The sequence below is a fragment of the Pseudovibrio sp. W64 genome, assembly GCF_001623145.1.
In the GTDB taxonomy this organism is placed as follows: Bacteria; Pseudomonadota; Alphaproteobacteria; order Rhizobiales; family Stappiaceae; genus Pseudovibrio.
Genome location: NZ_LMCI01000008.1, coordinates 172,620 through 287,962, shown reverse-complemented (window position 1 = coordinate 287,962; position 115,343 = coordinate 172,620). Strand labels below are relative to the sequence as shown.

General features: G+C 52.4%; 105 protein-coding genes (1 of these 105 only partly in view). 62 read left to right on the top strand and 43 right to left on the bottom strand.

Annotation, left to right across the window (positions count from 1 at the left end; genetic code table 11):
• Positions 1 to 174: 174 nt before the first annotated feature.
• The 3 genes from PsW64_RS05670 to gmd all read right to left on the bottom strand — a co-directional run bounded on the left by PsW64_RS05670 (position 175) and on the right by gmd (position 2,688).
• Positions 175 to 519 carry a RidA family protein gene (locus tag PsW64_RS05670; RefSeq protein ID WP_063302983.1) on the bottom strand — a complete coding sequence of 115 codons (345 nt, stop codon included), beginning with the start codon at positions 517 to 519 and terminating at the stop codon, positions 175 to 177.
• Between the two features lie 146 nt (positions 520 to 665).
• The gene (gene fcl / locus PsW64_RS05665; protein WP_063302982.1) at positions 666 to 1,634 is read right to left on the bottom strand and encodes a GDP-L-fucose synthase; all 969 of its coding nucleotides are present in this window, start codon (positions 1,632 to 1,634) and stop codon (positions 666 to 668) included.
• Positions 1,627 to 2,688, bottom strand: a complete 1,062-nt coding sequence (gene gmd, locus PsW64_RS05660) for a GDP-mannose 4,6-dehydratase (protein WP_208980609.1) — start codon at positions 2,686 to 2,688, stop codon at positions 1,627 to 1,629. Before gmd ends, fcl begins: the two co-directional genes overlap by 8 nt.
• Positions 2,689 to 3,010: 322 nt before the next feature.
• Between gmd and PsW64_RS05655 the strand changes: the two genes are divergently transcribed.
• From PsW64_RS05655 to PsW64_RS05625, 7 genes are all read left to right on the top strand, one after another.
• Complete coding sequence (locus PsW64_RS05655; protein WP_063302981.1) at positions 3,011 to 4,267, top strand: Hsp70 family protein; 1,257 nt, start codon at positions 3,011 to 3,013, stop codon at positions 4,265 to 4,267.
• Positions 4,268 to 4,628: 361 nt separating this feature from the next.
• The gene (locus PsW64_RS05650) at positions 4,629 to 5,474 is read left to right on the top strand and encodes a hypothetical protein (RefSeq protein WP_063302980.1); all 846 of its coding nucleotides are present in this window, start codon (positions 4,629 to 4,631) and stop codon (positions 5,472 to 5,474) included.
• Positions 5,475 to 5,510: 36 nt separating this feature from the next.
• Positions 5,511 to 10,259, top strand: a complete 4,749-nt coding sequence (locus PsW64_RS05645; RefSeq protein ID WP_063302979.1) for a DUF5801 repeats-in-toxin domain-containing protein — start codon at positions 5,511 to 5,513, stop codon at positions 10,257 to 10,259.
• 129 nt (positions 10,260 to 10,388) lie between these two features.
• A complete protein-coding gene (locus PsW64_RS05640; RefSeq protein WP_063302978.1) occupies positions 10,389 to 11,303 on the top strand; it encodes an alpha/beta fold hydrolase in 915 nt (304 codons plus the stop codon).
• A gap of 61 nt (positions 11,304 to 11,364) precedes the next feature.
• Entirely contained in the window at positions 11,365 to 12,378 is a 1,014-nt protein-coding gene (locus tag PsW64_RS05635) for a glutathione S-transferase family protein (protein WP_063302977.1), read from the top strand.
• 308 nt (positions 12,379 to 12,686) lie between these two features.
• Entirely contained in the window at positions 12,687 to 13,025 is a 339-nt protein-coding gene (locus PsW64_RS05630; protein WP_057462935.1) for a hypothetical protein, read from the top strand.
• 258 nt (positions 13,026 to 13,283) lie between these two features.
• Entirely contained in the window at positions 13,284 to 13,664 is a 381-nt protein-coding gene (locus PsW64_RS05625) for an LTXXQ motif family protein (protein WP_057462934.1), read from the top strand.
• Between the two features lie 49 nt (positions 13,665 to 13,713).
• Here PsW64_RS05625 and PsW64_RS05620 read toward each other — a convergent pair whose 3' ends face one another.
• Both PsW64_RS05620 and PsW64_RS05615 read right to left on the bottom strand, forming a co-directional pair.
• A complete protein-coding gene (locus tag PsW64_RS05620) occupies positions 13,714 to 14,478 on the bottom strand; it encodes an isocitrate lyase/PEP mutase family protein (protein WP_063302976.1) in 765 nt (254 codons plus the stop codon).
• The gene (locus PsW64_RS05615; RefSeq protein ID WP_063302975.1) at positions 14,465 to 15,544 is read right to left on the bottom strand and encodes a bifunctional transcriptional activator/DNA repair enzyme AdaA; all 1,080 of its coding nucleotides are present in this window, start codon (positions 15,542 to 15,544) and stop codon (positions 14,465 to 14,467) included. Before PsW64_RS05615 ends, PsW64_RS05620 begins: the two co-directional genes overlap by 14 nt.
• A 284-nt stretch (positions 15,545 to 15,828) precedes the next feature.
• Here PsW64_RS05615 and PsW64_RS05610 point away from each other — a divergent pair, with 284 nt between their 5' ends.
• Positions 15,829 to 16,197 carry a hypothetical protein gene (locus tag PsW64_RS05610; protein WP_206598989.1) on the top strand — a complete coding sequence of 123 codons (369 nt, stop codon included), beginning with the start codon at positions 15,829 to 15,831 and terminating at the stop codon, positions 16,195 to 16,197.
• A gap of 50 nt (positions 16,198 to 16,247) precedes the next feature.
• Here PsW64_RS05610 and PsW64_RS05605 read toward each other — a convergent pair whose 3' ends face one another.
• From PsW64_RS05605 to repA, 4 genes are all read right to left on the bottom strand, one after another.
• Complete coding sequence (locus PsW64_RS05605; protein ID WP_063302974.1) at positions 16,248 to 16,775, bottom strand: GNAT family N-acetyltransferase; 528 nt, start codon at positions 16,773 to 16,775, stop codon at positions 16,248 to 16,250.
• A gap of 50 nt (positions 16,776 to 16,825) precedes the next feature.
• Complete coding sequence (gene repC, locus PsW64_RS05600) at positions 16,826 to 18,193, bottom strand: plasmid replication protein RepC (RefSeq protein WP_063302973.1); 1,368 nt, start codon at positions 18,191 to 18,193, stop codon at positions 16,826 to 16,828.
• 282 nt (positions 18,194 to 18,475) lie between these two features.
• The gene (gene repB, locus PsW64_RS05595) at positions 18,476 to 19,525 is read right to left on the bottom strand and encodes a plasmid partitioning protein RepB (protein ID WP_063302972.1); all 1,050 of its coding nucleotides are present in this window, start codon (positions 19,523 to 19,525) and stop codon (positions 18,476 to 18,478) included.
• Entirely contained in the window at positions 19,522 to 20,730 is a 1,209-nt protein-coding gene (gene repA / locus PsW64_RS05590) for a plasmid partitioning protein RepA (protein WP_057462928.1), read from the bottom strand. The genes repB and repA overlap by 4 nt, the downstream gene beginning before the upstream one ends.
• 534 nt (positions 20,731 to 21,264) lie before the next feature.
• On the opposite strand from repA, the gene PsW64_RS05585 reads away from it, so the two are divergent.
• The 3 genes from PsW64_RS05585 to PsW64_RS05575 all read left to right on the top strand — a co-directional run bounded on the left by PsW64_RS05585 (position 21,265) and on the right by PsW64_RS05575 (position 24,066).
• Entirely contained in the window at positions 21,265 to 22,605 is a 1,341-nt protein-coding gene (locus tag PsW64_RS05585) for a YheC/YheD family endospore coat-associated protein (RefSeq protein ID WP_063302971.1), read from the top strand.
• A gap of 180 nt (positions 22,606 to 22,785) precedes the next feature.
• Positions 22,786 to 23,562 carry an SDR family NAD(P)-dependent oxidoreductase gene (locus PsW64_RS05580; protein WP_063302970.1) on the top strand — a complete coding sequence of 259 codons (777 nt, stop codon included), beginning with the start codon at positions 22,786 to 22,788 and terminating at the stop codon, positions 23,560 to 23,562.
• Between the two features lie 21 nt (positions 23,563 to 23,583).
• Positions 23,584 to 24,066, top strand: a complete 483-nt coding sequence (locus PsW64_RS05575) for a GNAT family N-acetyltransferase (RefSeq protein ID WP_063302969.1) — start codon at positions 23,584 to 23,586, stop codon at positions 24,064 to 24,066.
• On the opposite strand, the gene PsW64_RS05570 is transcribed toward PsW64_RS05575, so the two are convergent.
• The gene (locus tag PsW64_RS05570; RefSeq protein ID WP_063302968.1) at positions 24,020 to 24,835 is read right to left on the bottom strand and encodes a helix-turn-helix domain-containing protein; all 816 of its coding nucleotides are present in this window, start codon (positions 24,833 to 24,835) and stop codon (positions 24,020 to 24,022) included. The genes PsW64_RS05575 and PsW64_RS05570 overlap by 47 nt on opposite strands.
• A 178-nt stretch (positions 24,836 to 25,013) precedes the next feature.
• Between PsW64_RS05570 and PsW64_RS05565 the strand changes: the two genes are divergently transcribed.
• Positions 25,014 to 26,006 carry a threonine dehydratase gene (locus PsW64_RS05565; protein WP_063302967.1) on the top strand — a complete coding sequence of 331 codons (993 nt, stop codon included), beginning with the start codon at positions 25,014 to 25,016 and terminating at the stop codon, positions 26,004 to 26,006.
• 48 nt (positions 26,007 to 26,054) lie between these two features.
• On the opposite strand, the gene PsW64_RS05560 is transcribed toward PsW64_RS05565, so the two are convergent.
• Positions 26,055 to 28,916 (bottom strand): DUF2339 domain-containing protein, encoded by a 2,862-nt coding sequence (locus PsW64_RS05560; protein WP_063302966.1) that lies wholly within the window; start codon positions 28,914 to 28,916, stop codon positions 26,055 to 26,057.
• Between the two features lie 201 nt (positions 28,917 to 29,117).
• The gene (locus PsW64_RS05555; RefSeq protein ID WP_063302965.1) at positions 29,118 to 29,930 is read right to left on the bottom strand and encodes an SDR family oxidoreductase; all 813 of its coding nucleotides are present in this window, start codon (positions 29,928 to 29,930) and stop codon (positions 29,118 to 29,120) included.
• 403 nt (positions 29,931 to 30,333) lie between these two features.
• On the opposite strand from PsW64_RS05555, the gene PsW64_RS05550 reads away from it, so the two are divergent.
• The 4 genes from PsW64_RS05550 to PsW64_RS05535 all read left to right on the top strand — a co-directional run bounded on the left by PsW64_RS05550 (position 30,334) and on the right by PsW64_RS05535 (position 34,527).
• The gene (locus PsW64_RS05550) at positions 30,334 to 32,229 is read left to right on the top strand and encodes a 2-oxoacid:acceptor oxidoreductase subunit alpha (protein WP_063287728.1); all 1,896 of its coding nucleotides are present in this window, start codon (positions 30,334 to 30,336) and stop codon (positions 32,227 to 32,229) included.
• Complete coding sequence (locus PsW64_RS05545) at positions 32,226 to 33,254, top strand: 2-oxoacid:ferredoxin oxidoreductase subunit beta (RefSeq protein WP_063287637.1); 1,029 nt, start codon at positions 32,226 to 32,228, stop codon at positions 33,252 to 33,254. The genes PsW64_RS05550 and PsW64_RS05545 overlap by 4 nt, the downstream gene beginning before the upstream one ends.
• 182 nt (positions 33,255 to 33,436) lie before the next feature.
• On the top strand, positions 33,437 to 33,799 hold the full coding sequence (locus PsW64_RS05540; RefSeq protein WP_063302964.1) for a VOC family protein: 363 nt from the start codon (positions 33,437 to 33,439) through the stop codon (positions 33,797 to 33,799).
• 200 nt (positions 33,800 to 33,999) lie between these two features.
• Entirely contained in the window at positions 34,000 to 34,527 is a 528-nt protein-coding gene (locus PsW64_RS05535; RefSeq protein ID WP_063302963.1) for an Lcl C-terminal domain-containing protein, read from the top strand.
• Between the two features lie 3 nt (positions 34,528 to 34,530).
• Here PsW64_RS05535 and PsW64_RS05530 read toward each other — a convergent pair whose 3' ends face one another.
• On the bottom strand, positions 34,531 to 35,238 hold the full coding sequence (locus PsW64_RS05530; protein WP_063302962.1) for a DUF930 domain-containing protein: 708 nt from the start codon (positions 35,236 to 35,238) through the stop codon (positions 34,531 to 34,533).
• Between the two features lie 338 nt (positions 35,239 to 35,576).
• On the opposite strand from PsW64_RS05530, the gene PsW64_RS05525 reads away from it, so the two are divergent.
• The 3 genes from PsW64_RS05525 to PsW64_RS05515 all read left to right on the top strand — a co-directional run bounded on the left by PsW64_RS05525 (position 35,577) and on the right by PsW64_RS05515 (position 39,453).
• Positions 35,577 to 36,791: an NnrS family protein gene (locus PsW64_RS05525; RefSeq protein ID WP_063302961.1), complete on the top strand. Its 1,215-nt coding sequence runs from the start codon at positions 35,577 to 35,579 to the stop codon at positions 36,789 to 36,791.
• A gap of 245 nt (positions 36,792 to 37,036) precedes the next feature.
• Positions 37,037 to 38,182 carry a helix-turn-helix transcriptional regulator gene (locus PsW64_RS05520; protein ID WP_057462401.1) on the top strand — a complete coding sequence of 382 codons (1,146 nt, stop codon included), beginning with the start codon at positions 37,037 to 37,039 and terminating at the stop codon, positions 38,180 to 38,182.
• Between the two features lie 482 nt (positions 38,183 to 38,664).
• Entirely contained in the window at positions 38,665 to 39,453 is a 789-nt protein-coding gene (locus PsW64_RS05515; protein WP_063302960.1) for a pentapeptide repeat-containing protein, read from the top strand.
• 78 nt (positions 39,454 to 39,531) lie between these two features.
• Here the strand turns inward: PsW64_RS05515 and PsW64_RS05510 are convergent, their stop codons facing one another.
• The gene (locus PsW64_RS05510; RefSeq protein ID WP_063302959.1) at positions 39,532 to 40,515 is read right to left on the bottom strand and encodes a TRAP transporter substrate-binding protein; all 984 of its coding nucleotides are present in this window, start codon (positions 40,513 to 40,515) and stop codon (positions 39,532 to 39,534) included.
• Between the two features lie 697 nt (positions 40,516 to 41,212).
• Here PsW64_RS05510 and PsW64_RS05505 point away from each other — a divergent pair.
• Both PsW64_RS05505 and PsW64_RS05500 read left to right on the top strand, forming a co-directional pair.
• Positions 41,213 to 42,313 carry an NAD(P)/FAD-dependent oxidoreductase gene (locus PsW64_RS05505; protein WP_063302958.1) on the top strand — a complete coding sequence of 367 codons (1,101 nt, stop codon included), beginning with the start codon at positions 41,213 to 41,215 and terminating at the stop codon, positions 42,311 to 42,313.
• Between the two features lie 17 nt (positions 42,314 to 42,330).
• Complete coding sequence (locus PsW64_RS05500) at positions 42,331 to 42,684, top strand: RidA family protein (RefSeq protein WP_063302957.1); 354 nt, start codon at positions 42,331 to 42,333, stop codon at positions 42,682 to 42,684.
• Positions 42,685 to 42,756: 72 nt separating this feature from the next.
• On the opposite strand, the gene PsW64_RS05495 is transcribed toward PsW64_RS05500, so the two are convergent.
• Complete coding sequence (locus PsW64_RS05495) at positions 42,757 to 43,374, bottom strand: FMN-dependent NADH-azoreductase (RefSeq protein WP_063302956.1); 618 nt, start codon at positions 43,372 to 43,374, stop codon at positions 42,757 to 42,759.
• A gap of 130 nt (positions 43,375 to 43,504) precedes the next feature.
• Between PsW64_RS05495 and PsW64_RS05490 the strand changes: the two genes are divergently transcribed.
• From PsW64_RS05490 to PsW64_RS05480, 3 genes are all read left to right on the top strand, one after another.
• Positions 43,505 to 44,383 carry a LysR family transcriptional regulator gene (locus tag PsW64_RS05490; protein ID WP_208980586.1) on the top strand — a complete coding sequence of 293 codons (879 nt, stop codon included), beginning with the start codon at positions 43,505 to 43,507 and terminating at the stop codon, positions 44,381 to 44,383.
• A gap of 976 nt (positions 44,384 to 45,359) precedes the next feature.
• Positions 45,360 to 46,928 (top strand): Re/Si-specific NAD(P)(+) transhydrogenase subunit alpha, encoded by a 1,569-nt coding sequence (locus tag PsW64_RS05485; RefSeq protein WP_063293461.1) that lies wholly within the window; start codon positions 45,360 to 45,362, stop codon positions 46,926 to 46,928.
• A gap of 18 nt (positions 46,929 to 46,946) precedes the next feature.
• Positions 46,947 to 48,335 (top strand): NAD(P)(+) transhydrogenase (Re/Si-specific) subunit beta, encoded by a 1,389-nt coding sequence (locus PsW64_RS05480; protein ID WP_063302954.1) that lies wholly within the window; start codon positions 46,947 to 46,949, stop codon positions 48,333 to 48,335.
• Between the two features lie 80 nt (positions 48,336 to 48,415).
• On the opposite strand, the gene PsW64_RS05475 is transcribed toward PsW64_RS05480, so the two are convergent.
• The 3 genes from PsW64_RS05475 to PsW64_RS05465 form a co-directional block, all read right to left on the bottom strand.
• Positions 48,416 to 48,808, bottom strand: a complete 393-nt coding sequence (locus PsW64_RS05475; protein ID WP_063302953.1) for a hypothetical protein — start codon at positions 48,806 to 48,808, stop codon at positions 48,416 to 48,418.
• 184 nt (positions 48,809 to 48,992) lie between these two features.
• Positions 48,993 to 49,883, bottom strand: a complete 891-nt coding sequence (locus tag PsW64_RS05470) for a DUF5666 domain-containing protein (RefSeq protein ID WP_063302952.1) — start codon at positions 49,881 to 49,883, stop codon at positions 48,993 to 48,995.
• Entirely contained in the window at positions 49,883 to 50,704 is an 822-nt protein-coding gene (locus PsW64_RS05465; RefSeq protein WP_063287624.1) for a DUF6502 family protein, read from the bottom strand. Before PsW64_RS05465 ends, PsW64_RS05470 begins: the two co-directional genes overlap by 1 nt.
• A 152-nt stretch (positions 50,705 to 50,856) precedes the next feature.
• Here PsW64_RS05465 and PsW64_RS05460 point away from each other — a divergent pair, with 152 nt between their 5' ends.
• From PsW64_RS05460 to PsW64_RS05450, 3 genes are read left to right on the top strand one after another with little or no spacing between them, the layout of a single operon-like run.
• The gene (locus tag PsW64_RS05460; RefSeq protein ID WP_063302951.1) at positions 50,857 to 52,494 is read left to right on the top strand and encodes an amino acid adenylation domain-containing protein; all 1,638 of its coding nucleotides are present in this window, start codon (positions 50,857 to 50,859) and stop codon (positions 52,492 to 52,494) included.
• Entirely contained in the window at positions 52,494 to 53,807 is a 1,314-nt protein-coding gene (locus PsW64_RS05455; protein ID WP_063298906.1) for a hypothetical protein, read from the top strand. The genes PsW64_RS05460 and PsW64_RS05455 overlap by 1 nt, the downstream gene beginning before the upstream one ends.
• A 2-nt stretch (positions 53,808 to 53,809) precedes the next feature.
• Positions 53,810 to 54,598 carry an enoyl-CoA hydratase-related protein gene (locus PsW64_RS05450; RefSeq protein WP_063302950.1) on the top strand — a complete coding sequence of 263 codons (789 nt, stop codon included), beginning with the start codon at positions 53,810 to 53,812 and terminating at the stop codon, positions 54,596 to 54,598.
• 58 nt (positions 54,599 to 54,656) lie between these two features.
• Here the strand turns inward: PsW64_RS05450 and PsW64_RS05445 are convergent, their stop codons facing one another.
• Complete coding sequence (locus tag PsW64_RS05445; RefSeq protein ID WP_063302949.1) at positions 54,657 to 55,556, bottom strand: LysR family transcriptional regulator; 900 nt, start codon at positions 55,554 to 55,556, stop codon at positions 54,657 to 54,659.
• A 130-nt stretch (positions 55,557 to 55,686) separates the two neighbouring features.
• On the opposite strand from PsW64_RS05445, the gene PsW64_RS05440 reads away from it, so the two are divergent.
• From PsW64_RS05440 to PsW64_RS05430, 3 genes are read left to right on the top strand one after another with little or no spacing between them, the layout of a single operon-like run.
• Positions 55,687 to 56,232, top strand: a complete 546-nt coding sequence (locus PsW64_RS05440) for a carboxymuconolactone decarboxylase family protein (protein WP_063302948.1) — start codon at positions 55,687 to 55,689, stop codon at positions 56,230 to 56,232.
• A 51-nt stretch (positions 56,233 to 56,283) separates the two neighbouring features.
• Complete coding sequence (locus tag PsW64_RS05435) at positions 56,284 to 56,748, top strand: nuclear transport factor 2 family protein (RefSeq protein WP_063287618.1); 465 nt, start codon at positions 56,284 to 56,286, stop codon at positions 56,746 to 56,748.
• A gap of 14 nt (positions 56,749 to 56,762) precedes the next feature.
• On the top strand, positions 56,763 to 57,380 hold the full coding sequence (locus tag PsW64_RS05430; protein WP_063302947.1) for a pyridoxamine 5'-phosphate oxidase family protein: 618 nt from the start codon (positions 56,763 to 56,765) through the stop codon (positions 57,378 to 57,380).
• A gap of 95 nt (positions 57,381 to 57,475) precedes the next feature.
• On the opposite strand, the gene PsW64_RS05425 is transcribed toward PsW64_RS05430, so the two are convergent.
• Complete coding sequence (locus PsW64_RS05425) at positions 57,476 to 58,417, bottom strand: LysR substrate-binding domain-containing protein (protein WP_057461314.1); 942 nt, start codon at positions 58,415 to 58,417, stop codon at positions 57,476 to 57,478.
• A gap of 143 nt (positions 58,418 to 58,560) precedes the next feature.
• Between PsW64_RS05425 and PsW64_RS05420 the strand changes: the two genes are divergently transcribed.
• The 7 genes from PsW64_RS05420 to PsW64_RS05390 all read left to right on the top strand — a co-directional run bounded on the left by PsW64_RS05420 (position 58,561) and on the right by PsW64_RS05390 (position 64,858).
• Positions 58,561 to 59,076 (top strand): TRAP transporter small permease, encoded by a 516-nt coding sequence (locus tag PsW64_RS05420; protein ID WP_057461315.1) that lies wholly within the window; start codon positions 58,561 to 58,563, stop codon positions 59,074 to 59,076.
• A 1-nt stretch (position 59,077) separates the two neighbouring features.
• Positions 59,078 to 60,376, top strand: coding sequence for a TRAP transporter large permease (locus PsW64_RS05415; protein WP_063302946.1), 1,299 nt, complete (start codon positions 59,078 to 59,080; stop codon positions 60,374 to 60,376).
• Positions 60,377 to 60,471: 95 nt separating this feature from the next.
• The gene (dctP, locus tag PsW64_RS05410; RefSeq protein WP_063302945.1) at positions 60,472 to 61,476 is read left to right on the top strand and encodes a TRAP transporter substrate-binding protein DctP; all 1,005 of its coding nucleotides are present in this window, start codon (positions 60,472 to 60,474) and stop codon (positions 61,474 to 61,476) included.
• A gap of 146 nt (positions 61,477 to 61,622) precedes the next feature.
• Positions 61,623 to 61,952, top strand: coding sequence for a (2Fe-2S)-binding protein (locus tag PsW64_RS05405; RefSeq protein WP_063302944.1), 330 nt, complete (start codon positions 61,623 to 61,625; stop codon positions 61,950 to 61,952).
• Positions 61,945 to 63,360, top strand: a complete 1,416-nt coding sequence (locus PsW64_RS28325) for an FAD/NAD(P)-dependent oxidoreductase (RefSeq protein ID WP_063303115.1) — start codon at positions 61,945 to 61,947, stop codon at positions 63,358 to 63,360. Before PsW64_RS05405 ends, PsW64_RS28325 begins: the two co-directional genes overlap by 8 nt.
• The gene (locus PsW64_RS05395) at positions 63,357 to 64,472 is read left to right on the top strand and encodes an NAD(P)/FAD-dependent oxidoreductase (protein ID WP_063302943.1); all 1,116 of its coding nucleotides are present in this window, start codon (positions 63,357 to 63,359) and stop codon (positions 64,470 to 64,472) included. Before PsW64_RS28325 ends, PsW64_RS05395 begins: the two co-directional genes overlap by 4 nt.
• Positions 64,473 to 64,507: 35 nt before the next feature.
• Positions 64,508 to 64,858 carry a RidA family protein gene (locus PsW64_RS05390; RefSeq protein ID WP_063287611.1) on the top strand — a complete coding sequence of 117 codons (351 nt, stop codon included), beginning with the start codon at positions 64,508 to 64,510 and terminating at the stop codon, positions 64,856 to 64,858.
• Positions 64,859 to 64,902: 44 nt separating this feature from the next.
• Here PsW64_RS05390 and PsW64_RS05385 read toward each other — a convergent pair whose 3' ends face one another.
• Positions 64,903 to 65,511 carry a TetR/AcrR family transcriptional regulator gene (locus PsW64_RS05385; RefSeq protein ID WP_063287610.1) on the bottom strand — a complete coding sequence of 203 codons (609 nt, stop codon included), beginning with the start codon at positions 65,509 to 65,511 and terminating at the stop codon, positions 64,903 to 64,905.
• Positions 65,512 to 65,795: 284 nt separating this feature from the next.
• On the opposite strand from PsW64_RS05385, the gene PsW64_RS05380 reads away from it, so the two are divergent.
• The 4 genes from PsW64_RS05380 to PsW64_RS05365 all read left to right on the top strand — a co-directional run bounded on the left by PsW64_RS05380 (position 65,796) and on the right by PsW64_RS05365 (position 69,109).
• Complete coding sequence (locus PsW64_RS05380) at positions 65,796 to 66,164, top strand: hypothetical protein (protein WP_063302942.1); 369 nt, start codon at positions 65,796 to 65,798, stop codon at positions 66,162 to 66,164.
• A 130-nt stretch (positions 66,165 to 66,294) separates the two neighbouring features.
• On the top strand, positions 66,295 to 66,972 hold the full coding sequence (locus tag PsW64_RS05375) for a response regulator transcription factor (RefSeq protein WP_063302941.1): 678 nt from the start codon (positions 66,295 to 66,297) through the stop codon (positions 66,970 to 66,972).
• Entirely contained in the window at positions 66,965 to 68,371 is a 1,407-nt protein-coding gene (locus PsW64_RS05370) for a sensor histidine kinase (protein ID WP_063302940.1), read from the top strand. Before PsW64_RS05375 ends, PsW64_RS05370 begins: the two co-directional genes overlap by 8 nt.
• 93 nt (positions 68,372 to 68,464) lie before the next feature.
• Entirely contained in the window at positions 68,465 to 69,109 is a 645-nt protein-coding gene (locus PsW64_RS05365; RefSeq protein ID WP_063287606.1) for a DJ-1/PfpI family protein, read from the top strand.
• 54 nt (positions 69,110 to 69,163) lie between these two features.
• On the opposite strand, the gene PsW64_RS05360 is transcribed toward PsW64_RS05365, so the two are convergent.
• The 3 genes from PsW64_RS05360 to PsW64_RS05350 all read right to left on the bottom strand — a co-directional run bounded on the left by PsW64_RS05360 (position 69,164) and on the right by PsW64_RS05350 (position 73,406).
• Entirely contained in the window at positions 69,164 to 71,155 is a 1,992-nt protein-coding gene (locus tag PsW64_RS05360) for a copper amine oxidase (RefSeq protein ID WP_063302939.1), read from the bottom strand.
• 116 nt (positions 71,156 to 71,271) lie between these two features.
• Positions 71,272 to 72,240, bottom strand: coding sequence for an AraC-like ligand-binding domain-containing protein (locus PsW64_RS05355; protein WP_063302938.1), 969 nt, complete (start codon positions 72,238 to 72,240; stop codon positions 71,272 to 71,274).
• Between the two features lie 272 nt (positions 72,241 to 72,512).
• Positions 72,513 to 73,406, bottom strand: coding sequence for a LysR substrate-binding domain-containing protein (locus PsW64_RS05350; RefSeq protein ID WP_063302937.1), 894 nt, complete (start codon positions 73,404 to 73,406; stop codon positions 72,513 to 72,515).
• Between the two features lie 155 nt (positions 73,407 to 73,561).
• Between PsW64_RS05350 and PsW64_RS05345 the strand changes: the two genes are divergently transcribed.
• Complete coding sequence (locus tag PsW64_RS05345) at positions 73,562 to 74,539, top strand: TDT family transporter (RefSeq protein WP_063302936.1); 978 nt, start codon at positions 73,562 to 73,564, stop codon at positions 74,537 to 74,539.
• On the opposite strand, the gene PsW64_RS05340 is transcribed toward PsW64_RS05345, so the two are convergent.
• The gene (locus PsW64_RS05340; protein ID WP_063287601.1) at positions 74,536 to 75,411 is read right to left on the bottom strand and encodes a MurR/RpiR family transcriptional regulator; all 876 of its coding nucleotides are present in this window, start codon (positions 75,409 to 75,411) and stop codon (positions 74,536 to 74,538) included. The genes PsW64_RS05345 and PsW64_RS05340 overlap by 4 nt on opposite strands.
• A 162-nt stretch (positions 75,412 to 75,573) precedes the next feature.
• Between PsW64_RS05340 and PsW64_RS05335 the strand changes: the two genes are divergently transcribed.
• The 7 genes from PsW64_RS05335 to PsW64_RS05305 all read left to right on the top strand — a co-directional run bounded on the left by PsW64_RS05335 (position 75,574) and on the right by PsW64_RS05305 (position 83,546).
• Positions 75,574 to 76,404: an N-formylglutamate amidohydrolase gene (locus PsW64_RS05335; RefSeq protein WP_063303114.1), complete on the top strand. Its 831-nt coding sequence runs from the start codon at positions 75,574 to 75,576 to the stop codon at positions 76,402 to 76,404.
• Positions 76,404 to 76,913 (top strand): TRAP transporter small permease subunit, encoded by a 510-nt coding sequence (locus tag PsW64_RS05330; protein WP_063302935.1) that lies wholly within the window; start codon positions 76,404 to 76,406, stop codon positions 76,911 to 76,913. The genes PsW64_RS05335 and PsW64_RS05330 overlap by 1 nt, the downstream gene beginning before the upstream one ends.
• Positions 76,910 to 78,235 (top strand): TRAP transporter large permease, encoded by a 1,326-nt coding sequence (locus PsW64_RS05325; RefSeq protein WP_063287599.1) that lies wholly within the window; start codon positions 76,910 to 76,912, stop codon positions 78,233 to 78,235. Before PsW64_RS05330 ends, PsW64_RS05325 begins: the two co-directional genes overlap by 4 nt.
• Positions 78,236 to 78,374: 139 nt before the next feature.
• Complete coding sequence (locus PsW64_RS05320; protein ID WP_057461334.1) at positions 78,375 to 79,430, top strand: TRAP transporter substrate-binding protein; 1,056 nt, start codon at positions 78,375 to 78,377, stop codon at positions 79,428 to 79,430.
• Positions 79,431 to 79,561: 131 nt separating this feature from the next.
• The gene (locus PsW64_RS05315; protein WP_063293438.1) at positions 79,562 to 80,959 is read left to right on the top strand and encodes a glutamine synthetase family protein; all 1,398 of its coding nucleotides are present in this window, start codon (positions 79,562 to 79,564) and stop codon (positions 80,957 to 80,959) included.
• Positions 80,960 to 80,994: 35 nt separating this feature from the next.
• On the top strand, positions 80,995 to 82,377 hold the full coding sequence (locus PsW64_RS05310) for an aldehyde dehydrogenase family protein (RefSeq protein WP_063293599.1): 1,383 nt from the start codon (positions 80,995 to 80,997) through the stop codon (positions 82,375 to 82,377).
• A 5-nt stretch (positions 82,378 to 82,382) separates the two neighbouring features.
• Entirely contained in the window at positions 82,383 to 83,546 is a 1,164-nt protein-coding gene (locus PsW64_RS05305; protein ID WP_063293437.1) for an iron-containing alcohol dehydrogenase, read from the top strand.
• A gap of 78 nt (positions 83,547 to 83,624) precedes the next feature.
• Here PsW64_RS05305 and PsW64_RS05300 read toward each other — a convergent pair whose 3' ends face one another.
• The 8 genes from PsW64_RS05300 to PsW64_RS05265 all read right to left on the bottom strand — a co-directional run bounded on the left by PsW64_RS05300 (position 83,625) and on the right by PsW64_RS05265 (position 92,668).
• A complete protein-coding gene (locus PsW64_RS05300) occupies positions 83,625 to 85,430 on the bottom strand; it encodes a M24B family metallopeptidase (protein ID WP_063302934.1) in 1,806 nt (601 codons plus the stop codon).
• Positions 85,431 to 85,456: 26 nt separating this feature from the next.
• Positions 85,457 to 86,458 (bottom strand): ABC transporter ATP-binding protein, encoded by a 1,002-nt coding sequence (locus PsW64_RS05295; protein ID WP_063302933.1) that lies wholly within the window; start codon positions 86,456 to 86,458, stop codon positions 85,457 to 85,459.
• On the bottom strand, positions 86,455 to 87,450 hold the full coding sequence (locus tag PsW64_RS05290) for an ABC transporter ATP-binding protein (protein ID WP_063302932.1): 996 nt from the start codon (positions 87,448 to 87,450) through the stop codon (positions 86,455 to 86,457). The genes PsW64_RS05295 and PsW64_RS05290 overlap by 4 nt, the downstream gene beginning before the upstream one ends.
• A complete protein-coding gene (locus PsW64_RS05285) occupies positions 87,450 to 88,325 on the bottom strand; it encodes an ABC transporter permease (protein ID WP_057461340.1) in 876 nt (291 codons plus the stop codon). The genes PsW64_RS05290 and PsW64_RS05285 overlap by 1 nt, the downstream gene beginning before the upstream one ends.
• A complete protein-coding gene (locus PsW64_RS05280) occupies positions 88,322 to 89,263 on the bottom strand; it encodes an ABC transporter permease (RefSeq protein ID WP_063287592.1) in 942 nt (313 codons plus the stop codon). Before PsW64_RS05280 ends, PsW64_RS05285 begins: the two co-directional genes overlap by 4 nt.
• Before the next feature lie 186 nt (positions 89,264 to 89,449).
• A complete protein-coding gene (locus tag PsW64_RS05275) occupies positions 89,450 to 91,027 on the bottom strand; it encodes an ABC transporter substrate-binding protein (RefSeq protein ID WP_063302931.1) in 1,578 nt (525 codons plus the stop codon).
• Positions 91,028 to 91,440: 413 nt separating this feature from the next.
• Positions 91,441 to 92,076 (bottom strand): maleylacetoacetate isomerase, encoded by a 636-nt coding sequence (gene maiA, locus PsW64_RS05270; RefSeq protein WP_063302930.1) that lies wholly within the window; start codon positions 92,074 to 92,076, stop codon positions 91,441 to 91,443.
• 88 nt (positions 92,077 to 92,164) lie between these two features.
• On the bottom strand, positions 92,165 to 92,668 hold the full coding sequence (locus PsW64_RS05265; protein WP_063302929.1) for a MarR family winged helix-turn-helix transcriptional regulator: 504 nt from the start codon (positions 92,666 to 92,668) through the stop codon (positions 92,165 to 92,167).
• A gap of 307 nt (positions 92,669 to 92,975) precedes the next feature.
• On the opposite strand from PsW64_RS05265, the gene fahA reads away from it, so the two are divergent.
• The 11 genes from fahA to map all read left to right on the top strand — a co-directional run bounded on the left by fahA (position 92,976) and on the right by map (position 103,478).
• A complete protein-coding gene (fahA, locus tag PsW64_RS05260) occupies positions 92,976 to 94,244 on the top strand; it encodes a fumarylacetoacetase (protein ID WP_063302928.1) in 1,269 nt (422 codons plus the stop codon).
• A 15-nt stretch (positions 94,245 to 94,259) separates the two neighbouring features.
• Positions 94,260 to 95,210, top strand: a complete 951-nt coding sequence (locus PsW64_RS05255) for an MBL fold metallo-hydrolase (protein WP_063302927.1) — start codon at positions 94,260 to 94,262, stop codon at positions 95,208 to 95,210.
• Between the two features lie 401 nt (positions 95,211 to 95,611).
• Positions 95,612 to 97,234, top strand: coding sequence for an FAD-dependent oxidoreductase (locus PsW64_RS05250; RefSeq protein WP_063302926.1), 1,623 nt, complete (start codon positions 95,612 to 95,614; stop codon positions 97,232 to 97,234).
• Positions 97,231 to 97,452 (top strand): DUF2783 domain-containing protein, encoded by a 222-nt coding sequence (locus PsW64_RS05245; RefSeq protein WP_063302925.1) that lies wholly within the window; start codon positions 97,231 to 97,233, stop codon positions 97,450 to 97,452. The genes PsW64_RS05250 and PsW64_RS05245 overlap by 4 nt, the downstream gene beginning before the upstream one ends.
• A 19-nt stretch (positions 97,453 to 97,471) precedes the next feature.
• Positions 97,472 to 98,014, top strand: a complete 543-nt coding sequence (locus PsW64_RS05240; protein WP_057461348.1) for a VOC family protein — start codon at positions 97,472 to 97,474, stop codon at positions 98,012 to 98,014.
• A gap of 88 nt (positions 98,015 to 98,102) precedes the next feature.
• Positions 98,103 to 99,152, top strand: a complete 1,050-nt coding sequence (locus PsW64_RS05235; RefSeq protein WP_063293428.1) for a TRAP transporter substrate-binding protein — start codon at positions 98,103 to 98,105, stop codon at positions 99,150 to 99,152.
• Between the two features lie 35 nt (positions 99,153 to 99,187).
• The gene (locus tag PsW64_RS05230; protein ID WP_057461350.1) at positions 99,188 to 99,661 is read left to right on the top strand and encodes a TRAP transporter small permease; all 474 of its coding nucleotides are present in this window, start codon (positions 99,188 to 99,190) and stop codon (positions 99,659 to 99,661) included.
• Positions 99,662 to 99,665: 4 nt separating this feature from the next.
• A complete protein-coding gene (locus tag PsW64_RS05225) occupies positions 99,666 to 100,982 on the top strand; it encodes a TRAP transporter large permease (RefSeq protein WP_063302924.1) in 1,317 nt (438 codons plus the stop codon).
• A 159-nt stretch (positions 100,983 to 101,141) separates the two neighbouring features.
• A complete protein-coding gene (locus PsW64_RS05220; RefSeq protein ID WP_063302923.1) occupies positions 101,142 to 102,392 on the top strand; it encodes an NAD(P)-binding domain-containing protein in 1,251 nt (416 codons plus the stop codon).
• A gap of 103 nt (positions 102,393 to 102,495) precedes the next feature.
• Complete coding sequence (locus tag PsW64_RS05215) at positions 102,496 to 102,702, top strand: ParD-like family protein (protein ID WP_057461352.1); 207 nt, start codon at positions 102,496 to 102,498, stop codon at positions 102,700 to 102,702.
• Positions 102,699 to 103,478 carry a type I methionyl aminopeptidase gene (map, locus tag PsW64_RS05210; RefSeq protein WP_063302922.1) on the top strand — a complete coding sequence of 260 codons (780 nt, stop codon included), beginning with the start codon at positions 102,699 to 102,701 and terminating at the stop codon, positions 103,476 to 103,478. The genes PsW64_RS05215 and map overlap by 4 nt, the downstream gene beginning before the upstream one ends.
• A 113-nt stretch (positions 103,479 to 103,591) precedes the next feature.
• On the opposite strand, the gene PsW64_RS05205 is transcribed toward map, so the two are convergent.
• The 5 genes from PsW64_RS05205 to PsW64_RS05185 all read right to left on the bottom strand — a co-directional run bounded on the left by PsW64_RS05205 (position 103,592) and on the right by PsW64_RS05185 (position 108,411).
• Positions 103,592 to 104,299 carry a glycosyltransferase gene (locus PsW64_RS05205; RefSeq protein WP_063303113.1) on the bottom strand — a complete coding sequence of 236 codons (708 nt, stop codon included), beginning with the start codon at positions 104,297 to 104,299 and terminating at the stop codon, positions 103,592 to 103,594.
• A 283-nt stretch (positions 104,300 to 104,582) separates the two neighbouring features.
• Positions 104,583 to 105,437, bottom strand: a complete 855-nt coding sequence (locus PsW64_RS05200; RefSeq protein ID WP_063302921.1) for an isocitrate lyase/PEP mutase family protein — start codon at positions 105,435 to 105,437, stop codon at positions 104,583 to 104,585.
• A gap of 17 nt (positions 105,438 to 105,454) precedes the next feature.
• A complete protein-coding gene (locus tag PsW64_RS05195; protein WP_063287578.1) occupies positions 105,455 to 106,726 on the bottom strand; it encodes a TRAP transporter large permease in 1,272 nt (423 codons plus the stop codon).
• 9 nt (positions 106,727 to 106,735) lie between these two features.
• Positions 106,736 to 107,299 (bottom strand): TRAP transporter small permease, encoded by a 564-nt coding sequence (locus PsW64_RS05190; RefSeq protein ID WP_208980584.1) that lies wholly within the window; start codon positions 107,297 to 107,299, stop codon positions 106,736 to 106,738.
• Positions 107,300 to 107,421: 122 nt separating this feature from the next.
• The gene (locus PsW64_RS05185) at positions 107,422 to 108,411 is read right to left on the bottom strand and encodes a TRAP transporter substrate-binding protein (RefSeq protein WP_063287577.1); all 990 of its coding nucleotides are present in this window, start codon (positions 108,409 to 108,411) and stop codon (positions 107,422 to 107,424) included.
• A 567-nt stretch (positions 108,412 to 108,978) separates the two neighbouring features.
• On the opposite strand from PsW64_RS05185, the gene PsW64_RS05180 reads away from it, so the two are divergent.
• Positions 108,979 to 110,124, top strand: a complete 1,146-nt coding sequence (locus PsW64_RS05180) for an NAD-dependent epimerase/dehydratase family protein (RefSeq protein WP_063302920.1) — start codon at positions 108,979 to 108,981, stop codon at positions 110,122 to 110,124.
• An 18-nt stretch (positions 110,125 to 110,142) separates the two neighbouring features.
• Complete coding sequence (locus PsW64_RS05175; RefSeq protein ID WP_063302919.1) at positions 110,143 to 111,204, top strand: glycosyltransferase family 4 protein; 1,062 nt, start codon at positions 110,143 to 110,145, stop codon at positions 111,202 to 111,204.
• Here PsW64_RS05175 and PsW64_RS05170 read toward each other — a convergent pair.
• From PsW64_RS05170 to PsW64_RS05150, 5 genes are all read right to left on the bottom strand, one after another.
• A complete protein-coding gene (locus PsW64_RS05170; RefSeq protein WP_057461359.1) occupies positions 111,173 to 111,472 on the bottom strand; it encodes a cytochrome o ubiquinol oxidase subunit IV in 300 nt (99 codons plus the stop codon). The two genes, PsW64_RS05175 and PsW64_RS05170, sit on opposite strands and share 32 nt — an antisense overlap.
• Positions 111,473 to 111,481: 9 nt before the next feature.
• On the bottom strand, positions 111,482 to 112,090 hold the full coding sequence (gene cyoC / locus PsW64_RS05165; protein ID WP_057461360.1) for a cytochrome o ubiquinol oxidase subunit III: 609 nt from the start codon (positions 112,088 to 112,090) through the stop codon (positions 111,482 to 111,484).
• Positions 112,087 to 114,084, bottom strand: a complete 1,998-nt coding sequence (gene cyoB / locus PsW64_RS05160) for a cytochrome o ubiquinol oxidase subunit I (RefSeq protein WP_063293417.1) — start codon at positions 114,082 to 114,084, stop codon at positions 112,087 to 112,089. The genes cyoC and cyoB overlap by 4 nt, the downstream gene beginning before the upstream one ends.
• Entirely contained in the window at positions 114,078 to 115,004 is a 927-nt protein-coding gene (gene cyoA, locus PsW64_RS05155) for a ubiquinol oxidase subunit II (RefSeq protein WP_208980583.1), read from the bottom strand. Before cyoA ends, cyoB begins: the two co-directional genes overlap by 7 nt.
• A 169-nt stretch (positions 115,005 to 115,173) precedes the next feature.
• Positions 115,174 to 115,343: the end of a nuclear transport factor 2 family protein gene (locus PsW64_RS05150; RefSeq protein ID WP_063293416.1), read on the bottom strand. 256 nt of this gene lie beyond the right edge of the window; 170 of the gene's 426 nt are visible here — the last part of the coding sequence; its start codon lies off the right edge, out of view; its stop codon occupies positions 115,174 to 115,176.

Sequence of the window (115,343 nt, the reverse complement as noted above, 5' to 3'; positions counted from 1 at the left end):
TCAGCAACTCACTTCAATGCAGGAAAAACAGCAATTCGCTTGCCGATTAAGCAGTCCGGCGCACCTTGTGCTCATTTCCAATACTGGGAGGCACACTCGCATAGTTGGGTGTTTGGAGCTGCACCGTTTGGTCGAATGTATCCCCCAGTCGTCAGCTCCAAACGCCTGCACGTTTTAGTCGTAAGCCGCTGTTACGATGACTTCCACCAGGAGTTCCTGAGAGGCAAGGCGGGCTTCACCGCACGCGCGTGCAGGCGCATGCCCTTCTGGCATCCATGCATCCCAAACTTCGTTCATTTCAGCAAAGTCACGCATGTCAGAAAGCCAGACGATAGCTTGCAGAATCTGCTCGCGGCTGGAGCCCGCTTCAACAAGCAGTTCATCAACACGGTGCAGACATTCTGCAGTCTGTTCTTTGATGCTTTCACCGCGCACGCCAACTTGGCCACAAAGATAAACTGTGCCGTTGTGTTTAACGATCTTGCTCATACGCTGCTTGGTGTGCATGCGTTCAATCATGGTGCTATCCCTTTGGTTTCGGGGCTGAAGGATGCAGAGATCAACATCCGCTCCAACGCCCAATCTCAGCTGGATAACATGACTGAAACTGCTCTTAATTTCACTGTGACATTTGCGAGTGTCCAAGTATTTTCAAGAGGGCTGCGTTAAACCAGCTCTTCCTGCACCCGGTTTTCCAGGAACCACTGATAGGTATGACGAACTCCCTTATCCAGCGAGATGGATGGCACCCACCCCAACTGTTGCAGGCGAGCCGAGCTCATCAGTTTTCTCGCAGTTCCATCTGGTTTGGAGGTGTCCTGCGTAATGGCGCCTTGATAGCCCAATATTTTGGAGATGCGTTGCGCAAGTTCTAGAATTGAAATGTCTGCACCAAAGCCAACATTGATGTGCTCTTCTGCGGAGTAAGTCTTCAGCAGATGCACCAGGGCATCCGCGCAATCATCACAGTGCAGAAACTCTCTGCGCGGCGCACCTGTGCCCCAGATCTCAAAGGATTCAGCTCCGTTCACTTTCGCCTCGTGCACCTTGCGCATAAGAGCGGGCAACACGTGGCTGCTTGTCAGATCGAAGTTATCGCCGGGTCCATACAAGTTGGTGGGCATGGCAGAAATGAAATCACAGTCGTATTGCCGCCTGAAGGCCTGACATAATTTGATGCCTGCAATCTTGGCGATGGCATACCATTCATTGGTGGGTTCCAGAGGACCGGAGAGCAAAGCCCCCTCCTCTATCGGCTGTGGGGCGTGTTTGGGATAAATACACGATGACCCCAGAAACAGCAGTTTTTGAACGCCAGCTGCGAAGGCTCCGCGAATGAGGTTGGTCTCGATGGCCAAGTTTTCATAAAGAAACTCGGCGGGGTACTCATTGTTTGCCCAAATGCCTCCTACTTTGGCGGCAGCAACAATCACGACCTCTGGCTTCGCCTCCTGCAAGAATGCAAGGGTTTCTGCCTGCATGGTAAGGTCTACTTGTGTCCGATCCGCAGTCAGAAGAGTGCAGTTTTCCCGCGCCAGCCGCTTCATGAGAGCACGACCAACCATGCCCTTGTGCCCGGCTACGAAAACCGTTTTTCCAGTCAGGTCAAAGTCAACAGGTTGCAGATCAGGCATCTTCAAGCACCTTGCCGTCTCTCACTTCCAGCAAGTCTGCCTGCACCATCTCCTCAATCAGTGTTTCGAGGGTAGTTTTTACCTGCCAACCGAGTTTATCCCGCGCCTTGCTGGCATCGCCAAGCAGCTCATTCACTTCGGAGGGGCGGAAATAGCGTGGATCGATCGCAACAAGAGTGCGACCACTTGAAGAACAAATCCCCTTCTCTTCAACGCCGCTGCCCTGCCATTCCAGTGTGATGCCGCATTTTGAAAACGCCAGTTCTGCAAACTTGCGTACTGAGGTCATAGTGCCTGTTGCCAGCACATAGTCATCCGGCTCATCCTGCTGCAGCATAGCCCACATGCCTTCAACAAAGTCGCGCGCATGCCCCCAATCCCGGGTAGCCTCAATATTGCCCAGATACAGCTTGTCCTGCTGCCCCAGACTGATCGCGGCTGCGGCGCGAGTAATTTTGCGCGTAACAAAGGTTTCACCGCGCAGAGGGCTCTCATGATTAAACAAAATGCCATTGCTTGCGTGGATTCCGTAGGCTTCCCGGTAGTTGACCGCAATCCAGTAAGCATAAAGCTTGGCAGCAGCATAAGGGGAGCGCGGATAAAACGGCGTCGTCTCTTTTTGCGGCACTTCCTGCACCAAACCGTAAAGCTCTGAGGTCGAGGCCTGATAAAACCGCGTTTTCTGCTCCAATCCGAGGATACGGATCGCCTCCAGCAAGCGCAAAACACCCAGCGCATCACTGTTTGCAGTGTACTCCGGCGTTTCAAAACTCACCTTCACATGAGATTGCGCCCCAAGGTTATAAACCTCATCGGGCTGCACCTCCTGCATGATACGGATGAGGTTGGTGGCATCTGTTAGGTCACCATAATGCAGGATGAAACGGGCATCTTCCTCATGGGGCCCCTGATAGATCCCCTCAATCCTACCCGTGTTGAAGCTTGAGGAGCGGCGCTTAACGCCGTGCACCACATATCCCTTATCCAGCAGAAAGCGGCTGAGATACGCTCCGTCCTGTCCGGTAACACCTGTTATCAAAGCGGTTTTCTGCAAGGCCATGGCACGCTCAAAAATTTGAGGGAAACAGAGCATGAACCTAGAAGCAGATTGGTTGTTGTCGCAATTCTGAAAACACGCCCCTGTATTCTTTGGGTGTTTCTACAATCTGATGTTTTTAAACGGGTTTTGATTTTCACCCACAAAGATATCCAAGTCCCGTCAAAATTCACTGGCAATCCCGTAAAGCAGCGTGTATCAAGCTCGCCCTCCCAAATGCCTAGGGAGGTATCCCGAACCTGAAAACCCATTGGTGCCGCCAATTGCCTGGCAGCCGTCCACCTTTGCCTGACTTGAGGCATGATGAGAGGTCTAAAAAATGAACAGCGCATTCGCAGGCATTGATTTTGGAACCTCCAACTCAACCGTGGGCATCTTTTCCGGCGCAAGCCCTGAGCTTGTGATGCTTGAAGACGGGCACAGCGAAATGCCTTCTGCCATCTTCTTCAATTTTGAAGACGAGCAGATCGTTTATGGACGCAAGGCCAAGGAAGAGTACATCAGGGGCGATGAGGGCCGCCTTATGCAGGCGCTTAAAAGCGTTTTGGGCACATCCCTAATTCAGGAAAAAACGGCTGTCATGGGTGGCCGTATGGCATTTAGAGATATTATTGCGCTCTACCTGCGCCAGCTGAAACGCAAGCTGGATACGCACATGCAGGAGAACGTTTCCAGCGTGGTTCTGGGGCGTCCGGTGCATTTCATCGATGGCAATGAAACCGCTGATCGTGCAGCTGAAAAAACGCTGGAAGGGATCGCCCGTCAGGAAGGTTTTGAGCACATTGCCTTTCAGTATGAGCCGATTGCAGCGGCGCTGGCTTATGAGCAAACAGTAACGCGCGAAGAGCTTATTCTGGTACTGGATATTGGCGGCGGTACCGCCGACTTTTCCGTCATTCGCGTTTCTCCAGAGCGCAAAAACGCTGCAGATCGCACCAGTGATATTCTCGCCAATACGGGTATTCATATCGGTGGTACTGACTTTGACCGGTTGCTCTCACTTGCGCAGGTTATGCCGCATCTCGGCTACAAAACGCTGACAAAAGACGGCAAGCGCGCCCTGCCTTCAAAATACTATTTTGATCTGGCAACCTGGCAGTTCATCAACCAGCTTTACTCGCCCAATATCCTGCGGGAATTGGGGGAAGTGCGCCGCGAAGCAGCGCAGCCACATCTCGTGGAACGCCTGCGCGAAGTGATCCGCGCAAAAGACGGCCACATGCTGGCTACCCGCGTAGAGCAAACCAAGATCGATCTGTCCTCTGCAGAGATTGCGAGCCTGAAGATTGAGCTGGAGGAAGAAGACGTTCTGGTTGATGCAACCAACGCTGATTTCCATGCCGCCATTGGCCCATCCGTTGGCAAAATCGAAGCCACCATTCAGGAAGCGTTGAACAAGGCTGGCGTAACCGCAGATCAGATCAACAGCATGTTCCTCACTGGCGGTACAACCCGCATCCCGATGCTGCGCGAACACTTCAAGTCCTTGATGCCAAACGCGTCTGTGGTTGAAGGCAACGTCTTTGGCGCTGTTGGCCTTGGCCTTGCAGCAGATGCCCGCCGCAAGTTTGCATAGGGTTATCGAGCCAGAACCATGCTGAGTAGGCCTGCGCTTTGCTCAGGATGTTTGAGCTGCTGACCAACGCGCATACCGCTTCCCAAAATGCATCAAGAGGCCAACGGCCTCTTTTTTCTTGCTTCGTCTCAGCATGAATGAATACCCCCTCCCCCACTGCGACGTAAGAGCAAAATCCTTTGCCTTGCAAAAGGCGCCCCCTCAAAAACAACACCCCCATATTTAAATCTATATTTTCTCTCTACCCTGATTTCGGAATTGTCACTTTCAACCAATTCAGGTTCCCTAGATGCAAATGTTAATGAATTCTTAAGAGGAGAGGTGCTGCCGGAGGGTGGATTGGGCGCCTTGAGGGGGCGTCATGAAACAGTGGCAAAATTGGTGTTTCAAACAAGGTTGGCTTTACCAATTTGCCAGCATGATGGTTGCGTCCTTCATGGTCACATCCAGCGGTGCAACCACGTTTCGCGACGCAGTAGAAGATAGCTTCCTCTTCACCTCAGCTGAAACTGGCGGGAGTTGGATCAAGGCATCAGAGCAAGAGAAGAACGACTTTTGCCTGAGCGTTCTAGAGGCCTATCTGACACTTCACCTGAACACCCGAACTCTTGAGATTTACAGCAAATCTGAGAGTGAGTTGAAGGCATTTGTCGCAACGCTAACAGATACTGAAGGCGTCCATGCTCCTGAGGCTATCGAGCTTGTTGAGAAAGTATCCGAGCGCTCCCTTAACACACTGAATAAATTGAGCATTTCAGCGAAAAGCCAACTCATTACTGCGCATGCAAAGTACGTTGAGCTGACTGGAGAAGGAGCATCAAATCTGCAGTCTTCCCTCGGTCCCTCTCTCTTCAGCGGGTCTACGCTCACAAGAGACAATCGCAGAACTGAGAAGCGTTTTCAGCGTGCCGTTGACCAGCACAAACAGCTGCAATTTCACGCGGCTCGGCGGGCACGTGCCTATCATCAGGCCCGCGCGGCCAATCTGGTTGAGCCGGCATTGTTTGCGGAGTTTCTGAGTGCCCTCAATGATCTGCAAAAAGCAGACCTGAAGCTGGCGGTCTCTGAAGCTGACCTCGTACGCCTGCATTTTCAGGCGAGAACTAGACAGTCAGACATACTGCTGCATCTGGGGCTTTCCCCCCGGCTGCTTGAAAAGAAGAAGCTCGCCCGCAGGAAGTATCTGGCACGCCAGCACGTCAAATAAGCACAGAGTAAACCGAAAGAAAGAGGAGACGTAGCCATGACGAACCTGACCGCAACGCCCGCGACTGCGCCTTCTCAGTCTGCACCACCGCCAATCTTGCTTGCCGAGCCACTGGCGCCCTCCCGAACACCAATCTTGATGGTGCGGGAGCAAGGCCAGCTTGTTGACCTCTCCAAAACCATCGGCACAGCAAAACTCATCCGTGATGGAAACGAGCTTCATATTTTAGATGGGAATGGGCAGATTGTTGTCATTGAGCAATTCTTTGGTGGACCTGCCAATGAATTCTTCATTTTGATGCCATCTGGTCCGCTCACAACACAGAGTCAGTTTCTTAAGGCCGTTGAAGTCGAGACGGCACCAAGACTTGGCAGCTTTCAAGTTGACCTCCCCTCCCCTGCCCAGAAAGAAACGGAGGATGCTGACAAGTCCTCAGAAGAAACCAATTGGCAGCCCATATCCAAAACAAGTTTGCAGAGTGTTCACCACGAACCAGCGCTTGAGAAGCTGCATAGCCTTACGCATTCTGATCAGCTTTCTGAAAACACGCAGGATAACTATCAGGCTATTCCACTTGTAAGCGCTCTTAATACACAATCAGAGAACATCGTCGTTCCGCGGTTGTCTGCCTCTGATCTATACGTTCAACCAAACAGCACAGTTACCCGGGCAAGTGATCTTCCTGTCCATTCTGTTCAGGAAGCATCCTTTCGCACATCCAACAGTATTTCAGTCAGCGATAGTCTCGCTCTTGATTTCGGCGTGGATGGAACCAACTCCCGCGCACTGCTCTTTACACTTGATGCAGCCGGACGCCCACTCGGCCGCTCAGGTGATCCGCTCGATATTACCTGTGGCGGTGCGCGGGTTCTTTTTCAATCTGAGTTTGGACAGCAAGGCCAACACATATTGAAGGGTTTGAAAGGTGATGGAACTCTTGTTTTAAAGGTCACGCTGGACCCGAATACACCAAACGGCACCTACAGCTATGAGCAGTTTGCACCGTTGGATCACGCAGGCAGTGTGTCGGATCTCTTAATGAGCTTCCGTTTCATTGCAAAAGATGCAGATGGAGACACTCTTGTTTCTCATCTGGACATCCGTGTTGAAGATGACCCGATGCCGGCGGAATGGAATCTGACGGCTACAGTGTCAGAAGCCGGACTTCCAGGAGGGTCAGAAGGCGATCCCGCTGAGGCCACAGCCGCAGGAGACTTGCCTATCAATGCATCGCAAGGTCCTGTCGTCTTATCCTGGAACACAGCATCTCCGGTGGAAGGGTTCAGCTTTCATCAGGAAGGGCAAGCACTCCTGATCTTGCAAGGCAACAAAGTTGTTTTGTCAGTCACGCTCAACTCAGCAACAGGCACCTATAGCGTCACGCAACACAGCGCGATCAATCATGGAGCTAATGCGGAAGCCGTCTTCAATCTCAGCTTCAGCGCAACCAACACACAAGGCCAGACGACAGAAGGCAAGCTTCTGGTCTCTTCGCTGGATGATACGCCGAAAGCATTTCCACTCAACCAGATCAGCTTTGACGAAAGCCAGTTGAGTACCCAAACCGAGCTGAGCTATCCCTCTGAGTACCTGCCTCATTCAGCTGGAGCAGACACTGCCACGATCAGCTGGCAATTACCTGATGATCCCGAAGGGCTGATCTACATCATCGAGGGGCAACAGCTCAGCGTTCTTCAAGGCGATACGCTCATTCTCACCGCTCAGTTTACAGAGAGCAAAGGCGCTTACACTGTTCAGCAGCACAATCCTTTGCAACACCAAAATGGCGTAGACCAGCAAACAATTAGCCTTCCCTATGTGATTACGGATGGAGATGGCGATACCGCAGCAGGCCAATTTCAGGTGTCGATCAAAGACGACAATCCGGAAGTCGGGGAACCGGTCCACCTCAGCTTAAGTGACGACGCATTCGCTTCAACAGGGGCAGACCATGCACTTGCTGAGGATACTCATGCCTTAACCGGTGTACTCCCCGTCTCAACTGGTGTAGATGGAGGGCAGGTTTCATGGACACAGTCCGCTCTCCCTTCTGGCTTCAGTTGGGATTTGAATGGTGAGAAACTGACGCTTTTCCAAAACACGACGGCAATTTTCACCGCGACGCTGAATTTCAGCAGTAGCGCCTATTCTGTCGATCAGCATGCACCATTAAACCACGCTCGGGGCATTGAGCAGTTTCAACTGCATTATGTTGCAAGTGATGCAGATGGGGACACTGTTAATGGTCAGCTGCAAATCACGATTGCAGACAGCACGCCCGTCCTCAGTTCCGCACCTGAAGCACTTAGCCTTTCAGAAAATGCTCTCTTCGAAGCGCGTATGAACGATGAAACCTCAATCGTTCAAAGTGGTGATTTGAACGTTCATTGGGGCGCCGACACACAGTCTGCACCGACGCTCACCTTCTCTTCCAGCATGAGCGGCAGCCTTGCTCCCTTCACTGTCAACGGCGCTCAGGTCTATTACTCCATTGAAGGTACGGGCAATCAACTCAGCGCGAAGACACAGGATGGCACGCATGTTTTCACGATCAAACTGGATCCCACCGGATCAGGAAACTACGAGGTCGAGTTCTTCACACCGATTGACCACACATCTGCAAACGAGGTTTTACTATCGTTTTCAGCAGTGGCTTCCGACGGTGACGGAGACACGATCCCTCTGGACTTCACCTTCAGCATCTCGGATGGAAAGTCATCGGCGTCCCCCGATCAGTTTTCTGGTACGGAAGATACACCGCTTGTGTTGGACCTGTTAGGCAATGATACTCTTAGCAGTGAAGGCTTCACTGTTCACATCGTCTTGGCACCTGCCAAGGGCCACCTCTCTCAGAACCCGGACAACACGTTTAATTACACGGGTCACCCCAACGCCAATGGCTCGGACAGCTTCAGTTACTACATTGAGGATGCGGATGGAGAGCGCAGTGATACCGTCACCGTCTCTATAGAGCTATCACCGGAAAACGACGCACCCATCTTTTCAGGTGTAGACCAAGACACGCCGCTTCACATGAACGTGGAAGATGACGGTCCTGATACTGTGTTCACGGCGAATGCTTCAGATGCTGATGGAGACCCTCTCCATTTTTTTCTCGAAGGGTCTGACAAGGCCCGTTTCAACATCGACGAACAGACCGGCCAGGTAAGCTGGAAAGAAGATGTATCCTTCGAAGCACCCATGGATCTGGACGGTGACAACATCTATGAGATCACTGTGGTCGCGAAAGATAGTTCTGGCGCGGAGGCTGCTCAACAGTTCCGCATTGAAGTCACCGAAGGCACGAGTGCGCCCGCAGCACCGCCCACCGTTTTCCTTCACTCCCGGGAACCTGGCAGTTACCAAGTCAGCTGGACTTTCGATGAAACCTCGTATTCTTCTGAGCTAATGGGCCAAATTCAATCCACGTCTTGGGTAGAAAGTGGAGATGATGGAGAAGCTAAAGACGCCAGTGATGGTTCCTCAGATATCTACATTGACGCCGATACTGGCAAATTGGTTCTCTCAGATCGATCCGGTTCGTCTTCAGAGGGAGACGACAATCTTGCCTGCATCAGCAAAACGTTTGACCTGACAGGCGCGCAAAGTGCCTCAATCCAACTCACATACGCAGCAGAGTTCGCAACGAACGGTCCGGCGAAGTCTTTCTACATTGAAGCCCTGTTGGCTGATGGGTCCGTCCACCAGATTGGCGAGATTTCCAGTCTGATCAGTCACACTCAGTCTCAGACGATCAACCTTGATCTAAGCGATTACATCTCATCTGCGACAACGATCCGTTTGGTTGCACCAGCGGATCTCACTGCCGCAGACACATTGAGAATTGAGGAGCTGACGGTTTCAATAGTCCAGCCAGAGCCACTGGAACAGCAACACTTTGAGGCATCCTTTCAGCTTGGAGATGACGACTTGGCAATTGCCAAGTCTGCCAAGCTCGACGGAGTGCAGGATGATATTTCGGGTCTGACTCTCAAACTCTTCAATGCGCAGGATGGTGATCATCTCAACTCCTTGGATGTCGATGGCGTCTCCAGCCAGCTGGAAGACAACGGCAGCGGAGTTATGACACTCACGTTCTCTGGAATAACCGATGCTTCCACCTATCAGAATTTGCTGAACTCAATCACCTTCACAACCACATCTGAAAGCTTGCAGGCGCGCAGCCTCTCAGTCATTGTTCACTCAGAAGATGGGAACTCCAACCCGTCCATTACCAGTATTCAAGTTCACCCCAATCCAGATGACGGTGCCACCGATCCAAGGAACCAGATTGACGGGACAGCCGGCGACGACACTCTGAAAAGCACCGATGAAGATGATGTGATTAATGGTTTTGAAGGCAACGACCACCTGACTGCCGGAGCCGGATCAGACGAACTTACAGGTGGTGAAGGCTCTGACATCTTCTTCTTTGAGCAACTCGACGGAGCAGCAGATCACATCACAGACTTCCAGTTGAAGAGCTCCGCAGGCGGAGACCGAGACGTTATAGATCTATCCAAATTGCTCGAAGATTATAGTGATAAATCATGGGATCAACATTATCACTTTCCCGACCAGTTCGTTCGCATAATAGAAAATCAAGCAGGACAATACGCAGTGCAAGTCGACTTGGATGGAAAAGATCATAACGAAGATTGGGAAACTGTCACCACAGTCAACGTCCAGGACACAACGACAAGCGGAGCTACAATGAGCATCGAAGTGAAAGGCTTTATGCCGGAGGTCGAGCTCCCGATTGAAAATGCATTCCCAATGTCCTAAGCGTTCCCGTCGAATTTGGCAGCTGCCAAGTCGAGAATTATAAATAAAAACGCTATTCTGCTTTGGTAGAGCTTGTTCTCCCATACGGTATGACTACACTTCTTCTGACATTGCTGCAGAGGAAATTCCATGCGTTCAGATACCCCCATTCAGAAGTTCGTCCATGCGGGAGATCATAAGATCTGTATTCACGAATGGGCGGGCGAAGGCCCTACATTCTTGCTTCTCCATGCCACAGGATTTCATGGTCGCGTCTGGGATTACATCATCAAGCATTTTCCCGGTCGCCATGTCATAGCATGGGATATGCGCAGTCACGGCCAAAGCGACAATGCTGCCTTGCCGAAACTCTGGACTGATCTGGGAGACGATCTTTTCACAGTGGTCGAGCAACTCGGACTAAATCAAGTATTCGGTGTCGGCCATTCTTGTGGAGGTCATTTGTCTATCTTGGCAGCTGCCAAGTTTCCCGAGCTCTACAAAAACATTCTTCTGTTGGATCCGGTCGTGTTTCCTAAACCTCTGCTTCCGTTCTTCAAGCAAATCGCAGATCAGGACCATCCGGTTGCCCGACGCCGAAACCAGTGGGCGGATGTCGACGAGATGTTTGAGCGGTTCAAAACCCGCAAACCATACAACAGCTGGCTGCCTGAAATTTTGCAGGATTACTGCGATCACGGATTAGTCACTTCAGAGCAGGGCGAAGGATACCAACTCGCTTGTCCACCAGATGCTGAAGCCGAGGTTTATCGCACTTGTTACGGAGACCACATTTATCCGCTTCTGGATGCTGTGACTGTGCCAACGACAATTGTGCGCGCACGTCGTCGGCAACCAGATGAGCCCTTGCATGATTTCTCGCCATCGCCCACCTGGGAGCTACTGGCAGAGAACATGCCCAATGCAAAAGATATTTACGTTCCCGATCACACTCACTTCTTGCCAATGGAAAACCCAGCCGCCATTTTGAACATGATGGTTCAAATGGAGAGGGGAGAGCAAATTCAGTGGCAGGGTGATGGAGCGATCTTGAACGACATGTAAACACCAAGTTTGGCAGCGGACCTGAGGAAAATCGGAACCTGCCAAGTCAGGGGAGGGGAATATGGGGAATTTTGAAATACACGGCGCGTTGGGCTCACCATACTCAATGAAGGTTCGTGCAGCGTTCCGAGCGAAACGCATTCCACACGCATGGAAGCTCTGCGCACCTATGGGACCGAACAGCCCAACCAAGCACGTGAAGATTCCAGTCATCCCTGTCGTCAAGTATCCGGATGAGACGTGGGTGAACGATTCCACTCCGCTGCTTCTGGACTTGGAGGCAAAAGGGGAGGGGAGGTCGCTTGTTCCCGACGATCCACTGATACGGTTCGCGTGTTACCTGATTGAGGACATGGCAGACGAGTGGCTTGTGAAAGCCATGTTCCATTATCGGTGGTTTTATGAGGAAGACCGAAAGATCGTGCCGAACTGGTTGCTTTACGACGCTTGTCTTGGTCTGGATGAAAAAACCATCAAGGCAATGGGCCAGCAGTTTGGCGCACGTCAGATCAGCCGCATGCCAAAGGTTGGATGCACACCGGAAACAGCGCCGATCATTGAAGCGTCAACCAAGCGTATGCTCTCTATTTTAGAACAAGCGGTTTTGTCCAAGCAGCATTTCCTGTTTGGCGATATGGCCTCATTGGCAGATGTGGCTCTCTTCGGGCAGCTCTACCAACTTAAAGACGACCCAACCCCGTCTACCATGTTGCAAAAGGAGTTCCCTTTCGTCTTCCGCTGGCTTGACCACATAGATGACGCCTCCGGTTTTGACGGTGACTGGATCACCGAGCTTACTCCGGCAGTCAAAGAGCTTCTTAAGATGGCAGGCGATACTTATCTACCGTTCCTGTTAGCGAACTCCAAAGCCATCGACAAAGGGGAAGCGTCCTTCACAGCAGATCTGCCAGAAGGTTTCTTTACGCAGGACATCTTCAAATACCAGAAGAAATGCCTCGACCGTCTGCGGGATGAGTGGGTGAAGCTGACGCCTGAGCATCGTGAAACACTGAGCGAGTTCCTCATTGGAGGGACAGAGATCCTCGACATCTCACTGGTGCAGCCCACCTCTTAAAAATCCGACTTGGCAGCAATTGTTGGCAGCTGCCAAGTCATCCACGCCCTGCCAAACTCACCTGCTAGTGCGTTACTTTTCCCCAAAATCGGCAGAAAACTGCGATGGTGTGCATCAAAATGTATCCATCAACGGCGCTTATCCGCCCAAATTGTAACCGAGTTTGTCAGAGTTCAAGATGAGCGACAGCCGATTACAAAACTCAAATTGCTCTCTTTCAACTGATCCCCGATAGTCCCTTCAACGCAATCAAACAGTGTCTTTACCCCAAACAGACATGTTGGACGACCGAACCACCGGAGATCAGAATGAAAAGAATTGCAATCGCAAGCGCCGCTCTCGTTACTCTTTCTGGCGCAGCTTTCGCCGATGCTTTGACTTTTTACGACAGCAACGGCACCAAGACGATTATTCAGACAAACTCATTAACCGGATGCGTTGCCATTTATGACTCCGGACGCAATCCACTCCAGATCTGCCGAATGAATGCGGCGCCTGCTGCAGTTGTTGTACCAGCCCCAACCACAACAGTTGTCACTCCGGCCCCGGTCGCTGTCGCCCCCAAAGCATGGGACCGCCGTCAGGACAGAGCAACCGCGCGCCGTGTCATTCGCAGAACCGAAGCTCGTCAGGATCTTTTTGACTAAGCTTCGCCTTTAAAGTTGCCTTAAATCCCAATGCTGGCAACAGTGCCCGCCTCCTACCCGAGGCGGGCATATCTTTATGAAAATGCGAGATAACCTGAATAGAATATTTCCCAATATTTTTAATGGGTTAGTGAAAGTGTAACGACCTGTCACAAGGATCAGAACGGAGACGTTCTCTTACACTATTTGGTTTGCACTTAACGCTGCGTCCACGCACTGTCTTCATGAGCTATCGACTTACAAAAAAAAGGAGCCCCCATGTTCAAGGCAATCGCTCTCTCCCTGTCTCTCCTCTTTGCAACACCTCTCATCGCCCAGGCGGATCCTGGCAAGGGTCAACGTTTGGAAATGATGGCTGAAAAGCTGCAGCTGACGGATGAGCAGAAAGAAAAAGTCCGCCCAATCATGAAGCAATCCATGGAAGAGCGCCGCGCGATCCTGAAAGATGCTGGCATTGAGCGTGGCAAGAAGCCAACCCTTTCACAACTACGCGAAGTTCGTGGTCCAATGCAAGCGTCCAGAGAAAAGATGAATGAGCAGATGGCTCAGGTTCTCAGCGCAGAGCAGATGGAAAAGTTCAGCGCGATGCAGCAGGAAATGCGCGATAAAATGAGAAAGAAATTCAAAGAAGGCAAATAAGACAGCGCGCCGACAAAAAGGGAAGGGGAGCATATGCTCCCCTCTCATTTCAGCCAAGTATGGTTTCAACTTTCCGCTTCAGATCAACCATTGCTTCCCGATAAGGTCCCGGCCCAAAGCTCACCCGCGAAACGCCAAGCGTTCCAAGCTTAGCGATTTCAGGCATGCCCTTCATCATGTAAGCATTCACAGGCAGTGGCACCGCCTCACAAATCTGAGCGATCAGGTCAGGATCAGTTAAGCCCGGAATGAAGAACCCACTGGCACCAGCCTCGGCATAGCGCTGCCCACGCAGCACAACTTCTTCCACCAAGGCAGCATGTTTGCTTGCATCTGGTTCCTGCAAAAACAGATCAGTTCTCGCATTGATGAAAAACGGAATGCCTGCTTCATCTGCGGCATCCCGAAAGGCTGCAATCCGCGCACATTGCTCATCAATCGAGTAAAGGCCGGAGCCCTGGACCTTCTGATCCTCAAAATTGACGCCAACTGCACCGGTTTTGATGATCCGGGCCGCATTTTCCTTCACATCCGCAGGGCTATCTGCATAGGCGCCTTCAAAATCGAGAGAGAAGGGGACATCCACGCTTTCCGCAATGCGGCTTGCGATAATTTCGACCAGCGAAAGCGGAATTTCTTCGCCATCTCCGTACCCGTGCGCTGCAGCAACTGATGCGCTTCCCGTTGCAACGGCCTTGGCACCTGCCTTTGTGGCTGCTTGAGCAGTGCCCGCATCCCATATGTTGTAGAGGACGATAGGCTCACCTTTTTTATGCAGAGCGGCGAACTGTTTTGCTTTATCAGCCTGAGACATCAATAAGGCCTTTCGATCTTGCTATTTTCAATTCAACGTCAATCAATTTCTGTTTTCGCCAAAGACCGCCGCCATATCCGGTGAGGCCTCCGTCCATCCCAACCACTCGGTGGCACGGAATAACAATGGCTATCTGGTTTGCTCCATTGGCGCGGGCAACGGCGCGAGTAGAACTGGGCTTTCCCATCTGCTTCGCCAGCTGGCTGTAGCTTTTGGTGGCCCCAATCGGAATTCGGCGCAGTTCGCGCCAGACATCCTTGGTAAACTCGGTGCCATGCATCACCAAAGGCACATCAAAATCCAGTCGCCTGCCCTCAAAGAATTCGCGCAGTTCTGACGCGATCTGATCAGTCGGTGCAGTCCGGCCAAGGCCCAGATCTCCCTTTACCTGTTTGCGCAATCGGGCAAGTTCAGCAGGCAGTGCTTTTCGGTCAGCAAACTCCAGCAGATGAAGCGCGCGGTCATCGCTCACGGCAATCATCGCGCCGAGCGGAGTATCGAACCAATCCGCCTTGAGCAGACCATCGCCTTTCAACTCTGCCGGTTTACATCCCAGCAACCGGGCAAAGGCTTGCCGGAAAGCATCTGGAGACGAGAAGCCCGAGGCCAATTGCGCATCAACCACCTTGCCACCGTCGGAAAGCGTCTCAAATCCATCACGTAACCGAGAAAGACGCGCCATTTCCAGAAACGTAATCCCGAACTGGCGTTTGAAGCTGCGGCGAACGGTGGAAGGATCTAACCCAAGTTTCGCAATATCGGACTCGGACCATTTATGGTGCGGTTTGGCTTCAAACTCACACAGCAACCGGGTCACCACCTCATCGTTCTCGGCAGACGTGCCCACCGGATGGCAGCGTTTGCAAGGGCGAAACCCAGCTTCAAAGCATTCGGAAATGGTCTCGAAGAAACAACAATTCTCAAACTTTGGCTTGCGGGCGGGGCAGGTGAGGCGACAAAACACTCCGGTTGAGCGCACGCCAACATAAGCCCGTCCATCAAAGTCCGGATTTCGGTCAATCAGCGCCTGATAAAGCACTTTGTTATCTGGAAGTTCAAAAAGCATAGTTTCTTATAGATCCAGTTGCCCCCAAATGCGCACGGTTTTCGGGCGTCTATTAAGGACATCTGCTTTCATGTTACCTCAGCATCCGATTGAAGCTAATCAATAGCAGCATAGAGCAAAGCGCCGCATGCAGAAATTATGCAGTACCGATTTTCTATCAAAACACCAATCACCAGATTGTTGCAAAGGAGCCACCAAATAAGCCAATAAACGAGCGGAGCTAATATTGAGCAACACAAAAGAAATGTGTATCCAGAGTTGTAAATCAAAAATGGAATACACCTTTGAAAAAGATATCTTCTGGCCTATTGGCTCTTTCGCTCGCGCTTATCATTACAGCATGCGCAAAAAAACCAGAGAGCATCGCTCCAGCTTACACCTCAACAAGCTTTTATGAAGGCAGATCATGTAAGGCTCTTCGAAGCGAGCTTCAGAACATTGACCGCGCGTACACCTCAGCTGCTGAGCAACAAAACAATGCCCGTACAAACGACATCGTCGGTGTAGTGTTGATTGGCCTTCCAGTTTCAAGCCTATCTGGCGACAATATAGCTCCACAGATTGCTTCTTTGAAAGGGCAGAGAGAAGCAATTCGCAGCACAATGATAAGCAAGAACTGTAAGGGTGCGGCGGATATCCAGCCAGTCACTTAACATTAAAGAAAGCGGCATCTGCTTGCCGCTTTCTCCAATAGAATCAGAGATCAACCCAAGTTCAGGTTTGCAATGCGAACTTGCATAACGCGGGCAGGGGTGTAGGTGTCGGCAATGACTTCAAACTCTGTCTCACCGCAATCAAGGAAGCCAAGTTTTTGGTAAAATTGCTTGGCTTCCTCGTTCCCTTCAAGCACATAGATTCCGGCGACTTTATCCTCGGGGAACTCGGAGACAGCTTGTTTCATCAGTGCCCGGCCCAACCCTTTGCGCTGAAAGTCGCTGGCCAGATAACACGCCCAGATGAAGACGACTTCGCCGCGAAGGGCACAGGCCAAAGACCCGACGATCTTCTGCTCGCTCTTGGCAAGGTATAGATACCCGTATTCTCCAGGAACAACGCCGCCAAGATCTTCGCTTTCCAGCCTTGCAACCAATTGTTTGGTCAGCTCAGTGCCCAACTCATCCTCATGGGCCTGTGTCCAGGCCGTCGCCAGAAAATCACGCAGCTCCTGCTTGTCGTCTTCCTGAAACAAGGTGATCAGAGGCATTTGCGTTGTAGCTGATCCATGAGCCATGAGTTTCACATCCAATTCTAATTGCTAAGGGTAAACCACCCAACCCAGCGCTAGTTATCTGCAGCAGAGGACCCGGAGGCGGCCAGACCAAACAACGTGCGGTGCAAGGCCAGCTTTCCATCAATTGCCCTGTCAACACAAGCGCGGAAATATCCGGCTGGTCGCGCAATGCTTTCCGGATCGCGCAGGGCTTTTTCAACCGTGGTGATCAAAACCGCAGAAGCCGTATAATCGCCAACCCGTTTTCTCGCATCAAACCAGCCTTTTTGAGAGAGGCCAATCAGCAAACGCATGTCATCGGACGCGTCAATCAAACTGTTCCAGCTGGAAAGATCGAGCCCAATTGCAGCTTGAGTTTCTGCAGTTGCTGAACTGATCAACCCAAGGGAAACCTCAGACAGGAGAGGGGAGAACTGATCGCTTTCATGAGGATCAACATGTTCTGACCAATTCAGACTTTCAGCTTTGCTCAGCTTCTGGCTTGTGGCACGAGTTTCGCTTTTTGGTTCCTTCTCAGGAGCTATTTCAAATCGGGTGAAACCTGATTTGCTTGTATTTATGGATGCGTCGTTAGACGTGTTCCGCCGTTGTTTACTTTTTATCCAAGAGTCTTGAGAGATTGTATTATTATAAGGGGTGACATTATTGTCCTCTGCGCATGACATTTCTGAGTTTGTATCAAAAAAAACATCATGTTCAGCAACATCAGCATCACCCTTTTCCGTTGGTGTTTCGCTCATATCAAAGCGAGCTACTAAAAGCTCATGAAGCATGGTCAATGCCTCAGCGTGGTCAACAACACCCATTGGCTGGTCCATCAACTCATTGAATGCGGATGCGATCTCTGAGACTTCCAGTTCCTCAAGGCTGGCAAGACGGAAAAGGTCTGCCATAGCTCTTGAAAGCCGGCTTATTGTACGCTTGGCTTCCTTTTCCTGGGCAAGACGGGCTGCAAACTCAGCACCAATCTGCTTCAGTTCAGTCAGACGTTGACGTGCTGGAGAGAAATCCAACCCATAGCCACGCTCAATCTGACGATCCTCACCCGCGCGGTAGATATAACGACGCCCTGTTGGGCTATCTTTGTAAGCAAGAACACCAGCTTCCACCAGCCTGCGTAACGAGCGCACGACAGTACGAGAGGAGCGGCTGACATACTCAGCGAGTTTTTCATTGGAAATTGCGACAAGCGGACGGCGGTCCTGCGACCAGTCCTCTGCAGCCGTCAGGCCAATCAGAATATCGAGAATATGATAGGTGGTCCCATCAATTCCCAAAGCAGGCGCGGCCTTCTTCAAAGCCATTGCGACCTCTGATTTTGTCGTCTTCACAATGTCATTGGCCATCGCCAGTTTTTGACTGGCAACCATTGCCGGCGTCAGTTTTCTGAACGACGCCACTGAACCAACAGATTGCATAGCTACACCGTTCACCTACTAAGTCTAGTAGGTGTTCTTATGGGTCAGGACACAAAACATCCTCCCCAAACTGAGGATAAACGGGACAAACTGGCGATTAGCATGCAGAAAGACGCTTCAACACCTTGGTGAAGGGTTGATTCGTACCGCGTCTCGAAGTAATTTGAAGATGCAAAAAAGGGTTACATCGAGCGCTATCGTTTGTTTGTACCCAAGGAATTTCGGTCTTGTTGATTGCCGTCAGCAGGACCGTTTTTCTTTGGAAGAGACGTAACTAGACCGTCATGCATCCTCCTTCAGAATTTCTTCTTCAAACTCATCCATCAGATCCGGCAGGCGGCGCTTCAAAAACGCGGCAAGTTCAGGCTGCTTTTTCGCATCCACCTGAAAGCTCAGCGCATTCGGACCATCCTTCATCAGGATCTGCTTGTCGCCAATCCAGCTTTTAGCGGCTGTGGCGATAGAACCAGTTGTGATTGCTGCCGTTGTCTCGGCAGACTTGCAGGCAGACAGGATCGCGCTGAAGCGCTCGTCACTTGCAGAAAGCTCAAAATCGGCGCTGATCATCACGGCATCAACGCGGGCCTTGAACGGATCAGGCAACTGGCCGTGATTGAAATGACCAGCAAGCTCTTCCCATCTTGGACGCCCGATCTTTGGCGCAGGGCCAATCTCGCGGACAAATTCTTCTGGCAGCGCATTCATCAGCTTGAGCAGCTTGGATACGGTGGTCGCGTCCTTACCAATCGCCTTGGAAATGACCGTCTGCGGGAATGTCTTTGCCAGACGAGAGGCAAACAACGCTGTCTCGATGAAAGACAGGTTCTTCCGCTCATGGTTTTCCTGACCCTGAGCTATCAGAAGGGCTTCATCGGAAAGCTCTTTTATGATGCCGCGAACCGAGATGCCAAGGTCTTTACAGGCACGCCAACGACGGTGACCAAAAGCGATCTGATAACGATCCGGCAGGTCCGGATGCGGGCGCACCAGAATAGGCACCTGCTGGCCGCTGGCAGAGATGGAGGCCTTGAGCTTCTCAAAATCCTCATCATTGGCCACGACCATACGGTCAGACACAAAGGATGGGTCAAGGTCTTCCGTGTTCAGCTCATGCGCGACACTGCCGTCCTCGATCATCTGGCGCAGCTTTTCGTTTTCCTTCTCCACGTTGGAGAAGGTGTTGCGCATAGACTTGATCGCCCCCGGAGAGACGCGTTGCTTCGTTGCCGCCGTCATGGACGGGGCAGGGCCGGGCGATTTCGCCAGCTCAGCCGGATCAACACCGCCAAACATGGCACGCATCTTCTTGGAACGATCAGTTGCCTTGTTCATGGACGACCCCATACCTGTTTGATCAGTTGGAACACTTCCGTATTGGCTGCATCGACCGATTCAAGAGCACGATTGAGGGTATCGCGGGTCATGTTTCCGCGCTCAACCTCGTAAAGGCTCTTCTTTTCCAGTCCCGCATTGGCAATCGCTGTGGTCTCCACAATGGACGCTGCCAACACATCCTCACCAAAAAGACCTCTCAAAAGCGCTGCAACGTTCACCTGCGGCACATCATGGGGTGTATGGCGTGTGAGCAGGTAACGCACAAAATCGTGGCTCAGGGTGCCGCCAGCCTCTTCAATCACCGCCAGCAATTCTGAGGTCATGGAGAGGAACTGGTTCATGGATGACACGTCCAGCATGGCCGGATGCACGGTGATGACAATTCCGGTTGCTGCATAGAGCGCGCCAAGGGTGAGGTACCCCAGCTGTGGCGGCGCATCGATAAGCACAACATCATAATCATCTTCCACCTCCTTCAGGACGGTCGCCATGCGGCGGAAGAACATACCATCGCCGCGCGAAAGCCCCTGAGCAATTGCCTGCGGGGTTTCGTGCTCATATTCCATCAGTTCCAGGTTACCGGGGACAAGATCGAGTCCATCAAAGTAAGTTTTGCGGATAACATGGCTGAGTGGAACGCGCTCCTCGTCGTCATAACGGATCGCGGCATAAAGCGTCTGGTTCTCGTCGACATCGAACTCTGGCTGATAGCCAAACATGGCAGACAAGGAGGCCTGCGGATCAAGGTCGATGGCGAGCACGCGCAGGCCCTGAAGCGCAAGATAGTGCGCTAAATGGACGGTTGTGGTGGTCTTTGCAGAGCCGCCTTTGAAGTTGGCGACGGCCAGAACCTGCATCTTCTCGCCATGACGGCGGCGCGGGTCCAGACGCAGGGCATCTGCAGGGCGTTTTTCAGCCAGATAACGACGTAATTCATTGATCTGAGGAAGGGTATAAATGCGTCTGCCGTTATCCAGCCTTTCGGGGATAACTGCTTCGCCGTTGAGTGAAAGCTGGCGCAAACTGGATTCGGCAACGCCGAGCAGGCCTGCAACCTCGCGCGAAGAAAACGTCTTCAGCTTCTTCATAGCTTCAGGCGGATACATCTTCTCCCTTAAGGATTGCAGTTGCCGTGACAACAAGTCAGAATGGCGTGCAATCTTCTCAGCAGAAGTTTCATCATGTTCAGCAGCGAGCAGCATATTGCCTCTTAACCTCTATGACGGTTTTGAAGTTCAGAGCGAAAATAATCCGTCACAGCGCATCCTTCTCCGTTTCAAAACCCGCGTCAATATCTTTATAGTTAACGAGTATTAACCAATATTAAGAGATCGTTAAGGTTCTTTCCGCTGTCCTTGTACTGCGGAACCGGAGAATTACCAGATATTGCGTAAACCACCGATTTTACAGCAACATTTCCATAATAAGACAGAACAATCTTATTAAGAAACGTCACATTCGCCAAGCCAACAAAAAAACCAGGACATGACGGTTTATGTGCAAAAATCGATGAAATACCGATTTGACAGTTCGAACCTTCCTCTCAACCGGCAGTGTACACGTGAATCAGTCATAGATTCGCACTGAGTCGTAAAGCCCCCAAGTACACGCAAAAACCTAAACCATTAGAGCTTTCCCAAGTTCCGCAAGGCTTTGGCGAGAATCTGTCTTGTATGGTCCGGCCCAACCGGTTTCGTCCTGTTTTGTCCTGATTTCCAGCTGATCTTGGGGGGCCTGTGGTTTCCGCTGTCAAACTTCATCTTTATCGTGTGTCCAGTTCAAACAATGAAGTGGTCTTTTCCAAAGGTGCCCTTCAAAAAATCGGCGCCACGGCCGGTGAACACCTGTCCTTCAAAATAGGCGCTTGTCACCGTTTTTCTGCCAAAACGGCAATCAACACAGAGCGCAGGTCAGCCCTTGGCCTGCCAGCAGATGTGTTTGACGAACTCGGCCTTGCGCTCATCGATGGCCTTCACGTAAAACGGGACGGGGACACCATCCACATCGGCCCGACTATTGGCATCATGGGTGCGGGCAAGTTTGATCCTGAGCGCCGCCACCAGCAGGATATGCTGACATACGCGCAAACCTGCGGCTACATCGCCTTTCTGTTTTCGCCTGAAGATTACAACTGGGCGACAAACACAATCACGGGGGAGACCATGCCTGGTCACCGCCAACCCGGTCTGCCCCTGCCAACCGCCATTTACAACCGCATTCACACCCGCGACGAAGAGCACAAACTGCGTGTGGAAGCGGTGAAGAACCGGATGCGTGCTCTGGGCTCTCATATATACAATCCCGGCTTCTTTGATAAATGGGAGGTGCATGAGCACCTGATGTACGGGCAAAAGCTGCGCAAGTACCTGCCCGAAACCCACCGAGCACCGACACCACCGCTTTTAAAGAAGATTCTGGACCGCCATCACTCCGCTTATCTCAAACCCGTCGACGGGCGAGGGGGCAAACTGCTGATGCGCTTGTCCAGGCGCGATAAAGGCTACCGCTTGCAATGGTTGACCGATCTATCCTGCCCGCATGCGGATTTCATGCAGCTGGAAGACGCGTTTGAGTTTGCCTTCAGTCATACGTCACTGGACCAGTATCTGGTACAGCAAAGTCTCGACTTTTCTTCGTTCGATGGACGGTCTGTCGATTGCCGCGTTCAGATGCAAAAGGACATCAGCGGCACATGGCGCTGCTTGATGATCGGACCAAGGGTCTGCGCACATGGCTGCATCTCCTCCCACTTCAGCCAGGGCGCGGATGTGATTGATCCGGATGATTATTTCACCAACGCGTTTGGCAAGAAGGCCGAGGCGGTGAAAGCGGCTGTCGAGGAGTGTGGTTTCTCCATTGCACATCGTATGGACGACTATCACACCTCTCCAATTGGGGAACTGGGACTGGATATAGGCGTCGACAAAACAGGTTGCCCCAAGCTACTCGAGATCAACGCCAAGCCCGGACGCATGATCTTTCTCGATCCGCGCCACGCAGAAGCAAGAGTGACAACGTTGGAGGCCAGCATCGATTATGGTGCGTTTCTTTCCGGCTTTGGCGACGAGCCTGAGTGACGAGCGGCAAAACATATAGATGTCAGGAAGGTCTTAGCGCTCCGGTTACTTTGATTGCTGTTTGGCCTGTCAGGCTCTCACGTGTTGAGCAAAAACATACCGCATCTGTACTAAAACAACTCTTTGAGCATCTACGCGAGCAAGATCACGACGAGAGTTCAGTCGCATCTGGAGGTCACTGTGGCGCGGAAACTAAATGAATCCTCAGCAGTCATCGTCGGAGGCACATCCGGCATCGGATTTGCTTCTGCCAAAACACTCCTCCAATCCGGTCTTCAAAAACTCACCATATGCGGGCGCGATGTCACCAAGGGCCGCAATGCTCTGAGCAAACTTGCAGCAGAATTTCCCGGCGCATATTTGCATTTTGTGCAATGCGACGCCTCAGACCCGGAGCGCACAGAAACCGCCATTACCCATGCAGAACTGGCTATGGGGCGAATCGATGTACTGGTCAGCACGGCTGGTGGAGAACTCATCCCCAAACCATTGCATGAAATAAAACTGCAAGAGCTCATGCCCACGGTCACCTCACTCATGAGCAGTATCCTGCACCCAATTCATGCGGTTTATCCGGTTATGACCAAGCAACGCTGCGGTTCAATTATTTGTTTAACCTCGGATGTTTCCATAATCCCGACCTTTGGCAGCACAGCCGTAGGGTCTGCAACAGCAGGCATCTCCATGTTCTGCCGTGCCCTAGCGGTAGAAGCCAAACAGCATTGCATCCGGGTCAATTGTGTCAGCCCAAGTGTTGTACGTGGAACCCCTCTTTATGATAAGCTTCAAAGAGATCCTTTTGCTGCAAGCCTCATCTCAAAAGTCGAGCAGAACGCTCATCTGGGCGTCATCAAGCCCGACGAAGTAGCCGAAGCGATCAACTTCCTCGCCGGTCCGGGCTCTGCTAAAATAACAGGACAAATCATTAGCGTTTCCGGAGGAGGTACACCGATTTAGATTTTACAGGTCACCAGTCCTATGGAAAGTTTAGAACGCACTTTTACCCTTTCTGAAATGAGCGAAACCCCCGATTTAATTCCCACCATTGCCCATCGCATCTGGCAGACCTGGTGGCGAGACAAAGGCGTTTTGCAAGACGAGATCGAAGTCAAAGTCCGCGCAGCTCTTTGTCCTGAAGCTGTCCCCACCGCCTTTGTTGCCCACCGCGACGGAACCTACCTTGGCAGCGCATTGCTGATTGAAAGCGACTTTGCCGCCCGTCCTCAACTGACACCATGGGTCGCCGCTGTGTGGACCGAAGAAGTTCATCGCCGCGAAGGTATTGGCACAGCCCTTGTTGCACGCATGGCCCAACTGGCATTTGAAAACGGGTACTCACGTGTGTATCTGTGCGCCTCAGACAACAACACCCCGTTCTATGAGAAAATGGGCTGGCACGTGCTTGAGTATCACGTCAAACAGTTGAACGTGCTGGCGCTGGATAAACCTGCCTCGTCATAAGCTGGGTGGGCGTAACACCAAGGCGTTTTTTGAAGGTTGAACTCATATGTGCGTGGGAAGAAAACCCGCAGGTATAAGCAATCTGGCTGAGAGTGCTGTGTGGTGCGCCAAGAAGTTTGCGCGCCCGCGCCATGCGTCGCTCGACCACATAATCATGGGGTGTTTTGCCAGTGGCGCCTTTGAACGCACGGTTGAAAAAGCCCGCTGACAGGTCCACACATGCTGCCAGATCAGACATGGACATCTGCCGGGCAAGGTGATCTTCGACAAACTCTTCCACCCGCTTCAGCCGCGTATCCGTCATAGAGGCTGCGGATGGAGGATCTTCATAGGCCCCTGCCTGAACTTGCTCCACCACATCCAGCAGAGCATAGAGCTGAGCTTCTATCGCTAAGGTGTCCTGAGGTTTTGCTGCGAGAAGTGCCTTGCGAAGATGAAAAGCAGCTTTAATCGCATCAGGCGAGATGGCATGGTTGAAGCGCATCTGTTCTCCGCGATCTGGCAGGAGTTCAGCTGGTACCGTAAAAGTCAGATACTCCCCACCGCGCTCGCTCTCCGAGGTGACATCGCATCCCCTCGGCACAAAGGCGAGGCTGTTGGGCCGGGTCCAGAAATCAACCCGGCGATCGCTGTCAAAAGAATGCGCCCCGCGCTGGCTTTCAAACGCAAACCCGATTGAGGCCCGCGCCGCCGTGTAGGCAACAGCATAGGCACTGCTTGGCAACAACTGCAGCTTCCACTTGCTGATAATGTCCCGCGCTGAACTCATAGCCTCAGTTACTTCAAAAGGTTCTTCTGATTTCCGACGCCCTATCTATAGGCCGACTAACCCACGGCAAACAAGGGGACATTCGCCAAAGGCGTTTAGGTCAGTATTTTGAAAGCCATCATCAGCGTCAGGTTTTAAGCTCATGGCAAAGTGTTTTTAACTTCCAAAAGGAAATCGAATGCCGCTGTTTTCGCTAGAGGATCTGGAAGCTGCCCACACCACTGTTAAGCAGTTTGTCCCTGAAACCCCATGTTATGCATGGCCATTGCTGAAAGAACGTAGTGGTGTTGATGTTTTCGTAAAGCATGAAAACCATACGCCAACAGGCTCGTTCAAGGCGCGTGGCGGCTTCACCTATGTGGATGCCTTGATGAAGTCTGCGCAAAAGCCCACCGGGCTGGTGACGGCGACGCGCGGCAATCATGGTCAGTCCGTTGCTCTTGGCGCGAGCCGAAGTGGCGTTCCCTCTTATATTGTTGTGCCCGAAGGCAACTCACTGGAAAAGAACGCCGCCATGCGCTCGTTTGGGGCCAATGTGATCATTGCCGGCAAGGATTTTGACGAAAGCCGCGTGGTTGCGCAGCAATTGCAGGAAAAGCACGGCTATCACATGGTGCCTCCGTTCCACGAGAACATCGTCAAAGGTGTCTCCACCTATGCGCTGGAGCTGTACCGTGCGGTTGCTGATCTGGATGTGGTTTATGTCCCGATTGGCATGGGCTCTGGCATTTGCAGCCTCATCACGGTTCGCGATTTGCTCGGCCTGAAAACCAAGATCATTGGCGTGACCGCTAAAAACGCCGCTGCCTTTGCGCTGTCCTTTAAAGCTGGCAAGGCAATTCAGACGGACACAGCCAACACCTTCGCAGATGGGATGGCCTGCCGAGATCCGCAGGCACAGCCGCTGGAGATCATCCTGAAAGGCGCGGAAGATGTGGTCAGCGTAAGTGATGCGCAAATTGCTGAAGCGATGGCGGCCTACTACAAAGACACCCACAATTTGGCAGAAGGGGCAGGGGCTGCGCCACTTGCAGGCCTGATGGCGAACAAACACAATTTACAGGGCAAACGGGCAGGCGTGATCCTGACGGGTGGCAACATTGACCTGACCACCTTCCTGAGTGTGATGAACACCCACTTACAGGCAACTGGTGAACTTGCATCAGCCTAACAAAATAGGCCGGATAGACGTGTTTGCTCTCTCCGGCCTTTTGATGACTTAAGCCTGATCTTGCTGAGGTTTGAGCTCCGGCTCTTCCTCTTCAACTGGCGTGTCAAACGACAAGAACCGTTTGTTTGCCCAGGCAATACCAACCAGTGTTAGTCCAAGACCAATGAACGATGTTGCGCGGGCAAGACCATACAGACCCGACATGTCGATGAAGAACACTTTCAGGCAGGTGATGATGATGAACGCCAGTCCTGCCTGCCCAACCCGTTTACGTTGCTTCACAGAAGCAAACGCGATCAGCCCAACTGAGAAGATCAGCATCGCGACGGTGTAGCTGTAGAGTTCCTCCAGAACCACACCAGGCGCTGTCAACACAGGCCCCTGCCAGAAGGCGCGGATTTCCAACCCGACAAACATAACCAGCAAGACGCCCGCCAGACCGCGTGTCACGTTTTGCAGGTAAGCCTCACGGGTCCAGAAGCGCTCAGTTGCCAACAGCAATGCCAGAGCAGGATACAGATAGGCAATTGAGAGGCTATCAATCGGGAAGTAGCCGAAGACATGGTCCCGAGCCAGTGGGTTGGCCAAAATCGCAACCAGACAGTTCAACACTGCAATGGCCCAGTACCAATGGAATAGCCCTCGTCTCAACTTGGCGAAGGAATTTGAGAAACTCATCCGCTTCAGTTGAACGGAAACCTGAATTGCCAGAACAAAGGCATAGGACCCATGCATCACATACATGGGCATGTCGCCCTGATCGCGGTAGAACACCTGAAGCAAGGCGCAGAAGAACAGGGACAGAGCTGCCCAGACAGTCGTTTCAAACACAACTGCTTCGCTCTCATCCCCGCGCTGCTGGCCGCGCCACCAGCCAAATGCGCTGAGCGCGAGCACTGGTAGGAACAGCAGCGAAATGTCTCCGTAACCCGCTTCGCCAAATCCGTCGATGTAACGCTGCGTGGTGAAAAAGACCATGCCACTCAGGTAAGCAAAGAATGCCTTTCGTGCTATGCTAAGCCCGAACAGATCTGAGATTTCAAGAACCGCAACGGCTCCGATCATGAGAACCATCGGAAGCGTGATCTCGCCAAAGAAGTAGTAGGCAAATGGCAGGAATAGCAGGAAGGCAAGGGCGGCACTGCCCTCAGTCCCAAACTCAAACTTATGCGCTGACTTGCGGAGGTAGACCGCCACGCAAACTTGCAGAGCAAGCGCAAACAGGTAGCCAAAGGCTCCGATAGCGCTCAGCAGCTCTGGCGCGTGCAGGACCGTGTAGACAAAGTAGACCCCCGCGCCAAGCCCCGGCAAGGCGACGGCAGACCAGTTCCAGAACCACGCACGCGTGGAGGTTTGGCCACGTAACAAGCTGCCTCCTGTCACCGCTGTGATCGTAACAGCCAAAGTGGCAAGATAGAACAGCTGATCGTCTGGCACAGATTGCCAGGCCAGCGCCTTCGGCATCCACATCATCAACGCAAAGCCTGCAAGCAGTGCTGGTCCAATCAGGTCAAGGCTTTCCGCTTTACTCAAAAAGAACACATAGGCGACCAGCAAACCGGCGAACATCAGCGTCATTGGTCGTGCCAGACCCATGTCTTCACCCGCAAAGAACAACCCGGTCAGCAGTACGAGACCTGTCACGGCGTAGCTTAGCAAAGCTGGATAGGTCTTCTTGTAGTCCCAAAACGCGTTGTCTAAAGGCCAACAGGAGATCGCTGACTTCGGCGGAAAACCAAAGGCAGGCACCGTAATCGTCAGCGCAAGAATTGCGGCCAGCATGAGCGGTGTCAGTTGTTGTTCCGGCATCTGGATCTGCATCAGGAATACCCAGACGAAAACGGAAAGAACGCTGAGTGTGGAGAGCCAGATCCAGCGCTGCAAGCGTTCAACCGCAAAGCTTGTTGCCAGCACCATCGCAAAATAGAGATAGAGCAGAGCGGACGGTTCTGACCCGCCCACCAGCAGCGGGGAGTAATAGGCCCCAAGAATACCAATGGTCGCCAGCACTGGGCCATAAAGAAGGCCACCACCAATCGCGAGCCATGACACAAGCGCCAATCCGATGAAGGTGGTCGTTGGGCCAATCAAGCCATAAAGCGAATAAGCACCCACTGTGGCGCTAAACAGAGACGCAAGACCACCACTGGCTGCCGCAACCAGCGGGCCGAACGGATCGACATGCGCCTCTTTCTGTCGGAAGCGGAAGAACTCGGAGCCAGCAATCAGCAGGACACCAAAGGCCAGCGCACAGCTGATGCGCATGGCTGGTGAGAGGACGCCGTTCTCAATTCCGTATTGAACAAAGAAGATACCGCCGAAAGCAAGCGACAGCGCACCCAGCCAAACAACCCAGTTTTTGCGAACATTGTCGATGATACTGCGGGCAACCCCGGTAAACCACGCTTCAATCGGATCAGCCTTTGGCTGAGGTGGCGCAGATTGATGCGAGCCTGCCTTCCGCTCAGATTTTGGAGCGTCTTTCTGGGCATTTTTCTGAGCAAGCGTGTCGCGTTTCTCAGAGACTGAAGCCTGCTCAGAAGCTAGAGCAGCCCGCTTTACAGCCTGTGCTTTTGCATCCTCTTTCGGTGCTTCTTGTGCAGCGATGCTACTCGGCACAGGAGGTGGCGTTGGTTTCGCCACTTCACTCCTGGTATCCACGTCTCTCATCCATGGCTTCTTCGACACAGACGGCACATAAGTTTCACGATGCGTCGCTGGCTTTTCAGCAGCAGTTGGAGCAGTCCCCACATTTGGAGGCTGGCCCTGCAACTCAGCCATGCTCTTGTGCAGCTCTTTCATCTGCGCATTCAAAAACGTGAGTTTGAGCGCGATATCTGAGAGGCGGTTGTAAAATGCGAATGCCACACCAAGAAAAAGGGCGACGGCAACAATAATTATGAGTTCCATGAAAACCTGAGGAAGCAAGACTTAAAGAAAAAAGACTGCGGTAAACCTACACGCATTGCCCGTTAAGAGCCACGACAATTTTTCCTGTGCCTGACCTGCAGCTGCCTCAACTGGTCTCAGAAGCTTCAAACAAAAAACAGAGGACACCACCGCATCCTCTGCTTTCAAATTGTACTGTTGGGGGAACGGTACAATCAGACCCTAAAGGCCAAGCTGTTCCTTCAAGTCGCCAATGAATGTTGCATCATCCAGTGCTTTGCGGTTGTCGAGGAACTGGACGGCATCCGCGCCAGCACGATAGCGCAGGGTATCGGTGCCGTCCGTGACAGCGGTATAGATGACGTCTGCCACAACGCTTGGTGCGGAAGGCTGCATGCCTCCGTTCATGGCTCCAAACAGCGCTTGCACAACACCCTGGTATTCCGTCATGCTCTCGTCATTGGTGAAGTCGAAAGAACGACCGGCGAAATCGGTGCTGATCATTCCGGGTTCAACAATCTTCATCTTGATGCCAGCAGCCTCCAGTTCAAAGTGAAGCGCCTCTGAAATGCCTTCAACCGCAAACTTTGTGCCGTGATACAGCGCGCCGAGCGGGAAGGTCATCTGGCCACCGATGGAGGAAATGTTCACAATCGTACCGGATTTGTTGGCGCGAAGGTGGGGCAGGACACCTTTTGTCACCGCAATCAGGCCGATGACGTTGGTTTCAAACTGGCGGCGTACTTTCTCCATGGAAAATGCTTCCAGCGGGCCATAAGCGCCATACCCGGCGTTGTTGAGCAGCACGTCAATTTTGCCAAAGCGCGCAATGCCCTCAGCAACAGCCGTTTCAATGGAAGCTTCATCCGTCACATCCAGACGGGTCACAAGAGTATTATCAAGCTGCGTCAGCTCCTCTTCCTTTTCGGGCTGGCGCATGGTTGCGATCACGTTCCAGCCTTTGTCGTGAAAGGACTGTGCGGTGATCTTGCCAATGCCAGAGGACGCGCCTGTGATGAGAATAGTGTTGGACATGAGAAACTCCTGAAACCTTATGCGAGATGTCTTTTTGGAACTCGCTTGTTATTCTTCGTCTCTGTCAAACTAGGGATGCAGTTGGATCGGTTCAAAGCCATATCGCGCCAAATGACTCGCAAATGACGCCAAACTTAAATCTGTCAGGGTGCAGAACGAGAATGGACGGGATACAGGGGAAAACATGAGGCCGAAACCACCAAGATCGGTACAACTGCTGAGAGCTGTTCGACCAATTACCAGCGGGCTGCGTTAACGGGTCGCAACTCCATTCCTGCTATTACAGGCTACAAAAAGCCACAGAGAAGTGGGTATTCTGGCTCAGCTGATTGGCAATGTCCTGAGGGACAAAAGAACAGACGAGATTTCTGCCACTGCCGCTGCCAGTATTTTGGAGCCGATTATGCAGAACGGACTGGAACACAGCACAACAACGCGTGAACTTCCTGTCTCCCAGCAGCCGGAGGTCGACTATGTGCGCGTCCGCTTTGCCGGAGACTCGGGCGACGGCATTCAGATGACGGGCACGCGGCTGGCTGAAAGTGCTGCCAGATTTGGCAATGACATTGCAACCTTCCCGGATTTTCCGGCGGATATACGCGCCCCAAGCGGAACGATCTACGGTGTCTCAGCCTATTCCCTCAATATCGGCCACACCGAGGTGGACACGTTTGGTGATGAAACCGACGCGTTGGTGGCGCTGAACCCGGCAGCCTTGCGTAAGTATCTGGAAGGTGTGAAGCAGAACGGTCTGCTGATCATCGATATGGACGCCTTTACCGAGCGCGCCATCACCAAAGCAGGTTTTTCCACCAATCCGTTGGAAGATGGGTCACTCTCCAGCTTTCGCGTGCTGCCATTGGAGATCACCAGCAACACAGAAAAAGCGCTGAAGGAAACAGGCCTTTCCGCAAAGGATGCCCGGCGCAGTAAGAACATGTGGACCCTTGGCCTCGTGCTTTGGCTATTCGAGCGCTCCACCGCAGATGTTGAGCATTGGATCGAGCAGAAGTTCCACAAAAAACCGGATGTAGCCAAAGCCAACATCATGGCGCTGCAGGCAGGCCACCTTTACGGGGAAGTCAGCGATCTGCCGCCGGATGTTTCCCGCTACCGCATTCAGCCAGCTCCCTTAATGGAAGGCGAGTATCGGTCCATCAATGGCAACGAGGGCATGGCCTATGGCCTTTATGCCGGTGCAACCCTTGCCAATCTTGAACTGTTTTACGGCTCCTACCCAATCACGCCAGCCTCTCCACTGCTGCACACAGTGGCAAAGTTGAAGGAGCTGGGTGCGATTTCGTTTCAGGCGGAAGATGAGATTGCCGCCATCTGCGCAGCTATCGGCGCTTCTTATGCCGGACATCTGGGCGTGACGGGCTCTTCCGGTCCCGGCATAGCACTGAAGACGGAAGCCATCGGCCTTGCCATCATGACAGAGCTGCCGCTGGTGATCGTCAACGTCCAGCGCGGTGGTCCTTCCACTGGCCTGCCAACTAAGACGGAGCAGTCCGATCTGTTTCAGGCCATCTGGGGCCGCAATGGGGATGCACCGCTGCCTGTCATCGCACCAGCCCATCCGGGTGAATGCTTTGACATGGGCGTGGAAGCAGCCAAGCTGGCCACAAAGCACATGACACCACTCATGGTGCTTACTGATGGCTACATTGCCAATGCCAGTGCCCCATGGAAACTACCGGACTTCAGTGATCCAGCCTATGCTCCATTCCCGGTCAAGAAAGCCACAGATCCAGAGGGTTTCCTGCCCTATGACCACGATCCCGACACCATGGCCCGCCCGTGGGCTGTGCCGGGCACTGCTGACTTGATGCACCGCATTGGCGGGCTGGAGAAGCAGGCGGGCAGTGGCAACATCTCGTATGATGGTGAGAACCACCAGCTTATGACCCAGATCCGCGCCCAAAAGCTGGAGGCCATGGCGAAAAGCATTCCGCCGCAACATGTGGAATCTGGAGAGGCCACCGGCAAGTTGGCCTTACTCGGCTGGGGTTCCAGCTGGGGTCCAATCCGTGTGGCAGCCCGCCGTGCAGAACTGGAAGGCAAGTCCGTCTCCCACATTCACCTGCGCCACCTCTGGCCTTTGCCGCCCAATCTGGAGGAGCTGCTCTCAGGGTTTGATCGGGTGATCATTCCAGAAATGAATAACGGCCAACTGGCAACGGTTCTTCGTAGCCAAATGGATGTTCCGGTTGAGAGCGTTTCCTGCGTGAAGGGACGTCCATTCCTCGTCCGCGAAATCGCCAAAATCATTGAGGATGCGCTGGGAGTTTCATCATGACTGACCTGAAACCAAAAGATTTCGCCAGTTCTCTCGATGTTCGCTGGTGCCCGGGCTGCGGTGATTACGCAGTTTTGAAAAGCCTGCACAAGATGCTGGCAGACACAGGCGCAAAGCTGGAAGACACCCTGTGCGTTTCCGGCATCGGCTGCTCCTCCCGCTTACCATACTACATGGCAACCTATGGCTTCCACACAATCCATGGACGTGCACCTGCAATTGCTTCCGGTGCAAAGCTTGCTAATCCTGAGCTGGATGTGTGGGTGTTCACGGGTGATGGGGACGGCCTGTCCATCGGCGGCAACCATCTGCTCCACGCGCTGCGCCGAAATCTTGATATGCAGATCGTGCTGTTTAACAACCAGATTTACGGCCTGACCAAAGGCCAGTACTCGCCAACCTCGCAAAAGGGCATGCGCACGCCGAGTTCTCCGGGCGGTACAGTGGAAATGCCACTCAACCCGGCTCGCTTTGCCATTGGGGCAGGCTCCAAGTTCATCGCTCGCAGCATTGACACACAGGCCAAAGTGCTTGGCCCTATTTTGCAAGAGGCACGCGACTTTGACGGCACCGCCTTCGTGGAAGTGCTGCAGAACTGTGTGATCTTCAACGACGGTGTGTTTGATCACCTGAAAGATAAGAAGCAGGGGCCGGACCACACCATCGTCGTGGAACATGGTCAGCCCATGGTGTTTGGCGTCAACAAAGACAAAGGCATTCGCGTGAAACCCGGCGGGTTTGGGCTGGATATCGTTTCATTGGAAGAAGACGGCGTGACCGAAGCAGACCTACTGGTCCATGACGAAACCAACCACGCACTGGCCGTCGCTCTGGCAGAGCTTGGTGAGAAAGACGGCGAGCCAACCGTCCTCGGCATCCTGTTCCGCGAACAAGCCACCGAATTCGGCACCGCCAGCCGCATCGGCCTGCCAGAAAAGCCCCTGAGCATGACCGAAAAACTCATTCACCTTTCCGCAACCTTGCGTGCAGCAGAAACGTGGGATGTGGGAGAGGACGCGGCTTAATTCCAACCATTGCTCACTCACCAGAACCTGACAAGCCTTGCTTCAGGTTCTGGTGAGCCGGTTTATCTAAACCAATCAACCCAAACCACCATCATCCTCTGATCAGCTCTTGAAGCTTCTGCCTTGCGAAGGTCAAGGCAATTGAGGAGTATGTTCTGCGGCCAGCATTTGGGGGAACTACTATGGAAAAAGTTACAGGAATTGGAGGGATCTTCTTTAGAGCAAAAGATCCTGCAGCTGTCGCTCAGTGGTACGGGCAACATCTGGGTATTAATCTGGCGCCAACAAATATGGAAATGACACCTTGGGTCTCGACTGAGGGCGTCACCGTGTTCTCGCCCTTTGCTCAGGACACCGATTACTTTCCGCCAGACCACGGCTTCATGCTCAACTTCCGCGTGGCGGATCTGGGCAAAATGCTCAACCAGCTTCGCAAGGCTGATATCGAAATCTCTCAGGAGCAAACCATGGATGGCGTTGGTCGCTTCGCCAGAATTCATGATCTGGAAGGCAATCCCGTTGAGCTCTGGGAACCGACGGCATAACGCGCCCTTCATCTTTAAAGAGAATAAGAGCGGCCCCAATCCGCTCTTCTTTGCGGGACGCACAGGTTAATCTTGGAAATGCCCAAGCTGCCATAAACACACCACTATTTCCCGTCAGTGAAGTGAAATAGCGCTGCGGTTTGTTTGATAAAACATGCACGCACCGCGATCTTTCAAAAATCACTTTGCGATGTTTTATAATGACAAAAAAGCCTTTCGTCCTCACCACAGGTGCCGCTCTCAGCCTCTTCCTGTCAGCCTTCCCCGCCGCTGCGCAACTTGATTGCAGCAACAAACCTGCCTTGCAAGAGCGCTTTACTCTTGAAGGAGCTCTGGTCAAACAAACCGGTTTCGCGTTGGAATGGAAACGCTGCGCAGAAGGCATGACGTGGGAAAGCAATAGTAAGAGCTGTTCCGGTGAACCAATGCAGGTAGGGCAAGACATCGCGGCCTCTCATTTTGCAGAGAACAGCCAAGGCTGGCGTCTGCCAACAATCCGCGAGCTTTATGGCCTGCTGGATTCCACCTGCGCTGATAAAGACGAACTACACGCCCTGTTTCCAGACCTTACAGCACCAGCCTTCACCGACTACGCTGACTTCTGGTCCGCCACTGGAGACCAGAAGCTGAAAGGCATGTACTACTATCTGGACTTCGTCACCTACGCCCTAGACTTCCACAGCCAGGGCTACTCTCTGGCCGTCCGAGCCGTTCGCGACACCAAGTAACCTTCACTCCGCAAACAGAAAATGGTCCTCCCACTCTGACCGTGCGATGACGTCGCCTGCCAGGAATTCCAGTGCGGTGACGAGGTTGGTGGTGGGGTTGTAGGTGCATTTGTAGGTGAGGTGGTACCAGTCGCCCTTGCTGCGGAAGGCTGCGCCGTCTGCGCTGACGGAATTGCCGAAGACCACCGGGTCTTTATAAGCAAAGGCGACCACGCGTTCCGGGTTGAAGCTCTCGTTCCATAACTGGATTTGCTCCATCACTTCCAGATTGCAGAGCTGCTCGCGCTGGTCGGACGGGTCAAACAGAACAAGCGAATCTTTCAATTCTTTGTTTTCAGGTGCGTCCAGCAAACGGCCCAACTGAAAGTGCTGCGCAACAACCGGTTGCGGGGTTTGGATGACTTCTTCTCTCACGACTGGCGGCGGCAAAGGTTGCGGGTCTGCTTCGTCCAGTGGAGCAGAGGAGAGCGATGCAGTTGGAGGTTCTTGTGGGATTGGCGGCGCGATGAGTTGCTCAAACTGAGCAGTGCCAATGAGCTCAACGCCAATGCTTTTGACCGGGCTTCCACGAAAGCTACGAGGCAGGTGCGACATGGCCAGCACCCAGTAGGCGAACAGATGCACCATTAAAGAGGACGCAAACACCAGCGTATAGGTCTTGTTGGACCCCGCAATGACATAGCTGTTTCTGTCTGCTTGCAATGCGTGCAATGAATCAATCCTGTGTCCCGCCGCTCGATATGGTCAGACTCAAGGCAGAACAAGGCAAAAATCCGGCAGAGCCTCTCACATTTCAACTTACCCGCAACTGATTGAACAGGCCCGCCATCCTACTGAAATCAGTGCCTTAAACGTCATGTACAAACGGCCGGAGCGGCTATTTTAGAATTATTTGACATTGCACAAATATGAGTATTAGTTTCATGTTTATAAGGGATGATAAGTGGAGAAGTTCGACCATCGCTCCATCCCTTCTGGTCGAATGCGTTTCCTGTGCCTTGATAAGAAAATGAGCGAAGGCAGATCCTTCGCCGACCGAGATCTGATAAATGCAGCAAACACAAACTATGCCGAAGCATCCCAGAGCGAGCGCAGCTTTCTCCTGGGAAGCATTTTTATCCCTCGGCTTTCGTCCGTTCTATATTGTTGGTGCAGCGTATGCGGCCATCAGCGTTCCGCTTTGGGTTGCCTCCATTATCGGGTTTGTCGAGATCAATGGCCCGCTTGAAGGTGTGCTCTGGCATTCTCATGAGCTGATCTTTGGCTTTGCCGTCGCCATTCTCATCGGCTTCCTCTACACCGCCGTTCAAAACTGGACGGGCCGGCGCACGCCGAATGGCTTGGTTCTGGGCGGGCTGCTTGCCTTATGGCTGGCGGCGCGTGTGCTCTTGTTTGTGGGCAGTGGACCACTTGGGTCTCTCGGGCAAATTCTTGATCTTCTCTTCCTGCCTCTTGCCGCTCTTGGCATCGCAATTCCGTTGTATCAGGCGAAAAACAAACGCAACTACTTCGCGGTGGCTTTGCTGCTGGTGCTGGCTGTGGCAAACGGTCTGTTCCACGCCATTGCGCTGGATCTGATCAGTTATGACTCTGCCGATGTGTTCCTCTGGGCTGTTGATGTCTTCGCGATCTTCGTAACCGTCATTGGTGGGCGTATTATCCCGCTCTTCACCAACAATGCCCTGGGTGTAAAACGCGCAGTGCGCAACCAGCGCCTTGAAGATGCAATTGGTCTTGGCATGGTTCTGCTGCTGGTCAGCGACATCTATTTTGGCATGAGCTATGAGGCTGCAACCCTACGCGCGGTGGGCCTGCTGGTGCTTGCCGGACTGCACATTGTAAAGATGGGTCTATGGCGCCCTCAGATCACATGGGGCAAACCGATCCTCTGGATCCTGCCGGTTTCCTACGCCTGGCTGCCAATTGCATTGCTGTTACGGGCAGGGGCTTTGCTGGATGCACCATGGGATCAGGTGCTGGCGATCCACGCGATCACCGTTGGTTCCATCGCGGGTATGATGCTGGCCATGATGACACGCAGTGCGCTGGGTCACTCCGGCAGGCCACTTCAGCCAACATGGGTTGAGATCGCGATCTACTATCTCATTGTCATGAGTGCAGCGGTGCGAGTGTTTGGTATTCTCCTCTATCCGCAGGGTTATTTCATGGTTCTGGGTCTTTCAGCCCTGTGCTGGGTTGGTGCATTTGGCCTCTTTACCGTTAGATACTGGGGCATTGTCACCCGGCCAAATACAATCTTTTAAGGCCACAAAAGCCCGGTTTTCCGGGCCTTTCCTGTATTCAAGCACACCTCTTTATTCAGAATATTCTCATATATACCTATGCACTGTTGCTGATATATCGCAGCGTCAGTTTCTTTTTAGACCAAACGGTCAACTTACTTGATTTAACCCGTCTGACGGCTCAATACTTAAGCGGTTTCTTTATTAGAGATCTTTGATTACCGCTCTGTACCACTCCTTTCGAGCCATATTGCAGACCATAGATTATGACACCGCTCCTTGATCAGAGTATCAGCGATATCTTCCGGACCTTCATGAATGAAGAGCCTCTGGAAAATGCGTTGAAGCAACTGCAGACAAAGTACTCAGAGTTTCCCTTTGCCATCAATGTGCAAAGCCTGGCAGACCGTCACTATGACTATCGCAAGGTTTTGAATGTGGGGCAGGCCTTCCACGACAGCTTTGCGCCCGTTGCCCAGCTCAATCCGCTGCCCTCCGTTTTAAAGCGGGTTGATATTGAAGAGCCCTGCCGCCCGCATCGTCATTTCCGCAAGGAAGACATCCACGCTGATTATGTCGGCAACTTCATTGAGCCCAACGACAATATCGATCGCGCTATTACTTTGATGATCGATCGTCAAAACGGTTTGTGTTCCTACATCAACATCTCCCTTCCTTATGCTGTGTCAGAAAGAGATGAGGACCAGCTCTATGAGGAAGTGAAGTTCCTGCAGCCGTATTTCCGCAATGCTTTTCAGCTGGCTTTGCAGCGCCGCATGCGCGAGGCGGTTGCTCCCACCAAGGCATTGGGCAAGTTCTGGTTGGAGCAGATGCCATTCAGCGCTCTGGTAGTGGATGAAAACAGCGGCGTGCAGGTGATGAACGGGCGCGCAGAAAAGCTGCTGAGCAAGCACACCAACTTGCAGCTTGGGCGTTATATGCGGCTCTCTGCCAAGGCCGTGGATGAGGCGAGCGCATTGGAAAGCGCAGTCAGGCAGTCCATCTACACCCACACTCTGCCGTCTCCGGTCATCATCCGTAATGAATTTGGTCCGAACACACTGGTCTTTATCCAGCCTATCGAGACCCAAAAGGACGCTCCTGCGTATCTCTCGCAATTTTTGGCCAGACCAAAATACTGCCTGATGATGATCTTTGATCCGACCGATTTTGCCGAAGTGCCAGACAAGATGATCAGCCATCTGCTGAATCTCACCCCGAAGGAAACCGAGGTTGTGAAGGCGCTGACCAATGGCGCGTCAACACGAGACGCTGCTGAGCAACTCGGCATTTCTTACAATACCGCACGAAACCACATCGCCAACGTGTCCCGGCGGCTAGATGTTGGCTCGCAAACGGAGATCGTGCGGCTGGTGATGACCACGCTTTCACGCTATCCGTGGCAGGCCTGATACAATCCCTTCAGGGTTTTCCCTCAGTGGCCTAAACCGACCCCCTCAATTTCATGCATCTGACATATCGGCGAGGAAAATAATCTGATATTTTCGCTCGATATATCAGCGCGTTACCACCCTATTTTAGAATTTTATGTTTTTCTGCAGAAAATTAGTGCAATTGCATCAAGTCACCTCGAAAAATTCTGAGTAAATTTAACTCAGCAAACAAGAGGCGTCGGGAGCACAGGTTTTCGGAGGCAGTCTTGGCACAGAAGGCATACCTTCAACCGCAATTCGGTCCTTAAGTTTGCTGCTTGGTGGTTTGTTTGCTTGGGAAATGAGCCGCCTGTATTGTTGCAAATTATTGCCTAGCCGGCTTAGCCTTCCATATTTCAAAAGGCGACGCCGGTCTTTTCTTGCTTAATTGAACCTGTCGGATTGAACGCACCCACTGCACATGGCACAGTGGTTATCTCCTCGTTCATCACGGTGCTCACATGACTTCCTCAGATACTTCCACCGCTCTCACCTATGAAAAATTCTCGGCTCTTTTGGAATCTGGCAGACCAATTGAAGATGCTGAGCTGGAAGCGTCCTGGCTTGAGGGCAAAGACCTGCGGGATGCGCAGTTTCTCAATTGCAGTTTTGAGCCCGAAGGTGACTTCAATTCCGTAGATTTTCGTGAAAGCAGCTGGAAAGACACCCAGTTCCCGGCCTGCACCTTCAAAAGCTGCGATCTGCGTGAGGCAAAGTTTGAAAACTGCAGCTTTTATTATGCCGACACACGGGCAGGCGGGTGCTTTCGCCATGCAGACCTTAGTAATGTGGAGTTTCACAACTGCGATCTGCGCCTCACCATCTTTCCGTATTCGCAAATGTTCTGCATCACCTTCCAAAACTCCCGTTTGACGGGCGCCTCACTTGCGGGCTGTGACTTTGGCAAGGTTGCGGGCAAACGCGCGTTGAAGACACGGGCAACATTCACCGACTGCCAGCTGAACTACGCAACTCTGTCTGATCTGGATCTGGAGGAATGCATTCTCACCGATTGCGACCTGACCAGCAGCAATCTGTCCAACACGAACCTGACCAATGCAGACCTGAAGCGCAGCACGCTTTCTGATGCGGAGACGGAAGATCTTGATCTGACCTACGCGGACTTGCGAGGTGCTGATCTGGGTGCGCTCTTCTTAACAAGCCTGCGCGGATATCGGGGCATGATTGTTTCTGCCAGCCAGCAACACCTTCTGTTGCACGGCCTCGGCATCAAGGTTGATCCGGACTAAAGCCAACACAGTTTTCCATACAAAAACCCCGCCTCAAATGAGACGGGGTTTAAGTTCATTGCCCGGAGAGTGTTTTGCTTATTTTGCAAGGCCTTTGATGCGTGCAACCAGATCAGCCAGTTGAGGTGACTTCTCTGCAAGTGCGTCATGCATAGGCAGAACTGCGCTGATGAATGGAGCTTTTTCAACTTCCACAAACTTCACCTGAAGCTTGGTTTTTGCAGCTTCAATCGCTTCAAGGGTCTGCTTGTTGTAAAGATCGCGGTGGAAGTCCATCATTTCACGTGCAGCTGTTTTCAGCGCTTTCTGGCTGTCCGCTTCCATGCCGTCCCACACTTTGGTGGAGACCATCAGAACGCCAGGGATCATGGTGTGTTCATCACGGGAGTAGACTTTTGCAACTTCACCGTGGCGCACATCAACCAGTGCCTGCGGGTTGTTTTCAGCACCATCAACCACGCCCTGCTGCAGAGCGGAATACAGCTCGCCGAAGGAGATTGGGGTAGGCGCGCCGCCAAGCAGTTCAACCATCTGGATTGCGGATGGGGAAGGCTGCACGCGGATCTTCATACCCTTCAGATCAGCTGGGCTGTTGATTGCTTTGTTTGCATAGAACGAGCGGGAACCGTCCACCATAAACGCCAGACCAACAAAGCCTTTGTCCTTGGAAGCCATGAAGACGTCTTCAGCAACATCAGAGGTCAACACTTTGTAATAGTGGTCTTCGCTCTCAAAGATGTATGGGAGGGTCAACGCGGAATAAGACTCTTCAAAAGCTTCCATTTCTGCTGCATTGGAACGGGCCATGTCCAAAAGGCCGTTCTGCATCAGTTCAACGGATTCACGCTGTGTGCCAAGCTGCGCGTTTGCGAAGATGCGCATTTTAACATCACCACCGGAAAGCTCTTTAACGCGCTTTGCCATGAACTCCAGAGAGATATGTGCCGGGTTGTCAGTCGGCAGGTTATGGCTGACCTTCAGGGTCTTCGCTTCTGCAACGGTCGCGCCCACCATAAGAGCAGATGTAAGCACAGCACCAATAAAATGAGACTTGCGGAACATTCTTCTAAATTCTCCCTTGAAGTACACAGACAAACGACGCCTGCTACGGAATTCCCGATTTATCGAAATGAGACCGATCTTCCCTTCGGCGACATCCCTTACCAGTACTTCTGACCAATTTCACAAAAAGGTCAACCAAAATATCAAATCTAGGTGTTGGCACTGACAATTGGCCAAGCCTCACAGAACGTGCCCCAGAAAAACAAAACATAGATGATGTAAGTCACATAATCTTCATGAAAAGTGCGATTTACTAATGCTTTCTGAGTAATAATAATATTAGCATCAACTTACATCGAACACAGCTCGCAGTAACCGACCTCTTTATTTCAACACCGGACTTTATGCTAAATTCGCCAGAAACTTACATTCAACTATACTGATTGGCATGCATTGGCAGCCGATCTGAAATAATGTCCCACCTCTCGATCGAAATCACCCCAAATAGGTCGACCAAATACATACAACCTCAGAGAAGCTCCCAGTCTGCACCAAGAGAGATTCGTATTTTTTGGCAGTTCTTTGCCTTTTCATAATTGGCTGACCAATATCTCAAACCATCCCAACCAAATGAAAACCTGCGGTCCAAACATTGTTATAGGAACAATATAAAAGTGCGTAAGATCGGTTTTTCCTCGCATCACCGCGCGCTTTACTAGATATATCAGCCTTGCTTTTTATCTTTGTGAGGTTTGACATGGCACAGCATTGCAATTTCCTGATTATCGGCGGCGGTATCGCTGGCATCAGTGCAGCCTCTCAGCTGGCAGAGAACGCAAAAACCATTGTGCTCGAAATGGAAGATGTGATCGGCCATCACTCAACAGGCCGCTCTGCCGCGATCTTCATTCGCAACTACGGCAATGCTGTCATCCGCGCCTTAAACGCCGCTTCCGAACCGACCCTCATGAACCCGCAAGGCATCTGCGAGGGGTCCGTGCTCACGCGGCGCGGGCTATTGATGCTGGCGGAAAAGGGCAAGGAAGATCAACTGGAAACCTACGAGGAAGACGCAGAAGGGTTGGAGACGCGCAGCGCTGAAGAAGCCCTCGCCATGGTCCCAATTCTCGATCCGGATAAAGTCTCCTCCGCGCTTTATGAGCCCAACGCATTAGACATTGACGTGGACCGCCTGTTTCAAGGCTATGCCCGCCTCTTCAAATCCCGTGGTGGAGAGATCGTCCTTTCAGCACCTGCCAATCAAATAGAGCGGCAAGACGGACTTTGGCAGGTGACCACGCCAAAAGGTTCATTTTGTGCGCCTGTTCTGATCAACGCCGCAGGCGCATGGGCTGATAAGATTGCAGAACTTGCAGGCATCAAAACAATTGGCCTAACCCCAAAACGCCGGACCGCTGCAATTTTGCCCTTGCCGGACGGTGTCGACAGCAGCAACTGGCCTTTGTTTGAGGGCGCCGCAGAACCCTTTTACGCCAAACCAGAAGCGGGAAAACTGCTCGTCTCTCCCGTGGATGCAGACCCTGTTGAACCTCATGATGCCTTCGTGGATGACATGGTGCTCGCCGAAGGCCTGTACCGTTTTGAAAATGCTGTGAACTTCTCCGTCACCCGTGTGGAACACAGCTGGGCAGGCCTTCGCAGCTTCGTTGAGGATCGCAGCCCCGTTGTTGGGTTTGCTCCTGATGCAGAAGGCTTTTTCTGGCTCGCCGCTCAAGGTGGTTACGGCATTCAAACCAGTCCGGCGCTCTCCCGTCTCACCGCAGATCTCTGCCTCAACCGTCCTTCGGAACTCCCGGAGGAGATTGTGGCAGCGCTTTCACCAAACCGATTTACATAAAGCATAGGAAGTTCCCCATGTCTGATATTACTCGCCTGGGCAAAGGCCCGCGCATGAGCCAGATCGTCGTTTACAACGGCATCGTGCATCTTTCCGGTCAGGTCGACACCAACGGCAAAACCGCAGCTGACCAGACCCGCGCCATTCTCGCCAACATCGAAAAACTGCTGGAAGACGCTGGCTCCAACAAGTCCCGCATCCTGCAAGCCACCATCTGGCTGAATGATGTTGCCGATTTTGCTGAGATGAACTCCGTTTGGGACGCATGGGTTGACCCGGAAAACCCACCGGCCCGCGCCTGCGGCGAATGCAAACTCGCCCTCGACAGCCTCAAAGTAGAAATCCTCATCACAGCCGCAGTCGCTGCCTGATCAGAGTGACATAGATAACGGAGAGGGGAATAAGATCTCCTCTCCTTTTGCTCAAAGCCAGCCACTTTTAGTTCAGGCCGCTTCGGAGACCTGTGTGATCTTGGCAATTTGCTTATGGGCTTCACTCAGGCCTGCTTCTGCAGCTTGTGGTCCCATCGCCAATCCGTTTGCGTAAATGAACTCGATCTCCGTGATCCCTATCAGGCCCAAGACCGCTTTCAGATAAGGGGTGATCAGATCATTTGGGGTGCCAAGAAAGTTGCCACCCTGTGTAACCGCGATATAGCATTTCTTTCCTTCCAGAAGACCGATCGGGCCACTCTCAGTAAACTGAAAGGTCTGTCCTGCGCGCGTTACATAATCAATCCAGGCTTTCAAAGTAGATGGGATCATCAGATTGTACATCGGAACGCCAAGCACGATGAAATCAGCTTCCTTTAGCTCCAAAATCAAGGTGTCAGACTGAGCCAGTCCAGCTTGTTGTGCTGGCGTCTGAGCTGCCTTGGGATCATAGAAGCTTTGGAAAACACTGTGACCCAGATGGGGGATCGGGTCTTTGCTAAAGTCTCGTTTTATGTGCCGCATTCCCACAAATCTGGAGAGTAGTGCATCGGCCATTGTGTTGGAGAGCTGTGAGGACTGAGCGTCCTGTTCTTGCATGCTTGCGTTGATCTGCAACAGAGTTTTCATGAGCTAATTCTCTTAGAAATAAAGTTGGTTGCTCTCCCGTTGGTTGCCGGAGGAGCCCAAGTTGCATAATCGACTTAATGAATAGTACAAAACGTGTAACTAACGAATTTATCAATAGATTGGATAAACTGTGCCGAGCCTTGAGCAATTGAAGATGTTCATTGCAGCTGCAGAGACCGGCAGCTTTTCTGCTGCTGGCCGGACGATAGGCAAAGGACAGTCAGCCGTCAGCACCGCCATTGTGAACCTTGAGGTTGATCTGGGTTTTGAGCTTTTCGACCGCTCGACCCGCAAGCCTCAACTCACTGAGGATGGTGAGCGTATGTTGACCTACGCCCGTGCCGTGCTGATGCAGCTGGACAACATGACCTGCGCCGCGCACAGCATTTTTGAAGGAGAAGAGGCCAGCGTGAGGCTTATGCTCGACGATGCTCTTATGCTGCCTTCCTTAAGCAAAATCCTGATTGAGTTTGGCAAGAAGTTTCCAGCCACGCGGATTGATTTACTGTCCAGTGTCAGCCCTGAAATTCCGGGAATCATCGTTCAAGGTACAGCCGACATTGGCCTCATGTTTTCCGGCGGGACCGTTCAAAAAGGGGTAGAGCAGATGTTCATCGGCAATCTGCCGTTTGTCTCTGTCAGCCATCCCACCTATCCGCTTACCAAGCTCGCTACAATCGGCGCAAACGAGTTGCTCTCTCACAGACAACTTCTCTTACGCAGCCCTCAAGGAAGTGTGCTGGACCAGTTTCCTGCGCTCTCAACACAGCTCTGGTACGCAACAAGCTTTCACACAATTCGCGAGCTCGTTCTTCAGGGTGTTGGTTGGGCTTATCTGCCTGAGCATCTGGTCAACACATCCATCGCTTCCGGCCAACTGGCCCGACTGAACCTGCGCTTCGAGCACAAACTCTGGAGCCCCCCGGTCGAATGCATCAAACCCAAACACACCCGCATAGGCCCCGCCGCCTCATGGCTGTTTGATAACATCAAGAATGTTTTGTCGTGAGGACTGGGGGTTGGACTGTAGCTGCCGAGTTAGAATGGCACAGTATCGGGAGAGGGGAATACGTTTCAACTTATGCTCCCATAGCTTGAGAATATGAACGTAGATCTCAAATGTAACGTCCCAGTGAAATAATAGGCGCATGAGCTTGATACCATCAGTTCACTATACTCGAAACCCAACGCTCATATGCAAAGCACAATCAGCAGCAAAGAATTGTGAGACCAATGTACAGCGGTGAAAAACTACCGACATAGGCATGTGCAGGTTCGCAGAAGCATGCCGCCAGAGTGCTTCTTTTCTCATAGCAACGCATAAAAACGCAAAATCGCGCAAAGAAACGCACAGAATAACGCAAAGGCGGAAAGTGGCTTTCGTGAATGGGTGAAGGGGCAGCTTCTATGTCAGGTTGTCACATGCGCCAAAGTGATAAGCTGGTATATCTACCTGTAACTTCAGACTGAGACATAAATATATTTCAGTTAATCTCCCACTTTAGGCATAGTTTTCCTCTGCGCGGCCCAAGAGCAAATGCAAGTATAAACCCCGATAATCTGCATGAAATGCGGTTTATACTCACCTTCGCTCTTATATATGTGAACTATATTGAGATTCATTCAATTTCACTTATCCACCTCGTTCTTTAGTTTGAGCTCAAACACTTGGGTAAAGGTGATCAACTGTCGTTCAGATAGGGCTTTACCCTACTGGGATTTGAACGAGGTCCATTTTAAAGATGAAGGGATTTTCGAAGTTTTTAGGAGAGACTTGCAGTTTACGCAAAGGAGCTTAACCTGCCTTTCGAGCAAAATTGGTCAAAGAGATTCCTTTGGTCGGTTCGGTAAAGTTTAGGGCCTTTGGTGCATTGCACAAAAACGATACCAGCGCCTACGCTGGGAAAGAGAATAAAAAACGATTGGAACAGTTGGTAACGAGCGATTTCTGCTGGAAACCTATTTAACAGGCAAGAGGTTAGAACATGATCATAGGGGCTGCCAAGGAAGTCCTTGACGGGGAACGTCGGGTCGCGTTGACGCCGGACAGCGCCCAACAGCTGCAAAAGCTGGGATATGAGTGCGCTATTGAATCCGGCGCCGGTGAAGCTGCAAACTTCTCTGACACAGATTATAAAGATGCTGGCGTAAAGGTTATCGCAGATGCAAAAACGCTCTGGGAAACCGCAGATATTGTTATCAAGGTCCGTCCGCCCGAAGCGTCTGAACTGGAACTGACACACGAGGGACAAACCCTCATCAGCTTCTTCTGGCCAGCGCAAAATGGTGAGCTTCTTCAGCAGTTTGCCGATAAAAAGGTCAACGTGCTGGCGATGGATATGGTGCCGCGTATCTCGCGCGCACAGAAGATGGATGCTCTGTCATCCATGGCCAACATCGCTGGTTACCGCGCTGTTATGGAAGCTGGCAACAACTTCCCACGCTTCTTCACCGGCCAGATCACCGCTGCCGGTAAAGTGCCACCAGCCAAAGTGCTCGTCATCGGCGCTGGCGTTGCTGGTCTTGCCGCAATTGGCGCTTCAACCTCTCTTGGCGCGATCACCCTTGCGTTCGACGTTCGCCCGGAAGTGGCTGAGCAGGTCGAATCCATGGGCGCTGAGTTCGTTTATCTGGACTTTGAGGAAAAGCAGCAGGACGGCGCCTCCACTGGCGGCTATGCCTCTGTTTCTTCACCAGAATTCCGCGAAGCGCAACTGGCGAAATTCCGCGAATTAGCACCAGATGTTGACATCGTCATCACCACAGCGCTGATCCCGGGCCGCGATGCGCCTGAGCTCTGGACCGAAGACATGGTCCAGTCCATGAAGCCGGGTTCTGTGATTGTTGACCTTGCTGCTGAAAAAGGCGGCAATTGTAAACTGACCAAGATGGACGAGAAGATCGTAACCGACAACGGCGTCACCGTGATCGGTTATACTGACTTCCCATCCCGCATGGCAACGCAGTCCTCCACGCTTTACGCGACCAACATCCGCCACATGATGTTTGATCTGACCCCTGAGAAGGACGGTCAGGCCAATATCAACATGGAAGACGATGTTATCCGCGGTGCAACGGCAACCAAAGACGGGGAAATCACCTTCCCTCCACCAAAGCCGAAGATCGCTGCAATTGCTGCTCAAAAGCCAAAGGCGCCTGAGAAAACCCCTGAGGAACTCGCGCTTGAAGAGGCTGCTGCTGCCAAAGCTGCCGGTCGCAAACAGCTCGGTCTTTTGATTGGTGGTGGTGCAGTTATGGCGTTGATAGGTGCCTACGCGCCTGAAAGCTTTATGCAACACTTCATCGTGTTTGTCCTCGCAGTGTTTGTTGGCTTCCAGGTGATCTGGGGTGTGGCTCACTCCCTGCATACACCGCTTATGGCTGTGACCAACGCAATCTCTGGCATCATCATTCTTGGCGCCGTGCTGCAGCTTGGCTCTGGCAGCTGGATCGTCTGGTTCCTCGCCGGCATCTCGGTGCTGATTGCATCGGTCAACATCGTCGGCGGGTTTATGGTCACGCGCCGTATGCTCCAGATGTTCAACAAGTCTTAAGCGGGGGAGGGAAGCATTATGTCTATTGGACTTCAAACCGCCGCTTATATTGCGGCAACCGTACTCTTCATCCTGTCTCTGGGCGGTCTGTCCAATCAGGAAAGCGCAAAACGCGCTGTTTGGTTTGGCATCGTCGGTATGGCACTGGCTGTTCTTGCAACAGTCTTCGGTGCAGGCGTTGACCTGACAAGCCCTGCCGTTGTGATTATGCTATTGCTGACGGTCTCCGTGGGTTCCGTTGCTGGTGTCATCGTCGCGCAACGCGTTGAAATGACTGGCATGCCGCAGCTTGTGGCTGCTCTGCACTCCTTCGTGGGTCTGGCCGCTGTGTTCATCGGCATCAACTCTGATATCGCTCCACCAGCAGGTTTGGCAGGCGCGGAGCTGGTTATCCATGAAGCTGAAATCTTCATCGGCGTCTTCATCGGTGCTATCACCTTCACCGGCTCCATTGTCGCTTATGGCAAACTTGCAGGAAAGATCGGCGGTAAGGCACTTCTGCTGCCGGGTCGTCATGCTCTCAACGCAGGCTTGCTCATTCTCGCAGTGATCCTGATGTTCATGTACATGAACCACGCAGGTTCCTGGACGCTCTACCTAATGACCCTGATCGCCTTCTTCATCGGTTGGCACATGGTTATGGCCATCGGCGGCGCGGACATGCCCGTTGTTGTTTCCATGCTGAACTCCTACTCCGGTTGGGCAGCAGCGGCGACAGGCTTCTTGCTTGGCAACGACCTGCTGATCGTGACTGGTGCTCTGGTTGGTTCTTCCGGTGCGATCCTCTCTTACATCATGTGTAAGGCGATGAACCGTCACTTTGTCTCTGTTATTCTTGGCGGTTTTGGCACAACTACTGGTCCAGCGCAGGAAATCGAAGGCGAGATGGTTGCAACTGATACGGACTTCGTAGCCGAGACACTCAATGATGCAGATAGCGTTGTGATTGTACCAGGTTACGGCATGGCCGTTGCTCAGGCACAGCAATCTGTTTCTGAGCTGACCAAGCGTCTGCGTGCCAAAGGCAAAAACGTCCGCTTCGCAATCCATCCAGTTGCAGGCCGTCTGCCAGGCCACATGAACGTGCTGCTCGCTGAAGCGAAAGTGCCTTACGATATCGTTCTGGAAATGGATGAGATCAACGATGACTTCCCTGATACGGATGTTGTCATCATCATTGGCGCCAACGACATCGTGAACCCGGCTGCTCAGGAAGATCCAAACTCACCAATCGCTGGCATGCCAGTTCTGGAAGTTTGGAAAGCCAAGCACGTGTTCATCTCCAAACGTGGTCAGGGCACCGGTTACTCCGGCATCGAGAACCCACTGTTCTACAAAGAGAACTCCCGCATGTATTACGGCGATGCGAAGAGCTCCATGGACAACCTACTGGGTAAAATCAGCTAGTTTGGTTTCTTGATAAAAACGATAAACCCCGGAACGTGAGGAACGTTCCGGGGTTTTAATTTGGCTTTATGCCGCCGAGATTACTTAACTTTGACCTTATACGTATCATGAAGGTAATTCAGCGTACTACGGTTTGTGTATCTTGGCATGGAGTACTTGGTCGAGAACTCATCTGGTCCGCGATATCCTCTTTTCGGCGTATAGATTACGTCTACGCCTTTAAACTTCTTACCTTTGCATTTGCCCTTTTTAGGTGTCCAAACACTTCTGACAATTTTTACAGTCCCATGCTTTGGTTCTTTCTTCAGTTTCACCTGAGCAATTGGACCAGAGCTGCACAACTGAGCATTGTAATAGACGTGTCTGTTTAAAATCGTTGAGCGGTTTGCACGAACGTCGCCTGAATGCGTTTCGGCTGCCGCAGCACTTAGACCAGCAATTAAAAATGCCGCTCCAGCTAAATACTTAATCATCTCAATTCCCACCAAATTCAGTTGTCACTGCTCCAACTTTCAAATCATCTAGGCAAAATGAACGAAAGAAGCAAAGAGCTTGTGACTGTATATTTATTCAATTACAACTATATGTGGTAGATATACGCAAGTATATGATATTTGTCAGGAACGCATGGTCACTTACCGCTCGTTCCCGAGACAGCTACTGACAGCCAAGCTTCTCCAGTAATTCAGGATCTGCTGCCTTGGTCGGGTCACTTCCAAGCTCGCCATCATACCCACACACAACAACCTTGGCTGTTTCGTCGATCATGTCTGGTTGGTCTGTGAAGGCCACCATGCCGGAGCCGAGCAAGGTGTAAAGACCGGTCGAGTTTGGCGGAGACAAGTAGCCTTCGGCCTGAACCAACCCGACTTTTCCATCAAAGATCCCAGCCTCTAATGACGTCGCGCGGATGCTGCCAGCTTCAGGTATCCCTATGACACGGATAACATCACCGGACTGAACGTGTTGCGGAATAATGCCTGCAATCAACGTGTTACCGATCTGTGGAACATTGCTTGCGCCAACAGAAAGATTGCTGCCGATGATGACTGCGGACTGGCGGGGTGGAACCACCTCAACGCGTGTTGCAACCACATCTTCATCTTGCCACAGACCGCTGATCGCTACCCAGTCCCCTTGTTTCACCGTGGTCGCGATGGCCACTGGTACGTGAACGAACGTTCCCATAATCTCAAAGGTTCTGCCTGTCTCATTCGAATTCACTTCAGAAACAGGACCGATAATCGGCACAATTCTGCGGATACTCTGCGCTTCCCAGTTTGAGCCAGCCAAGGCTGCTACAACAGCAACCGTGTCTCCCGGTACCAATTGCGAGGCCGTCAGAGGGCCAAGCTCATTCTTGACTGGCAGATCCGGAGGGAAGGTGATGCGTTGATCATTTACGATAATACTGCCGAGACGCGTAATCGTGCCGACAATGCCTGTCCCCAAAATACCGCCTTCACGCTCTTCTTCTGCGTGGCCTGCTGCTGGAGCGATCAGAAAAGTGGATGCTATCAAAGCGGAAAGTGTGTGCCTCCAAACCATTACGCAGCAGCCTCATCTGATTTTGGCTTTTTTTTTGGAAGGACGTAGGCCCCAAAGGCAAAACGGCCATTGGCGGTCTGTTCCGCATCATTCATTTGCATCTCCCGTGCCAGAGCGTTGACTTCTTCCAAAAGCATCTGGGCCTTCTCTTGCGTCAACCTGTTCAGAGTCTCCACTGACTCCTCTGACAAATGCGAATAACGCAGGATTCGATCAAAATTGAGAGCTTCTCCCTGAGGGGCAATTAAGTTGTGGGTAGCGGCCGAAAGGTGCGTCGAAAGTGTCGCCTGATAGGCGGCAACTTGTTCGGCACTTCCAGGTGCGGGCAAAAGGGCGTGAGTCAATAAACGATAAAATCCGTCATCTAATTCCGTAACGACACCCTGCTCAATGAGAGCCTCAAGAACAGTTCCCGGCGCCATATCAGCACGTGTGAGGCGAACCAGCTCGTCAAAGCCAGGCTCCTTTTCGCTGCCTTGCCGCGGCAAATTCCGGGGCGTTCCTTCTGCGCTTTGAAACTCTGGAGCCGTTGCCCAATAACTGATCGCAAGGGCCGTCGCATTGACGGATTTCTTGAGAGAACTGCCGTTTTCATCAGATCGTAACCGTTTGACATCCTTACGGTGAATGCCGGTCTTAAGGCTGACGCGGCTATCAGTTGTCTTACCGGGATTTTCCTCAATAGCGGCCTGGAGCAGGGCCCGTTTCAGTGCCTCGGTCGCTGGCCCGATTGTGACGCCACGCGCCACCATCGCTTTTGCCAATGGGGCAAGAAGCGCTGTGAGGGCGGTCTCAAAAGGGTCTGTTTGCTCGGGACTCATTTCCGTTTCCTGTGCTGTCCAGTTCTCTAATCATTACACCAGAATTTTTCATCCTACGAATTCGTTACTGCTTGTTGAACACTTGTTATACTCAAATGGGAAATTTTCCCATTATTTAGAATGAGTGATTATCACCATAAGAGGGACTCGCCATGCGGGATATTGCTGCAGATTATCTAAATGACATTCGGCCAGTGTTTCCGGCCATGCCAAAACTGACAGGAGTTGCACCACGCAATCCACTTCTGTCGGCATTGAGCGATTTTGATCAGGAACGTTTTCTGGATTTTGGATGGGGACCAGAAACCGCTCCACGCTTTCCAACTATCATTTCTGCAATGAACCACTTTATGGCTGCGCAGCCAAATGCCGTCGCAGCTGAGTATCAAGATCAGGAGATCAGCTACGGTGAGCTGAATGACGCCGCAAACCGGCTCGCTCACACCTTGGCACAGCACGGCGTAAAGAGAGGGGACGCCGTTTGTCTGTACCTGCACCGTTCTATTCCAATGCTGGTCGGCATCGTCGCGGCTCTTCGCGTAGGTGCTGCCTATATTCCGCAGCATGTAGGTGTCGCTCCTGAAAAGGCATTGAACCACATCGCAGCAGTGACCGGTGCCCAAGTCATTCTAACACTGCGCAGCCTTAAAGATCAGGTGCCCGTGGCAGAGGGCCAAACTCTCATCGCGATTGAAGATGTGACCGAGGATGAAACTCTGCCGGCCACGCCACTAGAGGGCGAACAACATAAAGCACAGCCGGACGATCTGTGCATGATCCTGTTCACCTCTGGCACTACAGGCGTCCCGAATGGCGTTCAGGTCACCCACAAGAACCTATGCAACATTTTGCAAACCAGCCCCGGTGATCTTGGCATGCGTCCGGGGTTGCGGGTGGGTCAAATTCTTTCGATCGCATTTGATATGGCGGCTTGGGAAACTCTTGGTGCTGTTTCAAACGGTGCTACGCTGGTTATTCGCGGCAAAAGCATTCAAGAAACAGCCGAAAAGGTGGACGTGCTGATTGCAACACCGTCAATCCTGAACTCGCTTGATCACAGCCGTTGCCAGCAGGTGCAAACTGCTGCTGTTGCGGGAGAACCATGCCCAAGACCTCTTGCAGACACTTGGAGTAGCTTCTGCCGATTCTACAATTCTTGCGGACCAACAGAAACCACCATCATCAATACAGCCGAACCGCATTATCCGGGAAAGGAAATCCTATCCATTGGACGTCCGACGCCTAACAACACGGTTTATGTTCTGGATGAAAACCTGCGCCCCGTTGCCATCGGCGAGAAGGGCGAAATGTGGGCTGGTGGTGATTGTGTAACTGCTGGATACCTTGCCAATCCCGAGCTTACGCTTGACCGTTATCGACCTGACCCATTCCGTCCCGGTCACATGATGTTCCGTACCAAAGACCTTGGTCGCTGGACCAACACAGGTGAGCTGGAGCACTTTGGGCGGGTTGATGATCTGGTGAAAATTCGCGGGTTCCGTGTGGAGCTGGATGGCGTTTCCAACACATTGGAAGCCACGGAAGGCTGTGATCAGGCGGTCACGCTCAAGTTCGACAGCCGTAATCTGGTGGCCTTCATCAGCCCGGCAAATGTGTGCACCAACACCGCGGCGCAGTCCGTGAAAGACAAACTTCCTTATTATTGTAGTCCAACACTGATCCTTTCCATGGATGAGTTGCCTCGCACACCACGCGGGAAGTTGGACAAGCGCCTGCTTTTGAAGCTGGCACAAGACCATATTGACGCTCAGGGTGTGGAGTTAAATTAATGACTATTGAAGCAACAACTGCCGAAACACGCAGTTACAACTGGCGACGTATTACGCGCCATCCATCCTTGATGGAATACAACCGACTGGTGATGCTGGTCGCCGTAGTCAACATCGCAGTTTTCATCGCTGGTTTACAGGAGGGACGCTGGTTTGCAGAAACCGGCTTTGCTCTTGGTGCTATTGCAGATATGGCGCTGATCAACCTGTCTCTTGGCATCCTGATCCGGCAGCAACGGGTGGTTAACGCCTTGTTCTGGCTGGCAACCCGCATTCCAACCAGCTGGCCGCTCTGGCTTCGTTGGGGCGCTGGCAAAGTGTTTCATTTTGGCGGCCTTCATTCCAGCAGCACGGTGTCCGGCACAATCTGGTTTGGCTTTCTGCTTTTCGCCATGGTGGCAAACCGCATTGAAGGGGCTGCGCTTCCATCAGATCAAACGCTTGCTCTCAGCGGGGCGATGGTCTCGTTGATGGTCCTGCTGATCGTCACGGCACAAGGAGGTTTCCGCGCGCGCCATCATAACACCTTTGAGAAGGTGCACCGTTTTGTTGGTTGGACAGTGCTTGGCCTGTTTTGGGCACAGACTGTTTCTATCACGCAGGATACTGGTGGCATTCTAATGGAAACCCCAGCATTCTGGATGCTCTGCCTCATCACACTTTCCATCGTCTCACCATGGCTGTCACTTAAGCGTGTCAAAGTGGATGTGGTAAAGCCTTCTAACCATGCTGTTTTGGCAAAGTTCGATTATGGCGACACGCCGTTCCCGGGCAGCTCAAACGCAATCAGTCACACCCCATTTGGCGAATATCACGCGTTTGCCAATATCCCGTCTCCGAAAGAGACAGGGTATCGTCTCGCTATCAGTCGGGCAGGGGATTGGACCGGAGACTTCATTGAAAACCCGCCAAGCCATGTCTGGGTGAAGGGCATCACCACCTCTGGTGTTGCGCGTATCGAAGTATTGTTCAAGAAGGTCGTTTACGTTGGTACAGGTTCTGGTATTGGCCCAATCGTGCCGCATCTGCTCGCAGGTGACGTACCCAACAAGGTGATTTGGTCCACACGCAACCCTCGTAAAACCTATGGCGATGCTTTCGTTGACGAGATTGAGGCAAGCACTGAGAACCCGGTGATCTGGGATACGGATTCTCAAGGAAAGCCTGATCTGACCGCATTAACTCTGAAAGCGGTTGAGGAGAGTGGAGCTGAGGCTGTCATCGTCATTTCCAACCAGAAACTGACCCGTAAACTCGTTCATGATATGGAAAGCCTCGGCATTCCTGCGTATGGCGCAATTTGGGATAGCTGATCATGTATGAAACTATTGAAACATCCGTCGAAGGGCGCGTTGCGACCATTCGCTTCAATCGCCCAAAGGCTCTGAATGCGCTTAACTCTCAGGTTTTGGAAGAGGTGCTGGACGCTGCCACTAAGTATGATGCAGATCCTGCCATCGGCTGCCTAATTCTGACTGGTAATGAGCGAGCCTTTGCAGCTGGTGCTGATATCGCAGAGCTTAACGTGCAGGATTATGCCAGCATGTACGCCAGCAACTTCTTCACCGGATGGGATCGTTTTGCAGCGCTTCGCATCCCGAAGATTGCAGCGGTCTCCGGCTATGCCTTAGGCGGCGGCTGTGAGGTCGCCATGATGTGCGATATCATTTTGGCGTCAGACACGGCTAAGTTTGGCCAGCCAGAAGTGAAGATCGGCTGTATTCCAGGCATTGGTGGGTCTCAGCGTCTGACTAAGTTGGTTGGTAAAGCACGCGCTATGGATCTCATCCTCACGGGCCGCATGATTGATGCGCAAGAGGCATATGACATGGGTCTCATCAGCCGAAAGATCCCTGCTGACGAGCTGATGACCGTTGCGAATGAGACCGCAAAAACCATAGCGGGATATGCGCGAGACATCACCATGATGGCACGGGCCTGCGTGAATGCGGCGGATGAAAACTCGTTGGAAAATGGTATCCGCTTTGAACGACAGGTGTACCATGCCTTGTTTGGCTCTCCTGCCCAGAAAGAGGGTATGGCCGCCTTCCTTGAAAAGAGGCCGCCAAACTTCAATCAGCAAGCAGAGCTGGAAGATGCTTAAATAAATGAGAGGCGCCCGGATACCATGTGAACATTCCGGGCGTTTCACTTTTTAGGTATCAGTCACCGATAAACGGATTGCCTCGCAAGCGCTCAGCAGCGAAGTCCACAAAGGAACGCACTTTAGCGCTGGCACGGCGGCCTTCCATATAAACGATGTGGACTGGAAGCGGCTCAGGCTCATAATCCTCCAGCGCCAACTGAAGCACACCATTCGAAACGTCTTTCGCCACCTGATAGGACAGCAATCGGGTAATGCCAGCCCCACCTGTTGCTGCTTGAATAGCTGCGCAATTGTGGTTGCAGCGCAAATGCGGATTGATCTTCACTACCTCGGCCTTCTCTCCTGCAAACTTCCAATGGTTGCTCGTTTCAACCGATGTCGGCTGGATGATCTTGTGCTCGGCAAGGTCTGACGGTGTTTGCGGGGTGCCGTGCACGCTAAAGTAAGCTGGTGAAGCACAAATCACGCGGCGGATGCTGCCCACGCGGGTCGCATAAAGCCCGGAATCCTGCAGATGTCCGATACGGAACGCCACGTCCAGATTATCTTCCACCATATTAACGATACGGTCGTAGAACTCGGCATTAGCAGTCACTTCAGGGTAGAGGTCGAGGTACTCTGTGATCAGGGGGATGATGTACTTCTGCCCAAACAGTATGGGCGCTGTGATGGAAAGCTCGCCGATCGGCTTGGCATAACTGCCGCTGACAAACGCTTCTGCCTGTTCGACGCTCTCCAGAATGCCTTTTACATCGCAAAGATAGTGCCGGCCCGCATCCGTCAGGCGGACGTGGCGCGTGGTTCGGTTGAATAATCTTGTTCCGAGAGATTGCTCTAGCCGGGCAATAGAGCGCGTTACCGCAGGAGCTGAAAGGCCAAGCTTTTTGCTGGCTTCCACGAAGCTTTCCCGTTCAGCCACTTCTACAAACACCTGCATTGTTTCAAGCTTATCCATTTCAATCCCACAATCACACTCATTTATTACGCTGAGTGTAATAGTGAATTGCACAGAAGCCCAATTATTTCCTGTCAAACATTGGTTACATGAAGACCATCATCCGATTTCAAAAAATGGAGATAAAATAATGTCACGCATTCCTACCCCATCTTCCATCGAGGCCGCTCCTCAGGACTCCCAGGCTTCCCTTCAGGCCGTCAACTCTCAGCTCGGCTCGGTGCCAAATCTGTTCCGAATTGTTGCCAACAGCCCGCAGGTGCTGGAAGGTTACCTCGGTTTGAACGGCGCGCTCGGCAAAGGAACACTGCCTGCTGCTACGCGTGAGCGTCTCGCATTGGCCGTTGGCGAGCAGAATGGCTGTAACTACTGCCTCTCCGCGCATACTTACCTTGCATCCAACCTTGCCAAGCTCTCTGCTGATGAAATTGCAAAGAACCGCCGCGGCAGTTCTGAAGATGCGAAAGCAGCCGTTGCTGTCGAGTTCGCTGTCGCAATCGTCAAAAACCGCGGAAAGGTTTCTGATGCGCAGGTGCAGGCTGTACGTGACGCTGGTTATTCTGATGCGGAACTCGTTGAAATTGTTGGCCATGTCGCTCTGAACACGCTGACCAACTACATGAACGAAGTTTTGGGAACCGAAGTTGACTTCCCTGCTGTTAAAGAACTTGCCTGACACCACGGGCGGGTGGAGCCCAATCCACCTGCCACCCTTCCGGAGATCGTCATGACCAGACCACCACTCCCTCCATTCACACGGGAAACAGCCAGCATCAAAATCCGTGCGGCGGAAGATGGCTGGAACTCTAGAGATCCGCAAAAGGTAGCTCTGGCCTATACGCCAGACTGCCAATGGCGGAACAGAGCAGAATTTGTAACTGGACGCCCTGAGATTGAGCAGTTGCTCACTCGCAAATGGACCCGAGAGCTCGATTACCGCCTTATTAAAGAGCTATGGGCCTTTGAGGGAGACCGGATCGCGGTTCGCTTTGCCTATGAGTATCATGACGACTCCGGACAGTGGTTCAGAGCCTACGGTAATGAAAACTGGGAGTTTGCAGAGGACGGCCTCATGAAGCGCCGGATTGCAAGCATCAACGAGCATCCGATCACACCAGAAGAACGCAAGTTCCATTGGCCGCTGGGTCGCCGCCCTGATGATCATGCAAGCCTGAGTGATCTGGGTCTGTAACTGGAGGAAACCCCATGTATTCCAGTGATATTGCCTTCACTCCCACAGTGAAAGCCATCCAGAGCAGCAAAGGCTCGCGACGCGGCTATGCCAGCATGGAAGAGGGCGGTGGTTGGAAAAACGAAGTAACAGAAGAACTGGCGCGGTACATCGCCGATCAGCGCAGCTTCTTTCTGGCAACGTCCAATGCTGATGGTCAACCCTATATTCAGCATCGTGGGGGCCCAACCGGGTTCCTTAAGGTGCTGGACAATCGCCACCTCGGGTTTGCGGATTTTCGCGGCAACCGGCAATACATCAGTCAGGGAAATCTGGAAGATAATTCCAAGGCCTTCATATTTCTAATCGATTACGTGCAGAAGACGCGGATCAAGATCTGGGGCACAGCTAAGGTCATCGAGGATGACCCGGGCTTGATTGAACAGCTGATGGATTACGATCAACCCTATCGTGCAGCTCCAGAGCAGGCAATTATCTTCAGTGTTGATGCATGGGATGCCAACTGCCCGCAGCACATTCCAGTGCGCATTGACGCAGATTGGGTCAATGCCGCTCTGGAAGAAAAAGAACAGAAGATCGCTGAACTGCAAGAGCAGATCCAGAAGCTGCAAAGCGCCGTACAAGCGAACTGATTATATCGAATAGCGGGTGGGCAAACTCTCCCGTTACTGCGTATTCCCGAAACTTATCTGGCCCTAATCTCGGGAATACGCACTACCTCTCGCCACTATTGTGGACCCCCATAAAAATCTCCCCATTGCTTCCTTTCAATCTCCGTAACTGCGCTCAGCAGCTTTTCGCTGAACGCATCTGCCAGGGCAGACGCTGGCCGCTGCGATGGCAGCAGGATTGAGATTGCCAGCACTACTTTGGGTGCAAACGGGCGGAAAACGAGAGAGCTGTGTTCCCGTGCCGTGTTCAGATAACCGTCCGCCGTCATCGGATCACAAATGCAATAGCACAAGCCATCTTCCACCAGCTTCAGGGCCGGGAGGAAGTTACGCAGTTCAAAGCGTTGGTTGAACTCCGCTTTCTGCTCCTCAAACGCCATTCGCGTGGAAACGCAATTGGGGTGCATTTCAGGCAATGTCGCCAACGGCTTGCCCGAAAGGTCCTTTGCTTCAATGACCTCTTGGCGCGCCAACGGATCATCACTCCGTAAGGCACAAATACAGTTGAGCAGGAAATCATGCGTAATCAACGCACTGTTGGGAGCAGGGGTTTCTGCCAGCCCCACATCATATTGCTGAGAGGCGACCCATTCTTCAATCACGTTGGACCCGCGCATCATCAGCGAGACCTTTACCTCCGGTTTGTCTTGGACAAACTCTGAGATCAGTTGCGGAATAAGCACCTGAGAGGAGGCCGGCATGAACGCCACGTTGAGCCGACCCTGCTGCAAGGAGCCAATCTCGCGCATGGTCCGTGTCGAACGGGCGAGGCGATCCAAAATTGCTTCTGCTTCCCCCAAAAAGAATTGCGCCTCCGGTTTTCGGAGGAGTTTGCCGCGTTGACGTTCAAACAGTTCGATCCCCAGTTCCTGTTCCAGATTGGAAATCAGAGAACTTACTGCAGGTTGCGTCCGACCCAGGATACGTGCCGCCTCAGAGATAGAGCCCGTTCGCATAACTTCACGAAATGCCAGCAACTGTCGAAAACTCAGGTTCATGTAACCGCCTGTTATTGTGAGGCAATTACATGCCCTATAATTTTTTTCTATACCTTAATAGATTAAATCACTTTGATTTTATAGGTCAAAATCGAAATCTTCCCCGAACAGCGCTGCGGACATCTACTTAGGGAGGATTGCTGATGGATCGCTTAATGAGCCTGCTGCTGACGGGGCTGATATGCCTTGTTGCACTGGGCCAATTTGTACAGGTGATCACGCGATACCTGCTTGAAATTCCAGTTCTGGGGCTGGAAGAAAGTCTGCTTTATCCAACAATGTGGCTCTACATGGTGGGCGCGGTCAACGCATCCCGTGAAAACAGCCATATCCGCGCCAACGTTCTGGAAATCTTCCTTAAAACACCAAAGCAAGTGGCCGTGCTCGCCCTCATTGGGGAAGCATTAAGCCTCGCGATTGGTTGTTGGCTCACCTACTGGGCATGGGATTTCACCAAATATTCTATGCGTGTGTGGCGCGAAAGCCCGACCCTCTACATCCCGACTTTTTACGTGGACATCTCGTTGATCACCGGCCTTGTCCTGATGATGGTGTTCACCGCAATTCAGCTGGGCCGACACATCCATCAGGTTTTGACAGGGACGTTCCCTGAGCCGCTCCCAACCACCACAGAATCCCCAAAAGAGGAGTTGGCCTGATATGGTTGAGATCGCACTTCTTTCCGTTGCAGTTCTCGTAATTCTGCTCACTCTTGGCGTACCGCTGCCTTACTGCTTTGGCGCGGGTCTGATGACCATGTACTTCGCTGGCGACGTCATCATGAAGGGCAACATGCTTTGGGGCTTCCAACAGCTCGGCAATCCGGTTCTGCTTGCTATTCCGCTGTTTGTTCTGGCGGGCACGATTATGAGCGTCAGCGGTATCGCTGCCAGTTTGCTCAACTTCGTCAACATCTTCATCGGCCATTTGCGTGGCGGTCTGGGCGTTGTGGCTACCGTCAGCTGTGCGTTGATCGGTGCGATTTCCGGCTCTGGCCTGACTGGCGTGGCCGCTATTGGTCCACTCCTCATTCCTGAGATGGAAAAGCAGGGCTACCCGCGTGCCTATGCAACTGCGCTCATCGCCAACGCTTCCTTGCTTGGCCTGCTGATCCCACCAAGCGTGACCATGATCGTCTACGGCTGGGTGACTGACACGTCCATCCTCGCCTGCTTCCTCGCAACGCTTGGCCCAGGCCTCCTGATCATGTCCAGCTTCTCCGTTGTAAACCTGCGTCTGGCGCGCAAGTTTGACCTGAAGTTGGAAGACCGCCCACGCGGCAAAGCTTTTGTTCAGGAAGCCAGCCATCGCGGTTTCAAGGCAACCCCGGCGCTGCTCATGCCCGTTATCATCCTCGGCGGCATCTACGGTGGCATCATGACCCCGACAGAAGCTGCGGCTGTTGCGGTGATCTACGCGATCCCTGTTGGCTTCCTCATCTACCGTGGTCTGGATGCCAAAACATTCCTCGGCGCAGGCAAAGAGGCGGCAACCTCCGTTGGCGCGATCATGCTGATGATTCTGTTCTCCATGATCCTCTCCCAGATGTTCGTGCTGGAAAGTGTGCCGCAGGAACTGGTGGAAGCAATCTTCTCCATCACCGAGAACAAGGTACTGCTGCTGATCCTCATCAACATCCTGCTCTTCCTTGTGGGCATGGTGGTGAATGACGTGACCGCGATCATCCTGATTGCGCCGCTGCTGCTGCCGCTCATGGAAGCAATCGGCATCAGCCCGATCCAGTTTGCAGCAATCATGGGCGTCAACACGGCTATGGGCGGTGTAACCCCACCATACGCTTCGATCCTTTATCTGGGCGCGCGTATCGGCAAGGTGCCGGTCACACAGGTAATCCGCCCGGCCATGATCCTGATCCTGTTTGGCTATCTGCCAGTGGTGTTCCTGACCTCTTTCTGGTCAGACCTGTCTCTCTTCATTCCCCGGCTCTTTGGTTACTGACCCCATCACCAGACAAGAGCCCAAAGCGAGCTGTGGGAGCAGCTCCGATAACAGCAACCTCAGTTGCGATTGAAAACAAAACACAGAGGTGAACTATGATTTTGAAGGCATTGAAAACGACCCTTGCGCTGGCAACCATCATTGGTGGTGTAAGTGCAGCATCCATCGCACACGCCAAAACGCTGAAGATCAGCCATATCCGTCCGCAAGGTGCAACTGTTGATCTGGAAGTGAAAGACCTTGCTGAAGAGCTGAAGAAAGCAACCAATGGCGACCTGAAGATGAAGATCTTCGCGGCAAGCGCATTGGGTGACTACACCACCGTACAGGAACGTATTTCCGTTGGTGCAATCGACATGGCCGTACAGCCAGCAGCAACCGCTGTTGAGCGTAAAATGCAGATCAGTGCCTTCCCATATGTGGCTGAAAACTGGGAACAAGCGCAGAAGATCTACGGTCCAGGCGGTGCGATCCACGACGCAATGAAAGAGCTTTACGCCAAGCAGGACATCACCATGCTGGCAGCTTATCCGGTGTACTTCGGCGGTATCGCGCTGAATCGTGATGCGGTGGCTCCTGGCGATCCAAACGTTGACAAAGGCATCAAAGTTCGTGTGCCTGGTATCAAAAGCTTCCAGCTGACAGCAGATGCTCTGGGTTACATCAGCTCCCCAATCCCATTCTCCGAAGCCTTCACCGCTGTTCAGACCGGTGTTGTTGACGGCGTCGTGGGCTCCGGTGCTGAAGGTTATTACGCTTCTTTCCGCGATGTTGCGAAAACCTACATCCCGGTAAACACACACTTTGAAGTCTGGTACCTGATCATTAACTCCGAGCGTTTTGAAGGTCTTGACGAAAGCTCCCGCAAAGCTCTCGTAGAAGCAGCAAAAGAGTTTGAAGCAAAGCGTTGGGCTAAAGCAGAGTCCGATCAGGGTGCGTTTGAACAGAAACTGGCAGACTACGGCGCAACCATCGTCAATCTCTCTGATGATGAGCTCGCAGCGGCAGCCAAGAAAGTACGCGCAGACGTATGGCCACAGATCCTGAACGACGTTGGTGCGGACTGGGGTCAGTCCATTCTTGAAAAAATCAAGAACTAACAGTCCAGACCGATAGGTCTCCAAAGGATCAGGCAGCTTTGTTCCCTAACCGGATCCCAATCCCGGTTTCACCTGAACTGCCTGATCCTCCCGGTTTCATTGGGAAACCCACTTGTTTTAAAGCTTGCCACTAAAGGTCAGGTCCAATGTTCCGCTCACTGCGCAAACCCGAGACCCAAAGCGTCTCCATCAATATCAACGGGCAGATGATTCAGGTTGCTGAAGGCTCCAGCCTTTGGGCAGCCATGGCGTTGCACGGTGAAACACAAACCCGCCTTGCTTCAGTCTCGGGCCAACAACGCTCCGCCTATTGCGCCATGGGCGTGTGCTTTGAGTGTCTCGTTGAGGTCAATGGCGTGCCAAACCAGCAGGCCTGCCTAACGACGGTAGAAGAGGGCATGCACGTCTGTAGCCAAGACCTGACCGAACAATCCATTGCTGCACTTCATCAAAAAGAGAGTGCTGATCATGAGTGACATTTTTGATATCGCAATCATCGGTGCAGGCCCGGCCGGCATGTCCGCCGCACTAGAGGCAGCACAGCAGGGAGCCTCGGTCGCGGTGCTTGATCGCAAGGCAACTCCCGGCGGGCAGATCTACCGGGACGTGACGCAAAGCCCCTTGTTGGATCCGTCCGTGCTCGGCACTGAATACACCGAGGGAGCGGAGCTGGTTGAAGCCTTTATGGAGGCAGACATTGACCGCCACCAAAATGCGGATGTCTGGCATATCGGAGAAACCGGCGAGGTCTTGTACTCCCAAGACAATCAGACCCGCCGTCTTGTTGCACGTGAACTCATCATCAGTCCGGGCGCGATGGAACGCCCGTTCCCTATTGAAGGCTGGCATTTGCCAGGTGTTATGACAGCAGGCAGCGCACAGGTGATGCTCAAGTCTGACGGCATGGTCAAAGATGGTGCTATCTTTGCTGGCTCCGGACCTTTGCTTTACCTGATCGTGGCTCAGTATCTGCGGCTTGGTGTAACCGTCAACGCTGTAGTGGACACAACGCCAGCTGGCGGTGTTGGCCGTGCGATGCAACAGCTTGGTGGTGCGCTCCGCAAACCAGCCTACCTCATCAAAGGCCTGATGCTCCTCAATGAAATTCGCCGTGCTGGGGTTCCTGTCCTCCGCCATGCCTCAAACCTGAGCGTGCTTGGAGAAAGCAAGGCCGTTGGCCTTCAGTTTGAACAGGATGGACGAACCCACTCCGTCAACGCAGATTATATCTTCCTGCATCAGGGCGTCATACCCAACCTCAACATGACCCGCGCGCTTAGCATAGAACATCATTGGGCAGAGCAACAACTGTGCTGGACACCGACACTGGACGACTGGGGCCAAAGCTCGATCCCACACATTGCAGTGGTTGGTGATGCAGCTGGTATTCAGGGTGCGGAAGCTGCGCGACATGCCGGACGCCTTGCAGCACTTAAGGCCATGAACAAACTTGGCAAACTCAGCGAGGCAAGTCTGCAGCAACAAAGTTCTGATCATCTGAGAGCCATGAAGTCCTTCAAAGCCTTCCGCAGTTTTCTTGATGCGTATTATGCACCAACACCAGAGCATCGCATCCCTGCTGCGTCCAATACGCTGGTATGCCGCTGTGAAGAGCAAACAATGGGGCAGCTTCGTGCTGGATTTGAGCAAGGTGCGAAAGACCCGAACGCGCTTAAAGCATTGACCCGCTGTGGAATGGGCCCGTGTCAGGGTCGCCAATGTGGACACACCGTGAGTGAGTTGCTGGCTGACTGGCAGAACAAGCCTGTTTCCGACATCGGCTATTATCGCCTGCGTTCTCCGCAAAGGTTGCTCAGTGTTGATGAGTTAAGCCAGTTTCAGAACATCAAACCAGCAAAAAAACCGGCTGAGGTGTCCGCATGAATTTTGATGCAATCATCATTGGCGGCGGCATTCACGGCAGCGCAACGGCTTACTATCTGTCCAAGGCTGGTATGAAGACGCTGGTGCTGGAAAAGGACTATGTTGGCCGTCATGCCTCCGGTGTCAACGCAGGTGGTGTGCGGTTGTTAGGCCGAGATTTTGCTGAGGTGCCGCTCTCCAAAGAAGCCATGTCCCGCTGGCAAACACTGGATGATGAGCTTGAGGGCGATACTGGTTTTCGCAGGCGTAGCCTGATCAACATTGCCATTGATGACGCAGACATGAGCACGATCAGGACACGGATCACTAAGCTCGCCAGATTGGGTTACGATCACGAAATACAGATCGACCAGCAGGAGCTGCGCGAGCGGTTGCCTCATGTGGCGCATAACTGCGTGGGCGGTGTGGTGTCTGAACAAGACGGCTATGCTATCCCTTACAAGGCAACCAGTGCCTTTCGCCGGGCAGCTGAGCGATTTGGTGCAACATTTCACGAAGGCGAGACGCTCGCAAACCTACGCCAGATTGGCGATGCCTGGCAGGTGCGAACCGACAAAGCCAGCTATGACACAGGCACTGTGATCAACTGCTCTGGAGCATGGTCGGACAAAACTGCCATGATGATGGGCGACAACACCCCACTCTCTCACAGTGCACCCATGCTGATGATCACTGCGCGCATGCCACATTTTGCTGGTCCTGTCGTAGGCGCCATCTCTCGCCAGCTGTCGTTCAAGCAGTTCGAAAATGGCACCGTCCTTATTGGCGGTGGCGCCAAAGGTTTTGCGGATCGTGATAATAATCGGACAACGCTGGACTACAAAAAGCTGGCCCTTGCTGCGGAGACAACCAAAGCCTTTTTCCCAATCATGAAGACAGCCGTCATCAACCGGATGTGGGCCGGACTGGAGGCTTACATGCCCGATAACCTGCCAGTGATTGGGGCGGGGGTGAATGCCCGCGATGCCTACCATGCCTTCGGGTTTTCCGCCCATGGGTTCCAGCTCGGACCAGTCGTTGGTGATGTACTCGCGCAATTGATCACCACAGGAAAAACCAGTTTTAACCTGAACCCGTTCCGCATCGACCGCTTTGAACGCAAGGTTCTTTAGCTCCCAAGATTTCCAAGACAACAGGAAAGTAAACCATGACAATTGAACGTGTGGATTCCAACCACCGCATGAGTAAGATCGTGAAGCACAACGGCACAATTTATCTGTGCGGACAGACGGCTGCTGATGATCCAAGCTGGGACATCACCGAACAGACAAAACGCTGTCTGGCCAAAGTTGATGCCCTGCTGGAACAAGCTGGCAGCGATCGCAACAAGATCCTGTCCACCACCATTTATGTGCGCGATATGAAAGACTTCGCTGCGATGAACGCCGTGTGGGATGCCTGGGTTGCAGAGGGTGAAAAGCCAGCACGTGCCTGCGTTGAAGCACGCATGGCTCGTCCAGACATTCTGGTTGAGTTTACTGTGGTTGCAGCTCAGTAAAACACAGAGAGCCTGTGGTAATCACGGGCTCTTACCAAGCCCTGCTATTTCTGTACGAGCCCTTCCACCATAACCTCCCAGGAAGCAAGGAAGCGTCGTTCTACTTCATTGTTCGTGCCTTCCAAACGGCTGAGGATCAGAGTCCCTTCAAACAACTCGACAATGGCCTCCACGATATGCGTTGCATTTGCCTGCCGGATAACGCCATTTTCCATTCCCTCAATAATCTGCTCACTAATACGCGTGCGAAGCAGACCAAAGAACTTCTTTAAAACCACACGCGCCACATGGTGCTTGTAAAACTCCACCCAAATCGCGGTCAGCTCAGAATGTGTACCAAGATAGATGAGGGTGGTGACACAAATGGACTGAATCCGTTCCAGAACATCTGTATCTGATGCAGTTTCTTCTTTAATTTGCTGAACGATCTCGTCGTCACACATTTGCAGATATTCCGCCAGAATCTCATCCTTACTGGCGAAAATGGATCCGATAGTTTGCTGTGAAAGCCCGGTTTCCTTGGCAATTTCTTTGAAAGTGGTGTTGAAATAACCGTTGCGTGCGAAACAACACAACGCCCCATTGAGAATGATCAAACGATCATCCTGTAGAGCAGGAGCAGCATCCTCTCTCCGTTGCTGGGGGTCGTCCATAAACGCTCTCCACACGCTGGTTTGCGAACTCTTTTAGAGCTGAAAGTCAGCTTCCTTCAGGAACTCAGCGGAAAAGCTAGCATGCAATCACGGAGTTGAGGCCGCACGATGTTGAGCAAGGTTGATACGCTTTTCTCCCGTTCACTAAGCTCAAAGCTTCTATTGATTTGAGTTTGACGAATTCGCGTAAGTTTACAAACTTGTAAAGTTCCTGTCCGGCAGCTGAAAAACTGAATGAGTACTCCTTGGATGTCCCGGCAATAACGCCCCCAAGGAGATACATTATGAAGACAATTAGTATTTTGATGAGTTCCGTTCTTTTGACCGTTGCTTCAACCGGTTTTGTTGCTGCCGCTGGTTCCTCTAATCTGGAAGAAGATCTCCAGATCAAAACACCATTTATTGTTGTCGATGTAGGCTCTGTTCGGGAAGAACACCAAACTGAAAAAGCAGGGGCCTGCAAAGATTACGATGAGAGCTCAGAACACGACAACAACCATGACAAAGACCGTCATGACGATCGTGAAGAACATGATGTGCACGACGGAGACAGAGGCTACGACGATGATCGTGATCACAATGACTGTGACGATCACGATGATAAAGTGCAGCGCGAACATGAACGCGAGCGCTCCAGCCGCTCTCACAGCTGAGACTTCCCGCGGGTAGTCCCCAACATTACCTGAGGAAGGGCGCATCAACGTTCCTGAGCGTTGGTGCGCTTGCTTGACCGAACCAAATCGTTGGTGCAAACACATCTCAGAGCTATAGCCAGAGTATCTTATGCGCATTCTTTTGCTTGAAGACGACGTTGAAATCGGAACATGGGTTGAGGATGGTCTTTCCAAAGCCGGCCATGTCATCGATTGGGTCAAAGACGGGCACGATGCCTTCCTGAATGCAACGACACGGGACTACGACGTCATTGTTCTGGATCGAATGACACCAGGCCTTGATGGCCTCTCGGTTCTGAAAGCATTGCGCTCAACCAAAAATGCTGTTCCCGTCCTGTTTCTGACAGCGTTAGGTTCGGTCGAAGATCGCGTTGAAGGGCTGGATGCTGGCGGAGATGATTATCTGCCCAAGCCCTTTGCTTTTTCCGAGTTGTTGGCCCGCGTGTCTGCCCTCGGTCGGCGGCCAAGCACCAACTCATCTGAAACGATTAGTTGCCTGGAGATCGAAAAATTTCAGCTTAACTTGCTCAAACAACAATGTACGCGGGCTGGTCAACCTGTTCCGCTCAATGCCAAAGAATTTCGTCTGTTTGAGACCTTCATTCGCAATAAGGGCCGTGTTCTGACCAAGAACATGTTGCTGGAGAAGGTCTGGGACATGAACTTCGACCCGACCAGCAGTGTTGTGGAGACACACATCAGTCGGCTGCGCGCCAAAATCGAAAAGCCGTTTGATATTGAGCTCATTCGAACAATCCGCGGAGCAGGGTATATTCTTGATGACTAGCTCTTTGAAACATCTCTGGCAGATGTCCGCGCTGCGTCAGGCATTTGCGCTCACACTGGTGTTTTTAGGAGTCTTGGTTGCAACAGGCTTTCTGGCAGATGTTTCTATTCGCGCCAACCTCAACCAAACCATCGACAACGACCTTCTTACAAAGTTCAATCAGATCAAAGCTGATCTCGCTAAGGGTGTTTCCTACCAATCCATTGCGGGATCCTATCAATCTGAGAGTGAGCACTTCAGCCTTGATGAATTTGTCAGCTTCAAATCAGATTCTGGCAGGATATATGGGTACCCAATCCCAGACGTTTACGGAAAGACAGGCTTTATAAACCTCGCTCTCTATTACTTTCACGAGGAGGACGAGGAGGAAACGGAAGAGCACGCGGAAACTGAGACCAGTTGGCGTGTATATATTGGCACTATTCCGGGAGGCAGGTTAGCTATCGGTTCCAGTCTTCGCGCCCGCAACCAGCTTCTGAATACATTGCCCTATGCATTCCTATTCAGTGGTGGTGTCATGATGTTCATTACGCTGAGCGGTGGTCTCTGGTTTGGCTGGCGCTCACAGCGGAGGCTCTCCAAAATAACGCGTGCTTTGGATCAGATCGCAGCAGGCGATTTGACGACCCGCATTGCACCTTCAAGCTGCAGAGACGATCTGGATATTCTTTCCGTTAAACTGGATGAAACCACACAGCGACTTTCAACCACACTTCAGCAAGTTCGCGACTTGTCAGTCAATATCGCACACGATTTGAAGACTCCTCTCACTCGTCTCAGAGCTCAACTGGAACAGACACAGGAGCAAAATCAAAAAGGTGTCAGCGATGCAGAAGGCGTTGCCGGAGCACTTAAGAAAACAGATGATCTGCTTGAGGTATTTGACGCCCTGCTGCGAATTTCGCGTGTTCAGTCTGGCGAGAGAAAAAAACAGTTCCAACACATCCAACTGGCTGACCTGATCCATAATGTTGCTGAAATCTATCAAGCTGTGGTTGAAGAAACTGGCCGTTCATTTTTCGTCGAAATTGAAGAAGCTGGAAGCATATCCGGCGATCAGGTGCTTCTTGTTCAGGCACTTGCTAATCTCATTGAAAATGCCTTACGCCACACATCCATAGAGGCCAAAGTTACGCTGTTTGTTTCAGGAAACACGATTGGTCTGCGGGACAATGGGCCGGGTATACCCGAGGCGTACTATCCACGCGTTGTCGAACCTATGTATCGAATGGAGCAGAGCAGGAGTACACCAGGTGCCGGGTTAGGGCTTGCTTTGGTGAAAGCCATTGCTGATCTGCACCAAGCCGAACTCGTATTATCCTCTCCAACTTCTGGTAAAGGCCTCAATATTCAATTTGTCTTCCATCCACCAATCAACGAGCAACTCGGCACAATCTGACTTAATCACGGATCAAAACTGAGGTGATCGCCCAACAGTTTGCTCAGCGCACCATGGCATCTTTCACACCAATTATTTTGGAGGGATGTCCTTATGAAGCTCAAGATTCTGCTGATTACCGGTGACTTTGGTGAGGACTATGAAGTCATTGTTCCGTTCATGCTGCTGAAAGCCATCGGTTATGAAGTTCATGTTGCCTGTCCTAAAAAACGGGAGGGCGAAACGGTCGCCTCGTCCATTCACGATATCAATAAGGACTATCAAACAGTCACTGAATGGGAAGGGCATCGGATCAACATCAACGTGTCTCTTGAGCATCTGAATCCTGCCGATTACATCGCCCTTGTGCTTCCCGGAGGTCGCTCTTGCGAATACTTACGCACGTATCCGATTGTCCGTGATGTAACATCTCATTTCATCAAGGAAAACAAGCCGATCGCTTCCATTTGCCGAGGGGTGCAGATCCTGCTTGCCACGGGCCTATTGAAGGGCAAGACCATGACGGGAAACTTTGTGTGCCAGACAGAGGTTCAGATGGCAGGCAACACCTATGAGAAGCTGGGGTATGAAGGCGTCGTGGTTGATGGAAACATCGTTTACGGTGTGGAGTGGCATGGCCTTTGGACGTGGATGCAGGCCTTCATGGAAAAACTCGGAGTGACAATAGATTTACCCCCCAAGGCCGGGCGCGTGAAACCCGTGCCCGGTGAGGGGTACACTTACAAAAGCCTCGGTTAGAGCATCATCCGTTTGAAGGCAATCATGGCGGATACTCTAACCAAGGGCTCAGCCTTAGCTGGACTCGTCAGGCAACCGGATTGTGAGAGCCGGGTTGCGAGGGAAGAAGTTCATCGGCTGAATATGGATGGTCTTCCATTCTGTTGACATGACCGGCCAATCTTCCAACCGTGGTACATGGTGGAAGCCAGCAGTGAACCATGTGACCACATCCTTGTTCATGAGTTCACGGTCCTGCTTGACCCATTCCGCCAGACCATTAGACCCATCTGATCCCATTGCAAGTGCGCCACCTGCATAACGCTCATTTGGATCGTAAGCAGTGTTCCAGACGCTGTACTCGATATAGCGGTTACGCACGAATGGAGCATCATTTTCAAAGTCAAATGGGGCATAGGACACGCTACCGTGGTGGAGCATGTATGCTGGTTTGTGGCCAAGGTAGCCGTCCACATTTCCGTTCATCACCATAAAGGCTTTCGGCTTCATGGAGCTTAGGCGGAAGCGGCCTTCCATCTCACTTTTGACCGGTGTGTTCTTAACCGTCCAGAGTGAGCGGCGTGGCACATTGACCGGAGGTTCACCACCAACGATTTCCTGCACCATCATGGTGTTGTCCGGCCCATCTACGTCAAAGTCCAGGCGGAAGTTGAAGTAGTGGTCGTGGAATGGAGCAACCAGATACGGCGCAATGAGCGAGCCATACTTCGTGTCTTCAGCAGCAGTTGGATCCTGCAAGGTCTTGGACGCAACGCCCTTCACGGCATCCAGACCAGATGCGCCAACCTTCAGATAAATCGTGCCATCCTGCTTGAAGCGATAGTCGATCAGGTAATCGTAGTTGCCAACCTCAGAGGCGGTCCGAATGACCAGTTCTGTTTCTGGCCGCCCTTCAGCAGGCACAAATTCCGTTTCTGACTGGGCAAAGACTTCAAAGTGGCGCCATGCCGGGTTTCCTATGTCACGCTCGAAGATGCAAATCGCGTCGGGAATCTCCAGCGGCTGGCCCATATCATCATGGATCAATGCCGGAAGGAAAGTTGCGTAATCCGGACAGTCCACATTCTTGCGCAGAGGTGTCAGGAAGAGGCCAAACCCGTATTCTCCGCTGTCCATATAGGTCCGCCAATACCAGCCAGCGGAGGGGTCCATATACGGCACAAACACTTCAGACAGAGAAGCTTGATAGAGCACTGAACGCCAGTTCGCACCATCATTGGCTTTGACCTGCGACAGAACAAGACCAGGACGCTTATCGACGCGATACCGCATCTTCCAGATGTCCCAGGTGATCTCACTACCATCAATGGTAAAGTTTGGACCACCCTCCTGACGCAGGCGTGCCGGATTGGTTTTGGCTCTCAATGCCGTACGTTTGGCGACTTCATCTTCGTTGTAGCCCCAGTCATCTTCTGGAAGAGGGACAGCGCCTTCATCGATAACTTCAAGAACTTTACGCTCTGAAAGCTCCACCACAGCCACCAGCCCCTCAACCGGTTTGGCATAGAAGTTGGAGCTTGTCGGGTTCACATAACAAGGCACCTTCATCAGGCGTTTGCCTTTTTCTGCGTCAGTAAAGAAGTTACCGGCGGTCAACGGAAGGCAATAAACGTCATCTGGTGTCAAGCCACGCTTGGCGAGCCCGGCAACCATGCGCTCATCTCCCAGCGCGATCTCCATGGCCGACAAAAAGTCCGCCAGCATGATCATGGGCTGGCCTTCAAGGTCTGATCTGCTTTCGACAGTGCCTTTAGTGATGTTCACCACCGCTTGGTTAAATTTGCCATCTTCCTGAAAATGAACAGTCGCTCTGCGATCAAGGCTCCCATCTGTCGCATTGCTCATGACCGCTTTCTTGTGCGGCTCCAAGAGCTCAATCAGCGGATAAAGGGTTTTATCACTGGCAGCATTGGCTTCAATCAAGGTTGCTCGAACCGCATTGAGTTCGTCTCCCGTCAGCCCATCGAGTGGATGAGGGTCTGCAGCATACGCGGCAGACGTGAGCATTGAGGCGGCCACAAGCCCCCCCAGCATCTTTAAAGTCATTGGTTCCCTCCCATCGGAAGGGGAGATGAACCCACCTGTGTCTTCTCCCCCTAAATCCGTCCAATCAAAGCTTAGGCGAGCCCGGATCGCTGTGTCTGCGCATCCTGTGCAATTTACTAGGCATATCGGTTCACAGCTGGCTCGTTCTGCCGTATCTGCTCTGCAAAGGTTCGCGGAGACATGCCCACCTGTGCCCGAAATGCTCGGTTGAAGGTCGACAGGTCACGAAAGCCAAACTCAAACGCCAGCTGAGAGATTCTGAAGGCCTGCCGGGAGTGCAGACGGCGCGATAACTCGCGTTTGAACCGCCCGACACGCACCTTGGCGATCTGCTCGTTACAGCTCAATCCGTGTTCTCTGAAAAGACGATAAATGCTACTGCGCGACATGCTGGAAAGCTTTGAAAGCTCATCGATATTGAAGCTCTCTTCCAACGCATTGTCGTGAATAAGAGACAACAGGAACTGCAGCTTGTCATATCCTTCTTGCAAAGCACTGGTGTCTTCTTCAAGAAAGGTCGCACTCACCACATCATTGAAAGCGCCTGAGAGCAAATGTTGTTTCTGACTTCCCGGCTGCGCTTCAAGCAGCAGATTTAGGTGGGCGTTGATCAGCTGGCCAGCCCCGGAAAACGCGGAGACCTTGCGACCACAGGCATAAGCAGAATTGAAATACCGATGCAGCAAATGGCGCGGGATATGAATGGATATCTGGTCAGACCCTAAAGTACGGTTTGCCCGGAAAGTGGAGGATTTGACGGAATCGATCAACGTCATGTCTCCGGGCTTGGAAAGCAGCGCGGTTTGTCCATTCTGTTCCAGCTCCGCTTCTCCCTGAAGCTGCAGAATCAGAAAATAATAGGCCTCGCCATCCTTGCTGATATCAGCAGGTCCACGGGTGATCTCTCTTGCATTGTGAGTGACGCGGGCGCAATCAACATCGCCAAGCTGGAGTATGGAGGCACTTCCCATGACACTTCCGGCTTCTGTGTTTGTAACAAAGTGACCACAGATTTCAGTCAGCCGTGTGTTCCATTCATCCAGCTCATATCGGCAGGATTGAGTTGAAGGTATCTGAATACACACTGGCGTCTCCCCTAACCAAGGGGAATGCTAGAAAGAATCTAAACAGCAATCAAGCCAGATATATGCATTTTCCTATAAATCGCTTATTTCATGCTCAGACTAAGGCAGTTTCAACTATAAGTTCAACTAAGTGAGTTTTGGATATACTACTGTAAAATATTGGTTTTTAGAAAAAACGACCATTAAACCACAGAAATGAGTGCGATATTCGAAATTCATTCAAACGCTGATTATTTGCATTTCCATAAAACTAATATTGCGCAAGCTACCCGTTATTCCCGACCCAAAGTCCAGCTGTGGGCGAACTCCCGAAAGGATTTGAAGACGGGGCTCTGGTATTTCTCCGTGTTATAGACCAGCGAGAATTGCCGGATCATCTTGTGCTTCAAGGGCACGATCGATAAGCGGCCATCTTGAACGGCGGCATTGACAGAGCGGCGAGAAAGCACAGTCAGACCGAGCCCTGCGATGACTGAGTTGACGATAGCTGTGGTGCTGTTGAGCTCGAACGCTTCTGTCCACTCTTCCAGGTTCGCTGCAACTTCAGTCAGAAAATATTCTCGTGTGCCAGATCCCGGTTCCCGCAAAACCCAGCTCTTTCCTTCGAGCGCATCTAACTCAAGCGGCTTATCGGAAGCGGGACACTGAGATGGCGCGCAGACCACGACCATTTCGTCCGTCATCCACGGTTCAACCTTGAGACGTTTGTCACTGACCTTTGCCTCAATGAACCCAAGATCTAACTCAAAATCCAGTAGCATTCTGCAGGTTTTGGTGGAATTGGAGAGGCTCATAGACTGGTGCAGATACCCCGTGTTTTCACGGAAATCTCCGAGCAGGGTGGGCAGCAGGTGGTTACCAATTGTGTAGCTGGACCCAATCCGCAAGTTACCGTTGGTTGCATCATCCCCTTCAAAAAGCTGCGTGATCGCTTCAGATCTATCCAGCAGTTCATCCGCCAGAGGAAGTAAACGGCGGCCTTGCTCGTTTAAGATGAGTTGCTTGTTGGCACGATCAAACATCTTCCACCCCAGTTGACGTTCCAGCTCAGCAAGAGCCATAGAAACGGCTGATTTGGTGAGAAACAGTTTTTCTGCCGCAGCTGTGATCGAGCCTTCCTGCGTAATCGAAACAAACACTTTAAGCTGACGAAACGTTACATTCATTTCTTTTCAAGGCCAATCTGTGGGACAGTATTGTATGGGGTTCAATTTTACTGAACCACCTATTCAATATATTCAGATTTTCAGGACATATCAAATCAGCTAGGAACTGGAGTTGCATACTTTGTCTTCTCACCCTCAGGTTATTGGCATTTCCGATGAATACTCTTCGAAACAAACTGGCTCATGTTCCGGCCCCTCTCGGTGGTCTCGCGCTAGGGATAGCAAGTCTCGGCTGGTCAATGGAAAATGCTGGCAATTTTGGAGGGGCGCTGCAACTCACGGGCGCATTGATTTCGAGCGTTTTGCTCGTGCTACTGCTTGGAAAAATCTTTTTTGCGCACACCGCAGTTTTTGAAGATCTGAGGCATCCCGTTGTTGGCAGTGTGCTCCCGACAACCGCAATGGCGCTTATGATCGTTTCCTATGCCATCGCGCAATACAATTTCACCATCGGGCAGATGCTCTGGCTGTTAGGCATTGGCCTGCATCTCACGTTGTTATCTGTGTTCATTTATCATCGCGCAAAAGGCTTCAATCTACAGCACATGGTCCCAAGCTGGTTTGTGCCACCAGTTGGAATCATCGTGGCAGCCGTTGCTTTTCCCGGCGGTGTGTTTGAAGGCTTTGCGAACGCTTTGCTCTGGTTTGGTTTGGTCGCCTATGCGCTGATGTTACCAATGATGCTGTATCGTTTGATTTTCCACGCCGAAGTACCCGATGCAGCGAAACCAACCATCGCGATCCTCGCTGCACCTGCCAGTCTTTCACTTGCAGGTTATCTCACTCTGACGAGCGATGCATCTCCAATTATGGTCGCCGTGCTTGGCGGAATTGCTGTGGCTATGACGGCGCTGATTTATATCTCATTCCTGCGCTTGTTCCGCCTGCCATTTTCTCCGGGCTTTTCCGCCTTCACATTTCCGCTCGTAATTGGCGCAACAGCGCTCTTTAAAACGGTAACATGGATGGAAAGTCTGGGCGCCAATGCCAGTCTTGTCGCGCAGATCAGAGCCTTGGCGCACATTGAACTTTATGTGGCAACAGCCGTCGTTCTCTATGTCAGCTTCAAATACCTGACATTCTTCGCACCGGCTCTGTTGCCAGCGCGTGCAACGGGACAGCAGACCAACTAACTGGACTTGCTGAACATCTTGGTCTTGTCGAACAGGTTCTCCAGCGTGTTCATCCGCTCCTTGGTCACCTTCCATGTGGAGGTGGTCATGGCTTCAATCATGGCTTCCAGAATAAACATGATGACAACGCTGCTGTCCCAGGCCGATGGTGCTTCAATGCGAGCGTTGAAAACATACTCCGCATTAACAGCTGCTGGTGAAGTCCACTGATCAGTAAACACGATCACAACCGCCCCACGTTCGCGCGCCAGATCGACAAAGCGCAGGATATCATGTTCGTATCGACGGATATCGAACACCACCACAACATCACCCGGTTTCATGTTCAGGAGATAGTGCGGCCACGTGTTGGAGTTGGAGGCGATGGCAATTACATCGTCACGGATCACCTGCAAATGCGTAAAGAAATAGTCCGATAAAGCGCGTGTAATGCGGCCACCAACAATGTGGACAGCCCGCTCCCGCTCCGTCAACAAACCCACAGCCTGATCAAAATCCTGCGTATCAAGCTGCTGTAAGGTTTGTTTCAGATTGTCGATGACCGCATCAGCAAATCTGTTCAGAATATGTGCATCGGGTGCATTTCGGGTCCAGCGCTCCTGTTTAGAAATCGGGTTGGAAATTGTTTCTTCCACTTCCAACTTCAAGGCTGATTGCAACTCGGTAAACCCAGCAAAACCAATCTTTTGTGCCATTCTGACCACCGTCGGACCAGAGACATTTGCCGACTTTGCAAGCTCTGACACGCTGCCTAATCCGCTGACTGGATAATTTGCAAGCAAGGAGACGGCCAGCTGACGCTCTGCACGAGTTAACCCATTAAAATGTCCGCGTAATTTTTCTGCAACGGTCTGTTCATTTGGGTCTCGCACGTCTCTCACCTACCTGATGTATGTATATTTGCCTAGTTTTTAGGCTTTGTGAAACGTTCCTTTCAGATTAGTCTCCTTGGAAACGTTTCTTTCAGAAACTCTTTTACGAATAAAAAGACTGAAAGTACAAGGAAAAACAAGATGCATTCGGGGGGACTGTTCTTGTCTGAAGTCAAAACTGACCAGATAGAATCTGTTGGCAACGACACTGTTGAAACGATCAATACAGGAGGAACGGCTCCAGTTGTGTTGGTCTGCGAACATGCATCCAAGTTTATTCCTGCATACCTAAATGGCCTCGGTCTAAGTGAAGAAGCTGCAAGCAGCCATGCGGCTTGGGATCCAGGAGCTTTGGCGATTGCCAAGCTTCTCTCCGCCAAGCTGAACGCACCTTTGGTCGCTCAACGAATTTCGCGCCTCGTTTATGATTGTAACCGCCCACCGGAAGCATCGAGTGCCATGCCGGAAAAAAGCGAGATCTACGAGGTGCCGGGCAATGTTTCGTTGAATGATGAACAGCGGCAAGACCGGGCCAACAAATTTTATCGTCCCTTCCAGTCCGAATTAAAACAGGTGATCGACGCCAAACATGCGGCAGGCCAACTCCCGGTGATGGTCACGATCCACTCGTTCACACCGGTTTACAACGGCAAGAAAAGAGCCGTTGAGGTGGGTGTACTGCATGACAGCGATACCCGCTTTGCCGATGTACTGCTGGAAGCACTGTGCCCGTCAGATCTCTACGACATCCAAAGAAACGAACCATATGGGCCTGAAGACGGGGTTACGCATACCCTCGTTGATCAGGCACAATCCCGCGGCCTGCTAAACGTTATGATTGAAGTGCGCAACGACTTAATCGCAGAGCGAGCAGACCAGAAGAAAATTGCAGACTTGTTAGGAGAGGCAATTCTGCAAGTCCTGCCACAGTTTAGCGCTGAAACAACTGTGAGCGGGCAGGGAGCAACAACAAAAGCAAGGGCAGCAGATTAATGCCAAGGGGAATAGTTGTTTTCGTCAGGTACGTGGACTGGATCAACAAATATGTTGGCCGCTTTGCCATGTACCTCATTTTCGTGATGCTGGGGGTGCTGTTGTATTCCTCAATCGCGAAGACCTTTTTCGCACCGCCGCTCTGGACGCTGGAAACAGCCCAGTTCACCATGGCAGCCTACTACCTTCTGGGTGGCGCCTATTCCATGCAGACACAGTCTCACGTGCGCATGGACCTGTTTTACGGAAGCTGGTCTCCACGGCGTAAAGCCACCATGGATGTCATGACCATCCTGCTTCTGATTTTGTACCTCATCTTCCTCCTTTACGGCGGTCTTTCCTCATTGGAATACGCAGTCAAATACGGTGAGGAAAGCTACTCGGCTTGGGCACCACCTATGGCGCCGATCAAAGCCATTATGTGTTTTGGAATATTCTTGATGCTGCTTCAGGCAATCGCGACGTTCTTTAAAGACTTGGCCGCAGCCCTTGGGAGGCCGGTGCCATGAGTTATGAACTGATCGCAATTTTGATGTTCTCCAGCATGATGCTGATGCTCCTGACCGGGCAACGTGTTTTTGCTGCAATTGGTTCCGTTGCTGTTATCGCCGCCCTTCTGCTGTGGGGTGATGGTGGCTCCGAAATTGCCTTCTCCGCCAGCATGAAGCTGATGAAGTGGTACCCGCTCCTCACGCTGCCACTGTTCATTTTCATGGGCTATATGCTCTCTGAATCAGGCATTGCCGAAGATCTTTATAAGATGTTCCATGTCTGGACAGGTGGCCTTCATGGTGGATTGGCCATCGGCACAGTCGGCCTCATGGTGATGATTTCAGCCATGAACGGTCTGTCTGTGGCCGGTATGGCCATCGGCGCAACCATCGCACTACCTGAGTTGCTGCGTCGTGGTTATGACAAGGTCATGGTGACCGGCGTTATTCAGGCTGGTTCCTCACTTGGCATTCTCGTACCGCCAAGCGTTGTACTGGTTCTTTACGGCATGATTGCCCGACAACCTGTCGGCAAGCTTTGGCTCGCAGGTGCTATTCCGGGTTTGCTGCTGGCAGGGCTGTTCATTCTTTACATCGTGGTGCGTTGCCGCCTTCAGCCGGAATTGGGTCCAACCCTTTCTGAAGAAGAGCGCAAAGAGATCACGTGGTCCGAAAAAATCCGCCTGTTACAAGCTGGTGTGATCCCGCTGTTCATCTTCTTTGCGATGACAGGTCTGTTCCTGATGGGTGTAACCAGTCTCGTGGAAAGTTCCGCCGTTGGTGCAACAGCTGCCACACTGGCCGCTGCATTCAAACGGCGCCTCACCTTCCGCCTGCTGCACATCACCACTGAAAAGACGCTGCAGATCAGCTGTATGTTCATGTGGATCATTCTTGCAGCTCTTGCGTTTGGCGCTGTGTTTGACGGATTGGGCGCTGTGCGTGCAATTGAAGGTTTCTTCGTGGGTGACCTCGGTCTTGGCCCATGGGAAATCCTTCTGCTGATGCAGCTCTCCTACATCGTCATGGGCATGTTCCTGGATGACACCGCGATGCTCGTGATTGTGGCTCCGCTTTACGTGCCATTGGTCAAAGTGCTTGGGTTTGATCTGGTCTGGTACGGCGTGCTGTACACCATCACTTGCCAGATCGCCTATATGACACCGCCATTTGGTTACAACCTGTTCCTGATGCGTGCCATGGCGCCGCCGGAGATTTCGCTGACAGACATCTACAAATCCATCATTCCATTCGTGGCAATCATGGTGTTTGGATTGGCTCTGGTCACGGTCTTCCCGCAAATCGCGCTCTGGCTGCCCAACCTTTACTACGCGAGGTGACATGACAAGGCATCACAAACGTACCCATTGAAGTAATTAGCGAATTCCGGATGGAGACAGATAAAAATCACACCCCTCGCTATAAAAAGTCCACCGGTTCTGAGGGATCCAGAAATTCATATTCCAAGGGGAATTGAGTATGACGAATAGACGTGATTTTCTTAAGAAAGCTGGTTTAACAACCGTCGCCGCTGCTGGTGCATCTACTCTTGCAGCTCCGGCTGTTCATGCAGCAGGTCGTCCTATCAAATGGCGCCTTCAGACATATGCTGGTGCAGCACTTGCTCAACATGTGATCAAGCCATCCATTGATGCCTTCAACAAGGCAGCAAATGGTGAGATGGAGATCGAGCTGTACTACGCAGACCAGTTGGTACCAACTGGTGAACTTTTCCGTGCCATGCAGCGCGGCACCATTGATGCTGTGCAGTCTGATGATGACTCCATTGCAGCACCAGTAGATGTATCTGTTTTCGGTGGCTATTTCCCATTCGCTTCCCGTTACAGCCTTGATGTTCCAGCCCTGTTTAACCATTGGGGCCTGAAAGAAATCTGGGAAGAAGCTTATGACGAAGTAGAAGGCGTTAAGTGGCTTTCCGCTGGTGCATGGGACCCTTGTCACTTTGCGACAAAAGACCCGATCCGCAGCCTTGCTGACCTGAAAGGCAAGCGCGTCTTCACCTTCCCAACCGCTGGTAAATTCCTGACACGCTTCGGCGTTGTTCCGGTCACCCTGCCATGGGAAGACATTGAAGTTGCAATGCAGACTGGCGAACTGGACGGTATTGCGTGGTCCGGTATCACTGAGGATTACACTGTAGGTTGGGCTGACGTGACCAACTACTTCCTCACCAACAACATCTCCGGTGCATGGGCTGGCTCTTACTTTGCCAACGAAGAGCGCTGGAATGAACTGCCAGATCACCTGAAGACCCTCTTTAACCTGTGCATGGATAGTTCGCACTACTACCGCCAGCACTGGTACTGGGCAGGCGAAGCCAAGCTGCGTACACAGGGCGAGAAGATGGAGCTGACCTCCATTCCTGATGAAGAGTGGGCAACTGTTGAAGACGAAGCTCTCAAGTTCTGGGACGAGATTGCAGCCAAGTCCGAGCGTAACGCCCGCGTTGTTAAGATCCTGAAGGAATACAACGCAGCAATGGCAAAAGCTGGTCGTCCTTATCGCTACGGCTAAGCTGTTTTTCCAAGATTGGTCAGCCCGGTTTTCGGGCTGGCCACACCACACAGTAACGAAGCAGTGTCGGTGATGCCATGCAGGAGAGGCACAGGCATCCGCCGCTTTAATAGGGTCCTCGGGGAACAGGTATGTTGCGAGAAGAAACCAAAAAGACACGTAGAACCGGAAAACTGACCCTCGACGAGTTACGCGAGCTGGTCGACACCGGTGAGATAGACACCGTTATTGCCGCACAGGTGGACATGCAGGGCCGCTTAATGGGCAAGCGCTTTCAGGGTGAGTTCTTCGTGAACAGCGCCTGGGAAGAAACTCACAGCTGTAACTACTTGCTTGCAACCGACATGGAGATGGCCACTCCGGATGGCTACAAGGCCACAAGTTGGGAAGCGGGTTATGGCGACTACGTCATGAAGCCGGATCTTGCCACCTTGCGCATTATTCCATGGCTGGAAGGCACCGCACTGGTACTGTGCGATGTGCTGGACCACCACACCCATAAAGAAGTTCCACATTCTCCGCGCGCCATTTTGAAAAGCCAGGTCGACCGCCTCGAAGGCATGGGCATGACCGCTAACATGGCGACTGAACTGGAGTTCTTCCTGTTCAAAGAGAGTTTTGAAGAAGCCCACGCCAAGGGCTACCGCAATATTTCGCCAGTCTCAGCCTATAATGAGGACTATCACATCTTCCAGACCACCAAGGAAGAGAACGTGATGCGTGCCATTCGTAACGGGCTTAACGGCGCCGACATTCCGGTCGAGTGCTCCAAAGGTGAAGCTGATGCCGGTCAGGAAGAGATCAACGTCCGTTATTCTGATGCACTGAATATGGCAGACCGCCATTCCATCATCAAAAACGGCTGTAAAGAGATCGCATGGCAGAACGGCCAGAGCATCAGCTTTATGGCCAAGTGGCATTATGATGCTTCCGGCAGTTCCTCCCACGTGCACCAGTCTCTTTGGGGCAAGGATGGCGAGTCTCTGTTTTACGATCCATCCGGCGAATACGGCATGTCCAAGATGATGCGCCATTACCTCGCTGGTTTGCTGAAGCACGCAAGTGCGATCACCTATTTCCTTGCGCCAAACATCAACTCCTACAAGCGCTTTGCCGCTGGTACCTTTGCGCCGACCAAAGCAATCTGGAGCATGGACAACCGTACCGCTGGCTATCGCGTATGCGGCGATGGTACCAAGGCTGTGCGTGTTGAGTGCCGTGTTGGCGGCGCAGACCTGAACCCATATCTGGCAATGGCCGCGCTGCTCGCTGCTGGCATTGATGGCATCGAAAACGAACTTGAGCTGGAGCCAGAGTTCAGAGGCGATGCTTACGGAGGTAAGGGCGCTCGCGAAATTCCGACGACCTTGCGCGATGCTGCCACCGAAATGAAGTCTTCCGAGATGCTTCGTGCTGCGTTTGGGGGCGATGTGATTGATCACTACGCACATGCCGCCAAGATCGAGCAGGATGAATATGACCGCCGTGTAACCGACTGGGAAGTTGCGCGCGGGTTTGAACGGGCCTGATAAAACCAGCCCACGCTGTGAATGATGAGTTGACCATGACAAAAACACTAAAATGTATTTCGCCGGTTGATGGTTCTGTATTTGCAGAACGTCCGGTGGCAAGCCAGAAAGAAGCAGAAGCCGTCATTGCCAGTGCCAAGAGCGCGCAGAAAGAGTGGGCAGCGCGTCCACTTGCAGAGCGTATCAAACTGGTAATGGCTGGCGTCGCAAAGATTGGTGAACAGAACGACGAAATCGTTCCTGAACTCGCAAAAATGATGGGTCGTCCGGTCCGTTACGGTGGCGAGTTTGGCGGCTTTAACGAGCGCGCCTCGCACATGGCAAAGATCGCGGAAGAAAGCCTGAAACCGATCATTGCCGAAGAGAGCGACAACTTCGAGCGCCGCATCGAGAAGGAACCGCACGGCGTCATCCTCGTGATCGCACCATGGAACTATCCATACATGACTGCGATTAACACCGTTGCTCCGGCCTTGATTGCTGGCAACGCGGTGATCCTGAAGCACGCCACCCAAACGCTTCTGGTTGGTGAGCGTCTGGCAAATGCGTTTGCAGAGGCAGGTGTTCCGGCAGAGGTATTCCAGAACCTCTTCCTGGATCATGACACCACCTCTCACCTGATCACGGGCCGCAATTTCGGCTTCGTCAACTTTACAGGCTCTGTTGGTGGCGGTCGTGCGATGGAAATCGCTGCAGCTGGTACCTTCACAGGTCTTGGCCTTGAGCTGGGCGGTAAAGATCCGGGCTACGTGATGGATGATGCGGATGTTGAGGCTGCGGCTGAAACACTCATTGATGGTGCTATGTTCAACTCCGGCCAGTGCTGTTGTGGTATCGAGCGCATCTATGTCCATTCTTCCAAGTACGATGCCTTTGTGAAGAAGGCTGTTGAGATCGTTTCCGGTTATAAGCTCGGCAACCCGCTGGATGAGAAAACCACCATCGGCCCAATGGCGAACGTTCGTTTTGCAGAGCTGGTACGCAAACAGGTGGCAGATGCTGTTGGGCAAGGTGCAAAGCCTATGATCGACGCGGGCCTCTTCCCGGAAGATGATGGTGGTGCTTACCTCGCACCTCAAATCCTCGTGGATGTGAACCATGATATGGAAGTGATGCGCGAAGAGAGCTTCGGTCCTGTGGTCGGCATCATGAAAGTGGAGAGCGACGAAGAAGCAATCCGCCTGATGAACGACAGTCACTACGGCCTGACGGCGTCTCTCTGGACACAGGACCTTGCACGGGCAGCAAAGCTCGGCGCTCAGATTGAGACCGGTACCGTGTTTATGAACCGCGCGGATTATCTGGACCCCGCCCTATGCTGGACAGGCTGCAAAGACACGGGCCGCGGCGGCGCTCTGTCTGAGATCGGCTACCAGAACCTGACCCGTCCAAAATCGTATCATCTTAAAAAGGCATAAGAAAAATGACTCTGACAGCAAACTGGAGCTACCCGACCGCCATCCGCTTTGGTGCCGGGCGCATTAAGGAACTGGCCGATGCTTGTGCAGCTGCTGGTATAAAAAAGCCGCTGCTTGTCACCGACAAAGGCCTTGCAAACCTGCCAGTCACTGCCAGCACTTTGGATGTGATGGAAGAGGCTGGTCTTGGCCGCGCCATGTTCTGTGAGGTTGATCCAAACCCAACTGAGATCAATCTGGAAGCAGGTGTTGCAGCCTTCAACGCAGGTGGTCATGACGGTGTGATTGCATTCGGTGGAGGCTCAGGCCTCGATCTTGGCAAGCTGATTGCGTTCATGGCAGGTCAAACCCGTCCGGTCTGGGACTTTGAAGACATTGGCGATTGGTGGACGCAGGCTGATGCGGATGCGATTTATCCGAATATCGCAGTTCCAACCACAGCAGGTACCGGATCTGAAGTTGGCCGTGCAAGCGTTATCACCAATTCTGAGAGCCACGTAAAGAAGATCATCTTCCATCCGAAGATCCTGCCAAGCGTGGTAATTTGTGATCCTGAGCTGACAGTTGGCATGCCGACGATGATCACAGTTGGAACTGGCATTGATGCATTCGTGCACTGTCTCGAAGCCTACAGCTCTCCTCATTACCACCCGATGTCTCAGGGCATCGCGCTGGAAGGCATGCGTCTTGTTAAGGAGAACCTGCCGAAAGTCTTTGAAAATCCAAATGATATCGAAGCTCGCGGCCACATGATGAGTGCAGCAGCTATGGGGGCAGTGGCTTTCCAGAAAGGCCTTGGCGGTATTCACGCGCTGGCACATCCGGTAGGTGCGGTTTACAACACCCATCACGGTCTGACCAATGCTGTGATCATGCCAACGGTGCTGAAGTTCAACCGAGGTGCGATTGAAGAGCGTATTGAGAAGCTCGCTGCTTACCTTGATATTCCCGGTGGTTTCGACGGTTTCTTCGCTTTCGTGATGAAGATGCGCTCGGATATGGGCGTTCCGAATACTCTGGCCGAACTTGGTATAGGTACTGACAAGATTGATGTGCTTGCAGAAGAAGCGGTGAAGGATCCAAGTGCTGGCGGCAACCCGGTTGAGTTTACGCTGGAAGCTGCAAAAGCTTTACTCATTGAGGCTATTGGAGAGCAGGTATCGGCCTGATTTCTCATTAAACTACAAATAATTAGCCCCGCAGAGCTTCTGGCTTTGCGGGGCTTTTTCTTATCGCATCAACTGTGATTACTCCGGCAACTCACAGCAACTTATCAGGTAGTCATAGGCATCAGGGCTCAGCTCCGGCCCAAGAACCCGTTTCAGATCAGCGTTGTAATCGCCTAGCCATTTGATTTCCGCGCGGGTCAGATCAACCATGTTGAGCATCTGCGGTTCAATGGGGATGTACGAAAGGTTCTTGAAAACGAGGAAACCATCGTCTTCCTCTACGATCTCAAAAAGGTTCTCAATCCGGATACCGTATTGATTTGCAACGTAATATCCCGGTTCAATGGACATTACCATGCCAGCAACGAGGTCCACCGGATTGTAAGGCTTGCCGATGCGTTGCGGCTGTTCGTGAACGGAGAGGAAGTGCCCGATCCCATGACCGGTACCGTGATCATAATCGAGCCCCAGATCCCAAAGCGGCCTGCGGGCAAACCCGTCGATGTGGTGGCCTTGTGTGCCTTTCGGGAAACGCAGTGAAGCCAACGCGACAAAGCCTTTGAAAACAGCGGTATAGGCAGCTTTAAACTCTTCCGATGTTTCCGAGAACGCAAAGGTGCGTGTCGCGTCGGTAGTGCCATCCTGATACTGGCCGCCGGAATCCAGCAGATATGTGTGGTCAGGAAGGATCGCGGAATTGGAGGCATCCGTAGCTGCATAATGGCACATTGCGGCGTTGCCGGCGGCAGCTGAAATGCTTCTAAAGCTTGGATAAACAAAGTCTTTCTGGCGTTTGCGCTCGGTCAGAATGCGTTCGTCCGCTTCCAGCTCGTGCACCGGATCGCCTGCTTTGGCTCTTTGCGGAACTTCCCGTTTTAACCAAGCAGAAAACTCGGTCCATGCAATGCCATCACGCACATGACAGTCGCGCAACCCTTTGAGTTCATTTACGTTCTTCTTAGCCTTGGTGAGCGTAATCGCCCCCTGTTCCATGACGGGAATACCACCAGAAGCCTGAACAGCAAGACGGGTTGCGACGGGGGAGAACATCGGATCGATCAGAACCTGAGTTCTTTCTCCAGCCATTTTTTCCAGCGAGCTGATGAAGCTGGCAGGGTCTGCGGTTTCCACTTTCTCCAATTCATACTCATCCAAGCTATTGGAAAGTTTGCGAGAATCCACGAACCAACTCGCAGAGCCATCGTCTTTCAGCAGCAGAAAGGAATGTGGGATAGGGTTGAACTCAACGTCATCACCGCGAACATTTAGAAGCCAGGCGATGTTGTCGGGCTGGGTTTCCACCAGTACCTTTGCGCCTTTGTGCTTCAGGTGCGCTGCAATTTCAGTCCGTTTCTCAAGGCTGGTTTTACCTGCTTTATCAAGGGAATACGGAGTAACTGGAGAGAGCGGTTTTTCTGGTTGGTCCGACCAGATTGCATCAATGATATTGCTAGCTGTTGCCACCAGTAAGGCACTTGTGTCTTTAGCTCCACCAGCAAAACGATCCCACCAAGCTGAGGGGATAAGCATCGGATCGACGCCGATTTGCTGACCTGCCTTCATATTGGTGGAAATCCAATTTTCCAGTGGTTCATCAAAGATATGCTGGTAGGAGAAGAACTCGCTGCTGCATTGGTTGCGCACCTGAACGGTGTAGCGGCCATCAACAAACATAACCGCTTGATCTACCGTTACAATCGCAAGACCTGCGGAGCCAGTGAAGCCAGTTGCCCATGCCAGACGCTCGTCATGCGGGGCGCAATATTCCCCCTGATGCTCATCAAAACGCGGGATGATAACTGCATCCAATCCAGTGCGCTTCAGCTCGTCTCGTATGAGGTTCAAGCGGTCTGTGGTTCTTTCAAATTTCTGATTTTCCAACATTTTTTGCTCGATCGTGTGATGGGGTTTTATGCTGATAGAAGAGCTTCGGCATGATGACAAGCCACTTTACCGAGCTCGTCTAATGCCCTCAATCTGGGAGTTTCACTTTGGCATCGCCCTGAGGCATGGGGGCATCTTGCATGGAACGCGCAGCCCTTTGGCACGTTGAGCGGGCTGGGCAGTTCGCCGGAGATTGACGGGCGAGTATGGCGTTTGTCTGGATCAAGAGAAGGGGCAGCTGCCAGAAGAGCCTTGGAATAGGGGTGTTTTGGGGCGTTGAAGAGCTGTTCTGAATCGCCGATCTCAACAATTGTGCCCAAATAAATCACCGCGACCCTGTGGGAGACGTGGCGGACAAGTCTGAGGTCATGCGCCACAAACAGGATGGTCAGATCCAGTTTGTCCTGCAGTTCCAGCAGCAAGTTCACCACCTGTGCCTGAACTGATACATCCAGAGCGGACACCAGTTCGTCCGCAACCAGCACCTCTGGTTCAACCGACAAAGCCCGTGCAATAGCAATGCGTTGGCGTTGTCCGCCAGAAAACTCGTAGGGCAGCTTATCCGCAGCATCTTGCGGCAGGCGCACCAAGTCCAACAACTCGGCTATGCGATCATTGATTTGCTCAGGTGGCCGCATGTTGTGAACACGCAGCGCCTCGCTCAAGACCTGTCGCACTGTCATGCGGGGATTGAGGGAGGAATACGGGTCCTGAAACATCATCTGGACCTTGCGGTTATACTCTCGCAAGGCAGCGGCATCCTTGGCTGCAACCTCTTGCCCGTCATAATGTATTTTGCCCGCATCTGCCTCATAAAGGCGGGCCAGACAGCGGGCTAAAGTGGACTTCCCGCAGCCAGATTCGCCAACAATGCCAAGAGTTTCACCCCGTTTTACTTCAAGGCTCACCCCGTTGAGTGCTTTGACGATGCGTTTTTGTTTGCGTTGAATTGCGTCGAAGAGGGTTCTTTTGAGCGGAAAGTGTAAATGAAGGTCTTCAACTTCCAAAACCGGAGCTTCATTGGTCATGCCAGCACCTCCTCACGAATGTCTGCCGTGAAATGGCAGGCAGATGAAATTCCATCTCCCAACACGGAGAGTGGTGGTTTGGTACCAAGGCACACATCCTCCGCTTTGTGGCAGCGCGGCGCGAAGGCACATCCTTTGGGCAAAGCATCCAGCGCCGGTGGTGTGCCGGGAACAGAGTACAGCGGTGTGCGGGGTGGCATGTTTTCTGGTACCGATTTCAGCAGGCCAAGTGTGTAAGGGTGCTGAGGTCGTTTCAGGACATCGCGAACTGAACCGGTTTCTACCAGGCGACCAGCGTACATCACCGCCACGCGATCACAAGTTTGCGCGACCACACCCAGATCATGGGTCACCAGCACAATTGCCATATTGAGGTTCTTGGCCAGCGACAACAGCAGCTGTAGGATCTGATCCTGAATGGTGACATCAAGTGCGGTGGTTGGTTCATCCGCCAGCAACAATTCCGGATTGGAAGCCAGTGCAATGGCGATCATCACCCGTTGGCGCATGCCGCCGGAGAACTGGTGCGGGAAATCCTTGAGGCGGGACGAGGCGCTGGGAATACCAACAGTATCCAGCAGCTCGATGGCGCGAGCCTTGCGGGCACGGCGATCCAGATCCGTGTGGGCTTTCAGGTTCTCCTCAATCTGCAAGCCCACGGTGAGCAGCGGGTTGAGCGAGGTCATTGGCTCCTGAAAGATCATGGAAATCTGACTTCCACGAACAGACTGTAATTGCTTGTCTGTGCGGGTGAGCAGATCCTCTCCCTTCCAGTAAACATTGCCTTCCACCGTGCCATAGTCGCGAGCAAGGCCGATGATGGAGCGCAAACTGATGGATTTACCAGAGCCACTTTCGCCCACCAGTCCAAGCACCTCACCAGCACGTACATCAAACGAAATGCCATCAACAGCGCGCAGAACGCGGCCTTTGCTGTGGAAGGTGGTGGTGAGATCGCGAACCTGTAACAGGCTCTCGTTTTGGTTGGTCATTATGATGCCCCCCGTGGTCTGAGAACATCAGCAAGGCTGTCTCCCACCAAGGAGAACCCAAGCCCAGTCACAACAATCGCAATCCCCGGCATCAGGCTCATCCACCAGGCGGTGGTGATGAAGTTGCGCCCTTCTGCAATCAGCACGCCCCATTCTGCCTGCGGTGGCTGTGCGCCAAGGCCGAGATAACCTAGAGAAGACCCAAGCAGGATGGCAAGGGCCATATCGGTCATCCAGTAGGTGATGAGAGGTGTTGTGGCATTGGGCAGCAAATGGCGGAAGATGATGCGAGTGGAGGAGTATCCCATCACTCGTCCGGCAGAGGCATAATCGCTGGTCATCTGTGTCATGATTTCTGCACGGGTGAGGCGGGCATAATAGACCCACTGCACCAGCGTCACCGCCACGTACATGTTGGTCAATCCCGGTCCCAGAACCGCAACAACAGCAATGACCAGCACCAGAAACGGGAAGGTGATGGTGACATCAACCAAGCGGCCAAAGAGCACATCGGCAATGCCGCCGTGATAAGCAACCAGCGAGCCAACCACAACACCAATCACCATGGCGAAGAAGGTGGCAAAAAACGCAATTTGCATATCAACCTGATACGCCCAGATCACGCGGGAAAGGGTGTCGCGGCCCAGATTGTCCGTGCCAAACGGATGCGCCCAGCTTGGTGACTTCTGGATCGCATTAAAGTCAAAGGCGTTGGGATCATACGGTGCAAATGCCCATGGGAATACGGCAAGCAGGATGGAAGAGGACAGGATGAAGAAGCCCAGCAAGAACCCTGGGCGGAGCAGAGCTTTGACCCGTGGGTGGAGCTTTTTCTTCTGCGGCGTGGTGGCTTGGAGTGTATCGAGCTGGGTCATGACAGGCGTAACCTCGGATCAAGCCATGCCTGCACCATATCGGTGAACAGAAACACGAGAGAAACCATAACAGCGAAGGTGAGGGTGAGGCCCTGTATCAGCGGATAATCGCGGGCAAAAATCGCCTCCAGCATCAACCGGCCAAGACCGGGAACCGCGAACACCGTCTCCGTCACCAGCGTTCCGCTCATCAGATTGCCGATGGAAAGGCCGAGCAGTGTAACGGTGGAAATGAGCGCATTGCGCAGGACATGGCGGCCCAGAATAACGCTTCGGGACAAGCCCTTGGAGCGGGCAAACTGCACATAGTCGGCATCCAGCACCTCAATCACGGCAGACCGCAAATTCCGCATGATGATTGCGGAGGTGTAAAGCGCAACCGTCAGCGCGGGCAACATCAAGTGGTGCAGATGCTGCAAAAACGTCGTGCCATAACCACCAACCGGAAACAATCGCAAGGACGCTGCAAGGAACGTGAGCAGCAACAGGCCGATGTAAAACACAGGGGTCGACAAGCCGACCTGAAAACCACTGCGAATGGCAATGTCGAGCCCACGGTTTTTGTTCAGCGCGGCGACAAAGGCCAATGGGCCAGCAATGAGAATGGAAAGACAAACGGCATAGAGCGTGAGGAACGCAGTGACTGGAATGCGTTCAATGATGACTTCCAGAACTGGCGCTTTGAGAAGAATGGATGTGCCCATATCTCCACTCAAAGTGTTCCTGACAAAATAGAAGAACTGCATGACCAGCGGTTCATTTAACCCGAGTTTTTGGCGGATGAGTTCCAGCTGAGCTTCGGTGGCTTTGGCATCGGCCATGGCGATGGCCGGATCCCCTGGCAGCATACGTACCAGCAGAAAGATAACGACCATCACAAGAAGAAAGGTCGGAATGATCTGCAGCAGCCGTGACACCAGATAGGAAAGTGACGACATTCCTGAGTCCTAATAGGGCGTGAGCATTGAGAGCCGAAGCGACAGATAATGGGATTGACGCTTCGGCTTTCCGGATTGCATAGGGCAGACGGTCTGGTCCTGCCGTTTTCTGATCAGACCACCCGCTCCGTTTACTTCACACCCGGCTTGCCTGTTGATGCAGGCCGGGTGCACTCAGAGGAGGAGTTATTTTGCAATCCACGCCGAGGAGAACTCATTGTTCCCCAACGGTGTCTGGAGATAGCCGTTCACGTTGGCAGACAGAGCAACAGCAAATGGCGTTTCATAGAGGAACAGAAGCGGGGCCGCATCTGCATAGATTTCCTGCATACGCTTATATTGCTCACTGCGTTTTTCAGGATCGATCTCGGTATTGGAGGCCTCAAACAGGGAGTTGAACTCCGCATTGTTCCAGCCAGTTCCAACTGCTTTGCGGGTTGGGTAATAGCCCAGCCAGCCTGCAACCTGTGCCGGATCATTGACGTCGTTCACCCAGCCATAGGTATGAATGTCGAACTCGCCGGAGCGGTTCTTCGCACCGCGGGTCGGGTTATCAACCTGCTCCACTTTCACGTTGACGCCAATAGCGCCCCACATCTGCTGGATGGCTGCAAACAGAGTTGCATCATCAGAAGAGCCTGCAAGTGTGGTCAGCGTGATTTCAGCCCCTTCAAGACCTGATGCAGCTGCCAGTTCTTTCGCCTTGGCAACGTCATATGGGTAAAGCGGACCGCCATCATGTGCCAGCTGAGTTGTCGATGCCATCAATGGGGATGTCATGGACTTGCCAGTGCCGTGCGTGATCAGCTGAACCAGCGCGTCTTTGTTGATGGCATAGTTCAGCGCCTGACGCGCCTCTTTGGTCGCCATTGGGTTTGGAGAGCCATCTGCCCGGGTTTCACGAGAGTTGATCGGGCTGTAGATGATACGGGTGGATGGATACAGCTCCATGTTGATTGCAGGATCTGCCTTCAGCTCTGCTACGCGAGAGAATGGCACAAATTCAGCACCGTTCACTTCACCTGCCTGCAACTTCAGAATACGTGTGGCATCATCCGGAATCACGACGAAGCTTACTTCATCCAGATACGGCAATGGCTTACCATCTTCGCCCTGACGCCAGTAATGCGGGTTGGCGGAGAAGGTCATGGTACTGCCGCGTGTGCGGTCCTTCAGCGTGAATGGACCGGAAACCGACGTGCCCGGAGCGAAAAGAGTCGTTGCTTTTTCTTGATCATTGGCTCCTGGTGCAGCCTCAAACGCGGCCTTGGACACGATCGCGGTGTTGAAGGTCGCCAGAATTGAGATGATGGTCGGGTCAGGGTTCTTCATGGCGAGCGTCACGCCATTGTCGGTCTCAGTGATGCTTTCAACAGAGCCCAGAAGACCGGACCATGGACCGAAATCAGGGTTGGTGGCGCGCTCCAGCGAAAACTTTACATCAGCTGGTGTAATTGCAGAACCATCGGAAAATTTGATGCCGTCGCGCAGGGTGATGGAGATGGTTTTACCATCTGCAGAAACCTCATAACCGGAAGCAAGGCCTGGAACGATGGTTTTGCCATCTGCCTTGGTGCGGAGCAGGGTATCATAGAGGTTTGTGACCATCCAGATATCCGGGTTCCGGTCTGCATAGACTGGATCAACCAGATTGGAATCATCATAGCGGGCAAAGGTGAGCGTGCCACCACGTTCCACGGCCTGAGCCGAATTGATGGCGAGCATCGACACGCCTGCAAGCGCGGCAATCAACAAAGTCTTCATGATAGTCCCCTCAATTGATACACGCCGGACCTGCTTATTATTTTATGATGCATGGTGGCGTGCAGGTGGTGGCCTCTCCCAAAAATTCCATTAGCCACCGGTGATATATCAGTTTTATCTCTGATATATCTCTATTGGCAAGAGGCAAAACTCAGTAAAGAAGAATTTTCATGACAACAAATCTATTCGGGGAGATAGTTTAGAAGTGAAATATTGCTAAAATTACAGTTTCACTGAGAGAAACTTGCGCCCATTCCTCCTAGGAAGCTTGGAGGTATTCTAACAATCTCGGAGCCAAACTATTGATGTATTCTGGAATGATGCTCTTAAAACGCGAAAACGCGGCGCAGGAATATTTTTCCAACACCGCGTTAAAAATGAAGCTCATTCATTGAACTGAGGGATATTTCCCCTCACGCAACCTGTTTTGGTGCAGCCTTTTGAAAGGCTTCAATCTGCTCTGTTTGCTCGAAAATAGCACTGATGCGTGTGAGGTGAGAGCGGTCCACGCCCCAGCGATCCGCATTGTAAACCTGCGGCACAAGGCAGATATCAGCCAGTCCCACCTGATCCCCATGACAGAACTTACCGCTCTGCCCATCTGCCAGCATCTGCTCAAAAGCATCGAGGCCTTTGGCGATGAACTCACGCATCCAGTCAATTTTGACCTGATCGTCTCCGCCAGCGAGCTCTACAATGCGCTGCACCACACCCAGATTACAAACCGGGTGAATGTCCATCGCGATTGCATGAGACAGCGCGCGGACGCGGGCCCGTTCGCGGGCGGTGGATGGCAACAGGGCAGGGGCTGGGTGCAGCTCATCCAGATATTCGATGATGGCGAGCGACTGGGTCAGCATATCGCCGTCCAGATCCAGCGACGGCACAAAGCCTTGCGGATTGCGGCTCAGGTTTTCATCGGCCTTCTGCTCGCCTTTGAGCAGATTGACCGTGACCATATCGTAGGAGAGCCCTTTCAGGTTCAGTGCGATGCGGACCCGGTAGCTCGCGGAAGAACGCCAGTAATCATATAATTTTATGTTGCTCATCGTATTGGCGCCCCCTCCCAGAGCTCAATTCATGATCTTACGCGTATCCTTCTCCGAGGATCTGTTCCCAATTTTTGGGGGATACGCTTTAGGTCCGGTCGGCAGCCTCGGCACTCATTTCCCCAATAAGCCCCTCTGCATTTTTCTGAACTTTTTCCATCAAAGACAGCAGAACGGCCTGTTCTTCAGCGGAAAGGTTCCCAGTCAGTGCTGCTTCCACATCCCGGACCAACGGAATGACATCGTTGAACACGGCAAGACCTTTTTCGGTCAGACGCAGGACGGATTTACGGCGGTCCTCTCCGTCAATATCGCGGCGCAGGAACTCCTTTTTGCGGAGAGCCTGCACAGCGCGACTGACATTCACCTTGTCCATACTGGAGCGTTCAACAATCTCAGAGGCGGACAGCGCTTGATTGCGACCCAGAATTGCCATGGTGCGCCATTCGGAGACGCTGAGGCCGTACCGTTCCCGGTAAACACTTGAGACAGCAGTACTAACGGCAGTGCCAAAAACACGGACCTTATAGGGAAAGAACGACCCAAGCTGGAAGTCTTCCTTGTCCATCGTGTTGTTCGCAGTCACCATCATCACGTCTCGTTGGTTTAAAATGAAACTATTGCACACTCATACTTGCACAATCATCCTGATAGTATCAATTGCAACTATATGTCAAGGGCATGATCAGTGCCTCTGATATATATCCAAAAGTAGAATAATCAGCTATTTTTAGCCATTTTGCAGCATTTTAGCCCGCTTTCTTACGCTTAGGGAATTTGTTTTGGCGGAAAATGTTATTGACAAAGTTACAAGTGAAACTATTCTGAGATTAGATAAATTACAGATTGCCTGAGTCTGGGAGGACCAGCAGGTGATCTTCAATTGCCAAGGATGTGTTATGACGAGTTGGATCGAGAGTGCGAACGCACCGCACTGCCATTTCCCAATCCAAAATCTTCCCTACGGCGTGTTTGCCAAAAACGGTGAAGAGCCACGTTGTGGTGTTGCGATCGGTGACATGGTTGTTGACATGGCTGTGCTGGAATCTGCCGGCCTTCTCAAAGCGGGCGCCGCCACTACAGTTTTCGATAAGCCAACTCTGAATGCCTTCATGGGCCTTGGCAAAACATCCTGGGACAGCGTTCGCGAGCAGCTGACATCGCTGTTTGCGAAAGGCGGCAATGACGCGCTTTCCGGCAACGATACGCTGAAAGCAAAAGCGCTGGTGCCAATGAGCGCTGCGCAGATGTACCTGCCTTTTGCAGTTTCTGAATACACCGACTTTTACGCCGGCAAGCAGCATGCCATGAACATTGGCACTATTCTTCGCGGCGCTGAGAATGCACTACCACCAAACTGGTTGCATATCCCAATCGGATACAATGGCCGCGCCTCAACGGTCATTGTATCCGGTACAGATATCAAGCGCCCTCTGGGTCAAACTAAAGCGCCAACGGCTCAGGTGCCTTCTTTCAAAGCCTGTGCACGCCTCGACATCGAGCTGGAAATGGGTGCGGTTGTTGGTACGCCAAGCACTATGGGTCAGCCGATCACCGTGCAGGAAGCCGATGATATGATCTTCGGTTATGTGCTGCTCAACGACTGGTCCGCACGCGACATTCAAGGCTGGGAATATCAGCCGCTTGGTCCGTTTCAGGCGAAAGCATTTGCGACCTCCATCAGCCCGTGGGTTGTGACGAAGGCAGCACTGGAATCCTTCCGCACCAGCACACCAGAGCGTGAGAAAGAACTTCTGCCTTATCTCAATGAGCCGGGTCCGATGATCTACGACATTGAGCTGCAGGCCTACATGCAGCCAGAAGGCGCTGACAAAGCGACTTTGCTCTGCCACACCAATTACAACCGCATGTACTACTCTGCGGCACAGCAGCTGACCCACCACGCCATTGGCGGCTGTAAAATGAACACGGGCGACCTGCTCGGCTCCGGCACCATTTCCGGTGCGGACAAGGCTGAGTTTGGTTCCCTGATGGAACTCACATGGGGTGGCAAAGAGCCGATCACTCTGGACAGCGGTGAAAGCCGCACGTTCATCGAGGATGGTGACACCCTGACGCTGACAGGCTGGGCACAGGGCGATGGCTTCCGCATCGGCTTCGGCGAATGTACCGGCAAAATTCTGCCAGCTCCAGATTTCAAAGCATAATTTAGGATAGTGACGATGGCTAAAGCATTTGCATCCAGTGGCGACATGGAAGCCAAAAAGATCTCCTTCACCGAAGTTGGACGCGATCTGTATGCGTTCACCGCTGAAGGTGATCCAAACACCGGCGTTATCATTGGTGATGACAGCGTCATGGTGGTTGATGCGCAGGCAACCCCTGTCATGGCTCAGCTCGTGGTAGATAAAATCCGCGAAGTCACTGACAAGCCGATCAAATACGTAACCCTGTCTCACTACCACGCAGTGCGCGTGCTGGGTGCTTCCGGTTACGGCGCTTCAGAAATCATTGCCTCTGAAAAGTGTGATGGCATGATCTATGAGCGCGGTCAGGAAGACTGGGACTCCGAGTTCGGTCGCTTCCCACGCCTGTTTGATGCAGCGGACTCCATTCCGGGTCTTACGTGGCCAACTATGACCTTCAAAGACCGGATGACCATCAACATGGGCAGCCGCAAGGTTGAGCTGATGCATCTGGGCCGTGCCCACACCGCTGGCGACATCGTTGCATGGGTTCCGGATGAAGGCGTGATGTTCACCGGTGACATTGTTGAGTACCACTCCGCTTGTTATTGCGGCGACGGTCACTTCAAAGATTGGGGCAACACGCTCGACGCAATCAAAGCCTACAATCCAGACGCAATTGCACCGGGTCGCGGTGATGCGCTTGTAGGCAAGGAAATGGTCAATAAAGCGATTGAGAACACCCGCGACTTTGTTGAAAGCACCTACAAGCCAGCAGCCCGCGTTGCCGTTCGTGGTGGCTCTTTGAAAGAAGCATGGGATGCTGTGCGCGCAGAATGCGATCCAAAATTCGCTGACTACGCAATCTACGAGCATTGTCTGCCATTCAATGTCGCACGCGCTTTTGATGAAGCCCGCGGCATCGACACCCCACGCATCTGGACCGCCGAACGCGATCAGGAAATGTGGGCAGCATTGCAGGGCTAATATGAATGAGCTGAGGTGAGGATGTCCAAGATCCTCCTCACCACCTTTCCCCCTTCAAGGGATAAAGACCGCAAAGCTCAAACAAATTCGAGGTGGAAGACCTAAAGAGAGACGACAGGAAACTACAGAATTTGGGTCACTCGCAACAGAGCGAATGCATCCAAGAAATAGAAAATACTGGCTCAAGGCAACACCTTGAGTTCTTGTCTCTCTCAGCATTTTGGTAGCGTTTATCCTGAACACCAATTTTGCTGGCCCCTTCCACCTTCAATACCGCAGGCGAAAGCCACCCCATATGCGTCAGGGCGCCGGATGGACCCCAAGTTCCAGCCGGCTCTCCAAAGTTGATTGATGTTTTGCCGGATGCTGGCTGAGGCATCACACTTGCTGGGAGGCAGCGTATGACGAAAAAAAAGATTTTCGAAGTTCCGCTTTATCCATATGTCCGGTCGCCGGATCAGGATGCGGGAAAGGCAGTGCGCCATAAGGTTGTTGTGGTGGGAGCAGGCCCGATTGGTCTGGCTGCAGCAATTGAACTGGCTATGCAGGATGTTGAAGTTGTTGTTGTTGATGACAACGACAAGGTGAGCTGGGGCTCCCGCGCGGTTTGTTATGCAAAGCGCCCGCTGGAAATCCTCGATCGCATCGGATGCGGTGACCAGTTTGTCGACAAAGGCGTTCAGTGGAATGTGGGCAAGGTCTTCTTTGACGAGCGTCAGGTCTACCAGTTTGACCTGTTGCCGGAAGACGGTCACAAGCGTCCGGCTTTCATCAACTTGCAACAGTATTACTTTGAAGAGTATCTGGTTGACCGGGTTAAAGAACTTCAGGCCCAAGGCAAGCCTATCGAGATCCGCGGCAACAACAAGGTTGTCTCCGTTGATCAGGGCAGTGACTTTGCAACTGTTGAGCTGGAAACACCGGAAGGCAACTATTCCGTCGAAACCGACTGGGTGATCGCCTGTGACGGGGCTGCCTCTCCAATCCGTGCCATGATGGGTATGGATTTCGTAGGCCGCATCTTTGAAGACAACTTCCTGATTGCTGACGTGGTTATGGAAGCGAACTTCCCGACAGAGCGCTGGTTCTGGTTCGATCCGCCTTTCAACCGTGGTCAGTCCGCTCTTCTTCACAAGCAGCCAGACAATGTGTGGCGCATCGATCTCCAACTTGGCTGGGATGTCGACAAGGAAGAAGAGAAGAAGCCGGAAAACGTCATTCCACGCCTGAAAGCCATGCTGGGCGAGGATGTGAACTTCGAGCTTGAGTGGGTTTCCATCTACACCTTCCAATGCCGCCGCATGGAACAGTTCCGCAAAGGCCGAGTGATCTTTGCTGGTGACAGTGCTCATCAGGTGTCTCCGTTTGGTGCCCGTGGTGCGAACTCCGGCCTGCAGGACACAGACAACCTGATCTGGAAGCTGAAGCTGGTGATGGACGGTACGGCACCAATGAGCCTGCTGGACACATACGATGAAGAGCGTGTTTTTGCTGCTGAAGAGAACATTTTGAACTCTTCGCGCTCCACTGACTTCATCACGCCGAAATCTGCGATCAGCCGTGTGTTCCGCAATGCTGTGCTGGACCTTTCCGAGGCTGCCGAGTTTGCCCGCCCGCTGGTCAACTCCGGTCGCCTGTCCGTTCCGGCCACTTATGACGGGTCTTCTCTGAACAGTGATGATTGTGCTGGCATGCCAGTGCGCTCCCGTCCGGGCTCTCCGGCAGCAGATGCACCAACGGCGAATGGCTGGTTGCTGGATCAGATGGGCAACAAATTTCAGTTGCTGGCAATCAACACGGATGTGCCGGACACTATCGATGTTGGCGGCGTGACCATCTCTGCCCTGCGCGTGAACGCGACCGACGAGATCAAGGATCGTTATCTGGGAGACAAGTCTTCCGCTGTTTATCTGATGCGCCCGGACCAGCACGTTGCTGCCCGTTGGGAGACCTATGACGGTGCCAACGTCGCACAGGCCCTGAACCGCGCTATCGGCATTTTTGAGCAGGAGGCCGCACAATGAGCCATCTGAGTACAAAAGCAAACATCGCCAAACCGGACGAGTTTTATCACGATCTTCTGGTTCTGCATGAAGGACGTTCTGAAGAGGAAAGCGAAGCGCTCAACGCCAAGCTGGTTCTCATTCTTGCCAACCACATCGGGGATGCAAGTGTTCTTCGTGAAGCAATGGACCTGGCTTCCAAAACACAGGCCAGAATACAGGGAGGAGGCGAGGCTTAGTCGCCTCGGTTAGAGTCTTATGAAAATTGAGCAAATTCACCACGTTGCCTACCGTTGTAAAGACGCAAAAGAGACCGTTGAGTGGTACACCAAAAACCTCAACATGGACTTCGTACTGGCCATTGCAGAGGACAAGGTTCCTTCCACACACGAGCCTGATCCGTACATGCATCTGTTCCTTGATGCAGGCAACGGCAACGTGCTGGCGTTCTTTGAACTGCCAACCAAGCCGGAAATGGGCCGTGACGAGAACACACCAATCTGGGTGCAGCACATTGCCTTCAAAGTGAAGGACCGTGAAACTCTGATCGAGTTTAAAGAGCACCTTGAAGGCAACGGCATTGATGTGCTGGGCGTGACAGATCACTCCATCTTCCACTCCATTTACTTCTTCGATCCAAACGGACACCGCGTCGAGCTGGCGTGTCCGGATCCGGCAGAAGAAGAGAAGCTCAAGCGTCTCGATGCTGTGAAGTGGGACATGCTGGAAGAGTGGAGCCGCACCAAGAAAGCGCCAAAACACGCTGACTGGCTGCACGCAAAAGAACTCGGCAAAGCCTAGGATTAGGACTGCCTGAAGAATGGGGACTGGGAGGTTCCCGTTCTTCACCCAACAAAATGATTTTATTGGTATCTTTAGGGAGGGAGCCATGGAATTCTTGAAGACGAAAGTTGCTCGCCGCACGCTGCTTGGCATGGCAACAGCTGCCATGTTGGCGCCAACTGCATTTGCAACCGCTGCTTACGCAGAAACCAAGCTGGTTCTTTCCAGCTGGCTGCCACCACGCCACCCGATTGTGGTCAACGCAATCAAGCCCTGGGCAAAGGAAGTTAAGAAGGTTACCGATGGCCGCGTCTCTGTGCGCGTTCTGGCGAAATCTGCTGGCGCTCCACCTGCGCACTTTGACATGGCGGCAGATGGTGTTGTCGACATCACCTACGGTCTGCATTCCTTCACCAAGGACAACCGTTTCCAGCGCTCCCGCATCGGCCAGTTCTCCTTCCTTGGAGATGACGCTGTTTCCGGCTCAAAAGCATTTTGGGATGTTTACGCAAACGATCTGGATGCACAGGCAGAGCACAAAGGTACCAAGGTTCTTGGCCTCTTTGTTCACGGTCCGGGCGTGTTCCATAACAACGTGCGCAAGCTGAACACTCCAGCAGACATCGAAGGCCTGAAGATTCGTGTTCCGGGCGGTTACATTGCTGATCTGGCAAGCGACCTTGGCGCGTCGCCGCTGTTTATGCCATCTGGCGAAGTCTACGAGACCCTGTCTCGCGGCATCATCGACGGTGTGACCTTCACCTATGAAGCGTTGACCGCGTTCAAACTGCTGGACCACGTCAAATACTCCATGCGCGTTCCAGGCGGCATCTACAACACCACATGGTTCCTCGTGATGAACGAAGGCAAGTGGGACGGTATTTCTGCTGAAGATCAGGCTGCCATCATGGCAATCTCCGGCGATGCTTTTGCTGAGCGTGTTGGCAAGGCATGGAACGGTGCGGATGAGAAAGCAATCGAGCGTATCAACAAAGCTGGCATCGAAATTTATGATGCATCTCCTGAAATGGTTGCGGCCATCAAGGAAAAAGCTGCTGCCTATGAGACCGAATGGGCAAAGGCTGTTGCAGAAGATGGCTTTGACGGCACTGCTGCTCTCAAAAAATTCCGTAAATCTACAGGCGTAGAAAAGTGATCGGGTCTAACAACTCTTCAGGGGGCGCATCGCGGGTGCGCTCCCTCGCTAACCTCATTGAGCTTGGCCTTGGAATATGTTGCGCGTTACTCCTCGCGGGTCTGACTGGCCTTACAGTCGTTGATGTTGTTGGCCGTTACTGGTTCAACGCTCCTGTTCGCGGTGCTTTTGAGATCACCCAGCTGATGCTTGGCGCTCTGGTTTTTACAGCTTTGCCGCTGACAACCTCTCGTAAAGAACATGTTGAAGTGGACATGATCTACGGCATGGTTCCTCCGGTCATGCAGTCTCTGATGAAGGGCATTGCCTGGTCTGTTTCCACTGTCACGCTCCTGATCCTCTCCTGGCGGCTAGCTGCACACGCAGAACGCCTTATGGAAGATGGAGCCGTCACCAATGCTTTGGACATCCCATTGGCACCCCTTGCCTGGATCGCTGCTGTCTCTGCGCTGCTGAGCGCCGGTTACACATTCGTATTCTTCAAAAAAGCATTCCGCAGAGGTTTTTAAAGTCATGTTCGAATCCCTTGTCGGCTTTGCAGCTCTGCTCGTCCTCATTTTCCTGCGTGTGCCAATCGCCTTCGCTATGATCTTTATCGGGGCGGCTGGTTTTGCGTGGCTGCGTGGTTGGTCTGCCACATGGTCTGTTGTCAGCTCCGTTGGGTTTGAAACCAGCCTGTCTTATTCGCTCTCCGTTGTTCCGCTGTTCATCCTCATGGGCAACCTGCTCACCATCTCAGGTGTAAGCCACGGCCTTTATGCTGCTGCAAACCGCCTGTTGGGCGGCGCGCGCGGAGGCCTTGCTATGGCATCAGTTGTGGCTTGTGGCGGGTTCTCAGCTGTTTGCGGATCGTCTCTGGCGACAGCGGCCACCATGTCCAAAGTGGCCATGCCGTCCATGCGCAAGTACGGTTATGCAGACAGCCTGGCCTCTGGTTCCATCGCCGCTGGCGGTACGCTTGGGATCCTCATTCCGCCATCTGTTGTGATGATCATCTACGGCCTGCTGACGGAGTCCGACATTGGCAAATTGTTCGTCGCTGGTGTCATTCCGGGTATTCTGGGGCTTCTGCTTTACATCGGCGCCATCTATGTCGCCACTTTGATCAACCCGTCTCTCGCACCCAAAGCTGAAGGTGCTGAACCATTCACCCGCAAAGAAAAGCTCGGTGTCTTTGCTGTGCTCGGCCTGTTTGCTGTGATCATGGTTGGCATTTATGGCGGGCTCTTCACGCCCACCGAGGCTGCTGGTATCGGCGCTGGAACGGCATTCCTGATCGCGCTGCTGATGGGTGGCATGACCATTCGAAATCTCTACCAAGCCATGCTGGAGAGTGCCCGCACCACGGCCATGATCTTCATGATCATCATTGGCGCGGAAGTGTTCTCCAACTTCGTAAACTTTGCTGGCCTGCCGGACACGCTGGCAGAATGGGTGCTGGAGCTTGAAGTTAACGCCTACATGGTCATCCTCGGGATCGTGCTCATCTACATCATACTTGGCTGTGTGCTGGAGAGCCTCTCCATGATCCTGCTGACCGTACCGGTGTTCTATCCGCTCATTCTGGAGTTGGACTTTGGCACAGAAGTGCTGAACGATCCGGAAGCCGTGCTCATCTGGTTTGCAGTCATTGTGGTGGTAGTTACCGAGATAAGTCTGATCTCGCCACCGGTCGGGCTCAATGTTTTTGTGCTGCGCAACGTCCTACAGGATGTCAAACTTTCCACAATCTTCAAGGGCGTGTTCCCATTCTGGGTATCCGACCTTGTACGCCTCGCGCTGCTGATCGCGTTCCCGTGGTTCTCATTGTGGCTCGTTGGAGCCATGTAACCACACCGGATCTGAGATCAACGAAAAAAGGGAGGGCACCAGCTCTCCCTTTTGGCATTTTAGGGCCGCGTACTCATCTCGCATCCTAACAAACGCACGAACGGGCAATTAACCTGCAAGGCCCATAGTAGCTGCAACCATAATAAGGCTGAGGGTTTCATGGCTCTTAACATCGCCATTATCGGGGCTGGCCCAACCGGGCTCACTGCTGCGATTGAGCTCAAGCGTCGCGGCATAATTCCAACTATATTTGAAGCGCGCAACTGTCTGGGTGGACAGTGGGCCTATGAGGTTCTCACAGACGAACCCGTTGATGTGCGTGATCCGCAAAGCCAGAGCGTCTATTCTGCAATGTACCCCAAGCTTTGGGCCAACCTGCCCAAACGCGCCATGCAAATCAGCGATTACAAGCTGCCGGAAGACTTACAATTGTTTCCGGGCCGCGTGGATGTGCTGGATTACATCGACGCCACCGCCAGAGAAGCAGGTATCCAGCCGCTCATCGAGTTCAACACACCGGTCAAGCACGTTGCCAAAGCAGGCGATGGCTGGCGCGTGAGCACTGAAGGCACGGAAAAGATCTTCACCCACGTGATTGTTGCAACCGGTAAGGACAGTTACCCCAACATTCCAGAGATCGATGGATTGGATCGTTTTGAAGGACCTGTCACCCATTCCCAGTCGTACCGCCTGCCTAATCTTTATGACGGCAAACGTGTTGTCTTGATTGGAGCCTGTGTCTCTTCAGAGGATATCTCGCTGGATCTGAGTCCGCATACTGAGCAGGTGTATATCTGCGGTACGTTCCCCCCAAATGGACACAAATGCTATGTCCGCGACGGACTTTACGGGCAGGGGCTCAATATCAGCCAGCATGCACGGCCAGAGCGTATTGAGGGTCGTAAGGTCTACCTGCAAAACGGCGAAGTCCTGCACGATGTGGATGATATCATCCTGTGTACAGGATACATTTATAACTTCCCCTTCTTGAAAGGCTCGTTGGATGACATTGAACTAAGCGGTTGCTCCATGGGGCCGCTTTACCTGAACATGTTCTACCCTGCAGATCCCACCCTTATTTTCCTCGGCCTGCCGCGGTTTACAGTCCATTTCGCCAACATTCATCTGCAAAGCATTTACTGCGCAAAGATCTTAAATGGTGAGTTGGATCTACCACCTTCCGATGAGATCAAACGGGAAATCGCCAATGGTGGTTGTGTCCTGCAAAAGAATCCAGCCAATCTGGAAGAGTACCACAACAGCGTATTCGAGAGCTTTACCAAGCTGAGCGACATGACCGGAGAGCCTGACCTAGATTGGAGGACCTTTTTAAACACGCTCAACGATCATAAACGCCAGTACCAACAAAACTACCGTCTTCACCCCTTCACCTACGACCTGAAGGAATAGAGCAAAACGGTCTTTCTGATCTGCTGCAAACATTGCAACTCACCACTTGCCTTTATGCGATTCGTATACGATATGTATATAAATCATATAAAGGGCCATTTCCATGGGCATTGTAAAAATCTCTGATGACCTGCATGAGGAAATCAGAAAAGCGAGCACGGTCATGTCTCGCTCCATCAACGCGCAAGCAGAATTCTGGATCAAAATGGGCATGTTGGCAGAGTTGAACCCAACACTGAGTTACACAGAACTGGTTCAACAACAGCTCAAAGCTTGCAAGGTCGCTCCCCCAGAGGTGATCGAGACATGAGCGCGATCATCATCAAAAACGCCGATGAAATCGCCCTGATGCGCCAGTCCGGCAAACTTCTCGCGCAAGTCTTCAAAATGCTGGAAGACGTTGTGAAGCCCGGTGTCTCTACCCTTGAGATCAATGACCGGGTAGAAGATTACATCGTCAACCAACTGCAAGCCCGCCCAGCCAGCAAAGGCCAGTATGGCTATAAGTTCGCGCTCAACTCCTCTATCAACGAAGTTGTTTGCCACGGCATACCTGATCAAAACCGCAAGCTGACAACCTCAGATATCATCAATGTAGATATTACATTGGAGAAGGATGGCTTCATTGCAGATTCCAGCACCACCTTTGTGATGCCCGGCGCCTCCCGTAAAACACAAAAGCTGGTCAAGACCACTTATAAGGCTATGTGGGCTGGCATCAAGGAAGTCCGCCCCGGCGCAAAACTGGGCGATGTGGGAGCAGCTATCCAACAACTGGCAGAAAAGGCCGGCTACTCAATCGTGCGCGATTACTGCGGCCATGGCATTGGCCGCGACATGCACGAAGGCCCTTCCGTGATGCACTTCGGCAAACGAGGCACTGGCGTTGTGCTGAAAGAGGGGATGACCTTCACCATCGAGCCCATGGTCAATGCAGGTACAGACCTCACCGTTACCAAAGAAGACGGCTGGACAGTAGAAACCCTCGACCGCAAACCCTCAGCCCAATGGGAACACACCGTATTGGTGACAAGCGACGGCTTTGAAGTACTGACACTGCGGGATGGGGAGAAGGTGCCTGAGTAGGAAGAGCTGGGCTCTCTCTTTCCCCCTATGGCAGTTCTCAAAAGAAATCGAAACGTCCCTGCAAGCATTGTTCACCTGCAAGGGACGTTTTGGAGTATCAGTGAACCGCCAGCCTATGCCAGCTCAGGCTCAGCTTTGGCTCGCTGTGTTGCATGAAGAGTACTGCGTTTGTATTGCTGCCAGTCCTCGGCGTAATCACAGTCCAGATACTCTTCGAAATAAGGGCCACCATAGGTGTAGTGAACAAGGGCAGCCTCTGGGTTGTATGGATAATCCTCGACCAGATGGTTCCAGACAAGCGGCAGAGAACCTATCTGCTTGTCATCTCCAAGCCATTTGAACTGATGCAGTTCGAGGCCTGACCGAGTGTTCACATACTCAGGTGTCAGCGCTTTGCACTTGGCATTATTGAACATCATAACGCTCGACCAGTTCTTCTTCTCATATTTGGACTGGACGTTATTGAGGAACTTCGTGTCACTCACTGGCGTGTAATCATGCTTGCAACACATCACTGCGTAGTCGTCATCACGCATATTCCAAAGCTCTGCGATATCTTTTCGCACGATCATGTCGCAATCCATAAAGATCGACCAGCCTTCATAATTGGACAAATACGGCGCCAGAAAGCGGCTGAATGAGAACTCGGTGGATTGAAGAGGATGCTTCTCACGCTTGAAGATACTGCGTACGTTATTCAGAGCAATGGGCGTGATGGAAAGTGGAAGCGACGAGTTCTCTATTATGCTTTGAACAAGCACATGATAGGCAATCGTTTCATTGGAATCATAACCGATGAATATTCGAACACTCTCTGACATTTTGCGAACCACCATTGAACTGAGTAAAGAACCCGATAGAATTGATGGTGCAATTAGTAAGAAAAAATGCAGATTAATAAATCTGTCAGATCTTGTTGTATGTATTTGTTGTGTGACTTGTATTAATGCCATGAATTATTTGAATAATTCTAGACTTTGCTAGAAGCTTTATGTGGTTAAGAAATCTCCCTAAAGTAGCAGGCCATTCGAGCCACTATAAGCTCGTCTTATGCAATGCGCAGGGTGTTAATTTAAGATTTGGCATAGAATAGCGCAATACAACTCAATGCCGATATCGCTCTTCTGCCTCATAATACGCATCAAAGCCGACAGCCTTTTGCAGGTCTTCAAAGGTCATGGCAGGGTTAGGGAAGATGCCTTGTTTCATCTTATCCAAGGCTTCCTGCTGCGCTTTGATCATGCTCATCAGGCCGGTGAGCGGGTAGGTTGAGATGGCGAAACCAAGCTCCTGAAGCTCAACTGGTTGAAGGAATGGTGTTAGTCCGCCCTCCAGCATGTTTGCCATTTTAGGACCTTCAACTTCATCACAGTAGCGTTTCATTTCTTCAACGGTCCGCGGCGCCTCCACAAAGGTCATGTCAGCACCAATTTCGCGGAAGGTTTTGGCGCGCTCTATGGCTTCATCTAATCCATGCTCAGCGCGGGCATCTGTGCGGGCAAGCACCAAGATTTCTGCGCCTTCGTTCTTCGCATCTACAGCCGCCCGAATGCGCATGAAGGCTTCCTCACGATCCACCACGTGTTTGCCTTTCGTGTGACCGCAGCGTTTGGGCGCCAACTGATCTTCAATCATCACACAGGCCATACCGGCATTGGCATAGCCCTTGACTGTGCGTTTGACGTTGAGAGCGTTTCCATAACCCGTATCACCATCCCCAATCACGGGAATGTTGGTCGCACCGGCAATGTTACGGGCCTGATCAACCATTTCAGCATAGGAGATAAGGCCCGCATCCGGTTGCCCGAGACGAGCTGCGGAAACACCAAACCCACTCATGAAGGCGAGGGGGAAACCGGCTTGCTCAATCAGCCGAGCGGAGAGGGCATCCCAGCAACAAGGTGTTACATTCAGTTTGCCGCTTTCGAACAGATCTTTAAGCACCTGAGCTTTTGACATTTTTATGTGCCCATCTTCTATGTGTTGTAAGGGATATACAGGGCAAGCCCTTGCCAAAAGTAAAGCAGGGCGGCTGTTGCCAGCATCATGAGTGCAAACGGCCACGCACCTTTGGCGACCTCTGACAATTTCGCCCCGCCAACAGCTTGAATAATAAAGAGGTTCATTCCCACGGGTGGTGTAATTAGCGCAGTCTCAATGAGCACCACGAAAAAGATGCCAAACCAGATCGGATCAATGGACATTCCCACTAGCGCAGGAAACAGGACTGGCACCATGATCAGCAACATGCTGAGAGATTCCAGAAAGAAGCCAACGATCAGCAACACCAGACCAACGGCGAGAATGAACAGGCCCGGCTCAGAGATGTTGGTGGTGAGCAGTGTGGAGATATCCTGCGGCAAACGATAAAGAGTGATGGCGTAGGAGAAGACCTTTGCCCCCGCAATGATAAGGAACACCATGGTGGTGGTCTTCATGGATTTATAGGTGGCTTCCTTCATCTTCTCCCAGTTCATCCGCCCCATGACGAATGTGATGAGAAGCGCCATGACAAAGCCAATGCCAGCACTCTCCGAAGGTGTGGCGATGCCCATGTAGATGGACCCGATGATAGATCCAGCCAGCAGCACGGTCGGCAGAGCCATGAAGGTCGCACGTCTGCGTTCCGCCCAGCTCGCTTTCTCAATGCGTTCGTAATTGCTGTTAAAGCGCGAATAGAGCATGCCATAGATGATGAACACACTGGCAAGAAACAGGCCAGGCCCGATACCCGCAAGGAACAGCTTCGGGATCGAGCTCTCTGTTACAATCCCGTAAAGAATCAGTGGGATAGACGGCGGAATGAGAATACCCAGCGTTCCACCAGCGGCCAACATACCCAGCACAAACGGGCGCTCGTATCCGCGCGAGGTCATCTCGGGGATCGCCACCGTCGCGATGGTTGCTGCGGTCGCCACGGAAGAGCCGGAGACGGCAGAAAACAGGCCGCAAGACAGAATAGTTGCGACACCAAGTCCACCTGGCCAGTGACCGACCCAGCTTTGCACAGCTGCAAACAAGTCTTTGCCAACCCCACCTTTCAGCAGCACGTTGGACATGAGCAGGAACATGGGCACTGCCAGCAGTTCAAAACTGTCCATAGAGCCATAAAGGCGCTGGGGGACGGCATTCAGTGGCAGCGGGAAATACCAGAGCAAGAAAACGCCTAGCGAGCCAAGCGCAAATGCGACCGGGACACGGAGAACAAGAAGCAGCAGCAGGGCTGCGAGAATGAGAAACGCAGTCATGTGTAGCCCCTAAATCTCATGTTGCAAGGTGTCATCAGCAGGCACCCCGTCACGCCAAATCTTTACAGCCTCGGCCATGGATTGCAGGCCCAGTAAAGCAAAGCCAACCCAGACTGAGGCATGCGTGAACCACTTGGGCAGAGCAAGATAAGTATCAGTGGTGTGACCGCGCAAAGTGGACTTGAGCCAGAGACCATAACCGTACCAGACCGCTGTTATGCAGAAGATCAGGATCACCAGAATGGAGAAGGTCTCAACCACCTTACGCAGCACTGTATCCGGGCGTCGAAAGGCCACATCAATAACGATCATTTCGCGGTGCTTGAGCGCAAAGGCTGCGGCAAGGTAAGCCCCCCAGATCTGACCGATCCGAGAGACTTCATCCACCCACACGGTCGGGCTGTTGAAGACGTACCGGGAGACGACTTCGTAACAGATGAAAAAACCAATTGCGAAAAACACCCAGGCAGCCAACTTGCCGGTGAATTCGGAAATATGATCGATGAGCTTAATCACGGCTGAGCACCAAATGGATTTGCCGGAGAGCAGACACGCACTGTTTGGAGTGATCATTATGTGCAGTCGGCTCCCTCAAAATAAAGGGGATCCTAAAACAGGATGGGCAGAAAAGGAGCCGCATGGCTCCCTTTCCAAATCAAGTTGAAGACCTGGGCAGGCAAACCTGCCCGTAAATCTTACATGCCTTTTGCAGCATCAATGGCTTGCTGACCAACTGGGCCAGCCGCTTCCACAAAACGGTCCTGAACAGAGGCTGTTGCTTCCACCCATTTGGCGCGTTCTTCATCGCTCAAGCGGATCACGTTGATCTTGTCCTTGACGCTTTCAACCAAAGCATCTTCACCGGAATACACCTGATCACGCAGCTGTTTCTCGACAACAGCTGCTGCATCCAGAATGATCTGCTGGTTTTCAGCTGAAAGGCTCTCAAAGAACTCGTTGTTGATCACGGCAACAAACTCAATGGCGAAATCATAGGAGAGTGTCATGTTCTCCATAACTTCATAAAGCTTGCGGCTGGTTACGCCAGAAGTGCCTGTCATGCCCACATCAACTGCACCCTGCTGATAAGCGAGGAACTGCTTGGAACCAGACATCAGAGTTGGTGCCCCGCCGAGGGCTTCAACCGTCCAGCCAAGGACTTTGCCGTAGGTCCGAACTTTTTCGCCTTTGATATCTTCAGGGGTTCTGATCGGATCACCGTTGTTGAGGTAGATGTTACGGCCATAGGCCTGCCACCACAAAACGCGGGCACCGGTTTCTTCCAGTACGGCTTTGTCGAGAATCTCACGCATCGGCGAGCCATTGGCAGCGGCAGCTCTCAGGTGGTCTTCATCACGGAAGAAGAACGGCAAGTTGACAATCTCAACGGCAGGAACGGAGCCAGCAAAACGACCAAGAAACGCTGAACCAGCTTCAATAGCGCCGGAACCGACAGCTTCCGGGACTTCTTTGTCCTTAAACAGCTGAGCGGACGGGAACAGCTGAAGACTTAGATCTCCACCCGATTTCTCCTCAATGATTTCCTTGAAGGCATTCCAGTTCTGGCCAAGACTATGGCTTTCAGGCAGCTGTAAAGTAACGCGAATTGTATCTGCAGCCATTGCGGTAGCGCATGACAAGGAAAGCGCAGCCGCGCCCAGCATCGAAATTAGTTTTACTCTCATAGGTGTCCCTCTCCCAAAACAAATCCCTTGAAATATGTGGTATATTAGAGAGTGTTTTTTACGGAAGTACAGGCCATTATTGCTGAGAAAATGTAATTATATTGTCCAGATCTCTCAATTCCAGCTGGCTAGAAAGGCGCCTCTTGTCTGCGATGCCTTTCGGCGAACTCCCAGTGACCGTTACGTTCCCGTGAAACTTCACAGGGGTTACATCTCACCAACTCCTCTCAAAATTACGTTTCGACGACCCCAAAACATTTCCGCAAATTCAAACGAAAGTTTTCCGAGTTATAAACATGACGTACGCGGCACAGTTCAGGTTACAGCGTTGCTGCCTGCATATTGAGCGATCTTTGCCCTTGATTTTAGGGAGATGAAGCCAACCCGCACACGTGCTTATCTAGCGTGTGTTTGGACTGCGCATTGTGACCACTTGAAAGAACGTGGGCTAATCATGCAGGATTTTCGCCATCCGCAGAAGGCGAGGTCATCAGTCTGTACCAATCGGATGCTACCTCATCCAGACATGGGTGAGTCGGCGGGAAGGGCGATTTCGTGGGTAAAGTTATGGTACTGGGCGGCGACGGTTTTTGCGGCTGGCCCACGAGTCTGTTGTTCTCCAGCCTTGGCCACGATACCGTCATTGTCGATAATCTCTCTCACCGTAAGATCGACGTTGAGCTTGAGGTTTCCTCTCTCACTCCCATTGAGCCGATCAGTGAGCGGTTGGCAACATGGGAAGAGCTGACGGGCAACACCATTCGTTTTGCCAATATAACGCTTGGCACAGATTATGACCGCCTGTTGCAGTTGTTGAAGCACGAGAAGCCGGATGCAATCATCCACTTTGCAGAGCAGCGGGCAGCGCCATACTCCATGAAGTCTTCCTGGCACCGGCGCTACACGGTTTCAAATAATCTCAACGCGACCAATGATGTGCTCTCTGCAATCGTTGAAGCGGAGCTGGATACTCACCTTGTGCATCTCGGTACCATGGGGGTTTATGGATACAGCACGGTGGGCTGCGAAATCCCCGAGGGATACTTGCGGGTTCATCTGGATGTGAACGGAGATATGCGCGAGCAGGAGATCCTTTATCCCACAAACCCCGGTTCCATCTACCACATGACTAAGTCGCAGGATCAGCTGTTCTTCCAGTTCTACGCCAAGAATTATGGACTTCGGATAACCGACCTGCATCAGGGCATTGTCTGGGGCACACAGACCGAGCAAACCTCACTGGACGAGCGGCTCATCAATCGTTTTGATTATGACGGTGACTATGGCACCGTACTCAACCGCTTCCTCATGCAAGGCGCAATTGGGTATCCGCTGACCGTGCACGGCACAGGCGGCCAGAAGCGGGCCTTCATTCATATTCAGGACACTGTCCGCTGTGTTCAGCTCGCTGTCGAAAATCCACCAGAACGTGGAGATCGTGTAAAGATCCTCAACCAGATGACAGAGGTCCACCGGGTTCGTGATCTGGCTGAGATGGTCGCCAAAATGGCAAATGTGGAAATCGCATATCTGGAAAATCCGCGCAAGGAAGCTGCAGAAAACGATTTGATGGTGGCCAATCATAAATTTCTGGAGATGGGACTGGAGCCAATCACGCTGAGTGATCGGTTGCTTGAGGAAGTGACTGATATTGCGAAAAACTACTCAGATCGCTGCGACACGACTAAAATCCCTTGCTTGTCCCTCTGGTAACGTTACGGGGATAGGCCGATGAAAATTGTCATTGTCTCCGACGCCTGGCACCCGCAGATCAACGGGGTGGTTCGTGTTTTAGAGATCACGCGCCGCGAGTTATCCGCTCTGGGGCATGAAGTTATCCTCATCACGCCCGACCAGTTTCACCAAATGCCGCTGCCAACCTATCCGGACATCAAGTTGGCGCTGTTTCCCTATTACAAGCTTTCCTGCATGCTGCGCGAGCTGAAACCCGATGCATTGCATGTGGTGACCGAAGGGCCGTTAGGTTGGGCCGCTCGCAAATACTGCCGCCGCAATGCGCATCACTTCACCAGTTCATGGCTCTCCAAGTTCCCGGAGTATGCCTCCATGCGCACCGGTCTGCCTGAGGCTTGGTTTTACAAGTGGTTGATTACCTTTCACAATCAAGCCATCCACACCATGGTCACCACACAGACCATGTTGGAAACGGCCAATCGTATCGGAATTAAGCGTGCCGTGCGTTGGCGGCGGGGAGTTGAGCTGAAGAAGTTCCGGCCTGTTCCTTCTGAAATGTTTGCAGACCTTCCCAAACCAATAATGCTCTATGTGGGGAGGATTGCGCCCGAGAAGAACCTGGAGGCGTTTTTAGATCTGAACGTGCCGGGAACGAAGATTCTGGTGGGGGATGGGCCGGATCTGGCATCCCTCACAAAGCGTTATCCAGATGCCGTCTTTACTGGGGCAAAAACCGGAGATGATCTGATCAAGGCTTATTGCGGGGCAGATGTGATGGTGTTTCCATCTAAAACCGATACATTCGGCCTCGTTAATCTGGAGGCGATGGCCTGTGGTATCCCCGTCGCAGCCTATCCGGTGACAGGCCCCAAAGACATCATTGGCGATGCCCCAGTTGGGGCAATGGATGAGGATCTCGCAGTTGCAATCCAGCGTGCTTTACCAATGAAACCAGAGGATTGCATCGCTCATGCCAAAACATTCTCTTGGGAGCGGGCAACGCAGGACTTTCTGAATAACCTCGTCAGTTTTTCTACAGAGCAACCTCAGAAAGCCAAGGATATCCTCACATCATCCGCTCATACAGATCAAACATAATCCAAAGCGTTCCGCCAACCATCAGGAAGATCAGAACGCCCGCAAAACTCATGGCAAGCACGTTTTCAATCGGAGTTCTGCTATCAATGCCAAGGAAGTAATGCAGATGTACGCCAACCTGAACAAGCGCGCATAAAGCGATGATACCGAAGGTCAGTTCAACCGGAAACACCATGGTCCAGACAATGGCAAACGGAATGAGTGTGAGCGCCAACGCGAGGATAAACCCGGTGATCAGCCTCTTTGCACTGTGAGATTGCGGGTGCATTTTGCTCTCCTAAATAAGCCAGCCGGGCATGTAGACGATTGAGAAAATGCCGATCCAGACGATGTCGAGGAAATGCCAGAACATGCCGAGGCGATGGAGGCGGGATTTGACCGGAGAGGTCAGCCCTTTGATGAGAATCTGGAAGATCATCACCGTGATCCCAATCATGCCAAGGCTCACATGTGCGCCATGTGTTCCCACCAGCGTGAAGAACGAGGTGAGGAAGCCACTGGTCTGCGGTCCGGCCCCAGACTCAATCATGCCAACAAATTCAATCACTTCCAGCGATATGAAGCCCATACCAAGCACAATGGTGACAATCAGCCAGAACACTGCCTGACTTTTATGCTCTCTGACAGAGGCGAGGGACGCGAAGCCAAATGTTACGCTTGAAAAGAGCAGGAACATGGTTTCGGCAAAAACGTGTTTGATGTCGAACACGTCAATCGGCAGCGGTCCTGTGGCAGTGTTCTGGAACATGACCACGTAAGTTGCAAACAGAAGCGAGAAGATAATCGCATCTGTCATCAGGTAGAGCCAGAAGCCCAAGTCTCTGATATCTAACGTTTCTTCTGTCGGTCCGGGAGAGCCGGTGGTTTTAGGGCTGTATGTGCTCATGACCAGAAATCCCCCGGTGCTGGTTTGTGGGCTTCCAAGGCTTTGATGCGGGCCTTTTCATGGGCCTCAATCTCGGCAGCGGGGATAATCTCATAGGTGTGATCTTGCGAGCTGCGGGTTATCAAACACGCGAGCACGCCAAGGAACCCAAGGGCGACCAGCCACCAGATGTACCATGTGACAGCGAAGCCGATGAGGAACCCGAGACCACCGAGGAAGACACCAATGCCTGTGTTCCGCGGCAAGTGAATGTCCTCGTAATTTTGCGCTGGGGCATAAGCCACGCCGCGCTGTTTCATATCCCAGAAGGCATCAATGTCCTGCACATCGGGGATCTTGGCAAAGTTATACTCGGCAGGAGGGGAAGAGGTTTGCCATTCCAGCGTCCGGCCATTGTACGGATCGCCCGTCAGATCGCGGTTCTTTTCCCGGTCGCGAATGCTCACATAAAGCTGCATACCCTGACAGAAAATGCCGATCAGAACACTCAAGGCACCAACGGCTGCAACGATCAGATAGGGCTGCCACTCGGCAACATCGTAACGCTCCATCCGGCGAGACATGCCCATGAAACCAAGGGCATAGAGCGGCATGAAGGCGAGGTAGAAGCCGATGATCCAGAACCAGAAGGAACGAACACCCCACGCTCTGTCCAGCTTGAAGCCGGTTGCTTTGGGGAACCAGTACTGGAAGCCGGCAAAGTACCCGAAGACCGCACCGGGGATCAGCACGTTATGGAAGTGCGCGACAAGGAACGTGGAGTTATGCATCAAAAAGTCGGCAGGAGGGATCGCTAGCAACACGCCGGAAACGCCACCAAGCACGAAGGTGATCAAAAATCCGATGGTGAATAACATGGCAGGGTGGAAGATGATCCGCCCCTTGTACATGGTGAACACCCAGTCAAAAATCTTCACTCCAGTCGGAACGGCAATGATCATGGTCGCAATGCCGAAGACCGCATTCACATTGGGGCTGGAGCCCATGGTGAAGAAATGGTGCAGCCAGACCGAGAAGGATAAGATGGTAATAGCTGCTGTTGCGTAGACCAGTGACTTGTAGCCAAAAAGCCTTTTCTGAGAGAAGGTTGCGACAACTTCTGAGAACACGCCAAACGCGGGTAGAATGAGGATATAAACTTCCGGGTGTCCCCAAATCCAAATCAGATTGGCGTAATTCATCATGTTGCCGCCAGAATCATTGGTGAAGAAGTGAAACCCAAGAATCCGGTCCAAACCGAGCATCGCAGCAACAACTGTCAGCGCTGGAAAAGCGAAAGCCATGAGTAGACTGGTGCATAAAGTGGTCCAGGTGAACAGCGGCATCTGCATCAGGCGCATTTTGGGCGCGCGGCACTTTATGATCGTGACGACAAAATTAATCCCCGTCATGGTGCTGCCCACACCGCTGACCAGCAGCGCCCAGATCCAGTAATCAACGCCCACACCCGGACTATACTCAGCGCCGGAATATGGCGGGTAGCCGGTCCACCCAGCGGTTGAGAATTTGCCGATGACAAGGGAGACCATCACCAGCGCTGCACCTGCTGCTGTCAGCCACAAGCTGATGGAGTTCATGAACGGGAAGGCCACATCACGTGCGCCTAACTGCTGTGGCACCACAATGTTGATCAGGCCTGTCAGGAACGGCATGGCCATGAAAAAGATCATGATGGTGCCGTGAGAACTGAACACCTGATCGAAATGCTCAGGGGCAAGATATCCATCATTGTTCAAGGAAATGGCCTGCTGGGAGCGCATCATGAGCGCGTCCACAAAGCCGCGTACCAGCATCACCATGGCAAGGGCGATGTACATGATGCCGATGCGTTTGTGATCAAGGCTGGTCAGCCATTCATCCCAGAAATACCGCCACTTACCAAAGTAGGTGACCAGCAAAAAAACGGCCAACCCACCCAAGACGGTGATTGAGGCACCACCAAAAGCGATGGCACTGTAGAAGGGGAGAGAGTCTAATCCTAATCTTCCTAGCATGGTGTATCCCCCTCACAAGCAGGTTGGGTCGTCACCGGTGCGTGTCGGCGCAAGGTGGTTTCGGGCCGTCGGGCGTACTTCTTCAAAATCTCTGCAAACAAGCCGGGCTTAACCCAGGAGAAATACTCCACGTCGTGCCCGATGGTCGGCTGTGCCAGTTGATCGTAGGTCACGGTGGAGAGCGGTTTGGTCTGCGATTTGGCGTTGGCAACCCACGCATCAAACTCGTCGGGCGTCATGGCAACAGCATCAAAAAACTGCATGGCAAACCCGTCACCGCTGTACTGCGTGTTGCGGCCACGGAAGCGTCCGGTCTCATTGGCCTGCAGGTTCAACTCGCTGGTCATCCCCGCCATGGCATAGATTTGTCCCCCCAATGCGGGTATGAGGAACGAGTTCATCACAGTGTCAGAGGTTAATTGCAGGCTGACTGCTTTATCCACGGGGAAGGCAAGCTCATTGACGGAGGCTATGCCAAGCTCCGGGTAGATGAAGAGCCACTTCCAGTCTTGCGCCACCACCTGCACATTGATGGTATTTTCCGGCGTCGCGATCTTTTTGTAGGGGTCGAGCTTGTAGGAATACGTCCAGACCAGATAGCCAAGCGTGATGATGATGGCCGCAGGAATGGACCAGACGAACACCTCGATAATGGTGGATTTGTGCCAGTCCGGCTTGTATTCACCGCTGCCACCTTTTGCGCGGTAGCGCCAGATGAACCAGAACACCATAAAATAAACGGGAATAACCACGATCAGCATGATGAAGAAGGCGGTGTAAAGCAGATCGCGTTCTATCAGGGCAATCGGGCCTTTGGGGTCAGCAACCGGGGACGTCTGAAGGCCGCATCCAGCTAACACAAGCAGGAGGCCCAGCAGAGTTATTCCCGTTATGAAAGGTTTTGAAATGAAATGTTTCATCGTAATCCCGCGCAGGAGTGGGTGACCTAACGGGGATATTTCAAGGGGGTGGGGATTACAGAATATTTAAGGTCACGGCCCGACGGCATGAGACCCATGAGATTTCAGGAACCAATTCTTTGAGGGGAGCACAGAGATGGTTATCAATTACTCCCCCGTCTCTTTCAATTTATCCCCCCGCCTTTGCGGGAGCTTTAAGGCCTTCCAGCATTTCTGCCATTTTCGCCTGCACCATGGTCACCGCCTTCAACGGGCGCAGCATGACCTTGAAATCATCAATCAGGCCCTCCTCGTTCCAATGGATCATATCAACGCCGTTGATGTAGATGCCATCGACCT

Excerpts from the sequence above, each read along its gene's own strand:
- PsW64_RS05540 (WP_063302964.1), top strand. The coding sequence starts at position 33,437 with ATGGAAAAAGTTACAGGAATTGGAGGGATCTTCTTTAGAGCAAAAGAT.
- repA (WP_057462928.1), bottom strand. The coding sequence starts at position 20,730 with ATGCTGCTCGCTGCTGAACATGATGAAACTTCTGCTGAGAAGATTGCA.
- PsW64_RS05640 (WP_063302978.1), top strand. The coding sequence starts at position 10,389 with ATGCGTTCAGATACCCCCATTCAGAAGTTCGTCCATGCGGGAGATCAT.
- dctP (WP_063302945.1), top strand. The coding sequence starts at position 60,472 with ATGATTTTGAAGGCATTGAAAACGACCCTTGCGCTGGCAACCATCATT.
- map (WP_063302922.1), top strand. The coding sequence starts at position 102,699 with ATGAGCGCGATCATCATCAAAAACGCCGATGAAATCGCCCTGATGCGC.
- PsW64_RS05275 (WP_063302931.1), bottom strand. The coding sequence starts at position 91,027 with ATGAAGACTTTGTTGATTGCCGCGCTTGCAGGCGTGTCGATGCTCGCC.
- PsW64_RS05185 (WP_063287577.1), bottom strand. The coding sequence starts at position 108,411 with ATGAGAGTAAAACTAATTTCGATGCTGGGCGCGGCTGCGCTTTCCTTG.
- maiA (WP_063302930.1), bottom strand. The coding sequence starts at position 92,076 with ATGAGCAACATAAAATTATATGATTACTGGCGTTCTTCCGCGAGCTAC.
- PsW64_RS05170 (WP_057461359.1), bottom strand. The coding sequence starts at position 111,472 with ATGCACCCGCAATCTCACAGTGCAAAGAGGCTGATCACCGGGTTTATC.
- PsW64_RS05545 (WP_063287637.1), top strand. The coding sequence starts at position 32,226 with ATGACTGACCTGAAACCAAAAGATTTCGCCAGTTCTCTCGATGTTCGC.
- PsW64_RS05445 (WP_063302949.1), bottom strand. The coding sequence starts at position 55,556 with ATGGATAAGCTTGAAACAATGCAGGTGTTTGTAGAAGTGGCTGAACGG.
- PsW64_RS05470 (WP_063302952.1), bottom strand. The coding sequence starts at position 49,883 with ATGGTTTGGAGGCACACACTTTCCGCTTTGATAGCATCCACTTTTCTG.
- PsW64_RS05290 (WP_063302932.1), bottom strand. The coding sequence starts at position 87,450 with ATGACCAACCAAAACGAGAGCCTGTTACAGGTTCGCGATCTCACCACC.
- PsW64_RS05480 (WP_063302954.1), top strand. The coding sequence starts at position 46,947 with ATGTCTATTGGACTTCAAACCGCCGCTTATATTGCGGCAACCGTACTC.
- repC (WP_063302973.1), bottom strand. The coding sequence starts at position 18,193 with ATGCAATCTGTTGGTTCAGTGGCGTCGTTCAGAAAACTGACGCCGGCA.
- cyoC (WP_057461360.1), bottom strand. The coding sequence starts at position 112,090 with ATGAGCACATACAGCCCTAAAACCACCGGCTCTCCCGGACCGACAGAA.
- PsW64_RS05285 (WP_057461340.1), bottom strand. The coding sequence starts at position 88,325 with ATGACCCAGCTCGATACACTCCAAGCCACCACGCCGCAGAAGAAAAAG.
- PsW64_RS05220 (WP_063302923.1), top strand. The coding sequence starts at position 101,142 with ATGGCTCTTAACATCGCCATTATCGGGGCTGGCCCAACCGGGCTCACT.
- PsW64_RS05565 (WP_063302967.1), top strand. The coding sequence starts at position 25,014 with ATGCCGCTGTTTTCGCTAGAGGATCTGGAAGCTGCCCACACCACTGTT.
- PsW64_RS05670 (WP_063302983.1), bottom strand. The coding sequence starts at position 519 with ATGATTGAACGCATGCACACCAAGCAGCGTATGAGCAAGATCGTTAAA.
- PsW64_RS05265 (WP_063302929.1), bottom strand. The coding sequence starts at position 92,668 with ATGATGGTGACTGCGAACAACACGATGGACAAGGAAGACTTCCAGCTT.
- PsW64_RS05295 (WP_063302933.1), bottom strand. The coding sequence starts at position 86,458 with ATGACCAATGAAGCTCCGGTTTTGGAAGTTGAAGACCTTCATTTACAC.
- PsW64_RS05405 (WP_063302944.1), top strand. The coding sequence starts at position 61,623 with ATGTTCCGCTCACTGCGCAAACCCGAGACCCAAAGCGTCTCCATCAAT.
- PsW64_RS05620 (WP_063302976.1), bottom strand. The coding sequence starts at position 14,478 with ATGTCTCAGGCTGATAAAGCAAAACAGTTCGCCGCTCTGCATAAAAAA.
- PsW64_RS05485 (WP_063293461.1), top strand. The coding sequence starts at position 45,360 with ATGATCATAGGGGCTGCCAAGGAAGTCCTTGACGGGGAACGTCGGGTC.
- PsW64_RS05280 (WP_063287592.1), bottom strand. The coding sequence starts at position 89,263 with ATGTCGTCACTTTCCTATCTGGTGTCACGGCTGCTGCAGATCATTCCG.
- PsW64_RS28325 (WP_063303115.1), top strand. The coding sequence starts at position 61,945 with ATGAGTGACATTTTTGATATCGCAATCATCGGTGCAGGCCCGGCCGGC.
- PsW64_RS05175 (WP_063302919.1), top strand. The coding sequence starts at position 110,143 with ATGAAAATTGTCATTGTCTCCGACGCCTGGCACCCGCAGATCAACGGG.
- PsW64_RS05375 (WP_063302941.1), top strand. The coding sequence starts at position 66,295 with ATGCGCATTCTTTTGCTTGAAGACGACGTTGAAATCGGAACATGGGTT.
- PsW64_RS05460 (WP_063302951.1), top strand. The coding sequence starts at position 50,857 with ATGCGGGATATTGCTGCAGATTATCTAAATGACATTCGGCCAGTGTTT.
- PsW64_RS05550 (WP_063287728.1), top strand. The coding sequence starts at position 30,334 with ATGCAGAACGGACTGGAACACAGCACAACAACGCGTGAACTTCCTGTC.
- PsW64_RS05560 (WP_063302966.1), bottom strand. The coding sequence starts at position 28,916 with ATGGAACTCATAATTATTGTTGCCGTCGCCCTTTTTCTTGGTGTGGCA.
- PsW64_RS05330 (WP_063302935.1), top strand. The coding sequence starts at position 76,404 with ATGCCAAGGGGAATAGTTGTTTTCGTCAGGTACGTGGACTGGATCAAC.
- PsW64_RS05505 (WP_063302958.1), top strand. The coding sequence starts at position 41,213 with ATGGCACAGCATTGCAATTTCCTGATTATCGGCGGCGGTATCGCTGGC.
- PsW64_RS05440 (WP_063302948.1), top strand. The coding sequence starts at position 55,687 with ATGTCACGCATTCCTACCCCATCTTCCATCGAGGCCGCTCCTCAGGAC.
- PsW64_RS05630 (WP_057462935.1), top strand. The coding sequence starts at position 12,687 with ATGAAAAGAATTGCAATCGCAAGCGCCGCTCTCGTTACTCTTTCTGGC.
- PsW64_RS05475 (WP_063302953.1), bottom strand. The coding sequence starts at position 48,808 with ATGATTAAGTATTTAGCTGGAGCGGCATTTTTAATTGCTGGTCTAAGT.
- PsW64_RS05615 (WP_063302975.1), bottom strand. The coding sequence starts at position 15,544 with ATGCTTTTTGAACTTCCAGATAACAAAGTGCTTTATCAGGCGCTGATT.
- PsW64_RS05500 (WP_063302957.1), top strand. The coding sequence starts at position 42,331 with ATGTCTGATATTACTCGCCTGGGCAAAGGCCCGCGCATGAGCCAGATC.
- PsW64_RS05350 (WP_063302937.1), bottom strand. The coding sequence starts at position 73,406 with ATGAATGTAACGTTTCGTCAGCTTAAAGTGTTTGTTTCGATTACGCAG.
- PsW64_RS05215 (WP_057461352.1), top strand. The coding sequence starts at position 102,496 with ATGGGCATTGTAAAAATCTCTGATGACCTGCATGAGGAAATCAGAAAA.
- PsW64_RS05555 (WP_063302965.1), bottom strand. The coding sequence starts at position 29,930 with ATGTCCAACACTATTCTCATCACAGGCGCGTCCTCTGGCATTGGCAAG.
- PsW64_RS05515 (WP_063302960.1), top strand. The coding sequence starts at position 38,665 with ATGACTTCCTCAGATACTTCCACCGCTCTCACCTATGAAAAATTCTCG.
- PsW64_RS05430 (WP_063302947.1), top strand. The coding sequence starts at position 56,763 with ATGTATTCCAGTGATATTGCCTTCACTCCCACAGTGAAAGCCATCCAG.
- PsW64_RS05250 (WP_063302926.1), top strand. The coding sequence starts at position 95,612 with ATGACGAAAAAAAAGATTTTCGAAGTTCCGCTTTATCCATATGTCCGG.
- PsW64_RS05200 (WP_063302921.1), bottom strand. The coding sequence starts at position 105,437 with ATGTCAAAAGCTCAGGTGCTTAAAGATCTGTTCGAAAGCGGCAAACTG.
- PsW64_RS05325 (WP_063287599.1), top strand. The coding sequence starts at position 76,910 with ATGAGTTATGAACTGATCGCAATTTTGATGTTCTCCAGCATGATGCTG.
- PsW64_RS05420 (WP_057461315.1), top strand. The coding sequence starts at position 58,561 with ATGGATCGCTTAATGAGCCTGCTGCTGACGGGGCTGATATGCCTTGTT.
- PsW64_RS05225 (WP_063302924.1), top strand. The coding sequence starts at position 99,666 with ATGTTCGAATCCCTTGTCGGCTTTGCAGCTCTGCTCGTCCTCATTTTC.
- PsW64_RS05360 (WP_063302939.1), bottom strand. The coding sequence starts at position 71,155 with ATGACTTTAAAGATGCTGGGGGGGCTTGTGGCCGCCTCAATGCTCACG.
- PsW64_RS05535 (WP_063302963.1), top strand. The coding sequence starts at position 34,000 with ATGACAAAAAAGCCTTTCGTCCTCACCACAGGTGCCGCTCTCAGCCTC.
- PsW64_RS05525 (WP_063302961.1), top strand. The coding sequence starts at position 35,577 with ATGCAGCAAACACAAACTATGCCGAAGCATCCCAGAGCGAGCGCAGCT.
- PsW64_RS05520 (WP_057462401.1), top strand. The coding sequence starts at position 37,037 with ATGACACCGCTCCTTGATCAGAGTATCAGCGATATCTTCCGGACCTTC.
- PsW64_RS05385 (WP_063287610.1), bottom strand. The coding sequence starts at position 65,511 with ATGGACGACCCCCAGCAACGGAGAGAGGATGCTGCTCCTGCTCTACAG.
- PsW64_RS05235 (WP_063293428.1), top strand. The coding sequence starts at position 98,103 with ATGGAATTCTTGAAGACGAAAGTTGCTCGCCGCACGCTGCTTGGCATG.
- PsW64_RS05605 (WP_063302974.1), bottom strand. The coding sequence starts at position 16,775 with ATGGCTCATGGATCAGCTACAACGCAAATGCCTCTGATCACCTTGTTT.
- PsW64_RS05625 (WP_057462934.1), top strand. The coding sequence starts at position 13,284 with ATGTTCAAGGCAATCGCTCTCTCCCTGTCTCTCCTCTTTGCAACACCT.
- PsW64_RS05380 (WP_063302942.1), top strand. The coding sequence starts at position 65,796 with ATGAAGACAATTAGTATTTTGATGAGTTCCGTTCTTTTGACCGTTGCT.
- PsW64_RS05395 (WP_063302943.1), top strand. The coding sequence starts at position 63,357 with ATGAATTTTGATGCAATCATCATTGGCGGCGGCATTCACGGCAGCGCA.
- PsW64_RS05245 (WP_063302925.1), top strand. The coding sequence starts at position 97,231 with ATGAGCCATCTGAGTACAAAAGCAAACATCGCCAAACCGGACGAGTTT.
- fcl (WP_063302982.1), bottom strand. The coding sequence starts at position 1,634 with ATGCCTGATCTGCAACCTGTTGACTTTGACCTGACTGGAAAAACGGTT.
- PsW64_RS05370 (WP_063302940.1), top strand. The coding sequence starts at position 66,965 with ATGACTAGCTCTTTGAAACATCTCTGGCAGATGTCCGCGCTGCGTCAG.
- PsW64_RS05345 (WP_063302936.1), top strand. The coding sequence starts at position 73,562 with ATGAATACTCTTCGAAACAAACTGGCTCATGTTCCGGCCCCTCTCGGT.
- PsW64_RS05180 (WP_063302920.1), top strand. The coding sequence starts at position 108,979 with ATGGTACTGGGCGGCGACGGTTTTTGCGGCTGGCCCACGAGTCTGTTG.
- PsW64_RS05390 (WP_063287611.1), top strand. The coding sequence starts at position 64,508 with ATGACAATTGAACGTGTGGATTCCAACCACCGCATGAGTAAGATCGTG.
- PsW64_RS05635 (WP_063302977.1), top strand. The coding sequence starts at position 11,365 with ATGGGGAATTTTGAAATACACGGCGCGTTGGGCTCACCATACTCAATG.
- PsW64_RS05455 (WP_063298906.1), top strand. The coding sequence starts at position 52,494 with ATGACTATTGAAGCAACAACTGCCGAAACACGCAGTTACAACTGGCGA.
- PsW64_RS05495 (WP_063302956.1), bottom strand. The coding sequence starts at position 43,374 with ATGAAAACTCTGTTGCAGATCAACGCAAGCATGCAAGAACAGGACGCT.
- PsW64_RS05465 (WP_063287624.1), bottom strand. The coding sequence starts at position 50,704 with ATGAGTCCCGAGCAAACAGACCCTTTTGAGACCGCCCTCACAGCGCTT.
- PsW64_RS05650 (WP_063302980.1), top strand. The coding sequence starts at position 4,629 with ATGAAACAGTGGCAAAATTGGTGTTTCAAACAAGGTTGGCTTTACCAA.
- PsW64_RS05450 (WP_063302950.1), top strand. The coding sequence starts at position 53,810 with ATGTATGAAACTATTGAAACATCCGTCGAAGGGCGCGTTGCGACCATT.
- PsW64_RS05655 (WP_063302981.1), top strand. The coding sequence starts at position 3,011 with ATGAACAGCGCATTCGCAGGCATTGATTTTGGAACCTCCAACTCAACC.
- PsW64_RS05255 (WP_063302927.1), top strand. The coding sequence starts at position 94,260 with ATGGCTAAAGCATTTGCATCCAGTGGCGACATGGAAGCCAAAAAGATC.
- PsW64_RS05300 (WP_063302934.1), bottom strand. The coding sequence starts at position 85,430 with ATGTTGGAAAATCAGAAATTTGAAAGAACCACAGACCGCTTGAACCTC.
- PsW64_RS05320 (WP_057461334.1), top strand. The coding sequence starts at position 78,375 with ATGACGAATAGACGTGATTTTCTTAAGAAAGCTGGTTTAACAACCGTC.
- fahA (WP_063302928.1), top strand. The coding sequence starts at position 92,976 with ATGACGAGTTGGATCGAGAGTGCGAACGCACCGCACTGCCATTTCCCA.
- PsW64_RS05425 (WP_057461314.1), bottom strand. The coding sequence starts at position 58,417 with ATGAACCTGAGTTTTCGACAGTTGCTGGCATTTCGTGAAGTTATGCGA.
- PsW64_RS05240 (WP_057461348.1), top strand. The coding sequence starts at position 97,472 with ATGAAAATTGAGCAAATTCACCACGTTGCCTACCGTTGTAAAGACGCA.
- PsW64_RS05365 (WP_063287606.1), top strand. The coding sequence starts at position 68,465 with ATGAAGCTCAAGATTCTGCTGATTACCGGTGACTTTGGTGAGGACTAT.
- PsW64_RS05570 (WP_063302968.1), bottom strand. The coding sequence starts at position 24,835 with ATGAGTTCAGCGCGGGACATTATCAGCAAGTGGAAGCTGCAGTTGTTG.
- cyoB (WP_063293417.1), bottom strand. The coding sequence starts at position 114,084 with ATGCTAGGAAGATTAGGATTAGACTCTCTCCCCTTCTACAGTGCCATC.
- PsW64_RS05315 (WP_063293438.1), top strand. The coding sequence starts at position 79,562 with ATGTTGCGAGAAGAAACCAAAAAGACACGTAGAACCGGAAAACTGACC.
- PsW64_RS05435 (WP_063287618.1), top strand. The coding sequence starts at position 56,284 with ATGACCAGACCACCACTCCCTCCATTCACACGGGAAACAGCCAGCATC.
- PsW64_RS05205 (WP_063303113.1), bottom strand. The coding sequence starts at position 104,299 with ATGTCAGAGAGTGTTCGAATATTCATCGGTTATGATTCCAATGAAACG.
- PsW64_RS05305 (WP_063293437.1), top strand. The coding sequence starts at position 82,383 with ATGACTCTGACAGCAAACTGGAGCTACCCGACCGCCATCCGCTTTGGT.
- PsW64_RS05415 (WP_063302946.1), top strand. The coding sequence starts at position 59,078 with ATGGTTGAGATCGCACTTCTTTCCGTTGCAGTTCTCGTAATTCTGCTC.
- PsW64_RS05195 (WP_063287578.1), bottom strand. The coding sequence starts at position 106,726 with ATGACTGCGTTTCTCATTCTCGCAGCCCTGCTGCTGCTTCTTGTTCTC.
- PsW64_RS05645 (WP_063302979.1), top strand. The coding sequence starts at position 5,511 with ATGACGAACCTGACCGCAACGCCCGCGACTGCGCCTTCTCAGTCTGCA.
- cyoA (WP_208980583.1), bottom strand. The coding sequence starts at position 115,004 with ATGAAACATTTCATTTCAAAACCTTTCATAACGGGAATAACTCTGCTG.
- PsW64_RS05510 (WP_063302959.1), bottom strand. The coding sequence starts at position 40,515 with ATGTTCCGCAAGTCTCATTTTATTGGTGCTGTGCTTACATCTGCTCTT.
- repB (WP_063302972.1), bottom strand. The coding sequence starts at position 19,525 with ATGAACAAGGCAACTGATCGTTCCAAGAAGATGCGTGCCATGTTTGGC.
- PsW64_RS05575 (WP_063302969.1), top strand. The coding sequence starts at position 23,584 with ATGGAAAGTTTAGAACGCACTTTTACCCTTTCTGAAATGAGCGAAACC.
- PsW64_RS05190 (WP_208980584.1), bottom strand. The coding sequence starts at position 107,299 with ATGATCACTCCAAACAGTGCGTGTCTGCTCTCCGGCAAATCCATTTGG.
- PsW64_RS05310 (WP_063293599.1), top strand. The coding sequence starts at position 80,995 with ATGACAAAAACACTAAAATGTATTTCGCCGGTTGATGGTTCTGTATTT.